This is a genomic window from Brevibacillus brevis (assembly GCF_022026395.1).
Classification (GTDB): Bacteria; Bacillota; Bacilli; order Brevibacillales; family Brevibacillaceae; genus Brevibacillus.
In genome coordinates, this window is the sequence record NZ_CP041767.1 from 1,528,644 (window position 1) to 1,643,986 (window position 115,343).

General features: G+C 48.4%; 112 protein-coding genes and 1 other annotated feature (2 of these 113 cut by a window edge). Of the genes, 74 read left to right on the plus strand and 38 right to left on the minus strand.

The features are described from left to right. Positions 1–68, plus strand: partial view of a MerR family DNA-binding transcriptional regulator gene (locus tag FO446_RS07710; RefSeq protein WP_173608794.1) — the final stretch only. It extends 640 nt beyond the left edge of the window; only the last 68 of its 708 coding nucleotides appear in the window; its start codon lies off the left edge, out of view; it ends in the stop codon at positions 66–68. Positions 69–124: 56 nt separating this feature from the next. Here FO446_RS07710 and FO446_RS07715 read toward each other — a convergent pair whose 3' ends face one another. Further along, positions 125–1,954: an adenine deaminase gene (locus FO446_RS07715; RefSeq protein WP_237900316.1), complete on the minus strand. Its 1,830-nt coding sequence runs from the start codon at positions 1,952–1,954 to the stop codon at positions 125–127. Positions 1,955–2,062: 108 nt separating this feature from the next. Here FO446_RS07715 and FO446_RS07720 point away from each other — a divergent pair, with 108 nt between their 5' ends. Beyond that, the gene (locus tag FO446_RS07720; RefSeq protein WP_173608792.1) at positions 2,063–2,404 is read left to right on the plus strand and encodes a hypothetical protein; all 342 of its coding nucleotides are present in this window, start codon (positions 2,063–2,065) and stop codon (positions 2,402–2,404) included. 49 nt (positions 2,405–2,453) lie between these two features. Here the strand turns inward: FO446_RS07720 and FO446_RS07725 are convergent, their stop codons facing one another. Further along, positions 2,454–3,824: an amino acid permease gene (locus FO446_RS07725; protein WP_173608791.1), complete on the minus strand. Its 1,371-nt coding sequence runs from the start codon at positions 3,822–3,824 to the stop codon at positions 2,454–2,456. Between the two features lie 417 nt (positions 3,825–4,241). On the opposite strand from FO446_RS07725, the gene FO446_RS07730 reads away from it, so the two are divergent. The 4 genes from FO446_RS07730 to FO446_RS07745 all read left to right on the plus strand — a co-directional run bounded on the left by FO446_RS07730 (position 4,242) and on the right by FO446_RS07745 (position 7,686). Next, complete coding sequence (locus FO446_RS07730) at positions 4,242–4,985, plus strand: metal ABC transporter ATP-binding protein (protein WP_173608790.1); 744 nt, start codon at positions 4,242–4,244, stop codon at positions 4,983–4,985. Continuing rightward, positions 4,985–5,845: a metal ABC transporter permease gene (locus FO446_RS07735; protein ID WP_237900319.1), complete on the plus strand. Its 861-nt coding sequence runs from the start codon at positions 4,985–4,987 to the stop codon at positions 5,843–5,845. Before FO446_RS07730 ends, FO446_RS07735 begins: the two co-directional genes overlap by 1 nt. Before the next feature lie 15 nt (positions 5,846–5,860). Beyond that, positions 5,861–6,805, plus strand: coding sequence for a metal ABC transporter substrate-binding protein (locus FO446_RS07740; protein ID WP_232773428.1), 945 nt, complete (start codon positions 5,861–5,863; stop codon positions 6,803–6,805). A 161-nt stretch (positions 6,806–6,966) separates the two neighbouring features. Continuing rightward, positions 6,967–7,686, plus strand: a complete 720-nt coding sequence (locus tag FO446_RS07745; RefSeq protein WP_221867606.1) for a YebC/PmpR family DNA-binding transcriptional regulator — start codon at positions 6,967–6,969, stop codon at positions 7,684–7,686. A gap of 803 nt (positions 7,687–8,489) precedes the next feature. Here the strand turns inward: FO446_RS07745 and FO446_RS29010 are convergent. Continuing rightward, complete coding sequence (locus FO446_RS29010; protein ID WP_173608786.1) at positions 8,490–9,257, minus strand: carboxymuconolactone decarboxylase family protein; 768 nt, start codon at positions 9,255–9,257, stop codon at positions 8,490–8,492. A 190-nt stretch (positions 9,258–9,447) separates the two neighbouring features. Between FO446_RS29010 and FO446_RS07760 the strand changes: the two genes are divergently transcribed. Continuing rightward, positions 9,448–9,825 carry a MerR family transcriptional regulator gene (locus FO446_RS07760; RefSeq protein ID WP_088906424.1) on the plus strand — a complete coding sequence of 126 codons (378 nt, stop codon included), beginning with the start codon at positions 9,448–9,450 and terminating at the stop codon, positions 9,823–9,825. Between the two features lie 111 nt (positions 9,826–9,936). Here the strand turns inward: FO446_RS07760 and FO446_RS07765 are convergent, their stop codons facing one another. Continuing rightward, positions 9,937–10,230, minus strand: coding sequence for an ATP-binding protein (locus tag FO446_RS07765; RefSeq protein ID WP_304502614.1), 294 nt, complete (start codon positions 10,228–10,230; stop codon positions 9,937–9,939). Between the two features lie 1,363 nt (positions 10,231–11,593). Further along, on the minus strand, positions 11,594–12,532 hold the full coding sequence (locus FO446_RS07770; protein ID WP_221867607.1) for an ABC transporter substrate-binding protein: 939 nt from the start codon (positions 12,530–12,532) through the stop codon (positions 11,594–11,596). Positions 12,533–12,749: 217 nt separating this feature from the next. Between FO446_RS07770 and FO446_RS07775 the strand changes: the two genes are divergently transcribed. Next, the gene (locus tag FO446_RS07775) at positions 12,750–13,292 is read left to right on the plus strand and encodes an RNA polymerase sigma factor (RefSeq protein WP_237900321.1); all 543 of its coding nucleotides are present in this window, start codon (positions 12,750–12,752) and stop codon (positions 13,290–13,292) included. Further along, positions 13,276–14,658: a hypothetical protein gene (locus FO446_RS07780; protein ID WP_237900323.1), complete on the plus strand. Its 1,383-nt coding sequence runs from the start codon at positions 13,276–13,278 to the stop codon at positions 14,656–14,658. The genes FO446_RS07775 and FO446_RS07780 overlap by 17 nt, the downstream gene beginning before the upstream one ends. Positions 14,659–14,716: 58 nt before the next feature. On the opposite strand, the gene FO446_RS07785 is transcribed toward FO446_RS07780, so the two are convergent. Next, the gene (locus FO446_RS07785) at positions 14,717–15,037 is read right to left on the minus strand and encodes a GyrI-like domain-containing protein (RefSeq protein WP_237900325.1); all 321 of its coding nucleotides are present in this window, start codon (positions 15,035–15,037) and stop codon (positions 14,717–14,719) included. Then, positions 15,034–15,198: a hypothetical protein gene (locus FO446_RS07790; RefSeq protein ID WP_237900327.1), complete on the minus strand. Its 165-nt coding sequence runs from the start codon at positions 15,196–15,198 to the stop codon at positions 15,034–15,036. The genes FO446_RS07785 and FO446_RS07790 overlap by 4 nt, the downstream gene beginning before the upstream one ends. 233 nt (positions 15,199–15,431) lie before the next feature. Here FO446_RS07790 and FO446_RS07795 point away from each other — a divergent pair, with 233 nt between their 5' ends. The 5 genes from FO446_RS07795 to FO446_RS07815 all read left to right on the plus strand — a co-directional run bounded on the left by FO446_RS07795 (position 15,432) and on the right by FO446_RS07815 (position 21,392). After that, on the plus strand, positions 15,432–15,764 hold the full coding sequence (locus tag FO446_RS07795) for a PadR family transcriptional regulator (RefSeq protein ID WP_221867611.1): 333 nt from the start codon (positions 15,432–15,434) through the stop codon (positions 15,762–15,764). Beyond that, positions 15,761–17,068 carry an FtsW/RodA/SpoVE family cell cycle protein gene (locus tag FO446_RS07800; protein ID WP_173608780.1) on the plus strand — a complete coding sequence of 436 codons (1,308 nt, stop codon included), beginning with the start codon at positions 15,761–15,763 and terminating at the stop codon, positions 17,066–17,068. Before FO446_RS07795 ends, FO446_RS07800 begins: the two co-directional genes overlap by 4 nt. Before the next feature lie 80 nt (positions 17,069–17,148). Further along, a complete protein-coding gene (locus FO446_RS07805) occupies positions 17,149–17,565 on the plus strand; it encodes a VOC family protein (protein WP_173608779.1) in 417 nt (138 codons plus the stop codon). Between the two features lie 253 nt (positions 17,566–17,818). Then, positions 17,819–19,549, plus strand: coding sequence for an ABC transporter ATP-binding protein (locus FO446_RS07810; RefSeq protein WP_237900329.1), 1,731 nt, complete (start codon positions 17,819–17,821; stop codon positions 19,547–19,549). Between the two features lies 1 nt (position 19,550). Then, complete coding sequence (locus FO446_RS07815) at positions 19,551–21,392, plus strand: ABC transporter ATP-binding protein (RefSeq protein ID WP_237900331.1); 1,842 nt, start codon at positions 19,551–19,553, stop codon at positions 21,390–21,392. Between the two features lie 55 nt (positions 21,393–21,447). On the opposite strand, the gene FO446_RS07820 is transcribed toward FO446_RS07815, so the two are convergent. From FO446_RS07820 to FO446_RS07830, 3 genes are all read right to left on the minus strand, one after another. Continuing rightward, positions 21,448–22,185, minus strand: a complete 738-nt coding sequence (locus tag FO446_RS07820) for a class I SAM-dependent methyltransferase (RefSeq protein ID WP_221867614.1) — start codon at positions 22,183–22,185, stop codon at positions 21,448–21,450. Next, entirely contained in the window at positions 22,182–22,940 is a 759-nt protein-coding gene (locus tag FO446_RS07825; RefSeq protein ID WP_232773422.1) for an MBL fold metallo-hydrolase, read from the minus strand. The genes FO446_RS07820 and FO446_RS07825 overlap by 4 nt, the downstream gene beginning before the upstream one ends. A gap of 83 nt (positions 22,941–23,023) precedes the next feature. After that, the gene (locus tag FO446_RS07830; RefSeq protein ID WP_232773421.1) at positions 23,024–23,290 is read right to left on the minus strand and encodes a CD3324 family protein; all 267 of its coding nucleotides are present in this window, start codon (positions 23,288–23,290) and stop codon (positions 23,024–23,026) included. A 285-nt stretch (positions 23,291–23,575) separates the two neighbouring features. Here FO446_RS07830 and FO446_RS07835 point away from each other — a divergent pair, with 285 nt between their 5' ends. Together FO446_RS07835 and FO446_RS07840 are read left to right on the plus strand one after the other, a co-directional pair. Next, positions 23,576–23,791 carry a hypothetical protein gene (locus FO446_RS07835; RefSeq protein ID WP_221867616.1) on the plus strand — a complete coding sequence of 72 codons (216 nt, stop codon included), beginning with the start codon at positions 23,576–23,578 and terminating at the stop codon, positions 23,789–23,791. Between the two features lie 91 nt (positions 23,792–23,882). Further along, on the plus strand, positions 23,883–24,713 hold the full coding sequence (locus FO446_RS07840) for a prohibitin family protein (protein ID WP_056496517.1): 831 nt from the start codon (positions 23,883–23,885) through the stop codon (positions 24,711–24,713). A 48-nt stretch (positions 24,714–24,761) separates the two neighbouring features. Here FO446_RS07840 and ahpF read toward each other — a convergent pair whose 3' ends face one another. Then, the gene (ahpF, locus tag FO446_RS07845; protein WP_221867617.1) at positions 24,762–26,291 is read right to left on the minus strand and encodes an alkyl hydroperoxide reductase subunit F; all 1,530 of its coding nucleotides are present in this window, start codon (positions 26,289–26,291) and stop codon (positions 24,762–24,764) included. Between the two features lie 13 nt (positions 26,292–26,304). Continuing rightward, positions 26,305–26,868 carry an alkyl hydroperoxide reductase subunit C gene (ahpC, locus tag FO446_RS07850; protein WP_016741021.1) on the minus strand — a complete coding sequence of 188 codons (564 nt, stop codon included), beginning with the start codon at positions 26,866–26,868 and terminating at the stop codon, positions 26,305–26,307. 307 nt (positions 26,869–27,175) lie between these two features. Between ahpC and FO446_RS07855 the strand changes: the two genes are divergently transcribed. Together FO446_RS07855 and FO446_RS07860 are read left to right on the plus strand one after the other, a co-directional pair. Next, positions 27,176–27,667, plus strand: coding sequence for a PH domain-containing protein (locus FO446_RS07855; protein WP_232773420.1), 492 nt, complete (start codon positions 27,176–27,178; stop codon positions 27,665–27,667). A 2-nt stretch (positions 27,668–27,669) separates the two neighbouring features. Beyond that, the gene (locus FO446_RS07860; RefSeq protein WP_232773419.1) at positions 27,670–29,178 is read left to right on the plus strand and encodes a PH domain-containing protein; all 1,509 of its coding nucleotides are present in this window, start codon (positions 27,670–27,672) and stop codon (positions 29,176–29,178) included. Positions 29,179–29,219: 41 nt separating this feature from the next. On the opposite strand, the gene FO446_RS07865 is transcribed toward FO446_RS07860, so the two are convergent. Continuing rightward, complete coding sequence (locus FO446_RS07865) at positions 29,220–29,612, minus strand: VOC family protein (protein WP_173608770.1); 393 nt, start codon at positions 29,610–29,612, stop codon at positions 29,220–29,222. 155 nt (positions 29,613–29,767) lie between these two features. Between FO446_RS07865 and FO446_RS07870 the strand changes: the two genes are divergently transcribed. Next, positions 29,768–30,478: a YetF domain-containing protein gene (locus tag FO446_RS07870; RefSeq protein ID WP_232773418.1), complete on the plus strand. Its 711-nt coding sequence runs from the start codon at positions 29,768–29,770 to the stop codon at positions 30,476–30,478. Positions 30,479–30,512: 34 nt separating this feature from the next. Here the strand turns inward: FO446_RS07870 and FO446_RS07875 are convergent, their stop codons facing one another. Together FO446_RS07875 and FO446_RS07880 are read right to left on the minus strand one after the other, a co-directional pair. After that, positions 30,513–31,373 carry an S-layer homology domain-containing protein gene (locus tag FO446_RS07875; RefSeq protein ID WP_237900333.1) on the minus strand — a complete coding sequence of 287 codons (861 nt, stop codon included), beginning with the start codon at positions 31,371–31,373 and terminating at the stop codon, positions 30,513–30,515. 36 nt (positions 31,374–31,409) lie between these two features. Then, positions 31,410–31,592, minus strand: coding sequence for a hypothetical protein (locus FO446_RS07880; RefSeq protein ID WP_173608767.1), 183 nt, complete (start codon positions 31,590–31,592; stop codon positions 31,410–31,412). Between the two features lie 138 nt (positions 31,593–31,730). Here FO446_RS07880 and hrpB point away from each other — a divergent pair, with 138 nt between their 5' ends. After that, entirely contained in the window at positions 31,731–34,235 is a 2,505-nt protein-coding gene (gene hrpB / locus FO446_RS07885; protein WP_237900335.1) for an ATP-dependent helicase HrpB, read from the plus strand. Positions 34,236–34,489: 254 nt separating this feature from the next. On the opposite strand, the gene bluB is transcribed toward hrpB, so the two are convergent. After that, positions 34,490–35,143, minus strand: a complete 654-nt coding sequence (gene bluB / locus FO446_RS07890) for a 5,6-dimethylbenzimidazole synthase (protein ID WP_088906445.1) — start codon at positions 35,141–35,143, stop codon at positions 34,490–34,492. Positions 35,144–35,281: 138 nt separating this feature from the next. Between bluB and FO446_RS07895 the strand changes: the two genes are divergently transcribed. From FO446_RS07895 to FO446_RS07920, 6 genes are all read left to right on the plus strand, one after another. Then, positions 35,282–35,965, plus strand: coding sequence for a response regulator transcription factor (locus FO446_RS07895; RefSeq protein ID WP_173608765.1), 684 nt, complete (start codon positions 35,282–35,284; stop codon positions 35,963–35,965). Beyond that, positions 35,931–37,364 carry a HAMP domain-containing sensor histidine kinase gene (locus FO446_RS07900; protein WP_173608764.1) on the plus strand — a complete coding sequence of 478 codons (1,434 nt, stop codon included), beginning with the start codon at positions 35,931–35,933 and terminating at the stop codon, positions 37,362–37,364. The genes FO446_RS07895 and FO446_RS07900 overlap by 35 nt, the downstream gene beginning before the upstream one ends. 148 nt (positions 37,365–37,512) lie before the next feature. After that, a complete protein-coding gene (locus FO446_RS07905; protein ID WP_237900337.1) occupies positions 37,513–39,105 on the plus strand; it encodes an efflux RND transporter periplasmic adaptor subunit in 1,593 nt (530 codons plus the stop codon). Between the two features lie 4 nt (positions 39,106–39,109). Continuing rightward, a complete protein-coding gene (locus tag FO446_RS07910) occupies positions 39,110–39,841 on the plus strand; it encodes an ABC transporter ATP-binding protein (protein WP_173608762.1) in 732 nt (243 codons plus the stop codon). Continuing rightward, positions 39,828–41,039 carry an ABC transporter permease gene (locus tag FO446_RS07915; protein ID WP_221867624.1) on the plus strand — a complete coding sequence of 404 codons (1,212 nt, stop codon included), beginning with the start codon at positions 39,828–39,830 and terminating at the stop codon, positions 41,037–41,039. The genes FO446_RS07910 and FO446_RS07915 overlap by 14 nt, the downstream gene beginning before the upstream one ends. 53 nt (positions 41,040–41,092) lie before the next feature. Continuing rightward, the gene (locus FO446_RS07920; RefSeq protein WP_173608760.1) at positions 41,093–41,308 is read left to right on the plus strand and encodes a hypothetical protein; all 216 of its coding nucleotides are present in this window, start codon (positions 41,093–41,095) and stop codon (positions 41,306–41,308) included. A gap of 341 nt (positions 41,309–41,649) precedes the next feature. Here FO446_RS07920 and FO446_RS07925 read toward each other — a convergent pair whose 3' ends face one another. After that, positions 41,650–41,991 carry a hypothetical protein gene (locus tag FO446_RS07925; protein WP_173608759.1) on the minus strand — a complete coding sequence of 114 codons (342 nt, stop codon included), beginning with the start codon at positions 41,989–41,991 and terminating at the stop codon, positions 41,650–41,652. A gap of 216 nt (positions 41,992–42,207) precedes the next feature. Here FO446_RS07925 and FO446_RS07930 point away from each other — a divergent pair, with 216 nt between their 5' ends. The 3 genes from FO446_RS07930 to mscL are packed head-to-tail and all read left to right on the plus strand — an operon-like array spanning position 42,208 to position 44,471. Further along, complete coding sequence (locus tag FO446_RS07930; protein ID WP_237900339.1) at positions 42,208–43,056, plus strand: nucleoside hydrolase; 849 nt, start codon at positions 42,208–42,210, stop codon at positions 43,054–43,056. A gap of 4 nt (positions 43,057–43,060) precedes the next feature. Then, positions 43,061–43,993: a nucleoside hydrolase gene (locus FO446_RS07935; protein ID WP_237900341.1), complete on the plus strand. Its 933-nt coding sequence runs from the start codon at positions 43,061–43,063 to the stop codon at positions 43,991–43,993. A 13-nt stretch (positions 43,994–44,006) separates the two neighbouring features. Continuing rightward, positions 44,007–44,471, plus strand: a complete 465-nt coding sequence (gene mscL / locus FO446_RS07940) for a large conductance mechanosensitive channel protein MscL (RefSeq protein WP_221867627.1) — start codon at positions 44,007–44,009, stop codon at positions 44,469–44,471. Positions 44,472–44,507: 36 nt separating this feature from the next. Here the strand turns inward: mscL and FO446_RS07945 are convergent, their stop codons facing one another. Further along, entirely contained in the window at positions 44,508–45,290 is a 783-nt protein-coding gene (locus FO446_RS07945; protein WP_312027529.1) for a YheC/YheD family protein, read from the minus strand. Between the two features lie 170 nt (positions 45,291–45,460). On the opposite strand from FO446_RS07945, the gene FO446_RS07950 reads away from it, so the two are divergent. The 13 genes from FO446_RS07950 to FO446_RS08010 all read left to right on the plus strand — a co-directional run bounded on the left by FO446_RS07950 (position 45,461) and on the right by FO446_RS08010 (position 58,987). Continuing rightward, entirely contained in the window at positions 45,461–46,285 is an 825-nt protein-coding gene (locus tag FO446_RS07950; protein ID WP_229087983.1) for an AraC family transcriptional regulator, read from the plus strand. 76 nt (positions 46,286–46,361) lie between these two features. After that, positions 46,362–46,727, plus strand: coding sequence for an MmcQ/YjbR family DNA-binding protein (locus FO446_RS07955; protein WP_173608753.1), 366 nt, complete (start codon positions 46,362–46,364; stop codon positions 46,725–46,727). 5 nt (positions 46,728–46,732) lie between these two features. After that, positions 46,733–47,110: a VOC family protein gene (locus tag FO446_RS07960; RefSeq protein WP_173608752.1), complete on the plus strand. Its 378-nt coding sequence runs from the start codon at positions 46,733–46,735 to the stop codon at positions 47,108–47,110. A 318-nt stretch (positions 47,111–47,428) separates the two neighbouring features. Continuing rightward, positions 47,429–48,649, plus strand: coding sequence for an anhydro-N-acetylmuramic acid kinase (locus FO446_RS07965; protein ID WP_173608751.1), 1,221 nt, complete (start codon positions 47,429–47,431; stop codon positions 48,647–48,649). Positions 48,650–48,676: 27 nt separating this feature from the next. Then, positions 48,677–50,212: an ABC transporter substrate-binding protein gene (locus tag FO446_RS07970; RefSeq protein ID WP_173608750.1), complete on the plus strand. Its 1,536-nt coding sequence runs from the start codon at positions 48,677–48,679 to the stop codon at positions 50,210–50,212. A 72-nt stretch (positions 50,213–50,284) separates the two neighbouring features. Further along, a complete protein-coding gene (locus tag FO446_RS07975) occupies positions 50,285–51,226 on the plus strand; it encodes an ABC transporter permease (protein WP_173608749.1) in 942 nt (313 codons plus the stop codon). A gap of 15 nt (positions 51,227–51,241) precedes the next feature. Then, the gene (locus FO446_RS07980; RefSeq protein ID WP_173608748.1) at positions 51,242–52,075 is read left to right on the plus strand and encodes an ABC transporter permease; all 834 of its coding nucleotides are present in this window, start codon (positions 51,242–51,244) and stop codon (positions 52,073–52,075) included. A gap of 25 nt (positions 52,076–52,100) precedes the next feature. Beyond that, positions 52,101–53,321 carry a serine hydrolase domain-containing protein gene (locus FO446_RS07985; RefSeq protein WP_173608747.1) on the plus strand — a complete coding sequence of 407 codons (1,221 nt, stop codon included), beginning with the start codon at positions 52,101–52,103 and terminating at the stop codon, positions 53,319–53,321. Between the two features lie 18 nt (positions 53,322–53,339). Then, on the plus strand, positions 53,340–54,314 hold the full coding sequence (locus FO446_RS07990) for an ABC transporter ATP-binding protein (protein ID WP_173608746.1): 975 nt from the start codon (positions 53,340–53,342) through the stop codon (positions 54,312–54,314). Next, positions 54,311–55,279, plus strand: a complete 969-nt coding sequence (locus FO446_RS07995) for an ABC transporter ATP-binding protein (RefSeq protein WP_173608745.1) — start codon at positions 54,311–54,313, stop codon at positions 55,277–55,279. Before FO446_RS07990 ends, FO446_RS07995 begins: the two co-directional genes overlap by 4 nt. Before the next feature lie 44 nt (positions 55,280–55,323). After that, positions 55,324–56,232, plus strand: coding sequence for an N-acetylmuramic acid 6-phosphate etherase (gene murQ, locus FO446_RS08000; RefSeq protein ID WP_232773408.1), 909 nt, complete (start codon positions 55,324–55,326; stop codon positions 56,230–56,232). Positions 56,233–56,259: 27 nt separating this feature from the next. Further along, positions 56,260–57,675, plus strand: coding sequence for an FAD-binding oxidoreductase (locus tag FO446_RS08005; RefSeq protein ID WP_237900343.1), 1,416 nt, complete (start codon positions 56,260–56,262; stop codon positions 57,673–57,675). After that, positions 57,668–58,987: a (Fe-S)-binding protein gene (locus FO446_RS08010; RefSeq protein ID WP_232773406.1), complete on the plus strand. Its 1,320-nt coding sequence runs from the start codon at positions 57,668–57,670 to the stop codon at positions 58,985–58,987. Before FO446_RS08005 ends, FO446_RS08010 begins: the two co-directional genes overlap by 8 nt. A 37-nt stretch (positions 58,988–59,024) precedes the next feature. Here the strand turns inward: FO446_RS08010 and FO446_RS08015 are convergent, their stop codons facing one another. Together FO446_RS08015 and ytvI are read right to left on the minus strand one after the other, a co-directional pair. Then, positions 59,025–60,269 (minus strand): pyridoxal-phosphate-dependent aminotransferase family protein, encoded by a 1,245-nt coding sequence (locus FO446_RS08015; protein WP_221867630.1) that lies wholly within the window; start codon positions 60,267–60,269, stop codon positions 59,025–59,027. A 93-nt stretch (positions 60,270–60,362) separates the two neighbouring features. Next, positions 60,363–61,394, minus strand: coding sequence for a sporulation integral membrane protein YtvI (ytvI, locus tag FO446_RS08020; RefSeq protein WP_221867631.1), 1,032 nt, complete (start codon positions 61,392–61,394; stop codon positions 60,363–60,365). Between the two features lie 263 nt (positions 61,395–61,657). Between ytvI and FO446_RS08025 the strand changes: the two genes are divergently transcribed. The 18 genes from FO446_RS08025 to FO446_RS08110 all read left to right on the plus strand — a co-directional run bounded on the left by FO446_RS08025 (position 61,658) and on the right by FO446_RS08110 (position 83,374). Then, positions 61,658–62,932: a cation:dicarboxylate symporter family transporter gene (locus FO446_RS08025; protein ID WP_173608739.1), complete on the plus strand. Its 1,275-nt coding sequence runs from the start codon at positions 61,658–61,660 to the stop codon at positions 62,930–62,932. A 452-nt stretch (positions 62,933–63,384) separates the two neighbouring features. Further along, the gene (locus FO446_RS08030) at positions 63,385–64,293 is read left to right on the plus strand and encodes an NUDIX hydrolase (RefSeq protein ID WP_221867632.1); all 909 of its coding nucleotides are present in this window, start codon (positions 63,385–63,387) and stop codon (positions 64,291–64,293) included. 24 nt (positions 64,294–64,317) lie between these two features. Continuing rightward, positions 64,318–65,178 (plus strand): TIGR02452 family protein, encoded by an 861-nt coding sequence (locus FO446_RS08035; protein ID WP_221867633.1) that lies wholly within the window; start codon positions 64,318–64,320, stop codon positions 65,176–65,178. Beyond that, on the plus strand, positions 65,175–65,888 hold the full coding sequence (gene pnuC / locus FO446_RS08040; protein ID WP_221867634.1) for a nicotinamide riboside transporter PnuC: 714 nt from the start codon (positions 65,175–65,177) through the stop codon (positions 65,886–65,888). Before FO446_RS08035 ends, pnuC begins: the two co-directional genes overlap by 4 nt. Beyond that, a complete protein-coding gene (gene nadR / locus FO446_RS08045; protein ID WP_221867635.1) occupies positions 65,876–66,934 on the plus strand; it encodes a multifunctional transcriptional regulator/nicotinamide-nucleotide adenylyltransferase/ribosylnicotinamide kinase NadR in 1,059 nt (352 codons plus the stop codon). The genes pnuC and nadR overlap by 13 nt, the downstream gene beginning before the upstream one ends. Before the next feature lie 41 nt (positions 66,935–66,975). Next, positions 66,976–67,563, plus strand: coding sequence for a DUF1802 family protein (locus FO446_RS08050; protein WP_237900345.1), 588 nt, complete (start codon positions 66,976–66,978; stop codon positions 67,561–67,563). Between the two features lie 32 nt (positions 67,564–67,595). Next, positions 67,596–68,576: a quinone oxidoreductase family protein gene (locus FO446_RS08055; RefSeq protein WP_173608733.1), complete on the plus strand. Its 981-nt coding sequence runs from the start codon at positions 67,596–67,598 to the stop codon at positions 68,574–68,576. Positions 68,577–68,644: 68 nt separating this feature from the next. Next, positions 68,645–69,124 (plus strand): GNAT family N-acetyltransferase, encoded by a 480-nt coding sequence (locus FO446_RS08060; protein WP_221867636.1) that lies wholly within the window; start codon positions 68,645–68,647, stop codon positions 69,122–69,124. Between the two features lie 235 nt (positions 69,125–69,359). Next, positions 69,360–69,797, plus strand: coding sequence for an RrF2 family transcriptional regulator (locus tag FO446_RS08065; protein WP_173608731.1), 438 nt, complete (start codon positions 69,360–69,362; stop codon positions 69,795–69,797). Positions 69,798–69,859: 62 nt separating this feature from the next. Then, the gene (locus tag FO446_RS08070; protein ID WP_173608730.1) at positions 69,860–70,249 is read left to right on the plus strand and encodes an IDEAL domain-containing protein; all 390 of its coding nucleotides are present in this window, start codon (positions 69,860–69,862) and stop codon (positions 70,247–70,249) included. A gap of 28 nt (positions 70,250–70,277) precedes the next feature. Beyond that, on the plus strand, positions 70,278–70,841 hold the full coding sequence (locus FO446_RS08075) for a thioredoxin family protein (RefSeq protein WP_142063781.1): 564 nt from the start codon (positions 70,278–70,280) through the stop codon (positions 70,839–70,841). Positions 70,842–70,872: 31 nt separating this feature from the next. Further along, positions 70,873–72,078, plus strand: a complete 1,206-nt coding sequence (locus tag FO446_RS08080) for an MFS transporter (protein ID WP_173608729.1) — start codon at positions 70,873–70,875, stop codon at positions 72,076–72,078. Between the two features lie 157 nt (positions 72,079–72,235). Further along, the gene (locus FO446_RS08085) at positions 72,236–73,621 is read left to right on the plus strand and encodes a VWA domain-containing protein (protein WP_237900347.1); all 1,386 of its coding nucleotides are present in this window, start codon (positions 72,236–72,238) and stop codon (positions 73,619–73,621) included. A 65-nt stretch (positions 73,622–73,686) separates the two neighbouring features. Continuing rightward, positions 73,687–73,946: a binding site (T-box leader), on the plus strand. 69 nt (positions 73,947–74,015) lie between these two features. Further along, entirely contained in the window at positions 74,016–77,096 is a 3,081-nt protein-coding gene (gene ileS, locus FO446_RS08090) for an isoleucine--tRNA ligase (protein ID WP_237901049.1), read from the plus strand. Positions 77,097–77,321: 225 nt separating this feature from the next. Continuing rightward, positions 77,322–77,891, plus strand: coding sequence for a TetR/AcrR family transcriptional regulator (locus FO446_RS08095; protein WP_217366944.1), 570 nt, complete (start codon positions 77,322–77,324; stop codon positions 77,889–77,891). Between the two features lie 81 nt (positions 77,892–77,972). Next, on the plus strand, positions 77,973–79,220 hold the full coding sequence (locus FO446_RS08100; RefSeq protein WP_237900349.1) for an efflux RND transporter periplasmic adaptor subunit: 1,248 nt from the start codon (positions 77,973–77,975) through the stop codon (positions 79,218–79,220). Then, positions 79,217–82,315 carry an efflux RND transporter permease subunit gene (locus FO446_RS08105; RefSeq protein WP_237900351.1) on the plus strand — a complete coding sequence of 1,033 codons (3,099 nt, stop codon included), beginning with the start codon at positions 79,217–79,219 and terminating at the stop codon, positions 82,313–82,315. The genes FO446_RS08100 and FO446_RS08105 overlap by 4 nt, the downstream gene beginning before the upstream one ends. A gap of 84 nt (positions 82,316–82,399) precedes the next feature. Continuing rightward, positions 82,400–83,374: a Gfo/Idh/MocA family protein gene (locus tag FO446_RS08110; protein ID WP_237900352.1), complete on the plus strand. Its 975-nt coding sequence runs from the start codon at positions 82,400–82,402 to the stop codon at positions 83,372–83,374. Positions 83,375–83,445: 71 nt separating this feature from the next. Here FO446_RS08110 and FO446_RS08115 read toward each other — a convergent pair whose 3' ends face one another. Beyond that, a complete protein-coding gene (locus FO446_RS08115; protein ID WP_173608723.1) occupies positions 83,446–84,036 on the minus strand; it encodes a TetR/AcrR family transcriptional regulator in 591 nt (196 codons plus the stop codon). 150 nt (positions 84,037–84,186) lie between these two features. On the opposite strand from FO446_RS08115, the gene FO446_RS08120 reads away from it, so the two are divergent. Continuing rightward, positions 84,187–84,825, plus strand: a complete 639-nt coding sequence (locus FO446_RS08120) for a DUF2306 domain-containing protein (protein WP_173608722.1) — start codon at positions 84,187–84,189, stop codon at positions 84,823–84,825. Positions 84,826–84,901: 76 nt separating this feature from the next. Here the strand turns inward: FO446_RS08120 and FO446_RS08125 are convergent, their stop codons facing one another. Continuing rightward, positions 84,902–86,443: a hypothetical protein gene (locus FO446_RS08125; RefSeq protein ID WP_237900354.1), complete on the minus strand. Its 1,542-nt coding sequence runs from the start codon at positions 86,441–86,443 to the stop codon at positions 84,902–84,904. 86 nt (positions 86,444–86,529) lie between these two features. Then, positions 86,530–87,423 (minus strand): LysR family transcriptional regulator, encoded by an 894-nt coding sequence (locus FO446_RS08130; RefSeq protein WP_173608720.1) that lies wholly within the window; start codon positions 87,421–87,423, stop codon positions 86,530–86,532. Between the two features lie 247 nt (positions 87,424–87,670). Between FO446_RS08130 and FO446_RS08135 the strand changes: the two genes are divergently transcribed. From FO446_RS08135 to FO446_RS08155, 5 genes are all read left to right on the plus strand, one after another. Beyond that, positions 87,671–88,606 (plus strand): dipeptidase, encoded by a 936-nt coding sequence (locus tag FO446_RS08135; protein WP_221867643.1) that lies wholly within the window; start codon positions 87,671–87,673, stop codon positions 88,604–88,606. 40 nt (positions 88,607–88,646) lie between these two features. Further along, the gene (locus FO446_RS08140; protein ID WP_173608718.1) at positions 88,647–89,705 is read left to right on the plus strand and encodes a P1 family peptidase; all 1,059 of its coding nucleotides are present in this window, start codon (positions 88,647–88,649) and stop codon (positions 89,703–89,705) included. 71 nt (positions 89,706–89,776) lie between these two features. Then, positions 89,777–90,586: an alpha/beta fold hydrolase gene (locus FO446_RS08145; RefSeq protein ID WP_237900356.1), complete on the plus strand. Its 810-nt coding sequence runs from the start codon at positions 89,777–89,779 to the stop codon at positions 90,584–90,586. 114 nt (positions 90,587–90,700) lie between these two features. Further along, a complete protein-coding gene (locus FO446_RS08150; protein ID WP_221867646.1) occupies positions 90,701–91,174 on the plus strand; it encodes a hypothetical protein in 474 nt (157 codons plus the stop codon). 64 nt (positions 91,175–91,238) lie between these two features. Then, a complete protein-coding gene (locus FO446_RS08155) occupies positions 91,239–92,564 on the plus strand; it encodes a serine hydrolase domain-containing protein (RefSeq protein ID WP_221867777.1) in 1,326 nt (441 codons plus the stop codon). A gap of 91 nt (positions 92,565–92,655) precedes the next feature. Here the strand turns inward: FO446_RS08155 and FO446_RS08160 are convergent, their stop codons facing one another. Both FO446_RS08160 and FO446_RS08165 read right to left on the minus strand, forming a co-directional pair. Then, positions 92,656–92,997: a DoxX family protein gene (locus tag FO446_RS08160; RefSeq protein ID WP_221867647.1), complete on the minus strand. Its 342-nt coding sequence runs from the start codon at positions 92,995–92,997 to the stop codon at positions 92,656–92,658. A gap of 85 nt (positions 92,998–93,082) precedes the next feature. Then, positions 93,083–93,508 carry a MarR family winged helix-turn-helix transcriptional regulator gene (locus FO446_RS08165; protein WP_221867648.1) on the minus strand — a complete coding sequence of 142 codons (426 nt, stop codon included), beginning with the start codon at positions 93,506–93,508 and terminating at the stop codon, positions 93,083–93,085. Between the two features lie 208 nt (positions 93,509–93,716). On the opposite strand from FO446_RS08165, the gene FO446_RS08170 reads away from it, so the two are divergent. From FO446_RS08170 to FO446_RS08180, 3 genes are read left to right on the plus strand one after another with little or no spacing between them, the layout of a single operon-like run. Then, on the plus strand, positions 93,717–95,036 hold the full coding sequence (locus tag FO446_RS08170) for an ABC transporter substrate-binding protein (protein WP_237900358.1): 1,320 nt from the start codon (positions 93,717–93,719) through the stop codon (positions 95,034–95,036). 18 nt (positions 95,037–95,054) lie between these two features. Further along, positions 95,055–96,005 (plus strand): carbohydrate ABC transporter permease, encoded by a 951-nt coding sequence (locus FO446_RS08175; protein WP_221867650.1) that lies wholly within the window; start codon positions 95,055–95,057, stop codon positions 96,003–96,005. Next, positions 96,005–96,838, plus strand: a complete 834-nt coding sequence (locus FO446_RS08180; RefSeq protein ID WP_221867651.1) for a carbohydrate ABC transporter permease — start codon at positions 96,005–96,007, stop codon at positions 96,836–96,838. The genes FO446_RS08175 and FO446_RS08180 overlap by 1 nt, the downstream gene beginning before the upstream one ends. Here the strand turns inward: FO446_RS08180 and FO446_RS08185 are convergent. The 10 genes from FO446_RS08185 to nikC form a co-directional block, all read right to left on the minus strand. Further along, entirely contained in the window at positions 96,835–97,719 is an 885-nt protein-coding gene (locus FO446_RS08185; protein WP_221867778.1) for a phosphotransferase family protein, read from the minus strand. The genes FO446_RS08180 and FO446_RS08185 overlap by 4 nt on opposite strands. Positions 97,720–97,791: 72 nt before the next feature. Further along, entirely contained in the window at positions 97,792–98,238 is a 447-nt protein-coding gene (locus FO446_RS08190; protein ID WP_221867652.1) for a hypothetical protein, read from the minus strand. 133 nt (positions 98,239–98,371) lie between these two features. After that, positions 98,372–99,265, minus strand: a complete 894-nt coding sequence (locus tag FO446_RS08195) for a DMT family transporter (protein WP_221867653.1) — start codon at positions 99,263–99,265, stop codon at positions 98,372–98,374. 22 nt (positions 99,266–99,287) lie between these two features. Next, complete coding sequence (locus FO446_RS08200) at positions 99,288–100,616, minus strand: sodium:solute symporter family transporter (RefSeq protein WP_173608709.1); 1,329 nt, start codon at positions 100,614–100,616, stop codon at positions 99,288–99,290. Then, the gene (locus FO446_RS08205) at positions 100,613–101,317 is read right to left on the minus strand and encodes a response regulator transcription factor (RefSeq protein ID WP_173608708.1); all 705 of its coding nucleotides are present in this window, start codon (positions 101,315–101,317) and stop codon (positions 100,613–100,615) included. Before FO446_RS08205 ends, FO446_RS08200 begins: the two co-directional genes overlap by 4 nt. A 4-nt stretch (positions 101,318–101,321) precedes the next feature. Continuing rightward, positions 101,322–102,110 carry a sensor histidine kinase gene (locus tag FO446_RS08210; RefSeq protein ID WP_221867654.1) on the minus strand — a complete coding sequence of 263 codons (789 nt, stop codon included), beginning with the start codon at positions 102,108–102,110 and terminating at the stop codon, positions 101,322–101,324. Between the two features lie 95 nt (positions 102,111–102,205). Next, positions 102,206–103,201, minus strand: a complete 996-nt coding sequence (locus FO446_RS08215; RefSeq protein WP_229087987.1) for an ABC transporter ATP-binding protein — start codon at positions 103,199–103,201, stop codon at positions 102,206–102,208. Between the two features lie 2 nt (positions 103,202–103,203). Then, positions 103,204–104,226, minus strand: a complete 1,023-nt coding sequence (locus FO446_RS08220) for an ABC transporter ATP-binding protein (protein WP_237900360.1) — start codon at positions 104,224–104,226, stop codon at positions 103,204–103,206. 12 nt (positions 104,227–104,238) lie between these two features. After that, on the minus strand, positions 104,239–105,159 hold the full coding sequence (gene nikB / locus FO446_RS08225; RefSeq protein WP_142495485.1) for a nickel ABC transporter permease: 921 nt from the start codon (positions 105,157–105,159) through the stop codon (positions 104,239–104,241). A 13-nt stretch (positions 105,160–105,172) separates the two neighbouring features. Continuing rightward, positions 105,173–106,072, minus strand: a complete 900-nt coding sequence (gene nikC / locus FO446_RS08230) for a nickel transporter permease (RefSeq protein ID WP_173608704.1) — start codon at positions 106,070–106,072, stop codon at positions 105,173–105,175. A gap of 180 nt (positions 106,073–106,252) precedes the next feature. On the opposite strand from nikC, the gene FO446_RS08235 reads away from it, so the two are divergent. The 3 genes from FO446_RS08235 to FO446_RS08245 are packed head-to-tail and all read left to right on the plus strand — an operon-like array spanning position 106,253 to position 109,980. Further along, positions 106,253–107,488: an amidohydrolase gene (locus tag FO446_RS08235; RefSeq protein WP_237900362.1), complete on the plus strand. Its 1,236-nt coding sequence runs from the start codon at positions 106,253–106,255 to the stop codon at positions 107,486–107,488. 16 nt (positions 107,489–107,504) lie between these two features. Continuing rightward, positions 107,505–108,728 (plus strand): amidohydrolase, encoded by a 1,224-nt coding sequence (locus tag FO446_RS08240; RefSeq protein ID WP_221867657.1) that lies wholly within the window; start codon positions 107,505–107,507, stop codon positions 108,726–108,728. A gap of 34 nt (positions 108,729–108,762) precedes the next feature. Further along, a complete protein-coding gene (locus FO446_RS08245; protein ID WP_173608701.1) occupies positions 108,763–109,980 on the plus strand; it encodes an amidohydrolase family protein in 1,218 nt (405 codons plus the stop codon). A gap of 372 nt (positions 109,981–110,352) precedes the next feature. On the opposite strand, the gene FO446_RS08250 is transcribed toward FO446_RS08245, so the two are convergent. Then, complete coding sequence (locus tag FO446_RS08250) at positions 110,353–111,240, minus strand: LysR family transcriptional regulator (RefSeq protein ID WP_221867658.1); 888 nt, start codon at positions 111,238–111,240, stop codon at positions 110,353–110,355. Positions 111,241–111,352: 112 nt separating this feature from the next. Between FO446_RS08250 and FO446_RS08255 the strand changes: the two genes are divergently transcribed. Next, positions 111,353–112,735 (plus strand): MFS transporter, encoded by a 1,383-nt coding sequence (locus FO446_RS08255; protein ID WP_232773388.1) that lies wholly within the window; start codon positions 111,353–111,355, stop codon positions 112,733–112,735. Between the two features lie 12 nt (positions 112,736–112,747). On the opposite strand, the gene FO446_RS08260 is transcribed toward FO446_RS08255, so the two are convergent. Further along, on the minus strand, positions 112,748–113,632 hold the full coding sequence (locus FO446_RS08260; RefSeq protein ID WP_232773387.1) for a LysR family transcriptional regulator: 885 nt from the start codon (positions 113,630–113,632) through the stop codon (positions 112,748–112,750). A gap of 133 nt (positions 113,633–113,765) precedes the next feature. Between FO446_RS08260 and FO446_RS08265 the strand changes: the two genes are divergently transcribed. Then, complete coding sequence (locus tag FO446_RS08265; RefSeq protein WP_173608697.1) at positions 113,766–114,986, plus strand: MFS transporter; 1,221 nt, start codon at positions 113,766–113,768, stop codon at positions 114,984–114,986. A gap of 52 nt (positions 114,987–115,038) precedes the next feature. On the opposite strand, the gene FO446_RS08270 is transcribed toward FO446_RS08265, so the two are convergent. Continuing rightward, positions 115,039–115,343, minus strand: partial view of a DUF92 domain-containing protein gene (locus tag FO446_RS08270; RefSeq protein ID WP_173608696.1) — the final stretch only. The gene runs 538 nt beyond the window's last position; 305 of the gene's 843 nt are visible here — the last part of the coding sequence; its start codon lies off the right edge, out of view; the stop codon is at positions 115,039–115,041.

Consider the following 115,343-nt stretch of genomic DNA (forward strand, 5'->3'; position numbering starts at 1 on the left):
TCGTACAAACGCGTGGGGTTTTCTATTTCTATCAATTATGCAAAGTGGTTCAGTTGGTCGAAGAATAGGGTAGCGAAAAGAGAAAACCCTCTTCTGCACATTCGCAAAAGAGGGGATGTCATCGTTATTCCACAAACAGTGATACTCGCTCAAATCCTGCATCTGAAATGCGAATCAAGCCTGTATCGGATATGTGCAAAGTCGGTATGACGACCAGAGCAAGCAAAGACAATGTCATAAAGGCGTAGTTCATCGTGCAGCCAGCTTTCACCAAGGCTTGGCTAATCTCCATGGATTGCTGCACAACTGTTTCATAAGGCTCGGTCGACATCAGTCCAGCTAAACGCAGCGGAAGCTCCACCATTTCGCCGTCTCCAGTCACGACAGCGATGCCGCCTTGCATGCTGATCACAGCATTGGCTACTTGTGCCATCCGCTCATCATCGTTTCCGATGACAAGCACGTTATGGCAGTCATGGGCGACAGTCATGGCAATCGCTGCTGGCTGGTTAAATCCGACATTGCCGACAATCCCGATGCCAGAGCCGCCTGTTTTCCCATGGCGTTCGAAAACAGCCATTTTGCACAAGGTACTCTCGGGCGTGATCTGGAGCTCGCCATTTGCGACAGCCACATCGACAAACACTTCGTCCGTCTCTACGTGATTTTCGCGGACAACTGCGACGCGTGTCTTGATCGTCCCGGACGGAACGGGGGTCTTGATGATGAAGTCAGATGGAGTGAGCTCAGCCTTGATTTTCACAGAGTTGATGGCAAACTCAGGGTAAGGGAACGGAGAAAGTTCGAGCGTCATTTCACCGTTTTCCGCCACTACGTCACCGCGTGCGATCGTCGTCACGACATTTACATCAGCCAGATTCCCGTCGAGCAAAATGATATCTGCGATGATACCCGGTGCGATCGAGCCTACATCTCGTGCGACACCGAATCGTTCTGCTGTATTGATGGTCGCCATCTGGAAGGCAGTCACAGGCTTGACTCCTTGCGAGATCGCATGTCTGACGATGAAGTTCATATGACCTTCTTCTTTCAACGAATCACAGATGCGGTCATCGGACACGAGCATCATTCGGCGGGAGTCAATGCCCTGTTCGGTGTGTGCCTTGATCGTTGCTGCAACATCGTGCCAGGCTGAGCCGCGGCGCATTTTGGCATACATGCCAAGGCGTACCCGCTGTGCGACATCTTCGCTGGTCACACACTCATGGTCGCCGGTTACACCCGCAGCTGCATAAGCAGCCAGACGTGGATCACTTGACGGCCATGTATAGTGACCATCCACTACTTTTCCTGCCCGCAGTGTCGCTTGAATCTCTCCAATCATTTTCGGGTCTCCGTACACGACCCCAGGGAAATTCATGACTTCTCCGAGCGCGATCATATCGGGTCCCCAGCTCAATGCTTCCGCGACCTCCGCTGGTCCGAATTCTGCCCCAGCCGTTTCAAAAGAAGCATCCGTTGAAGGGACGCAGGAAGCGACCTGCATGTAAGCAGCCATCGGGGTTTGTCTCGCCTCATCCAGCATGATCCGCAAACCAGGTAGACCGAGAACATTCGAGATCTCATGTGCGTCGAAAAAACCGCCTGTCGTTCCGAGGGGCAGTACCGCATTGGCGAATTGCGTCACGGATAGCATACTGCTTTCGATATGACAGTGCCCGTCCAACAGTCCTGGTGCCATATACTTTCCTTTTGCATCAATGATCCTGGTGGATTCATCCGTCATCCCTTCTACAAAAGGACCGACATAGGCGATACGGGTGCCAACAACAGCGATGGACATATTCGGCAAGATTTCACCGGAGAGAACATTGACGAGAGTGCCGTTATGGATGAAGAGGGTCGCTTTTTTCTCCCCTCTGGAAAAGGCAACGAGATCAGGAATGCAATCTGCGAGTGGAGGTCTTGCAAAGAACGGATGCTGCTGTGTCATGTTTACTATCACCTCATGCTGGATTTGGTTTTTTACATATAGTACACATCGAAGAGGAAGGAAGCTAGTTTTCTTTTAGAAAAAATTAAAAAAAAGAGGGTGTAGTGGATGACGAGAGTAAAAGTCATAAACATAAAAATATCGTCCTACATCAAGCTGTGTGCGGGAGCCGGGGTTTCGATCGGGGTTTTGGATGGGGCCTTTCGTTTCCTATTTTTACTTGTAATGGGGCAGTTTGGCGCTTCGGAAGCTTTGATTTTCAGTATGCAGGTCAAGGGATGGACAGCGGGAATCTTGCATGTGCTTTCTGTACCGCTGCTGTATGGATTAGGCGCAGTCCTATTTGGCTTTGTCTCCTATTTTCCGTTTATGTACTACCTAAAGTGCAAGAAGGGTATTGTGATCGAAGGGGTATTTGAAGGGGAGCAGCGCGAGGAGATACCAAAATAAAGCACCTCCCGTTTTCACCGTTGTTGAAAGTGAAAACAGGAGGCGCTGCTTAGTGTTCGGCTACCTCTATTTCATTTGTTCTCGTTTTCCGCAGTTTGTAGATCACGACGAGCAGAATAAACCATACAGGTGTGATAAACAAGGCGACTCGTGTATCTTCTGCGAGTGCAAGGACGACCAGGATGAAGGCAAGGAATGCCAGGATCAGGTAATTGGCAAAAGGATAGAGCGGCATTTTAAATGGGTTCGCTTTTGCTAATTCCGGTCTCGTTTTGCGATATTTCAAATGACAGATGACCGTGATTCCCCAAATAAAGATAAAGCAAACGGTCGACACACTAGTAATCAGAGTAAATACGCCCTCTGGCATGACGTAGTTCAATACGACTGCGATTAGAATGACAACTGTCGAAAAGAGTAGTGCATTTGCCGGGACCTTGTTGGCAGTCAGTTTGGTAAGGGGCACAGGTGCATTCTTTTCTTTGGCAAGGGAGTAAACCATCCGGCTTGTACTGAAAATGGCGCTATTACATGCGGAAGCGGCGGATGTCAGTACGACAAAGTTGACGATACCGGCAGCGGCTGCAATGCCAATCGCTGCGAAGACCTGTACGAATGGACTCTCCAATGGGTTGATCGCGTTCCAAGGATAAATGCTCATGATGACGATGAGTGCGCCAACGTAGAAAATCAAAATTCGAATCGGAATTTGGTTAATCGCCTTTGGAATGACGCGTTTTGGGTCTTCTGTTTCACCGGCCGTCAGACCGACGAGCTCGATCCCAACAAATGCGAATACGACCATCTGGAAGGAGAGAAGGAACCCATTGAAGCCGTTCGGGAACATACCGCCATGACTCCAGAGATTCGTAAAGGTGGACGCACCTGCATTCGTAGAAAAGCCCTTGATGATCATGAAAATGCCGACAAAAATCAGGGCGAGAATCGCGATGACCTTAACGAGCGCGAACCAAAATTCCATTTCTCCAAAAAGCTTCACCGTAGCCAGGTTCATGATTAACAAAATCACGAGGGCGATTAAGCCTGGCATCCACTGCGGTATTTCCGGAAACCAAAATTGCGTGTACAGACCAACCGCTGTCAGGTCGGCCATGGCGATGGAAATCCAGCAAAACCAGTAAGTCCAGCCCGTGACAAATGCGGCCATATTCCCCAAATAGTCTTTGACGAAATCCACGAAAGAATGGTAGTTCAAATTGCTCAAGAGGAGCTCCCCGAGGGAGCGCATGATTAAAAAGCAGATGACGCCCGTAATCAAGTAAGCAAATAAGATGGATGGGCCGGCCAAATGAATCGATTTTCCTGCGCCCAAAAATAATCCTGTTCCGATTGCTCCACCGATCGCGATGAGTTGTACGTGTCTGTTTTTTAGACCTCTCTCCAATTTTTGATCCTGCATACGATCCACCTCTCTCTATTTTTAGTTAGTTTTCAATTTTTAGATTTTTATCAAACAGATAATCTTCATATTAACATAACTATAGCGATTTAACATATGTTTATTTATTTTTATAGAAAAAAAGCTTTTGGATATGAACGGAATAGGAACATACTGGAAGTGCTGACTCTTTTAAACATAGGCTGCACTTTTTTTGTATTTCAGAAAAAAGAATATATTGACATGAGAATGGAAATCATTTAATTTTGCGTTAGGGCAACTTTTTTATACGAATGCATATTAGTTTGTTTTGGTTAATATTATTGGTACAAGACTACATTGTTGTGTGTAGGCATATGTACATGTGGGATTTACCCGTTTCACCATCGGTTTTTGGGCGGGATCATATAACGGGCTATTATTTGGAGGGAAAAAATCATGGAATCTGCTATCGCGGTAAGGGGCTTGCATGTCTCCTACTTTGGGAACGAAGTTGTTCGGGATGTTTCTTTTGATGTTGAAGTAGGGAGCATGGTTGGAATCATCGGTCCAAACGGGGCAGGGAAGTCAACCCTGATCAAAGCGCTCTTGGAACTCATTCCGAGAGATAAGGGGAATGTGCGGATTTTTGGGAAAGAGACAAATGAATTCCGGAAGAAAATCGCCTATGTACCACAGCGGAGCATAATTGATTGGACGTTTCCGATCACCGTCATGGATACAGTGCTGATCGGGACATACCCAAGTGTTGGACTGTTTAAATTTCCGAAGAAAAAGGAAAAAGCGTGGGCGTTGGAATGCCTGAGAAAAGTAGGGCTGGAGGATTTCCGCGACAGGCAGATTGGGGAGCTCTCCGGCGGGCAGCAACAGCGTGTCTTCCTGGCAAGGGCACTTGCGCAAAAACCAGAGCTGCTGCTTCTGGACGAGCCGTTTGTGGGAATTGATGTGGCGAGCGAGGATACCATCATTCGCATTTTGAAAGAGCTGCAATTTCAGGACAAAACAATCGTCGTCGTCCATCATGACTTGTCCAAAGCATATGCGTATTTTGATCAACTCCTTTTAATGAACAAAGAATTGATCAAGTTCGGTACGGTCGATGAAGTGCTGAATCGAGAAGTCATGTCGAGAGCATATTCCTATCAACTCCCATTTCTCGAAAAGACCGAGGTGCTTGCATAATGGATTTCTTGATGGCAATTGGACAGTATGAGTTTTTGCAAAAAGCAATGTTTACATCTGTAGTGGTTGGGTTAATCTGCGGCGTCATCGGTAGCTTTATCATCTTGCGTGGAATGTCCTTGATGGGGGATGCCATCTCGCACGCTGTATTACCTGGGGTGGCACTCTCCTATGCTTTTGGGATCAATTTCTTCGTGGGCGCTGTTTTAACAGGTGTGCTCACCGCTGTTGGAATTGGCTACGTGAGCCAAAATAGCCGCATCAAGAACGACACGGCGATTGGGATTATGTTCACGTCCGCCTTTGCAATCGGAATCATCATGGTTACGATGCTGAAGAGCAGTACGGATCTCTATCACATTTTGTTCGGGAATGTATTGGCTGTGCGTTCGTCAGACATGTGGGTGACAGTCGGTATCGGGGTTATCGTCATCGTGACAGTCTACGCTTTTTTCAAAGAACTGTTACTGACTTCGTTCGATCCGACCATTGCTGCCGCCTACGGCTTGCGTAACAACCTCATTCATTACTTGCTGATGACCTTGTTGACGATGGTAACTGTCGCTTCCTTGCAAACTGTAGGAATCGTGCTCGTCGTCGCCATGCTGATTACACCGGCTGCTACTGCTTATCTTTTGACGGACCGTTTGTCGATCATGATCTTTTTGGCTGGCGGTTTTGGGATGCTGTCTTCGGTTATCGGCCTTTATTTTAGCTTTACCTATAATTTGGCCTCTGGTGCCACAATTGTCGTGGTTGCAACTGTGCTCTTCTTCCTGGCCTTTCTTTTCTCCCGAAAACACGGGGTAGTATGGAAATCAATCCGAGCCCAGCAAAAACGGGTCGAGCTCTTAAAGTAAAGGAGAATTATTGTTATGAAGAAGTGGAATCTGTTTTTCGTTTTTCTACTATCAACCGTATTGATGGCAGCGTGTGGTGCTCCGCAAAGTGCGAACGAGCCCACGAAATCAGATAGTGATAAGCTGCGGGTCGTAACCACGTATTCCATCCTGTATGACATCGTGAAAAACGTTGGGGGGGATCGGGTAGAGATCCATAGTCTCGCTCCAATTGGCTCCAATCCGCATGAATATGATCCACTGCCTGCTGACGTGCAAAAAACGACGGATGCAGACGCTGTTTTTTACAATGGACTGAACTTGGAAGCCGGTAACTCCTGGTTCGATAAACTGATGACCACAGCAGGCAAATCAGGTCCGGATGCACCTGTGTTCCGTCTCAGTGAGGGCGTAGCTGCCAAGCACTTGACGACGAAAGGCAAAGAGAGCGAAGAAGACCCGCACGCTTGGCTGGATGTACGCAATGGCATCAAGTATGCGGAGAATGCAAAAAATGCCTTGATCAAGGTGGACCCAGCGCACAAGGAAACGTATGAGCAAAACGCCAAGAAGTACATCGAACAGTTGACTGCACTGCACGAGGAAGCGGTGAAGCAATACAACCAGATTCCGAAAGAACAGCGTTTGCTTGTGACGAGCGAGGGAGCGTTCAAATATTTCAGCGAAGCGTACGATTTTGAAGCGGCGTACATTTGGGAAATCAACTCGGAGAATCAAGGAACACCAGAGCAGGTTACGCAGGTGGTCGATACGATTCGTGCGAAAAAAATCCCGGCTCTGTTCGTAGAGACGAGTATCGATCCGCGCAGCATGGAGATGGTATCGAATGAAACGGGTGTACCGATTGTCGGGAAAGTATTTACGGACTCTCTCGGAAAGCCGGGAGAAGATGGTGATACGTACATCAAAATGATGGAGTGGAATATCAAGACGATTTACGAAGGATTGACCAAAAAATAAGCCTGGCAAAAGCAAAGCACAGCTCTCCTAATCAGGGGCTGTGCTTTTAAATTCTTCCACTGCTTAACATCTTTCGTCAGATTGAGGTATAATAGGCTAGTGTGTAAAAGGAATCCGGAGTATTCATATTTTAATCTGTCATATTGAAAGAGAGTGGGATTATGGGTCGTAAGTGGAACAATATTAAAGAAAAGAAAGCTTCTAAAGACGCGAGCACCAGTCGTATTTACGCGAAGTTCGGGAAGGAAATTTACGTAGCGGCAAAGCAAGGCGAGCCGGACCCAGAGTCCAACCGTGCTCTGAAGGTCGTCCTGGAGCGTGCCAAAACGTACAGCGTACCGAAAGCGATTATCGACCGCGCGATTGATAAAGCAAAAGGCGGCTCTGATGAAACGTTTAGCGAGCTGCGCTATGAAGGCTTTGGGCCAAACGGTTCCATGATCATCGTGGATGCACTGACCAACAACGTAAACCGCACAGCTCCTGAAGTGCGTGCCGCTTTCAACAAAAACGGCGGTAACATGGGCGTATCCGGTTCGGTTGCTTATATGTTTGACCCAACAGCGGTATTTGGTATGGAAGGCAAATCCTCTGATGAGGTGCTGGAAATCTTGATGGAAGCAGATGTAGACGTCCGCGACATTTTGGAAGAAGACGGTGCTGTCATCGTTTACGCAGATGCCGAACAGTTCCACGCTGTACAAGAAGCACTTAAAAACGGCGGCGTCACAGAGTTTACCGTAGCTGAACTGACCATGCTGCCACAAAACGAAGTAACGCTGACAGAAGATGTACAAGCTCAGTTCGAAAAGCTGATCGATGCTTTGGAAGACTTGGACGATGTGCAGCAGGTGTACCATAACGTTGATTTAGGTGAATAATTTTTTCGATGGGGGAAGACCTTTGTTTTAGGACAGAGGTCTTTTTTATGTTGCTTTGGTGAAGAGAAGAATATTTCCAGTCTAGGCTCCAGGCTCCGTCCAGCTGGGGGCTGGGGCTGTCCGCTCCGAAGGGATTTGCGGGGAAACGCAAAAGTGGTAGCCGCTTCGTAGCGTGGGCACGTTGCGTTTCTGTTGCCCGCAAATCCCTTCTCCGCTTGGTAGGACTCCACAAGTCGCTACGTCTGGAAATATTCTTCTCTGTCGGAACTGATTACATTCTCCCATCTTTTAAGGCTTTTAAAACCCGTCTAACACGGAATGCTCGTAGAGGAAACAGGAGAAAAAAGCGAAACACGCCCTTAAGCGTCCACCTCTGAAAAAACATCCTGAAAGGACCACTTTGGACGCGGTTTCGCTTTTTGCATAGTTATTGAGATTAATAAATAGAGTGTTTAAAGAAATAGTGAAATAATACGGGATTCTGAAGGTTCTGATAGGATTGTGAAATATGAGGGGAGTTCATATTGGAATTTAATATGACTTGGAAGGTTCTCTGGGTGTTTTAGTGATGTAGATATAGTGGAGGTGGTTTACACCATTTTTGTGTTAGTTGGATTAAGCAAGATAAAGGGTATGCACATCCATCACCTAAGAGTAATTTTCGACAATCACTGATTCCAACATATAGGAAAAATGATGAATGTACACTGAAAAAAGTAGTAAAATTTATTTAATTAAAAAGACCGGAAAAACTCTGTGAGTGAAGTCCGGTCTTTTTATCAACTTGCCCTATCGGTGAATAACTATGTTAAAAATATCTTTTTGGCAACATTTATAGCATTCAAGACTTTAGGAAATCCCGTGTATGGGTAGCATTGCAGTAATGCCTCAATCACTTCTTGTCTCGTTAGACCTACACGAATGGAGGCATTGAGATGAACGTGCAACTGTGGCTCGCATCCACCTTGAGCAGTTAAGGCTCCTAATGTGACGAGTTGGCGCTGTTTAGGGTTTAGTCCTGAGCGGCTGTAGATTTCACCAAACGCAAATTCAATGATTTGTTCAGCTAATACAGGGGCAATCTCGGCAAGTGAATCGGCAACCGCCTCACCATGTTTGCCGTCGATTTCTTGAAGTTTTGCTATGCCTCTTTCCCGTCGTTCCCCTACAGAATGTAGTAGTTCGTCCTCGATGTTTACTTCGATATTTTGTTCTGCAAAAAGTTGTTTCGCAACGGTAATGGCATTTAAAGCACGAGGAGCGCCGCAAAACGGAATACAATGGGTAGCAATTTCAATAATTTCGTTCGGCGTAATTCCAACTTTCAAACCGAAGTTCATGTGCCATTTGAGTTGATTTGGAGTATCACCTAACGATATTAACGCAGAGATCACGATTATTTCTCTTTGTTCATAGGTGAGTACGGGATTATTGAAAACTTGCCCAAAAAATTCAATAATGTACCGACTTATGTGGGGAGATACATCGCTTAAAGCATGAATAACCGCTTGGATTCCTGATTCATCAGTTTCTTGAAAAAGTTTTTTTCCATTTTCATAGTTTGAGTTCATCGCTTAATTGCCTCCAGTTTTGAGGTTTTCTATTTCCCGGTACTTCTAATGTAGTTTATTATTGCTGCTCGAAGTCAAATATAGGTTTTTACAATAGAATTTGCTATTAGTGTAGAGGTTACTAAAGCATTTTTCTATTTTTTTGATCTACATTTCGTTATAGTAACTATAACGAAAGGGGACGGATCGGATGTCATTTTCAATGAAATATGTAGTTGATAACTTACATGTGTCTGCAAATACACTCAGATTTTATGAAACGGAAGGGTTGTTAAGAAATATTTCTCGAGATTCAAATGGTCGTAGAATATATAATGATGAAGATTTGAGATGGATCAACTTTATCCGATCTCTGCGGTTGACAGGAATGCCTATTTCTAAAATAAAAGAATATATCGATCTTTATGAATTAGGCGATGAAACATTCCTGCAAAGAAAAGAAATGATGATGCAGCATAAATTAGAAGTGCAGAATAAAATCAATGAAAACCTAAAACATTTAGAAGTAATAAGTTATAAGGTTGCGATGTACGAACTTCAAGAAAGGAAAGACACGCAGAAAATTTAGTATACTGGACTGTAAGATAAAAGCTCGGCTGTATGCCGAGCTTTTCCAATGATTACACAGTTGTTTCAACATGGTTGTTTGTTACACGTTCCCACGCCATATGCTTTTTAGTCAGTCCAGCTGAACATAAAACGTCGTCTTATCGTTCGGCACACTCTTCGCATAGATCTTGCCCGCATGTTCGGCGGGGATGCCCGGACCAGTATTGGTCACCGATAGCTGGATATGGCCCTGATGCTTTTTAAGCGTTAGGTGGATTGAGCCCTTTGGATTGGCATACTTGATCGCGTTGTCCAGCAGGATCATAAAGACCTGCTCCATTTGCTCGCTGCAGCCGGTGACGGTGAGGCCGGGTTCGATGTCGTAGTCTAGCGCGAGATCCTTCTCGAAGATGACGGCTTCCATTGTGAGAATAACGCTCTCGACAGCTTCGCTCAAGTTGAACGGAACGTGAAGCGTCCGCGACCTTGTGCCGTCCAACTCGGTGAGATACAGCAGATCGTTCGTGAGCGTTTCTGTTGAAAGTTCCTGAAACGGTGAGTATCGGAACAAAATCGAATCTCAGGTGCTATTTTCCAGAGGATCGTTTGAATTTTTGACCTGTTGAAGTGCCAGGTTTGCGTTTCTGTTGCCCGCAAATCCCTTCTCCGCTTGGTAGGACTCCACAAGTCGCTACGTCTGGAAATATTCTTCTCTGTCGTAACAGATTACATTCTCCCATCTTTTAAGGCTTTTAAAACCCGACTAACACGGAAAGCTCGTAGAGGAAACAGGAGAAATAAGCGAAGATCTTTGGGACACCGACCGAGGCACAATGAAAAAAAGGGAAACAAGCTCTTAGCGTCCACCTCTGAGAAGATTCCTGAATGGACGACTTTGGACGCGGGTTTCGCTTTTTTTCATGGAGCCGGGCAGTCAATCCCCCAGCGGGTGGGACAAGAAGCTGAGTGTTTTCTCCTGTTTCCTCGCCAGCACTACAGCAACAACTTAAGGTTCTTATGTATGTGGCTGTGGTGAAGAGAAGAATATTTCCAGTCTAGGCTCCAGGCTCCGTCCTGCTGGGGGCTAGACTGTCCGCTCCGAAGGGATTTGCGGGGAAACGCAAAAGTGGTAGCCGCTTCGTCGCGTGGGCACGTTGCGTTTCTGTTGCCCGCAAATCCCTTCTCCGCTTGGTAGGACTCCACAAGTCGCTACGTCTGGAAATATTCTTCTCTGTCGTGACTGATGACATTCTTCAATCTTTTAAGTCTTTTAAAACCCGTCTAACACGGAATGCTCGTAGAGGAAACAGGAGAAATAAGCGAAGATCTTAGGGACGCCGACCGAGGCGCAATGAAAAAAAGGGAAACAAGCTCTTAGCGTCCACCTCTGAGAAGATTCCTGAATGTACGACTTTGGACGCGGGTTTCGCTTTTTTTCATGGAGCCGGGCAGTGAATCCAACAGGAGGTGGCCCTAGAATCTGAGCGTTTTCTCCTGTTTCCTCCCCACCCCTACCGCCCGATAAACGCACTTTAAAAGAAATAAAACCGCCTCCATAAAGGAGACGGCATATATCGAGCTCGTTAGTTTTGAGGTGTTACCGATCATCACGTGCGACGCATCTACCTCCAATATGAAGTTAGAAGCTTAAAGCAGTGTACGGTTTCCCTTACTCACTAGGTGATCGTGTAAATCATCCATGGCACATCGCCTCCGTAAAGGACTACAGCCTGATTGAAAACACACCACCGAGCTCGATGAGTATAGTATGAGCAAAGCCCATCTTTTTATTCACTCATCTTTAGCATCTGTTTTCGAATTGCATTTAAAAACGATTGGTTGCTGTAGGCTGTGCCACCAGCCAATCCTGGTTCAACGGCATTCACGTACATTTGACCCGTTTTGACTGCGCTTAGATTTTTCCATGCAGGCTGCTCTTGCAACTGCTTGAAAGCGGGCTGGTCCTCTTTGTTGACCATCACAAACAAGTAGTTAGGATTTTCTTTTGCCAAAGCATCCATAGGGAGCGCTGTACGCTCCTGCATATTCGCGACGACATCAGGGACAGGCAGGGCCAAGTCCGTATATAACAGGTAATTGTACCGTTCATCCTTTGGATACGCGTATAAGGAGCCTTCTTGGAACCATAGCGTCAGCACTTTCTTTTCTGGGAGTTCGGCGAGCTTGTCGCGGAGTTCCTGTGTGTTTTGCTTCACTTTTCCTATAAAGGTATCCAAATTGTCGTCTCTTCCACGAACATCAGCAAGCAGACGCAAGTTATCTTGCCAATCAGCTCCGTTGGTAGAGACGGGAATGACAGATGCAGCGGTTTGTAATTTTGCCAAGTCTTCCTTGGAGGTCTTGTCGGTTGTCATGATGACATCAGGATCGAGGGCAACCAGCTCATTTAAGTTATCTACTATATGATAAGGGAGATGCTTGGCATTTCTGATCATGGCTTGATATTCCGCCGGAAACTTTCCGTTTTTATCCACCGTAGCTGCGACGGGCGGGACTCCCAGCAAGAAAGAATCTTCATAGGAAGCAGGGAAGCCAACGAAAACAATTTCTTTGGTTCTGGCTGGAATTGTATAAGTGTTGCCTAGGTAATTGATCGATCTGGTCGGTTTCGATGCCGCAGAATCGCCCGTTTGTCCACCATTGCCGCAAGCTGCCAGGACGAGGAGCAAAGCGGCAAGCGGGATAGCTAGTAGCCGTTTATACATACAGGTCACTCCGTTCTTACTTCTGTGTTATCAGGAGAGTAGCAGGACTCATGTAAATTATAGGCTACCCGATCCATCCGTCGCTGTTGCATTCCTGAACATTTTCAAACATTCTGCTGTAACCTTTTTCCTGCTCAAGACACTAATGGGTATCCAAGAAAATTTTCGCATAGGAAAGTAGTCGATCAGCCGACAGCAAGAGAATGGAGGAGCTTCTTTGTATGAAGAAATGAAACATCAGGTCATGACCATCTATGAGCGGCATTATCACGATGTGTATCAATTTTTGCTGTACTTTGCCGGCAGTCAGAATGATGCAGAAGATTTGACACAGGAGGTATTTTTGCGAGTTATTCGCTCGCTTGAACGATTTGAAGAGCGATCTGACGTGAAGACATGGCTGTTTGCGATCGCGAAGCATACAGCGATGAATTACTATCGAAAACGTAAGTGGCAAAAGCTGTTGTCAGGGGACTGGCTGTCTGTTGTGATGCCAGCCTCGGAAGGGAATCCGGCACAGGAAGCGGAAAGCCGGGAGGACGAACAGGAATTGATCGCTGCGATCAAGGGACTACCACCGCATCACCGCATGGTTGTCATTCTGCGAGGCATTAAAGAGTACAGCGTCAAAGAGACAGCTGAAATACTGGGTTGTTCTGAATCAAACGTGAAAACGACGATGCACCGGGCACTGAAGCTGCTGCATGGCAAACTTTCGCATACGAAGAAGGGGGAATTGTACAGTGGATTGGCAAAATGAACGAGATATGCTGGAACGGTTAGTGACTCTGCAAAAAAGTACACCCCCACGTAAGGAGTTTGTAGAGAGTTTACGTACAGTGCTGGAACAAGAAGTAATTCGGGTCGGCAAGGGGAGACGGCTGTTCATGAATCCGCTGACAGTAGGGTTGACAGCAGTGGTGATCGCTTCTGGATTCGGCCTGTATATCATGGCTGGGATGGGGCAAAACGAAATCGTGAACCCTCAAGTGACGGCAACCAGTAGTCCGCAGCTTCCCGCCCATCCTGTATACGAGCAGGCGAAGAAGCTGCTACAAGAATTGGCAGGGCGAGATGCAAGTCAATATGCGGTAAACGGCATGCTGTCCAATACAGAAACAGGTCATGTCGTGATGAACAAGACGGTTAACAACATTCCGGTTCTTGACGACCAATACACGTTTACAATAGACAAGGCGGGCAGGCATCATAAAAAAGTGGTACAGACAAACGATACGACAGGCATGGTCTTTCCAGATCCCAACAAGGCAATGCCAGTAAAAAAGGCAGAACAAATTTTTGGGCAAAGCGCCCGGCTGCTCTATTCAGAGTGGGAATGGCGATTGCAATATGAGTTTCCTTTTTCAGGTGACATTGATGCCATTACAGGAGAAATTTACCCCACAGAACGCTATCATCCCGATTACAGTCTAGTAGATATGCCGCCAATTCCTGTGAAACCGGGAGGCATGAAGCTGGTAGCTCCCAACATCGAAGAAGCAGATAGACTTTTTCGGGAGTGGGGATTTGAGCCTCCGTTTTCCTTCGTTATTCAAGAAGGCTCAGGCGTACATACGTACAAAATGGAAACCCGAACCAAACAGAAAATAGAACTGGACGTAGTAACAGATACAGGAAAAATTCTGAACTATCGGTATGAAAAGGTCCATGAGAAAAAGGAAAAGCTCCCTCATCCAAAGCTGGAAAACGTACAAGAAGCAGCAAAGCAATTTCAGAAATACCTTCCGTTAGACACCAAAGAACTGCTACTTGGTTCTGCCACTAGAAAAGGCAACATCGAAACCTATCAATTCTTCAAGTCCCATCAGGGAGTACCGATTATGGGGGGGTATACGGTTCATTTTGATGTGGACAGAAAACAGGTGATCGGGGTCGATCCTACGTATACCATGGAGTCTAAGCAGCTTCCTGACAAAAGCAAGGCAATGTCACGGGAAGACGCGACTAGCGTATACGTCACCCATCGCCCGCTCCGATTGGTCTACAAGTTGATGGAGAATCCAACTACAGGAAAATTAGAACCCCGTCTCGTCTATCATATTTATTATCACGACACACCGCTCTATATGGTTGATGCGCTGACAGGGGAGTGGGTGCGTAGTTAATAACATCGAAACAACAGAAAAACCAGGGAGGAGATTCCCTGGTTTTTCGCTATGTCGCTTATTTGAAAAGAGGAACATAAATATCAATCTCATTGTCTTCTTGCTCTGGCTTGTAGCGCTCGTCCCAGAACTCAAAATCAAATCCGGCATACTCATATCCTGATTCAGTGAGCCAGGACCCGTAAAGAAAACCATACGTCTCGCCCAAGTTTGTCTCAGGTCCCTTGTGTGTTACTTTTGCAAATGTCCCCGCGGGAATCGTGTGACTGACCATCCCTTCAGGAATATCGGCCAGGCTGGAAACTTCGAGTCCAATAATTGTGGTAAAGGGATCTACCGCCGCATCGAAGTCAGCTTTGTCAGGATAGATTTGAATCAATATTCGGCCTCACCAACCTGATGGTGAATCTCGCTTTTTCTAGCTCGCAAAGCTTCCGTTGTAGTAGCGGAGAGCTTTTTGCCCAAGTCTTCTGTCACATTCGCCGTAAAAGTGATACCAATTACGTGTGTTTCCTCGCGGGAGAGAATAGTTAGCTCCACGAAATAACGTCCCTTCATTTAGTAGAATAGGGAAAAGGCTAATCCAGCAGCTATTTCAGCTCTCGGGCAAAAGGGTCTTTTTTCTTTCCGTTTTTTATCTGTAGACGGTAGACGTACCGTGAAAGCTGATGTTACACATGTGTTGATCTTACAAGATTTGGATGATAGAATCATATACATAGATTTATGATGTATTGTTTATCTAGGCATATTCGGTTAAATCGGGAGGCACTATGAAAATCAATAAGGAGCTTTTAAAAGGCAGTACCGTGATCCTGATCTTGACGATGCTGGATCGAAAGGAAATGTACGGGTACGAAATCGCGAAAGCCATCGAGAAGGAGTCAAATGGTCTGTTTACGCTAAAAGAAGGGACGTTGTATCCGATCTTGCATGCACTCGAAGCGGAGCGTTATGTGGAGGCGTATTGGGATGAGAAGGATGGGAGGAAGCGTAAATACTATCGGATTACGGCAGAAGGTTGCGGGCAATTGAAGGAGAAAAAGCACGAGTGGCATACGTTCCGCGATGGGATTGATCGGGTGCTGGGAGAGGGAAGAGCATGAAGCAGACGAATACACATCCATTGATTGCAGACTATCTCGATCAAGTATGTCGCCATGTGCGGGCAACGGAAATGCATCGCAGAATTCGGGATGAGCTGGAAAGTCACTTGCTAGATTTGATGGATGAGCAGATGGACGAGGGGTTGGGAGAGGAAGAAGCGGTAAGGCAAGCCATTTTGCAAATGGGGGATTCTGCTGCGGTTGGGAAGCAGCTGCATCGGATTTATAAGCCCAAAGTGGAGTGGAGGCTTCTAGTGTATGTGGTGGCTTTCCTGGCTGTAGGGTTGTTTACGATGTATGGCATGCAGGTCAGTTTTATCGAGTTTAAACTGGACAGTTACTGGTTCTATGCCTTATTTGGTATCGGGGTGATGCTCGCTGTTACTTTTACGGATTATCGCAAGCTTTTGCGGTACTCGTTGCATTTGTACATGCTGACTGTGGGCGTGTTTTTTCTCATTCTTGCGTACGGCTATACAATGAATGGAAAAACATATATGTACCTTGGTGGCTCGATTAGGATCGATTTTGTGGCAATGTCCATGTATTTGTTTCTCATAAGCGTTGCGGGTATGCTTCTTACCAGGACGTGGCGATTTCGGAGCACGGCTTCCAAGCTGACCGTATTTGTTTTGCTGCCAGCTTGCCTCTTTGTTATGGCTGGATCGATTATGGAACTCATGCTGTACCTATTTGGATTCATGATACTCATGATGTATACGAAAACCGTCCGGAAAGAAAAACTCTATCTAATGATTGTGTCTGCTATTGTTTGGACAGCTGCCTGTTTATTGGATAGATACACGCTAGGAAGGGTGCAGGGCTGGGTACAACCGACCCAAGATCCGCTCGGAAAGGGATATGAATATCTAGAGGCGATGGAAGCAATTCGCTCGGCAGGTTTTTGGGGAAGGGGCTCCAATGCTCCATTACCGAGAATGCCTTATTTAGACTCCGATTTCAAATTTACTTACTTAATCCATAGTTATGGCTGGATTGCGGGCATTTTGATCTTGTTAGCCATTGTTCTGTTTATAATAAGACTGGCTCGGGTAGTCAAGGAAGTGGACGAGCCGTATGGGAAGCATCTCATTGTCAGTATCGTTCCTTTATTCTCTCTGTTCTTCGTTTGGCCACTGCTGATGTCAACCGGCATGCTGCCAATCGTGAATATTGAGATTCCTTTTCTCAGCTATGGCAACATAGGGACTGCTTTGGCTCATTTCGCTGTCCTAGGTCTCGTTCTGAGCGTCCATCGGCATAGAAGCTCAATTGGAAAGCCACATACTTACATGGCAAAATAGCAATCGATGAGAAGCCTCGGGTAATCGGAAATGCTAGGATATAGACATCAAGGAAAAACAAACCCGAGGAGGAATCACACATGGCATTGCAATCCAAACAAATTTTCGTTAATTTACCCGTGAAGGACCTCAACAAATCAATCGACTTTTTTACGGCGATCGGGTATGAATTTAACCCGCAATTTACGGATCAAAATGCAGCATGCATGGTGATCGGCGAAAACATTTTTGCCATGCTGCTCGTTGAAGAGTTTTTCCAAACGTTTACGAAAAAAGAGCTGACGGATGCAACCAGAAGCACCGAGGTCATTGTTGCGTTGTCTGCGGACAGCAGAGCGCAAGTCGATGAGATCGTAAACAAAGCATTTGCTGCGGGCGCAACTCCATCGAAAGACCCGGTTGACCATGGCTTCATGTACGGCTGGAGCTTTCAAGATTTGGATGGCCATCTGTGGGAGTTCTTGCATATGGATCAAAGCGCTGTTCCACAGGAATAAAAGACGGAGTAAACGAACTGAGGGCAAAAAGCATGGGATCGAAAAAAGATTCCAGCTTTTTGCCCTTTTTGTCCATTCAATACTGGCACATCCCAAGTGGATTCCCGTCCGGGGTCAAAAAACGTCAGCACTATAAACCCCTTCCATGCCTTTTAACAGTGATTGAGCTACACACTTTCATTTTGACAATCACTCGTGACATTTCGCTAGCTAAGCGTTATCTTGTACGTAAGAACACAGATGGGGTGAACGGATGCGCTTCTACACAACCTACATAAAAAAATACGGCGTAGTCGCCGGGATTTCCATGTTTTTCTTAGCTTTGGAGGCGGTATGTGATCTTTTGCAGCCGACGATCCTGTCGCACATTATCGATACGGGTGTAGCAAACCGGGATATGGATTACGTGCTCAAGACCGGTGGGCTGATGCTGCTCGTTACGGCGCTGGGGGCAATTGCGGCATCGATCCGTAATGTGCTGGCTTCATACGTCTCGCAAAACTTTGGTGCGCAGCTGCGCGCAGATTTGTTTTCCAAAGTGCAGTCCTTATCCTTTGAAAACTTGAACAAATTCGACAGAGCCTCGCTCGTGACACGTCTGACCAATGACGTCAATCAAGTACAAATGTTTGTAAACGGCATGATGCGAATCTTCGTCAAAGCGCCGTTGATGTGCATTGGCGGGTTGTTTATGGCAACCCAATTGAACGCGGATTTGGCGGTGATTCTCGCCATTGTCGTGCCCATTGTGGGATTGTTTATTTTCTTGAATATGAAAATCGGTTTCCCGTTCTTCCTGAAGGTACAGCAAGCGCTCGACCGAGTGAATGGTGCGATGCGTGAGTATTTATCTGGGGTACGAGTCGTTAAGGCATTCAATCGTTTTGATTTTGAGCGTGGCAAATTTACACGGGCAAACGAAGAGCTGCAATCCAAATCGGTCTCGGCTACGCGGGTAATGTCCATTTTCAGTCCAGCGATCATGCTGACGATGAACCTCGGAATTGTCGCGGTCCTATGGCTTGGGGGTCTTGGCGTAGAACAAGGTAGCATCGAAGTCGGACATATCATCGCGTTTACGAACTACATGACGCAAATCCTGTTTTCACTCATGATGATTTCCTTGGTATTTAACATGTTTGTACGGGCTAAAGCATCAGCGGGACGCATCGGAGAAGTATTTGCAGAGGAAAACCAAATGAGCTGGAAAGAAGAACAACCTCAGGAGCTTCCAGGCAAAAAGGGACGCATCGACTTCGAGGAGGTCAGCTTCTCGTATGATGGAGAGGGTGGCCAGCCGGTACTCAAGCAGATTTCATTTACTTGTCTGCCGGGGGAGACCGTCGGGATTATCGGGTCGACAGGCGCTGGAAAAAGCAGTCTGGTTGGCTTGATTCCACGGTTTTATGACGTAACGGAAGGCACGATTATGGTAGATGGCATCGATGTACGCGACATCGAACCGAAGCGATTGCGAGAAAAAATGGCGATTGTCCCGCAAAAAACCATGCTGTTTACAGGCACGGTGATGGAAAATATTCGTTGGGGCAAGGCAGAGGCTACCCACGAGGAAGTCGAGCAAGCGGCACGCATGGCACAGGCTCACGAGTTCATCTCCGCCACTCCTGAAGGCTATGAAACACGCGTAGGGCAGGGAGGAGTCAACTTTTCTGGAGGGCAAAAGCAGCGCATTTCCATCGCCAGAGCCTTGGTGAAAAAGCCGGAAATCCTCATTCTCGACGATAGTACGAGTGCGGTAGATGTGGCGACAGAAGGGAAGATTAAGGATGCGCTTCGAGCCTATGCGGCTGGCCTCACCTGCATCCTGATTGCCCAGCGGATTACGTCTGTCATGGATGCGGATAAAATCATTGTACTCGACAATGGAGAAGTTGCTGGCATCGGTACGCATGACGAATTGATGACCTCTTGCCACGTATATCAGGAAATCTTTCAGTCACAAATCGGCCGGGAGGTGAAGTAAGGTGAGTCAACAGAAGCAACAGCCTGTCTTTTCACCGAGACCTGGTCGAGGCTTTGGACATGGTGCTGCCAGAGGTCCAGTGAGTAAGCCCAAAAATTTTTCAGGTACACTAAAAAGGCTCTGGCAAGCTTTTGGCAAAGAAAAAAAGCTGCTGCCGATTGTATTCGGCATTGTTTTTGTCGATGCATTACTCATGCTGTCTGCGCCTTATTTGATCGGAAAGTCGATAGATGCGATGACAGGTGGCGAGGAAGCTCTTAGCTTTTTGTCTATCATCATTCTTGCGTTGCTCGGCTCGTACATCTTGGATGGGGCACTGACGTTTTTGCAAAGCTGGTTGATGGCAGGCATCTCGCAACGGATCGTCACGAATCTAAGGCAAACCCTTTTTGACAAGCTGCAAAAGTTGCCGATTGCTTATTTCGACGCTCGCACGCACGGCGAGTTGATGAGCAGACTCACGAATGATATCGACAACGTCAGCAACTCCATTTCTCAATCTACAACGCAGTTGATGTCAGGAGGGATTGTTCTCCTCGGTTCGCTGGTGATGATGCTCGTTTTGTCCCCGATCCTGACACTCGTATGCCTGATCACAGTGCCGCTCGTGTTCTTGCTTACACGTACGATTGCCAAACGAACGAGCGTACTGTTCAAAAATCAGCAGATGGAGCTGGGCAAGCTAAACGGGCATATTGAAGAAACGATTTCAGGCATTCAGGTCGTGCAGGCCTTTAATTATGAGCAAAAGGCCATTGAGGACTTTACGACGATCAATGACCGGCTCTGCAAGGTCGGGATGAAGGCACAAGTATGGACCGGCTTTCTCATGCCGATCATGAACGTGATTAACAACCTCGGCTTTGCCATGGTGGCGATTGTCGGAGGCGTTCTCGCTGTCAAAGGATTAATCACAGTCGGTGTGATTGCGAGCTTTCTCAGTTATTCCCGCCAGTTTGTCCGTCCGCTGAACGACCTCGCGAACATTTTCAATGTGCTTCAATCCGGTGTCGCTGGAGCGGAGCGGGTGTTTGAGGTATTGGATGAACAAGAGGAGCCATTGGATTCTCCGGATGCCACTGTACTTGCACAGCCAAAGGGTCACGTCGTCTTTGATCAGGTCAGCTTTGGCTATCGTCGAGATCAACTGATTTTGAAAAATATCAGCTTCGAGGCACAGGCAGGGAGCACCATCGCGCTAGTCGGACCGACGGGTGCAGGCAAAACCACTATCGTGAATTTGCTCACGCGGTTTTATGATGTGACCTCGGGTACGATTTATTTGGACGGAAAAGACATTCGAGAGTATTCGCGGGACAGCTTGCGGCGCAGCTTTGGCTTTGTTTTGCAGGATACGTACTTGTTTTCTGGTACCATCAAGGAAAATATTATGTACGGCAAGCCGGATGCGACAGATACGGAGGTAGTAGCCGCTGCGAAAATGGCAAATGCAGATGTGTTCATCAATCGGCTTCCGATGCGTTATGATACGATGCTGACGGAAAATGGGGGCAACCTGAGTCAGGGACAACGCCAGCTTTTGGCGATTGCCCGCGTCATACTCGCCAAGCCCTCGCTGCTCATACTCGACGAGGCGACAAGCAGTATCGACACACGGACAGAGCTGAATATCCAGGATGCGCTCCTCACCATTATGGAGGGACGTACGAGCTTTGTGATTGCACACAGGCTTAATACCATTCGGGATGCCGACACGATTATGGTCGTGGATCGGGGAGAGATCGTGGAAAAAGGCAGTCACGACGAACTTATCGAACAAAAAGGTACCTACTATCAATTGTTTTACAACCAGTTTAAAAATCTGGAGGCTGCTGGGGAATAACAGAGCACCCCGTCCAAACACGGAAATGACGTGGAGGACGGGGGCTTTTTAATAGTTAGGATGCTGGTTTGCTGGCAGCGATCAACAAGAAGATCGGCCGACGGATTTCGTCTCGCATCCCGGGTATATCCAGCATTTCTTCAGGAGGGCCAGGTTCGGCGACTTTTGTTAGGTGAAATCCGGCAGCAAGGAGGTCGTTCATATAGCTCGAAAACGTTCGGTGATACTTGACAACTTCATGATCCAGAAAGCTGGTATGCCGGATGCCTTCCTGCTGATAGTTGTCCACTGGCCAGTGCAAGCGTTCGCCTTGGGGGCCGTAATGCCAGTCCTGTTCAGCCAGAGCAGTGAAGACGGGATGCTCCACGGAGAAAACGAAGGAACCTCCAGGAGCAAGACAGTGATAAACACGTTGGCAAAGCAAGTCAAAGCGCTCCACATAATGAATGGCCAAGGAGCTGATGACGACGTTGAATTGCTCTGGAGCAAAATCAATGTCTTCAATCGGAAGACGCAGATACTCAATGGCGGGATCTGTTGTCGTCTCTTTGGCACGAGCCAGCATTTTTTCGGAAAGGTCCACACCTATAACGGAGCGGGCCTGCTGCTCGCGCGCATAACGGCAGTGCCAGCCGAAGCCACAGCCTAAATCGAGTACTTTTTTCCCGCGAAGGGAAGGCAGTAGCTCCCGAAAAGCGTGCCATTCTCCTGCGGCGTTCAGTCCCTCAACCGAACGGGCCATTTGACTGTAAGTGGTGAAAAAAGTTGACTCATCGTATTTGTTCTGTTTCATCCGTTCAAAACCTCCGGCGTCGGGTCGTAGGCTTGGATTAAATCTCGAAGTGCTTGCTTGACGTCCCCCTGGAACAATCCACCATGATAGCAAATCAACTGCTCGATGTCATAATCGAGCAAGCGGCGGACAGAGCGAATCGCTTCCTGCATATCCAGCGTATAGGACGGATTGGCGATTTCGAGTCTACTGTTTTCGATTACAACAGCATCACCGGCAATCAGCGTTTTGCTTGCGATCACATACAACGAAATATGTCCCGGCATATGTCCAGGTGTGTGAATGATCTCGATGCCGCCGCACCAAGGCAGGCGTTCGCCATTCGTTACGGTTCGATCAACCGCTGTGGGCTCGATGGACTGTAAAAAGCGAATAAATTCATGAGCGTTCTGCTTTTCATCCAACGACAGATGCTCCAGTGTTGCTTGCGCCTGTTCCAATCGCAAAGATGTCTTTTGTCCGGCGATGTATGGTGCTTCTCCTTCGTAGGCGATGATTTCGAGGTGCGGATAGGTTCTTTTTAACGCTGCCAAAGAACCGATGTGATCCATATCGTGATGCGTCACAATGACCTTCGTAAGGTCATCGAGCGTAAGCTGTTGCTTGTGTGCGGCCTCCAGAAGCAGAGGCAAAAAGTCCGGATACCCACAGTCTACAAGAATCAGTTCATGCTCATCCTGCAACAGCACCGGGGTAATGACCTGTGCAGATCCATTGTACATAAACGAAATGTCGAGAAAGTGAATCTGGTTCATACGTTGTCCCTCCTGACTGACTGATCTTAAAAAGGAGTGTAACGCAAGAGTAGAGCAGACACACGGTCGACTTTTTCTCTGTCTCATTTATGTCCACGAATAATCCGCCGAATACTGTGTTCGGTCAAGTAATGCTTCTGGGCAAGCATTTTGACAGAAGCCCCTTCGTGATAGGCCTGCCAAATAGCCTGATTGCGCTCGCTTAGCCATTGCTTTGTGTCTGTGGAGGCGCCCCATTGTCGTTTGTTTTCGTGGTGGATGGGGATATACAAGTAACTTCCTTGTATATAATGCTGAATTTGCCGCAGCAGATCGTCTGGCAAAAGGTCTTGTGCATTTTTGTATTTCATGTGCTTTGCTCCTGTCTATATAGCGTGATGTGCGTATATAGATGAGCAAAGAGATCTTCAACTCAATATGGGGAAGGCTCTGAACCAAGAGAAAGAAGAACTCTTTGCTCAGAGCCGCATTCGGCTCTTCGTACATAAGGGTCTCGCATTTGAATCATCTCCCTTCTTGTCTCTATAGTAGTGAGAAAGGGAAGTTCCTTCAATAAACATCTTTTCCTTGCTTGCGAAAGAAAGGGTAAGATGAGAGGGATACGTAGATTGTTTTTTGGATGGAGATGAGAAAAGATGAGTCTTGGCGGCTTTCAAAGCGGCTTTTCCGCCCGCAAGGTACCACGTTCTGAAGTGCGGTGGGGACAGTTTTTAATATGCAATCACGGGTGTGAGGAAGTTATCCAATTGATTTCGCATGTATCTGGTGAAGTTGAATTTGAGCTATGTAAAATCGAGGCAGAGCGCATGGCGCATGTCCTTTTGGAGGCTTCGAAAGCAGAGCGCACATGACATGACATGTACTTTTCATAAATTTCTTGAAACTTACAGCCCACTCTCTCGTATAAATGAATGAGCATGTATAGATAGAGGGAGGACGAGTATGAGCGACAAAAATGTTGTAAAAATGAGTCCCTTTCAAGCAGGAGGAAAGCTGATCGCAACGATTGTGATACTGGTTGCGTTGGTCTTGCTTGGCACGCAATCTTTTACGATTATTTCTGCAGGGCATAGTGGGGTTGTGCTGCAGCTTGGAGCGGTACAGCCAAAAGTGCTGCAAGAGGGCATGCATTTTAAAATTCCGTTCATCCAAACCGTAGTGCCGATGGAAGTGCGGGTGCAAAAATCAGAAATGAGTCAGACTTCCGCTTCACGTGACCTGCAAACCGTATCTACGACGATTGCTGTTAACCATCATTTGGATGCAGAAAATGTCAATAAACTGTACCAGCAAGTGGGATTGGAGTACAATAGCCGAATTGTTGATCCTGCCATTGCCGAATCATTTAAAGCCGTGACCGCTCAATACACAGCAGAAGAACTGGTATCCAAGCGTTCCGAGGTCAGCCAAAAGGTAAAAGAAGTCCTGCATAAAAAGCTGTCAAATTATAACATTATCCTCGACGAAATCAATATTCGCGAGTTTACTTTCAGTGATGAATTTAACCGCGCTATTGAATCCAAGCAGGTAGCTGAGCAGCAAGCGCTCAAATCGAAGCTGGACCTGGAGCGGATCAAGATCGAGAAAGAGCAAGAAATCACGAGAGCAGAAGCACAGGCACAAGCACTGCGCCTGCAAAAACAAGAGGTAACGCCAGAGCTGATTCAGCTCAGACAGATTGAGGCGCAACTCGAAGCGATCCGCAAATGGGATGGAAAGCTGCCGAACGTTACAGGCGGAGCTACTCCGTTTATCAACGTGGGTACCCCATAACCGAATAAATAAACAAAGCCACTCCCTTGAAGAGGAGTGGCTTTGCTATTAGTTGCGGATGAGATAATCAAAAGCTCCCAAGGCAGCAGTAGCACCAGATCCCATCGAAATGATGATCTGTTTATAAGCACTGTTCGTGCAGTCACCGGCAGCAAAAACACCAGGGATGTTTGTAGAACCATGGCTGTCTACTACGATCTCACCAAAGCGAGTACGCTCAATCGTGTCGCCCAACCAATCTGTATTCGGTACCAGACCGATCTGTACAAACACACCTTGCAATTCAATGTGCTTGGTTTCGCCTGTCTCACGTTCGATGTAAGAAATGCCGTTTACTTTATCCGTACCCGTAATTTCTTTGGTTTGAACGTTTTTGAGTACTGTGACATTTGGCAGACTGTAAAGACGATCTTGCAAGACTGCGTCAGCTTTCAGTTCTGGCGAGAATTCCAGAACGGTTACATGTTTCACAATACCTGCGAGATCAATCGCTGCTTCCACACCTGAATTACCGCCGCCAACAACGGCAACATCTTTGCCGATGAACAAAGGACCATCGCAGTGAGGGCAATAAGCTACACCCTTGTTCTTGAACTCTGCTTCACCTGGTACACCCAGATTCCGCCAACGAGCACCTGTCGACAGGATGACTGTCTTACTCTTCAGAACAGCGCCGTTTTCGAGTTCAATTTCGATCAAATCCTTCTTCTCCAAACGCTTGGCACGTTGCAGCTTCATGACATCAATGCCATACTCTTTTACTTGCTTTTCCAAGTTGGCTGCGAGCTGAGGACCTTCAATGTATTTCACACTGATGAAGTTCTCAATGCCCAATGTGTCATTGACTTGACCCCCAAGGCGTTCAGCAACGAGACCAGTACGAATCCCTTTGCGTGCTGCATAGATCGCCGCACTAGCACCTGCTGGGCCACCGCCCACAACAAGCACATCGTACGGGTCTTTATTGTCAAACTCGGATGCGTCCGGAGCAGACCCCAGCTTGGCAAGGATTTCTTCCACGGTCATACGGCCGCTTTCGAAAAATTCGCCATTAAGGAAAACGCTTGGCACAGCCATCACGTTTTTGCTCTCTACCTCGTCCTTGAATACGGCACCGTCAATCATTGTATGAGTAATACCAGGATTGAAGATACTCATCAAGTTCAGAGCTTGGACAACATCTGGACAATTGTGGCAACTCAAACTGATGTAAGATTCGAACTTATATTCACCACGAAGGTCTTTGATTTGATCAATGACACTTTGCTCGACCTTTGGAGCTCTTCCGCTAACTTGCAGAAGAGCCAATACCAAGGAAGTAAATTCGTGACCCAGCGGAGTACCGGCAAAAACAACGCCAGTATCTTCGCCGACACGGTTTACGCTAAAGCTAGGTGTGCGAGTAAGTTCAGCTTTCTCCACACTGATCTTCAAAGACATGCTGGCTAGCTCATCAACCAGTGCAAGCATCTCAGAAGATGCTTCATCCGTGCCTGCACTGACTTTGAGTACAATATCGCCTTCCAAGAGCTCGAGATATTGTTCTAGTTGCGCTTTGATTTCTTGGTCAAGGGCCATTTTATATCACACCTTAAATTTTGCCTACGAGATCAAGGCTTGGTTTCAGTGTTTTGCCACCTTCTTGCCATTTAGCTGGGCAAACTTCACCTGGATTGTTGCGAACATATTGTGCTGCTTTGATTTTATTGATCAGAGCACTTGCATCACGGCCAATGCCACCTGCAGTAATCTCAACAGCTTGGATGACACCGTCTGGGTCGATGATGAATGTACCGCGATCTGCCAAACCTTCAGCTTCGATCAATACGTCGAAGTTGCGGGAGATCACATGGGAAGGATCGCCGATCATGATGTATTCTACTTTGCTGATTGCTTCAGAGCTGGAGTGCCATGCTTTATGAGTGAAGTGAGTATCTGTAGAAACGGAGTATACTTCAACGCCGAGTTCTTTCAAAGTTGCATATTGGTTTTGCAGATCTTCGAGTTCAGTAGGGCAAACGAAAGTAAAGTCTGCTGGGTAGAAGCAAACTACGCTCCATTGACCTTTGAAGTTTGCTTCAGTTACTTCGAGGAATTTACCTTTTTGGAATGCTTGTGCTTTAAAAGGCAATACTTCAGTTCCGATGAGTGACATAGTGTTAGCTCCTTTATATGTTTTTTGTATTTACATATTCAGGACATGCGTAACGAGGCATGCTTGAATATAATTTACAATGATTATTATTTAATAAATGATTCAGTAAGTCAAGTTTTTTATAATGATTATAATGTGATAATTTCTACAAGGGGCTTTATCCATTATTTAGTATGATTCGAACGGCATAAGAGTATTCGCTTGCTGTGCGAAAAATTGACGATTGGTCTGGAGAAACCGGGCGGATTGTTTTACGTATGAAATAAAGAGCGAATGGACAGTGGAATAAACACACAGGAGTGATGATATGCCATCTCCAATTCACGCACCGCAAAAATGCTTGTCCAAGGATGCGTTCAAAGTACAGCTTATTACCGAGGGGATTACAGTTGTGTTCGGTCTTGTTATTTTGGCCGTTCTTTATTATCTGGATAATCGTTTTGTCTGGAAGGAATGGATCGGATGGGGTTTGCACGGATTGCTCGTTATCGGTGTGATCGCGACGATTTGGTCTTTTGTCGAGCCGTATTTCTTATATAAAAGCTGGCGGTATGATATCGATGAAGATTTCCTGCAAATGAAATTCGGGGTGATTACAGAGAAACATTTTCTTGTCCCCATGACGAAAATCCAAGCAGTCTCAACGAAACAAGGACCGATTTTACGAAAATACGGACTGTACACCATCTTGATAAAAACGATGGGCTCCTCGCACGAAATTCCAGGATTGCCGGGGGATGTCGCTGCTCAATTAAGAGAACAGATTGCTCACTACGCCAAATTAAAGGAAGTGGAGTAGTGATGGAAGCAAAACGATACCATCCACTAACTATCTTTTTTGATCTCATCATCCAAGTAAAACATCTGTTTTTTCCTGCGTTGATTTTGTTTGTGTTCAATTATGACTCGACGAACGCATTCATTACGTACGGAAGAATTGTTTTTTACATCTATGTAGGAGGAATGCTGGTCTATCTGCTTTTGAAATGGGTTTCGTACAAGTACAGGCTGGATGATACGGCTTTCCATCTTTACGAAGGGATTTTTACGAAGACAAAGCAAACCATTCCCTTTACCAAAATCCAAAATGTCAATCGACATACGACGTTGCTGCACCGAATTTTTCACGTGACTTCTATCCGGTTTGAGACAGGGATGGTTGGGGATGATTCTTCCGTGGAATTCGCGGTGATTTCTCTGAACGAAGCGGATCGACTGGAGGCTTACACGAAACAGGCAGTGCGATTAGAGAAAGAGCCTGAAGCTAAAGGGAGAGAAGGAATCCCTTCGGTGGAAATCGGTACGCCGTATGCCACTCCTGAGAGAATCATTCACTTTACGCCAACGAAAAAAGAGATTATCAAGGCTTCCTTCACTTCTCTCAGCTTCCTCGGGATGATTACGTTATTGGTATGGGCGTATTTCAAACTCACCGAATATATCGACGTGGAGGAGCAGGTAGTAGGAATTTATTCGCTGATTACGAGTTCCTGGACATGGGTCACGCTGACTGCCGTTGGACTTCTCGTCCTATCCATCGTATTCGGCATGATCACGACCTATATTCGTTACGGAAAATACGAGATTTCGTCGGATCATGAGCGGATTTACATTGCCAAAGGAGTAATTGAAGAAACAGCTTTTTCGATTGCAAAAGAGAGAGTGCAGGCGATTAAAATCAAGCAATCTTTGTTAAAGCGCATGCTGGGTCTCGCCGAAGTTAAGCTGACGGTTGTCGGCGGGGATAGTGATTCGGATAAAGATAAACAGGATGTCAGCTCACTCTATCCATTTTTACCGGTAAAACGTGCGTATGAGATGATCTCCGAAATATTGCCTGCGTATGAAGTGACGGAAAAAATGACGAGTCTCCCCAAAAAATCGTTATGGGTTCGCTTGGTCAGATCGAGCTGGATTTGGATCATAGGCACAGGTGCGCTTTCCTATTTCAAGCCGAATATTTGGGGATGGGAGCAAGCGTGGTGGGTCATATCCATTGCGTTGACACTGCTCATCCTGGCGTTCGAAGTCATTGAATTCTACAACACCCGGTACACCTTGAATGATCATTTTATTCAGTTCCAAACAGGGAGCCTAACTACGACTTTATTTGTCTCCAAACGAGAAAAGATTATTGAGGTCAGCGTCAAAAGGGGCCTCTTGCAAAAGCAGCTAGGGCTTGCTTCCATCAAAACGGTCAATCGGGCCAAACCAGTGAGTCATAAAGGGGTAACAGATGTGCCGTTAGAGTTGGCGGAAGGGTTTTATCAGTGGTATATGGGACGTAGAAAAGAGATCAAAGTAGAATAGAAGGAGAGGGGGCGTAGAAGGAAAAGGAGGACCTTTTCCCTCTACGTTCTTGTGCTTTCAAATAGCTCCAGCCATTCTCCATTTGGACCTTTGAAGAACATATAACGAGAGCCGTTCGGCAATGTGGTTATTTCCTGATCGATAAAAGTTACATGTAGTTGCTTCAATCGGTCGATTTCAGCTTCGAGGTTGTCCACAGCAAACGCCATGTGGTGGACTTTGCCCTCTACCGGAAGGGAATCGCTGTATCCGTGAATGAGCTCCAGCTCTGTCTCTGTGCTTTCCGGAAATCCAAGAAAAGCAAGCGTAATGACTCCGTTGGAATGAGCGAGCTTTCCTTTGAGCTCCATCCCAACCACTTCGGTGTAAAAGGCAATCGAGGCCTCCATATCTTTTACCATCAAGCCCACATGCTCCAGCTTTTTGATCGCCATATCAATTTCATTCCTTTCCATGGGTATGATTTTTTTCTATTGTAGAAGAATTTGTAGGAAATGTCTGTATGCTAAACGGTCATGATAGGTTTTCCAATGCTAAACATGGCTATAATTGGGGTATGGTGCAAATTTCGTCATCCCCGGGGTGGAGCATGGAATCTATTGTGGAAATGATTGCGAGAGCAGTGCTGGCTTTTGCGATCATGATGATCATTACTAGGGTGTTGGGCAAGCAGACGATTGCGCAAATGACGTATCACGATTTTGTCGCGGCGATCACCTTGGGGGCGCTGACAGCAAATCTTGCCTTTAACACCATGGCCAAAATATCGCACATGCTCGTGACATTACTCACTTTTAGTGGTATCGCCTATTTGTTGATGATTCTCTCCCTGAAAAACCGGAAGATGCGAAAATGGTTTTCGGGCCAACCGACGATGATTATCCAGGATGGAAGAATTCTCGAAGATAACATGCGCAAGCAAAAGCTGTCTTTGGATACGCTGAATCAAGAGCTGAGGGAAAGAAACATTTTTAATATCGAAGAAGTTCAATATGCTGTGCTGGAGTTGAATGGAGAGATATCCGTCCTGCGAAAACCGCAGTTTTTACCTGTCACTCGCGGGGATTTGCAATTGAAAACGGGAAAGAGACAGACATTCCCGATTGAACTGATCATGGATGGCCAAATCATCCAGAGCAATTTACGCCAACATAGCTTAACCATCGAGTGGCTACTCTCACAGGTGGGCAAAAAAGGATTGAGCGTCGCGGAAGTGAATTACGCCGTGATTAGCTCTAATGGACATATTTATTTCGACCCGTATGAGGACGGTATTACTAATCCGATCGACAAAGAATAAGGTGTCGCAAAAAAACCTCCGAGATGGAGGTTTTTTACTTGCTCGAGTATTGGCTGAGTGTACCTGTTTTCTTCAAATGGTTATAAAATCGGTGCAAAATAGTGACAGCTTCCGCGCGGGTCAGCATTTCTCCACCCTCGAACTTGCCGTTCCACGCAGTCATGATCCCTGTTTTTTGCAAGAGGGCGAGGTTGGTTCCTATGATTCCACTGTAGTCATCCGAAAACAAAATTTCATCGCCATCTTGGCCAAAGAGAAGCGGATACAGGATGTTCGTTTGGTCTCTCCCGTCTTCGTTGTACCGACCATCCTCCTGGAAGAAGTTTTCAGGCGAGTTTGGGTCAAGCGAATACTGAGTCAAGATGATGGGAATATCCCGCATGCCGGAAAGGATTTGTAAGACCTCTGCCGCCGGAATGTCTTGGTTTTCTAACATAAAGACGGGCAAGACGTTTGCCGCACCAATTCGATTGAGTTTTGTGTCTGGGGAAAAAAGGTAGCCATTGGACGAATAGCGGACAGCATTCCACCAGTCTCTTGTGACAATCGAGCTAATCTCCGTGTACGCCCAATGATTTTGGGGCACGTCGGCAAATCGCTCGATGTGATAGTTGCTGTAATCTGTCTTTTGGTTAGCTTTGTACGGTCTGTACCGATCAAACAGGCGATAGATCATGACGGTCAATTCTGCTTTGTCTACCAATCTTTCAGGCTGAAAGCGACCGTCAGGATAACCACTCACCACACCCTTATCTACCATAAAGGAGATCGAATTCATGGCCCAGCCGTATTTCTTCGGATCGACATCATGAAATTTCGGAGCAGCATGTGTGACTGCAGGATAAATACTGGATAACCCCAAAATGAGTGCAAGTAATACCGTGATGACTTTCATATGTTCTCCTCTCTTTTTTCTATCAAATGGTAAGGATTATCCTTCTAGTATACTATCAGGCTCTGGAAAAGGAAGGTGAACTGCAAGAACAGATGTGACGATATAGAGCGAGTCAAACTCGCCAGACGAAGCCGCGATGATCGGTGCCGATTCCCAATCCCCGACGCGAACAATCCCTTCGAAACAGGCTACATCTTCCTGATGATGAATGTGAATCATACCGCACACCTCCCCTAGTGATGGAATCATTATACTATTGAATGATTATTCAGTTATTTTCAATTACGATCCACACTCATCCTACATCTCTGTATCGTGTATGATGAATAGGGATGATTGCTCGTATGAGGTGAAAACATGAATGCATTGCCGATAAATGAAGTATTGCCCGAGCTGGTAAACACGCTTCGCAAAGAGACAAACGCAGTGTTGGTAGCCGCTCCAGGTGCGGGGAAGACGACGCGGGTACCATTGGCCTTGCGTGACGAAGCTTGGTTGGACAATCGCCGAATTGTAATGCTGGTACCACGACGACTGGCCGCACGTCAAGCCGCTGCCTACATGGCTGCCTTGCTGGGTGAAGAAGTTGGGCAAACGGTCGGATACCGGGTCAAGCGTGAATCAAGAGTGGGTCCAGACACACGGATTGAAGTGATGACAGAAGGAATTTTAACGAGAATGCTACAGGATGATCCAGAGCTATCCGATGTTGGTCTTGTTATTTTCGACGAGTTCCACGAACGGAATTTGCACGCGGATTTAGGGCTGGCCCTTAGTCTTCAGGCACAAGGCTTGTTTCGAGAGGACCTGCGAATTCTCGTGATGTCCGCTACCCTCGATGCAGAGCCCGTGTCAGCCTTGCTGGGGAATGCTCCTGTTGTCAGTAGTAAAGGCAGGATGTTTCCGGTGGAGACGCACTTTTTGACTTCTCCGATGCAGGGCCGTCTGGAGGAAGCGGTTGTCCATATGATCTTCCATGCGTTGAGACAAGAAGAGGGAGATATGCTCGTCTTTTTACCGGGAGCCAAAGAAATTCATCGGGTGCAAGCGTTGCTCGAAGAAAGCGGTGTGGGATCGAATATACGGATTGCGCCTCTTTACGGAAATTTGTCGCAGGAGGAACAAGATAAGGCGATCCAGCCCGGGAAAACAGGAGAGCGCAAAATTGTCCTCGCTACGACTATTGCCGAGACGAGCTTGACTGTCGAGGGTGTGCGCATCGTGATTGATAGTGGTTTAAAACGGGTCCCGCGCTTTTCTCCACGAACGGGGATGACGAGACTGGAGACTGCAAAGGTATCGAGAGCATCTGCTGACCAACGGCGAGGAAGGGCTGGACGTCTTGCACCCGGGGTTTGCTTTCGATTGTGGACAGAGCAAGAAGATCGCATGCTCATTCCACAGCAGGCACCTGAAATCATGGAAGCGGATCTGGCTGTGCTCGCTTTGGAGCTGGCTCTGTGGGGAGTCGGGGCACCGGACGAGCTGGAATGGCTGAATCCCCCGCCGAAGCCAGCGATGGCACAGGCTCAAGAGCTGCTGATTCAGCTGGGCGCATTCGATGAGCGGAAGCAGATCACACCACATGGACGAGTGCTGGCTGGGATGGGTGTACATCCGAGGTTAGGCCACATGATTCAAAAAGCGAATGAGCTGGGGGAAGGTGAACTGGCCTGCGAGCTGGCTGTTCTCTTGGAAGAACGAGATATTATGAGGGGGCGCCAAGCTTCGGCAGATGCGGATATGCGTACGCGTGTTGAGCTGCTCCGACAGGTAGCAAACAAACAGAGTGTTGCAGCGGAGCTTCCGATTGATATAGGAGCATGCAAAAGACTTTGGAATGAGGCGGCTCACTTTAAACGGATATGGATAAACAACATGCCCAGTGATGCGACCACTCGTACAGAAGCAACGGGAAGACTACTGGCGTTTGCGTACCCGGATCGGATTGCCCAGCGAAGAGCAGATGGACGCTATTTGCTTCGAAATGGGCGTGGGGCGGCTTTTTCCGTGCAGCAACCACTGACTGCTTCACCGTATATTGTGGCAGCAGAACTCGATGACCAAGGTGCAGACAGTCGGATATTACTGGCGGCTAGTGTGGAAGAAAGCGAGCTGTTGAATGATTGTGCGATGCAGATTACCGAACGAATGAACGTATGGTGGGAGCATACGGCTGGGGCAGTTCGCAGCCGCAAGCAAAAGCGGTTGGGCGCGATCCTGTTGGCAGAAATACCTGCGGAGGCTTCGCCAGATGAGGTGTTAACAGCGTTTTTGGACGGAATAAAAGAAGAGGGCTTGGAGATTTTGCCGTGGAACCGGCAGGCGAGACAGTATCGGGAGCGTTTGTTCTTTATGCAGCGTCTGGAGGAAGGCTGGCCGAATATGGAAGATGAGGCACTGCTTGCTTCCTTGGAGGAATGGCTCGCTCCCCATGTGTATGGTTTCAGAAAAAAGGAAGACCTGCAGGCGCTGTCAGTGACGACGTTGCTGGAGAGTATGCTGTCATGGGAGCAGCGCAGACAATTGGACGAATACGCTCCGACCCATGTGATCGTCCCGAGCGGTTCCAAAATTCCTGTCGATTACAGCGATCCAGCGGCACCGGTGCTTTCGGTCCGGTTACAGGAGTTGTTTGGTTGGCAAGACTCTCCGCGAATAGGCAGAGGCAAAGTACCGCTGACATTGCACCTGCTTTCGCCAGCTCAGCGTCCGGTACAAGTGACACGGGATTTGGCGAGCTTTTGGGCACATGCGTATTTTGAGGTGAAAAAGGATTTAAAGGGACGTTATCCCAAGCATTACTGGCCAGAAGATCCGTTAGCGGCCATTCCGACAAACCGGACGCGACCACGCATATAAATCGATTGGCTAGGTATATTCGGGCATAGAGGGAGGGCTTCGTGTCAGGTGAAATTTCCCATTTTGCTAGTTCCATGTTCGTGAGTCACATCAATTGTGAAACCTTCTTCGTGCTTGCGTACGTCAGGAAGATACCGTGAATCACGTACTACCCCCTCTATTTCTCTGGGCTGCCTGTTCCATCAGGCGGTCTTTTTTTTGTAAAAAAAAGGTGCCGCAGTTGCAGCGCCCTTTCTTTCGTATGGGGTCAAGGCTTACGCCTTATTTCCCCACTGCTCCCGATAAATCAACTGTTGCAAGTCCTCACGTTGTCTCCATTGGTGCAGCTCCAAGAGTGGACGTTCCGGATAATGATCCGTGTAACCGATCGACAGCAATGCGACAGGATCGATATGCGGCGGTATGTTCAGGATACGACGCACGTCGGCCTTCTTGTAAAAGCTGACCCAACCCATTGCCAAATCTTCGGCGTAGGCTGCCAGCCACATGTTTTGGATCGCACAGCTGACAGACATGATATCTGTTTCCGGGATGGAATTGCGTCCGAGTACATGGTCTCCGCCACGTGTAGGATCACAAGTGACACAGATGGTGACAGGCGCTTCCTTGATCCCTTGAATTTTTAACTCCAAAAAGGTCGACTCTCGTCCCGTCCCTTCGTAGTGGATGGCAAGCGCCCGGCGTTCTTTATCTGCACATTCTGCGAGAGCTTGTTTGGTTGCGTCGTCTTCTACCAGGACAAAATTCCATGGTTGCATGAATCCGACAGAAGGAGCATGGTGGGCAGCAGCCAAGATCATGGCGAGCTTTTCCGGGGCGACAGGATCTGGGCGAAAGGTACGAATATCGCGACGATTGCTAATGGCTTTATACAAACCGTTTTTTTCTTCCGCGGTTAAGCGTTTCATGAGAAAACCTCCCTATTTGCATTCTGGTCTCTTTATTTTACTTACAAAGTATGCTTCCTTCCAGACATCTGCTTGACATATTCATGTCCTACGCTAAAGGGAAGATTAGTCCGAGCAGAGGGGAGAAAGAGTACGAGTATGCAAAACATCTTGATCGTGGAAGACGAGTTACCCATCTCTCGGGTATTAAAGGCGTATTTGGAAAAAAACAACTTTCGGGTTGAACAGGCATTTAACGGCGAGGAAGCTGAGCGGAAGTTTGATTCACTCAATCCTGCGCTCGTTTTGCTAGATGTGATGCTGCCTGGACGAAGCGGATGGAGTATTCTCGAATATATTCGGGCGAAAAGCTCGTGTCCTGTCATCATGCTGACAGCGTTGGGACAAATCGATAACAAGCTGGCGGGTCTGAACCAAGGTGCTGACGACTATATCACCAAGCCCTTTATTGCCGACGAAGTGGTCGCTCGCGTACATGCAGTATTACGTCGCTCGAAACAATTAATAGAAGGCAATCATGTGAAGCAGTTTGGCAGTCTGAGAATCGACTTCAAGGCGTATTCCGTCATGCTGCACGGCATCGAACTGGCGTTCACACCAAAGGACTTGTGCCTGTTTCTTTTTTTGGCGCAGTACAAAAACCAGACGTTCACCAGAGAACAGCTCATCGAGCAGGTGTGGGGGATGGATTACGAAGGAAGTGATCGCGCAGTAGACCTCGCGATCAAACGCATCCGGCGATCTTTGGAAAATTGGCCGACATCCGAAGGGGAAATCCGTACCTATCGTGGCTTGGGCTACAAGCTGTGCGTATATGAGTGAGAAAAAACGCACCTCTTTGTTTCGCTATTGGACGACGCGATACTTGATCATCTTGTGTATCGGCCTTTTCGTGATCGGGATTGCATCCAGCTACTGGATTTCTTATAGCGAGACGCAAAAACGCCTTGATTTTATGAGACTGATGGCAGCGGAAGTAGCGGATCGGGTCATTGATGTGGAAGGCAAGGTAAAAATGGCTCCGTTCTTGTTTCGTATTGTGGACAGTCGTCAGGAGTCACTCGGAGTCAATTACAAGCCAATTATGATGATCTTGGATGAACACAAGCAACCGGTATTTGGCGTACCTGGTCCTTTTTCCGGGGAATTAAAGCGCATTGCGCCTGATCTGGTGGAAGCGGATGACAGCCTGTCACAGTTTGAGCTTGCGCGGGGCGAAGAAGTGCTTTTCGTGAAGGAAAGCATTAAGGTGGATGAGCGAGTGGTTGGATGGGTCATGCTGTTCACCCCACAAAAACAGGTGATACGAAGCATGACTGAATTTCAATTGCTCGCGATCATGCTTCTGGGTCTCGGTTTGCTTGGCTGGCTCGTCATTTATTTGCTGACGAAAAAGCTGTCTCAGCCGATTAAGGATGTGGCAGACGCTGCCAAGCAAATCGTGCTGGGAAACTACGAGATTCAATTGGATAAAAACAAGCGCGAACAAGAAGTGTATGAGCTCATTCATTCCTTTGGAGAAATGGCAGAGCGATTGAAGCAGCTGGAAATGATGCGTACCGAGTTGTTGGCAGGGGTGACCCACGAACTCAAAACACCTGTTACGTCCATCAGTGGGCTGGTGCAAGCCGTGAGGGAAGAGGTTGTGAGCGGTGAGGAAGCCAAGGAGTTTTTGGATATTTGTACGAAGGAAACGACACGTCTGCAAAAGATGGTAGAGGATTTGCTCGATTTTAACTCTTTTGCAGTCGGTGACATTCGCATTCGCAGGCAGCCTCAAAACATGCAGGAGCTGGTCCGGGAAATTACGCACCAATGGAAAATTATGCAGGAAGAAGAGAAGCTCTGCCTGGACATCGAAAGTACCTCTGATCCGATCATGATAGATACCGACCCGCTGCGAGTGCAGCAAATCATGTACAATCTCCTAAATAATGCAGCACAAGCGATGGAATCGGAGGGGAGGATCGTCGTGTCACTATCTGCATCAAGAGAAGAGATCCGCATTGACGTGAAGGACAATGGACGTGGGATACCGATAGAAGAACAGTCTTTGATCTTCGAGAGATTCTACCGTGGCGAGGACAAGAAGCACATCGTCCGTGGGCTGGGGCTTGGCTTGTCTTTTAGCAGAATGATTGCCCAAGCGTTAGGAGGTGTGTTGATTCTGACTGAGAGTACCGCGTCAGGCAGCACCTTCACGTTGATTTTGCGCAAATAATCCATGCATGATCGAAAAGCGACCTGGTTTCTCTCCGGTCGTTTTTTTTTGTGCCTTCATCTGACTTTTCCCTGACGTATTCGTTCCGTATAGTGGTCGCAACCAAAAAGACAAGTCTTCAATCAAGCAGACGGTAGGAGGACTGAGCGTGACTCACAAGGAGAACAAGAGAGAGTTGTTTTCGAAGACAGGAAGCAACAGGAAAAGGTGGATCGTTGGAGTTTTGGCTGTCGGGGCCGTGATCGTTTCAGGAGGTATATTTGGCTACCAGTCATTTTTTACCCCACAAACGGCGCAGGCCGCTTTTCAAGTGGAGACGGTAAAAAGGGGAGACATCTCAGAAGTCGTGCAGGCATCAGGTACTGTCCAGGCTTCCAAGCGCTCGTCTCTCTCGTTTTCTGATGCAGAAGAAGCCAAGGATGCGATCTCTACTATTAAGGTCGGCGTTGGTGATGCCGTGAAGGCAGGGCAAATTCTGGCGACGATGGACGATTCTGTAGCGAGAATCCAGGTGACGAATGCGGAAGCCAATCTATTGTCGGCTCAAGCCAAGCTAGAGGAGGCGCAAAAGCGCAAAAGCCCTGCTGAAATCACTTCTTTACAAGCCGCCGTCAATCAGACCAAGAACGAATGGGAGCTCGCCAAGCAAAACATTGACGGAAAGAAAGCGGCGAATGACGTAGAAAAGGCAAAGGCAAACCTGGAGAATGCCCAGAAGACGTACACTTCCCAGCAGACCTTGTTCGCAGCAGGTGCGATTGCCAAGAGCGAATTCGACAGTGCCCAAGCCTCGTTGGACCAAGCTAAACGCGATTACAACTCGGCTGTATTGACTGCCGGACAGACGACAGGGCAGGCCAGTGTGAAGGTAGAGCAAGCATTGGCTGCGTATCAAACAGCACAAGAAGAGTTACAGGAAGCCAATGAAGGTCCGGATGCCGCCACAGTACTATCAGCCAAAGCAGCGGTGGAACAGGCAAAAGCGGGGTTGCAACAAGCACAGAAGGCATTGAGGGCTGTCACCTTGAAAGCACCGATGGACGGAGTGATCGTCCAGGTGAATGGCAATGTAGGCGAAATACCCGGGAATGATTTCATTATCATGGATAATTCGAATAGCGGAAATTTAGAGGTATTGGCTCAGATCAGCCAGAGCGACATCGGTAAAGTGCAGGAAGGCTTGCCTGTGACGTTTACAACGAGTTCTTATGCGGACGAGACGTTCCATGGAAAAGTAAAGCTGATCTATCCGGAAGCGAAAACTGACGCTGGAGTCACCACTTACGATGTGCTGTTGTCTGTGGCAAACCAGGATAACAAATTGAAGATCGGAATGACGATGAACGTCGCGATCGAACGAGGAACCCATAAAAATGTGCTCGTGGTACCTGCGCAAGCGCTGCAAACGCAAAATGGCAAGGATGGCGTGTATGTACTAAAGGATGCTGCTGCACAACAAGCTGGTGAAGGAGCAGAAGGGAATCAGGCTGAGGCGAAGCAAGTGAATAACCGCAGTGGAGGCAAAGAGGGCAGAGCGAATATGCCGTATCGATTTGTTCCAATCAAAATGGGATACTTCACTGCCGATCAGGTGGAGGTGACCGAGGGGCTTACCGAAGGAGATCGTGTCGTCATCCTCGCGAACACACAGACCTCATCTGGAACGAGTCAAAATGGAAATCGAATGGGCGGCGGTATGCCGGGATTCGGCGGAATGGGCGTCCAGATAAGGGGACGGTAGGCAGATGAAACCGGTCATTCAAATAGAAGAGCTGAGAAAGCAGTACATCATCGGAGACCAGGAGATTTATGCGCTCAGGGGTGTCAGCTTGTCGATTGAGGAAGGGGATTTCGTGGCAATCATGGGGCCATCGGGTTCAGGCAAGTCTTCGATGATGAATGTGATTGGCTGTCTGGATAAGCCTACCTCGGGAGAATTTTTTTTGGACGGCTATCCTGTATCACAAGCCCATGATGATGAATTGGCAGTCATCCGCAATCAGAAAATCGGTTTTGTTTTTCAAAATTTCAATCTGTTGCCACGTACAACCGCAGTCGAAAATGTCGAGTTGCCTCTGTTATATGGAGGCACGCCTGCACGGGAACGAAGAGAAAAAGCCATCCGGGCATTAACGAGTGTCGGACTGGCAGAGCGATTGAACAACAAGCCCAATGAGCTGTCAGGTGGACAACAGCAACGCGTATCGATTGCGCGAGCTCTCGTCAACGATCCCGTCATTCTGCTCGCAGATGAGCCGACAGGAGCGCTGGACACGAAGACGAGTGAAGAGATCATGGGTATTTTTCAAAAGCTGAACGATGCGGGCAAAACGGTTATTTTGGTGACACATGAGCCTGATATTGCGGAGTATGCCAAGAGGATCGTCCGGTTTCGCGATGGGCAAATCATCGCGGATGAAGTGGTGGAGGATCGCAGAAGGGTGTCGATGGAGGGTAGAGCAGATGAGCTTTCTTGAATGTGTACGCATTTCTTTTCGCAGCATCAGGGCAAATGGCTTGCGCTCCGTCCTCACGATGCTGGGAATCATCATCGGTGTGGCTGCTGTTATCGCGATGGTGGCGATTGGAGAAGGGACTTCCACGTCTGTTGCTTCGCAGATCAATGGTTTAGGGAGCAACCTGTTGATTGTCACACCTGGTCAGGCGACACAAGGCAGGGTAAGCCTTGGGGCTGGCTCTCTGAATACGCTGACGATGGCAGATGCAGAAACCCTGATGCAAAAAGAGTCCATTTCGGATGTGGCTCCCAGCGTCAATGCGCGGGGGCAGATTGTTTGGGGAAGCAATAACTATTCCAGTATGCTCGAGGGGACGTCAGCCGATTTCCCGCAGGTGAGGAATGTAGAAGTAGGACAAGGACGCTTCTTTAGCAATTTTGAAGTGAAGATGCAATACAACGTGGCTGTCGTGGGGACAGAGGTGGTCAGCAACCTGTTTAAAGGAGCGAATCCAGTGGGGCAAACCGTTCAGATCAACCGGATTCCGTTTACGATCATCGGCGTATTGCAGAGCCAGGGTAGTTCAGGTATGACAAACAACGATGATCGGATCATCATTCCGATTACCACTGCGATGAACAGGCTGACTGGAGGCAAAAATGTGGGCTCGATCTATGTCTCGGCAGCATCGTCGGATTTGATGGAGAAGGCGCAACAAGATATTCAGCAAGCCCTTCGTTCCAATCACAAACTACGGCCACAAGCTGCCGATGACTTCCGCATTACGTCTCAATCTGACATTTTAAGCACGGCACAGTCAGTATCCAGCTCGATGACGGCGCTTTTATCTGGTATTGCTGCCATCTCGCTGATTGTTGGTGGAATCGGCGTAATGAACATTATGCTTGTTTCTGTCACAGAGCGGACACGGGAGATCGGAATTCGCAAAGCGATTGGAGCGAAGCGGGGAGATATTCTCCGTCAGTTTTTGATCGAAGCGGTTACGCTTAGCCTGATTGGCGGGGTGATTGGTATTGCCTTAGGGGTAGGGGCTGCGTTTTTGGTTAGCAAGCTCGGTCAGATGGCAACCTCAATTAGTCTGTCGCCGATCATGTATGCGTTTCTGACCTCTACATTGGTCGGTGTCATTTTCGGTGTGTATCCGGCGAGAAAAGCAGCACAGCTCAAACCAATTGACGCACTGCGGTATGAGTGAGTGTGTAATTTTACCAATCCGGGGCATACTAGCCGTGAGAGGTGTTGGTGCTGATGGAAAAAAGCGTTCAATTTTCCGTACCATGGCGAGAAGCGACACGCATTGTGAAAAGGATCAAAACAAGCAAATTGCGATATTTTGTCAGACAGCAAGAGGGCAAGGCCAGTGTTGCGTTCGTCTTTCCTCGCGTTAGCGTCAGCCAATATGTCTATTTGTATATCATTTTTGGACCGAGAGCTGCTGATGTGCTCAACAACGATAGCAAATAGAATGCTCCCTGATGGCCTTAAGCAGGCGTCAGGGATTTGCAATAATTCACAGGAAAACAAAACCTGACACTTTTCGATAGGACTGTTTCATAGTACAATTCGAATATGAACGAACTTGGGGAAGTTCGGGATGGCGGCACCCAATCTGTGCAGAAGGGCCGCCTCTTTTTTTTGATCATAGGATATAATAGGTACATTTACCTGAATATACAGCTAGAATGAGTGAGTAGTGGGATATAAAATAAGCTTATTCACGTGAATATAACGTACTACTCTCTCCCAAGATTTGATCTTGGGGCTTTTTTTTGTCCAAAATGCATGAAAAAAAGCCGTTTCGTTTCTCATGACGGCTTTGTTATCGATAGGGTAGGTTGAAAGCTTCCTTTTAGCAAGGCATCAATAAATTGCTCCTGTGTGAGAGAAATCGTGATGCCCATCCCAGGCAGATCGACAGAAAAAACATTCTCTCGGTACAAATACCAGAGGTCGCCTGTCGGCTCGATGGAATAGACGTGTATATTTTTCTGGGAATGCTGGCCTGCCTTTTGGATTTCCCGTAACGCTGTAAACAGTTCTCCCCAAACAGGCAGATAAGGCTTCGCTTGGTGCAGCATAATCGCTTGGATCAGTTGGTTTTTCACGAGAGAAATAGCATCCATGTTTGAGTGGTTCAACGAAGGCATGACCGTTATACTCCTTTAGCATGGCTTGGCGCATTAGTCTTGCGTGATGGCGATTTTTGTCGAAGTCATGAATAAGTGTAAAATAGTTATCCGTTCGATGCAAGAGAAGAGAAGGTAGAGATGAGTATTTGGATATTTGACGGTTGCTCTTGATTTGGATAGCATAGGAAAAGCGGTTTTGACAAATGGCAATAGCGAGAAGCGGGAGATGAGATTGTGGCAAAAAAACACCGGTTGATCATCGAGTTTTGCGGTGGATTTGGACAAGGGCTGGCCTTGCTGTATGCTTTGCGATCGTCTGATGTTCAAGTAGCAGGAATCATTTGCAGAGACACGCAGTCAAGCTTGGCTAGCAAACTGATTGATTTTGCACAGCCAGGTTATGAAATTCCAATCGTTACAGGTGCCAGGCAGCCGCTTTTCTCAGGAACGGTAGAAACGACCACCTCGGAAGGTGTACGACTCCTTGCAGAAACCACGCAAGATGAGGAAAGTGAATTGACGCTCGTGACGTTTGATCGTTTGACGACGCTAGCTCTGGCTGTCGCGCGTGATCCATTGTTGGCCAGTAAATTTACGAGAATCGTGGTGCAGGGTGGAGCGATACGCGTACCAGGAGATGTAACGGCTATTGCCGAAACAAACATGCATGGTGATCCGGAAGCAGCTGCGCTCGTTTTGGCAGCACGCTTGCCGCTTGTGCTCGTTCCATTCGATACAACCAGCTCGTTTCGTCTGACGGAAGAGCAAGTACATATGCTAGGAAGTCTCGCAGAAGCAGTTGGTCTAATCGATAGAACGACGATGTCGGACATGCAGTTCGCGACTTCTGCTCGTGGGTTACATGCATGGATAGCGATGCTCGTGGCTCTCTCGCCTGATAAAATGCGAACCGAGCAGATGAAGCTCTCAGTCGAATGCAAAAGTGAATTATCACGGGGTGCCATTCTAGCTGATCTACGGGCAAAACCGAGTGTAGGAACCGATACGGCTGTATGTGTTGAGGTTGAGATGGCAGAGGCAGAGCGCTGGCTGCAAACCGTTTTGGATCAGGGAGGGTTATAAGCGCATGGAAAAAATCATTTTGGATGTAGATACCGGGATTGATGATGCGCTGGCGATTGCTTATGCCGTTCACTCGCCTGCTCTTGAAGTGTGTGGGATTACCACGACTTTTGGCAATATTACGGTGGAGGAAGCAACACGCAATACCTTACAGGTGCTCGAGCTGCTGGGTGCGTCTGCGATTCCTGTCTATCAGGGGGCATCGAAGCCGATTGTTCGCGACCTTACAGGAAAAGCAAGGCTATTCCACGGTGAAAACGGGCTAGGCAATGTGATCCTTCCAGATCCATCGACAACGGCTCAGCCACAGTGTGCCACACAATTTCTCATCTCTGCGATTAAGGAAAATCCTCACGAATTGACGCTCGTGACCGTCGGGAGCATGACTAATTTGGCGAGGGCGATTATGGCTGCTCCAGAAATCGTATCCCTTGTCAAACGAGTGGTCGTGATGGGGGGAGCTGTAACGGAGCCGGGGAATCGCACGCCTGTAGCGGAGGCGAATATTTGCGCTGATCCGGAAGCTGCAGCGTACGTCTTCCAGTCTGGTATTCCCGTGACGCTGGTAGGCCTGGATGTGACGATGCAAACGCTGCTTACCCGCGAACATTTGCAGGAATGGAGAGCGAAGGATACACGCTTAAGCCATGTTTTCGCGGATATGTGCGAGGTTTACATGAATGCCTACGCGACAGTGGGCAACTTGCGCGGCTGCGGTCTGCATGATCCGTTGGCGGTAGGTGTCGTCATTGATCCAACGTTTGTGAAGTCAGTCCCAATGCATGTTGCGGTAGATACGTCCGGGGGAGCCAGTGATGCCCGTACGATTGGAGACAGACGGGAACATCCAGCCCAGCCGCCGAATGTGGATGTGTGTCTGGAAGTTGATCATGAACGCTTTGTCAGCCATTTTTTACAATATGTTTTAGGTAGGTAAGGAGGAAGTCATTATGTTAAAAGAGTTTAAAGAGTTTGCGTTAAAAGGAAATGTCATGGATCTCGCTGTCGGTGTTGTTATTGGTGGGGCTTTTGGTAAAATTGTTACCTCACTCGTTAATGACATTATTACCCCATTGATCGGATTACTTCTTGGCAAGGTAGATTTCTCCGGTTTGTTCATCAATTTGAGCGGGGTTCCTTATAAGACGATCGCTGAAGCAAAAGCAGCTCATGCTGCCACGCTGAACTACGGGTTGTTCCTCAACTCTGTGATTGATTTTGTCATTATTGCCTTTTCTATTTTTATCGTCATCAAACAGCTCAACCGTTTCAAACGCAAGCAAGAAGTGGAGAAAGCACCAGAGACAACGAAAGAGTGCCCGCATTGCATCTCCGCGATTCCAATCAAGGCTACGCGCTGCCCGAACTGCACCTCCATGCTGGAGACAAAAGGAACGGCATTGGCACCCGAATAAGACACATACACGAATCAGACGAACAGAGGAGGGCGATTATGCCTTCCTCTGTTTTCGTTTCACGCGGTTTTTATACTGATAGTGAAGTCTTTTAATCGTATGGTAATAAGTCTTGTCTTTGAGCTTGGCAAACAGCCCGTGGGAAGGAAAGTCGTAATTGACCTCAATAATGGAGAGGTTTCCAGCTTTATCAATGGCAAAATCGACGCCGATTTGCGCGCTGTGCCGATATTTATTAAAGTGGGCACATACGCGGTGACTGATTTGGATCAACTGAGAGACGATACTTTTTATTTTGTCGGGCGTGACAGCTCCAGACTTTTTCAAGGCATGCGGGACTGTGACGGCATATCCGCCGCCGCGAGCTACATTGGTAATAATGCTGTCGGCACCAGCGACCTTGGCTAGCATGCCGGCATATTGCCATTTGCCCAAGCCATTGCGCATCATCATGACACGAATGTCAAAGGGACGACCGTCGATTTCAGCTAAATCCAGCCCTTTTTGTATGACATAATTTTTTTCTGTGCATTGAGCGGCAAGCTTCTGCTTCAAGTCAGCTAAAGAATCTGCCTGCATAGGCTCTCCGCGCTCCTTCACAAATTGATAGCCCCCGCTATCCGTTTTCCAGACGCGAATAATCCCTTTTCCCATATGGGTTCTCGTCGGTTTGATATAGACAGTAGAATACTTCGCTACATACGAATCCAAGCTTTCGGGCTGATATAAAGAAGTAGGCGGCAGGTAAGGGCGAATGTAAGGACTTTTTGAAAAGAACTGATGAAGACTCCACTTGGAGGAGGAGATCACATCATGCACCTCGCTTTACGAAAAATCCATTCGTTCCAGCATATGCAACTACATTCTCGACCGTTTTTGCTGGCTCCCGATGAGACTGGCGTTTTTCAAAAAATGCCGAGGAGTGAGAAGGATTTCAAAAATTGTGGGGGAATATATGTTCTAATCATTGGACAAGGATGGCGAAAATCATGCGGCTATATCGCCCAGTGCAACCTCCGACTCTGCAACGAGCGAACGTCCAAAATGAGTACCGTTACCGAGAGTACATGCCCAATAAAAGCTTGGCGAACTATATCGCCTGCTACTGGGTCTCAGAGTACAACGGCGAGGGTATCGCACATGCGAGCCGAGTCATTCCGGATGGCTGCGTCGATATCATTTTCAATCTCAGAGCTACTTCTGTAAAGAAGGGGGCATTTCTAACGGGACTGATGCGGACGTACGAAGACATGCTAGTAACCGAACCACAATCTTTGATCGGCATTCGATTTTACGCTGAGGGAGCGGCCCGCTTTTTGCACTACCCCGTCGCCATGATCAACGGACATCATCCCAATCTGGAAGACATCTGGGGCAAAGAGGCGGATGAGGTGATAGAAGGCTTGCTTGAAGCCTCCGACACGGCGGAGCGAATCGTTTTGTTGGAGCGGGAGCTTATCAAACGAATGTGGATGGATGATCCAGCAGACCCGTTGCTATTGACAAGCATGAACTATTTGTATGAATACAGAGGAAATCTTTCCATGGGAGCGCTCGCTGAGAAAGTGAATTACAGCGAGAGAACCTTGCGCAGGACGTTTCAACAGCAATTGGGTATGAGCCCGAAGGAACTCGGACGAATCATTCAATTTCAAGGGCTGCTGCAAATGCTGGCAAAGGGAACGCGCACTTCGTTTACAGATGCCGCTCTCCAGTGTGGCTATTACGATCAGTCGCACTTGATCAAGAGCTTTCACACTTTTTACGGTGTAGCTCCAAGCAAAATTGTCTCGCCAGATCGTGTGAATCGATAGTCTTTAAAAGTTGTCCGTTTTTTACAATCTTCTTTTGGCGAGATGCGTTACCCTAAGGAAAGGATGGTGAATTCATGTGAATGAACAAACATTGGATACATACTGCCGGAAGCAGCCCGGTGCCACCCATGACTATCAGATGGATTGGGAATGCGATCGTTACCAAGTCGGAGGCAAAATATTTGCGATGATCGGGGGCGATTCCAAAGGTGTTCGCATCCTCACCTTGAAATGCGACCCGATGCGTGCGGAGGAATTGCGCGAGACATATGAAGGGATCGTACCTGGCTATCACATGAATAAATCCCATTGGAATTCTGTCTACTTGGACGCTGACATTCCCGAAGGCTTATGGGAAAGGATGATCGAGCATGCGTACGAAACGGTGCTCCAAAAACTGCCCAAGCGCGTCCAGCAAGAAATCAAGAGTGAACAGGAGTGAGTGATGTGGGAATCAAGCTTGATATGGTAGGGATTGTCGTACAGGACATGAAAAAAGCGTTGGACTTCTATCGGGTACTCGGTTTCGATATACCCGAAGGTGCAAATGAAGAGCCGCATGTGGAGGTAGCGCAGGACGGTGTTCGTCTCGCCTTTGATACAATGGAAGTTGCCAAGGGTGTATATGGAGGATGGGAAGCACCTGTCGGGCATCGGATTGAGCTGGCTTTTTTGTGTGGGGATGCTGCGGAGCTTGATGGGCTGTACACGAAAATCGTTTCCCAAGGATACGAGAGTCACCGTGAGCCATGGGATGCGTTCTGGGGGCAGCGGTATGCCATCGTGAAAGACCCGGATGGGAACTTGATCAGTTTGTTTGCCTAATACGATCCTTACCATAAGAAGACAAGCCGAGCCTTTGTGAAAGAGGCTAGGCTTGTTTGCGTTTGTAGACGAAATCATTGGCTGATATATAAAACTTTTTAATAGGAAAACATACCCATAACATCGCTGGTTTTTCTCAATAGAACGGGCTGGTGCTGAGACAGCTTGAAAGGGGTGAGACCTGTGCTTGGTTGTTGCTTAAAGAAATAAAATTTACTAATAACTGATTGACTTGTGTAATTTTACTACATATAATGAAAGCGATAACAGGTTCGAATTTTTCAACGATTCTCGATTCTCAATATGGGGGCTTTTGACATGGATCAACCTGCAAATTTGCTCGATTATCGTGCGAAAAATGAGCATGTACTCATCGGCCTCATGTCGGGTACTTCGCTGGATGGCATTGATGCCGCACTCGTAGAAATCCGCACGGATGAACAGGGCGAGATCGAAAATGTGACTCTCCGCGATTTTTTTTATATGCCATACTCCGATGACTTGCGTGAGTGGGTCATGAATCTGTGTAGTGTAGAGACAGCGAGAGTGGATCAGCTGACTGCGGTTCATTACGGCTTATCTGAATGGTATGCCTATGCGGTACAGCAGTTGTTGCAAAAAGCTGGTGTCACGACAGCGGAAGTAGACGCAGTCTGTATGCACGGACAAACCATTTGGCATGTTGCCGGGCGGACGCCATTTCCCGGACCACAAGGAATGACACAGGTCAGGGCGTCCTTGCAAATCGGCGAGCTGTCCACACTGGCTGAGCGTACGGATATACCGGTAGTGGGAAACTTCCGCGCTCGAGACTTGGCTGCTGATGGAGAAGGTGCACCGCTTGTTCCGTATGCGGACTATATTTTGTTCCGCCATCCGCAAAAAGGCAGACTGCTGCAAAACATTGGTGGAATCGCCAATGTCACATTGCTTCCTGCAAGTGCAGCTATCGATCAGGTCGTCGCTTTTGATACGGGCCCTGGCAATATGATCATGGATCAAATCGTCCAGCTCATGACCAACGGACAGATGAGGTATGACGAGGGTGGCAAGCTGGCCGCAAACGGCACCGTCTCTTCAGTGTTACTGGAAAAATGGCTGAAAGACCCTTATTACCAGATCAAGCCACCGAAAAGCACAGGCCGCGAAGTATACGGCAGAGCTTTTGCCCAAGAGCTGTTCCATGATGCGAATCAAATCGGGATCAGTCAGACGGATCTGTTGGCAACCGTGACAGCATTGACTGCTACGACAATTGCGAACGCCTACATGCAATTCGTATTACCAACAACCAAAGTGGAGGAAGTAATTGTCTCAGGGGGAGGCGCTCATAACCAGACGCTTCTCTCCATGCTGCAGCGTCAATTGCCGACAGGAATGACCGTGATGACGGCGCAGCAGTTTGGGATGCCTGACGATGCGAAGGAAGCCGTCGCTTTTGCCATTTTGGGTCATGAGACACTAATGGGACGACCATCCAATGTGCCATCCGTAACAGGGGCGAAGAGGGCCGTGCCGTTAGGAAATATATGCTTCTAACATGAGAACAACAGAGGGGGTACCATCGTGAAAAAACGAGTATTGGCAGGCTTTTTCTTATCATTGTCTCTCGTGCTTTCCGCTTGTTCTGGTGGAGGAACAGCACCCGCAGAGCAAGGCAAGTCAGCGGAAGGACAAGCAAAAACAGAACTGATCGTGGCAGCCGAGCAAGAGCCAGTGGGCTATGACCCCCACAAGGTTCCAGCGGCATCCAGTGTGCGCGTCTATGCGCTCATTTACGATAGCTTGACCAAGCTGGATGAGAACATGAACATCATACCGAATCTGGCAGAGAAGTGGGAGATTGCGCCGGACGGAAAAACGGTCACGATGTTCCTGCAAAAAGGCGTCAAATTCCACAATGGCAAAGACATGACGGCAAATGACGTAAAATTCAGCTTTGAGCGAATCATGAACCCAGACACGGGTTCGATCGCGAAATCGTATTTTTCCAGCGTAGAAGCAATTGAAGTGAAAGATCCAACGACGGTTGTCTTCAAGCTGAAAAATGCGGATGCCTCATTCGTTGCAAATACGGCAAGCGCCTATGCTTCTATCGTGCCAGCAGGCTCCACTGACCTGACCAAGGAAGCTATCGGTACTGGTCCATTCAAAATGGAAAAAAGTGAGTCGGGACAATATGTCCTACTGAAGAAAAATGCGGATTACTTCAATAAAGAACTGCCAAAGGTAGAGTCCATCAAGTTCCAAATTATGAAGGACGAGGCTGAGCGTCTCGCTGCAATTCGCTCCGGTAAAGTCGATATCAGCATGGTGTCTGCTGATTCTGCGAAGCTCTTGGAAGGCAAGCCAGGCGTACAGATCAAGAACTACCAATCCTTGGAGTACAGTTACCTGGGCATGAACGTAAACAAAAAGCCTTTTGACAATCCAAAAGTGCGCGAAGCAATCAGCTATGCCGTTGACCGTAACCAAATTATCCAGACTGTTTGGAAAGGGGAAGCGACTCTGACTGGTCCGATCGCTCCTGCTTTGACCAACTCGGCTTTGGACCCTGCTACTTATCCGACCTACAAAACAGACGTAGAAAAAGCGAAGCAATTGCTGGCGGAAGCGGGCTATCCAAACGGTTTCGAAACCCAAATCGAAACAGCAGCAACTTACCCAGACATGGTAGAAACGGCACAAGTGATTCAACAACAGCTCAAAGCAATCGGCATCAATGCAAAGATCAACCAGCTTGAGTGGGGGAACTACATCGATACGTGGAAATCCAAGGATATGAACTTGATGGTAGGCCGCAACACTTCTGGTGTAGATGCTGACCGTTCCATGCGTTTCTTCTTCTCGACAACTGGCTCTGCCAACGTGTGGAACTACTCCAACCCTGCCTACGATGAGCTGGTGCAAAAAGCACTGACGACAGTAGATCAAGCAGAGCGCAAAAAGCTGTATGATCAAGCACAATCCATGCTGGTAGCAGATGCACCCAACCTGTTCCTGACATCTCCGAAAAACTACTACGCGGTTCGAGACAACATCGATTTCACGCCGTCCGCAGCGGGTGAAATATACTCGCTGATCAAAACTTCGATTAAGTAAAGTAGCATACATGTGATGAAGGCTCCGCCAGAGGTTAGGCGGAGCCAAGTTTCTAAATATGGAGGGAAACTCGTGGGATCTTATCTAATCAAACGTGTCGCCAGCCTGATTCCCATCCTGTTTGGCATATCCGTCTTGATCTTCACGATCCTGCATCTGGTGCCGGGCGATCCAGCTTCCATCATGCTAGGAACGAGTGCCACACCGGAAGCGATTGCGGCGTTGAATAAAAGCATGGGGTTAGATCAGCCTTTGATTAACCAGTACCTGCATTGGGTCACAGGAATCCTGCAAGGGAATTTTGGCGTATCGGTCCACACAGGAGAAGAGATTTTGCCCCAGATTCTCAAGCGCTTTGCCATTACCATGCAACTGACTGTATTTGGCGTTCTGATTGGGTGGGTGCTCGCGATTCCGTTCGGGATTCTCTCGGCTATTCGCGCTCATTCCAAAACAGACATCGTGGTTCGTGTGTTTACGCTACTAGGCATTTCTGTTCCGAACTTTGCCATCGGGACACTGCTCTTGCTCGGCTTTTCACTTTATTTCAACTGGTTCCCGCCTATTGATGTGGTGAACTTCTGGGATAATCCAATCGAGGCGTTCAAGGTATTCATTCTGCCTGCGACAACGATGGGGATTGTGGTGGCTGCTGGTGTGATGCGGATGACTCGTTCTGCATTTTTGGAAACCATGGACAAAGATTTTATACGGACAGCACGGGCCAAGGGTAACAGTAAATGGAGAATCGTCATGGGCCATGCGTTCCGCAACTCTTCGATTCCGATTGTGACGATCGCAGGTATGCAGATCGGTTACCTGCTGGGCGGGTCTGTGATCGTTGAGCAGTTGTTCTCGATTCCTGGTTTGGGCCAGTACATTCTGGAAGGAATTTATCAGCGGGATTATCCGGTTGTACAGGGAGGCGTTTTGTTCGTCGCTCTGGTGTTTGTCCTGGTCAATCTGCTCATCGACCTGATCTATACCTGGATTGATCCGCGTATCAAGTATTGACAAGGGGAATGCGACATGAGCACATTTCGAAAGCGTTTTTTGGCGAATAAGACAGCCGTCTTCTGCTCCATTTTGCTGGCGTTGCTCTGTTTGACGGCAGTGCTGGCTCCGGTGTTGGCTCCGCATGACCCGACACAAATGTTTCAGGATCATCGGATGGAAGGCAGCTCGGGTGAGTTTTTGCTGGGTACGGACCAATTTGGTCGTGATCTTTTGAGCCGCATTATCTACGGTGCGCGCGTATCGCTGGTGGTTGGGCTTTCTGCCGTTCTTGTCAGCGTCGTTTTCGGTACGCTGTTTGGCTTGATCGCTGGCTACTTCGGGCGCTGGATTGACGGTTTTATCATGCGCTGTATGGACGTTCTGTTTGCTTTTCCGGAAATTTTGCTGGCGCTGGCGATTGTCGCCGCATTAGGGCCGGGAACCTTCAACACGATCATGGCCATCGGAATTGTGAACATCCCGATCTTCACCCGGACGGTGAGGGGAGCTGTTCTCTCTATCAAAAATCTGGAGTACGTAGAAAGCGCTCGTGCCATCGGTGCGAGTACACCGCGTATCTTGTTTCAAGAAATTTTTCCGAATGTAACGGCACCGCTGCTGGTTCAATCCTCTCTGGCGATTTCAGGTGCGATCCTGACAGAATCGGCCCTCAGCTTTTTGGGCTTGGGGATTCAGCCGCCAGACCCGTCATGGGGTGGGATGATTTCAGAGGCGCGCCGCTACATGGAGCTGGCTCCAGGCATGATCATCTGGCCATGTCTTGCCATGACGGTGACGATTCTTGCTTGCAACATGTTTGGGGATGCCGTCCGTGATATTCTCGACCCGCGTCATCGTGGGAAATAGGAACGATAGGCTGAGGTGAGAACGAATGAATGTGCAACAGATCAGAGAACGAATGGAGTCTAGTCTGACGCAAGGGATCCATCAGGGCATTTTTCCGGGAGGCGCTGTCAGCATGCTGCGAAAAGGCGCGCCTGCTGTGATGGTCTGCATGGGAAAAACAAGCTATGGACAAGAGGGAAGGCCGGTTCATTGTCAAACGCTGTATGATATGGCCTCCTTGACCAAGGTGATGGTGACCTTGCCGCTCATCCTCATCAGTGTGCAGGAAGGCAAGTTGTCGTTGAATGACTCGGCGACGACCTACTTGCCTGAATTAGCGAGCGCTCACGATCAGGAACGCAAAGGGCAGATTAAAATCATTCATCTGCTCACACATACATCGGGTCTTCCTGCATGGCGTCCGTACTTTTTGCTAGGGAAAAATCGGGAGGACTATTTGCGGCTCATCGCAAACGAGTCGATGCTGGATGCCCCGGGGCGTAATGTTGTGTACAGCGATCTGGGATTCATGCTGTTGGGCTTTTTACTGGAGCGCATCTGGGAGGAGGAACTGGACGCGCTTTCGAAGCGACTGATTTTTCAACCGAGCCGAATGTTTCATACAAGCTACTTGCCGCTGGAACAACCACGTCTGCAAGGAATGGACATTGCTGCTACGGAGAAGGGCAATGCCTTTGAACAAAATATGGCGGTGAATTTTTTATCGGAGCTAGCAGAAGCTAGACATCCTTTGGCGCTGGAGTGGCAGCAAGCTTTGACCGGATACGGTTGGCGAGAAGGAGTTATTAGTGGCACTGTTCACGATTGCAACGCCCACTATGGCTTGGAAGGTGTCAGCGGGCACGCCGGACTTTTTTCCACCTTGGCTGATACAGAGCGCTACATCCACATATGGACGAGTGGGAAGGCTTCCGTACAACTTGATCCGACGCTGTGTTCCTTGGCTACTCGCTCACTCACAGACCATTCGATTCATCGCAGAGGTTTGGGGTGGATCATTTCCCCGACAGGCGGTTCCTTGGAACAACTTGCCGCAGGCTGTAGTGGGGGAGACCTTGTTTCGGAACGCGCCTTTGGGCATACCGGCTTTACAGGAACGTCGATCTGGTCGGACCCGGAGAGAAACGTGGCGCTGATTACATTGACAAACCGCGTGCATCTTGTCGCGAGCCCGTTGATCGGGGCGTGGCGGACCGCTCACCATAACCGATTATTTTCTGTAATCAAACCTGACCACACATCCTGATGAAAAGGGGGAGTACTCATGGCAGCAATGCTTACGATTGATGATTTGCGAACTTCTTTTATCCAAGCAGGCAAAAAGCTGACCGTGATCGAGGGTGTCAGCCTCTCTGTAGAGCCTGGTGAAACCGTCGGTGTGGTCGGTGAATCCGGATGTGGAAAAAGCGTGACCAGCATGTCCATCATGCAGCTCTTGGGACGGAATGTAGAGATGACCGGGAGCATCCGTTTTCAAGACAAGGAGCTGCTCTTACTCACGGAAAAACAAATGCAAGCGATTCGTGGCAATCAGATCGCGATGATTTTTCAGGAGCCGATGACTTCGCTAAACCCATTGCATTCGATCGGCAAACAGATCAGCGAGCCCTTGCGTCGGCATCTCGGACTGTCCAAACAGGAAGCCAAGCGACGGACGATCGAGCTTTTGAAAGAAGTCGGGATTCCGCGTGCCGATGAAATCATTTCCGACTATCCGCACCAATTGTCAGGTGGGATGCGTCAACGTGTGATGATTGCGATGGCGATGTCTTGTGCGCCCAAGCTCTTGATTGCCGACGAGCCGACGACGGCTTTGGACGTGACGATTCAGGCGCAAATATTGGAACTCATGAAAAAAGTCCGTCAAGAGCAAGGCACTTCCATCCTGCTTATCACACATGACCTGGGAGTCGTGGCGGAGATGTGTCATCGCGTCATCGTCATGTATGCAGGTCAAATCGTAGAGGAAGCCGACGTCAAGCAACTGTTTGACGAGCCGAAGCATCCGTATACGAGAGGGCTTTTGAAATCAATGCCTTCTGTCAGTGTCAACCAAGTGCGTTTGGATGCGATTCCGGGCTCGGTGCCCCTTTTGAGCGAAATGCCTGCGGGTTGTCGTTTTGCACCGCGCTGTTCACAAGTCATGGATATTTGCCGCGAGAAAAATCCAGAGCTTACGCCTGTCGCAGACAACCAAAAGTGCCGCTGCTGGCTGTATCGCGAGGAGGACGTGCAATGAGGCAACCACTATTGGAAGTCAAATCATTGACCAAGCATTTCACGAGCAAGCAAGGATTCTTCAGCAAGGAAAAAGTCGTTCGTGCCGTCGATGGAGTCAACCTTGCTGTTTATCCTGGCGAGACTGTCAGCATCGTTGGCGAATCGGGGTGTGGGAAGTCCACGACAGGACGATGCATCCTGCGCTTGATTGAACCGACTGATGGAGAAGTCTTTTTTGAAGGACAGGATATCCGCAAGCTCAATGAATCAGAGCTGCGTAGAGCCAGACGCAACATGCAGCTCGTTTTTCAAGACCCGTTTGCTTCGCTGAACCCGCGTAAAACAATCGGACAGCTTTTGGAGGACCCACTCATCATCCACGGCATCGGCAATTCAGCAGAACGCCGCAAGCAAGTGGAGGAGATGATCCAGATCGTCGGCCTCTCCAAGCAGCAGCTGGATCGCTTTCCGCATGAATTTTCTGGTGGTCAGCGCCAGCGGATTGGCATAGCAAGGGCACTGATTTTGCGCCCGAAGCTGATTGTGGCCGATGAGCCTGTGTCTGCACTGGACGTGTCGATTCAGGCGCAAATTTTGAACCTGATGCAAGATTTGCAAAAGGAGTTCAATCTGACGTATTTGTTTATCTCGCATGATTTGAGTGTCGTCCGCCATATTTCTGATCGGGTAGCGGTTATGTATCTAGGAAAAGTGGTGGAGGTAGCGGATAAACAATCGTTGTACGAGAAACCCACGCATCCCTATACACAAGCACTGTTATCAGCGGTGCCTGTACCAAATCCCCATTTGACGACCCAGCGGATCATTTTGGAGGGCGACCTGCCGAGTCCAGCGAATCCGCCGTCTGGCTGCACATTCCATCCGCGTTGCCGCCACTGTATGGACATTTGCAAAACGGTTGCTCCTGTGGCTAGCGAGGTTTCAACAGGGCACTTTGTCACTTGCCATTTGGATCAGTCATGAAGTGAACATGGGGCAGTAAGATTGAAAAGGAGGTTCGATAGAGCATGAATCTGGAGAACTTGCAAGCATTGACGACTGAAGGAAAAAACGAGGGCAGCAGTGATTTGGATCAATTGAGTGCCCGAGGCATCGTACAAATGATGAACGATGAAGACAAGAAAGTTCCATATGCGGTAGAGCGCGTCCTCGATCAAGTATCTGATGCGGTAGAGGTTATCACACACGTACTGGAAAAGGGCGGAAGACTGTTTTACTTTGGTGCTGGAACGAGTGGACGTTTAGGAATTTTGGATGCGTCCGAGTGCCCGCCCACCTTTGGTACCCACCCTGAGCTCGTTCAAGGCGTGATAGCAGGCGGGCCATCCGCAATGGTACGCGCGGTAGAGGGCGCAGAGGATTCCTTTGAACTGGGTCAAGAAGATGTGCATAAATACGGTGTGACCAAAAATGATGTGGTCGTAGGGATCGCAGCCAGCGGACGGACTCCGTATGTTCTCGGTGTTTTGGCGGAGGCACAGAGGATCAAAGCCAAGACGATTGCTGTCGCTTGCAACAAACCTTCGTACATCAATGAAGGCGTAGATGTAGCAATTAATGTCGTCGTAGGACCGGAAGTATTGACCGGATCGACGAGGCTCAAGGCAGGAACGGCCCAAAAGCTGGTGCTGAACATGCTGACGACAGCGACGATGATTCGCTTGGGCAAAGTGTACGGAAATTTGATGGTCAGCGTGCAAGCGACCAACCTCAAGCTAAAAGAACGAGTAAAGCGGATCATCATGGAAATAACCGGAGCGAGTTACGAGGAAGCGGAGCAACTGGCTGATCAGGCAGACGGTGATGCGAAGACAGCCATTATCATGAAGCTAACCGGATCGAGCAGGGAAGAAGCCACTCGTTTGTTGAATGTTACCAATGGAAGAATCAGGGAAGCAATTTCGCAGTTGGACTAAATTCATGGGAAAGGGTGGAGAGATTCCATGTTGCCAGAATCTATTCGCGAAGAGCTGTGTGCTATCGTCGGAGCGAAAAACTGTCTCGACAAAAAGGAAGCATTAGTCGCTTATTCGTATGACGCGACGCCAATGCAGCAGGCATTGCCGGATGTGGTCGTCATGCCGCAGAGCACTGCCGAAATCCAACAGGTCATGCGAGTTGCAGCACGACACCACATCCCGATTGTGACGCGTGGGGCTGGCTCTAATCTATGCGGTGGAACGATACCAGTCGGGGGCGGAATTGTCTTGGTGTTGAGCCGGATGAATCAGATTGTAGAGATTGACGAGCAAAATTTGACGATAACGGTGCAGCCGGGGGTCCGAACGGTCGACATCCATCAGGCGGTAGAGGAGCTCGGTTTGTTTTACCCACCCGATCCAGGCAGTATGGTCATCTCCACGATTGGCGGGAATATTGCGCTTAATTCGGGTGGACTGCGCGGGTTGAAGTACGGGACAACCAAGGATTACGTGCTGGGTCTCGAAGCTGTTTTGCCGAACGGAGAGGTCATTCGCACCGGAGGCAAGCTGATGAAGGATGTGGCGGGCTATGATTTAACCAAACTTTTGGTCGGCAGCGAGGGCACATTGGCGATCATTACCGAGGCTATTCTCAAGCTGATACCGAAGCCGCAGACACAGCGAGTTATGCTCGCGATGTTTTCAGATATGGCACAGGCAGCGAGGTCTGTTTCCGATATCATTGCCAATCGGATTATCCCTGGCACGCTGGAATTTCTCGATCAGGGCACGATCCGTGTTGTCGAGGATTTCAAACAGATCGGGCTACCGACAGATGTCGCGGCGATTCTCCTGATCGGACAGGACGGAGAGCCGCAGACGGTTGATCGAGATATGGGGCAGATCGCTGCGATTTGCGAGAAGAATAATGCGGTCCAAATCAAGGTAGCGACGACAGCGGAGGAAGCTGATGAGGTGATGACGGCCAGACGCAGTGCACTCGCCGCGTTGTCACGGATGCGTCCGACGACCATTTTGGAAGACGCAACCGTTCCTCGGGCCTCGATTGCGCCGATGGTCGCCGCGATCCAAGAGATTACAGAGCGATACGATCTGCGCATTTGTACCTTTGGCCATGCGGGAGACGGCAATTTGCATCCGACCTGCATGACAGACGCCCGCAATACGGAAGAGATCGAGCGTGTCGAGCATGCCTTCGAGGAAATTTTCGCAGCGGCAATCGATTTGGGCGGAACGATTACGGGAGAGCATGGCGTAGGAATCGTCAAGGCACCGTATCTGGAGTGGAAAGTAGGGGCCGCAGGTATGGAGATCATGAAAGGCATCAAGCACGCTTTCGATCCTCACAATCTACTGAATCCTGACAAGATGTTTGCCAAACAGTCCCGGAACAGAGTGGTGATCCAGCGTGCTTAAAGAAGCCCTGGTAAAGAAACTCGATTACGATGAACTGTCCAACTGTATGCGCTGTGGCTTCTGTCAGCCAGCTTGTCCGACTTTTCGGGAAACAGGCTACGAGGCAGCTTCTCCACGAGGTCGCATCGCCTTGATGAAAGCTGTAGCAGACGGTGTCATGGAGCCAGACAAGAATTTCGTCGATCAAATGAATCTATGTCTAGGCTGCCGGGCATGTGAGCCAGTATGTCCAGCAGGTGTGCCGTACGGTCAACTGATCGAGCAGACGAGAGAAGCGATCGAAGAGGTGCAGGAGCATCCATGGTGGGTCAAACTCGTCCGCAAGCTCGCGTTTTTCCACCTGTTTCCTCATCAGAAGCGCATGTACCAGCTCGGTGGGCTGTTGCGCTTTTATCAGCGTTCAGGCGTGCAAAAAGTCGTTCGCAAGCTGGGAGTGCTGTCCATTCTGCCAAAGCAAATGAGGGAAATGGAAGCGATCATGCCAGAAGCTTCTGGAAAAGGTATCGTGGACTTTTTCGGTGGCACGGTTATTCCAGCGGCAGGCGAGCGCAAGTATCGTGTAGGAATGTTCCACGGCTGCATCATGGATGTCCTGTTCAATGAGACGAATCGCAACACCGTGCGGATTCTGAGTGAGGCAGGCTGTGAGGTCATCATCGCTCCAGACCAGGTTTGCTGCGGTGCTCTCCATGCACATAGCGGTGAACGTGAACAGGCTCGCCATCTGGCGCGAAAAAATGTGGCTGCTTTTCACAAGGCTGACGTGGATATCATTGTATCCAATGCAGGTGGTTGCGGGGCGATGCTGCAAGATTACGACCATTTGCTTGCGGAAGATGCCGAGTGGCAGGAGAGAGCACAATGGTTCGCTTCACGCGTGAAGGATATTAGCGAGGTACTTACACTCCTCGTTGAGCCAAAAGAGTGGCAGTCATTGCCGCAACGAATCACCTATCAATCCTCGTGCCACCTGCGTAACGGGATGAAGGTGACAAAAGAGCCAGTGAACCTCTTGCAAGCCATTCCGGGAGCTACATACGTACAACTTCGCGAAGGAGATCGCTGCTGCGGTTCAGCTGGCATTTACAATCTGGTGCAGCCTGAAATGGCCGGGAGCCTTTTGGATGAAAAAATGGGTCATGTAGCAGCTACTCAAGCAGACATTTTAGTGACCTCGAATCCGGGCTGTCTGTTGCAAATGAAAGCAGGCATTCATCGAGCGGGACTGGAAGGAAAGATGGAGGCCGTACACATCGTCGATTTATTGGCACGTGTGCAGCAGAAAGAAAAGCCCTTGTCTCCCCCTGAGTAAGTGGGGAAGGACAAAGGCTTTTTCCGCTTAAGAGGGGCTAGCTGCTTTGTGCTTTTTCCTGATCGTAGATATCCAACGCAGCTTGAACGGAGCGTCCTGCGTGTACACGGGCGCCATGCCGGAGAAGAACCGCTTCCAACGCCCCTAGCACATGCAATACATTTTTCTTCCTGCAGCTGTAGCCCATTGTGCCAATCCGCCAGATTGTCCCTTTTAACGGCCCAAAGGAACTGGCAATTTCAATATGAAAATCTTCGAGCAGCATGGCACGCACTGACTCTCCGTCGAGCCCGTCAGGAATTTTGATACAGGTCACGACAGGAAGCTTGCAAGCCGGATCGCCGTAGAGCTGCAAACCCATCGCCAACACACCAGCGACCAAGGCTTGTTCATGCAAGCGATGTCTGGCGAATCTCGCCTCCAGGCCTTCTGTGAGGGCAATGCGCACACCTTCTCGCAAGGCGTACAACATGGTTGTCGCCTCCGTATGGTGGTTCAGCCGTGCGGGTCCCCAGTAATCCATGAGCTGGCTCAAGTCAAAATAATTGCTGCGAATCGTTCGGGTTTGAGCAGATTTCGGAGCAGAGGGATCAGCGAGTCCACGCTCAATTTTTTTCCGTTGGAGCAAGAGTGCTTCTACACGAGAATTAAACGTGATAGGAGCCATCCCAGAGGGGACAGACAAGCATTTTTGTGTGCCGCCAATACATGCGTCGATATACCAATCGTCCACCTTCACTTCTGTCCCGCCGATAGAGGCGACAGCATCGACGACAAACAGGACATCCATCCGGCGGCAAGCCTCCCCGATTTCTTTCAAAGGCTGAACACAGCCAGTGGATGTTTCGCCGTGAACCATTGCTACGATTTTGGGCTGAACTCGCTCGATTTCAGCAATCACGTCCTGCGGCTCAAAGACACTTCCCCAGCGTGTTTCCATCGTAATCACATCTGCGCCGTACCTTTCCGCAATCTCTGTAAGCAAGTGCCCGAATCGTCCATAAATGGGTACAAGCACCCGATCTCCTGGTTCGATTATGCTACACAAAACGGCCTCAATGCCCGCCCGTGAGGTTCCGTCTATCGGGAATGCCCAATGATTGGATGTCTGGAACAATTTCCGAAGCATTTCCATTGTTTCGTTCATAATGTTCGTGAATTCTGGATCGAATTGCCCCAAAATGGGTGAACCCATCACGCGAAGAACACTAGGCTCGGCCTCGACGGGCCCTGGCGTCATGATTGTTCGTTGTGAGGTGGTCAGTTCTTTGTACGCACACATAAGCTCTCCCCCAGATCTTTCTATATCAACGGCCGATTTTCCGATTCCATCACCGGAAAAAACGGCCGTAGCACTACCAAACTTCTATGCCCATCAAAAATCTATTTTGAAATTCAAGAAGCCAGCTTTTCTCAGCGCCTCGTAGATAATGACGAGCGCTGGACCGAGTATCAGCCCGAAAAATCCAATCACCTGAAATCCGAGGAACATGCTGACAAGAGCGGCTAGGGCGCTAATTCCCAGATTAGATGCGAGTACCTTGGGTTCAATAATGCGGCGGACGACCGTAATCACGAGGAAGATGACGATCAGGCCGATTGCCAAATAAGAGTTGCCCATCAAGAAGTTGTAAATAGCCCATGGAACGAGGAACGAGCCTGCCCCCAAGATGGGGAGAATATCGACGAAAACGATCATGAGCGAAATGACGGCTGCATACTTGACCTGTAAAATGAGTAATCCCAAAAAGGACAGCGTGAACGTCATCAGGCTCAAGATGATTTGGGCACGTAAAAAACCAACGGTGGCACGGTTCAATTGAGAGATAACCACCTCGACCTTTTCACGAGCAGACACCGTGAACATTCGCATGAAGCCCGCACGCAATTTCGGCAAATCGAGACTGATCAAAAACAAGGCAACCAAGTAAATAATCGTAGAGATCAAAAAGCCCGGAACGATGGCTGCCACACCGAGAATACCTTTGGCAATCGTGGAGGCTGAAGTAAGCGCCCAGTTTTTAAGCCCAGCGAAGACGCTCTGGATTTCCGATACGGTTTCGGCAGGTAACGACGCATAGTACGTTTCCCAGCTCATCAAATAGGACTCGACCAACTCAAAAATATGCTGCGAAAAAGCTGGTAATCGCTGAGCCAAAACAATTCCCTGAACCACAATCTGCGTACCGATCCAGTACAGTATGATCCCAAAAGAAATGAGGAAGAGGAAAAAGGATGCGATTACCGCACTCATTCGATTCATTCGTAGCCTTTTGGTAAGAAACAAGACGAGTGGCTCAACCAGAATTGCTGTTAACAGTGCTAGCAAAAAGGGGACGGAGTAAGGCAAAAGAAACAACCCGACTGCTAGAACTAATAGCAGGATGATCATTTTCCGAATCGTCATGACTGCGCTCCATTCTGAATGAAAAATCGCTGAAAATTGATTCTCTTATTTTATCATTTTTCCAGAAGCGAACACAATGAACCCAATCATAGCACGAAATTGATAGATATTATCAGAAAAAACAAAGAAATGAAAAGAATACAAAAAAGGGGAAAACACAAAAATTCATGATATGATGCTCACCTATATACCACTCAAGTTTGATGCGTATAAGCATATCGACTTGAGAGCTACATCTTAATCTTTCATAGCGAGGTGTCAGAATGAAGCGGTTTGGATTAGCGATGCAAATTGTCGTCGGTCTCATTCTGGGTATCCTGGTGGGTGCTATTTTTTACGGCAACCCGGCAGTGGCGACCTATTTACAGCCTATCGGTGATATTTTTCTCCGATTGATTAAAATGATTGTCGTTCCGATCGTTGTTGCCACGCTTATTGTGGGCGTAGCAGGCGTAGGTGACATGAAGAAGTTGGGCAAAATCGGTGGTAAGACAATTTTGTATTTTGAAATCGTTACCACGATTGCCATTATCGTTGGTCTTTTGGCGGCGAACATCTTTCAACCGGGTGTCGGTGTGGATCGAACAGTCCTTACCAAGACTGATATCCACAAGTATGTAGACACGGCAGAATCAACGCAGAGCCACGGTATGGTGGAAACATTCGTTAAGATTGTACCAACGAATATTTTTGATTCTCTTGCTCGTGGTGATATGTTAGCGATTATTTTCTTCTCCGTTCTGTTTGGACTTGGTGTCGCAGCAGCAGGCGAGAAGGGAAGGCCGGTTCTCAACTTTTTCAATGGAGTCGCGGACGCCATGTTCTGGGTTGTGAACACCATCATGCGTTTTGCTCCGTTTGGTGTTTTTGCATTGATTGGTGTTACCGTTTCCAAATTTGGTTTGTCTTCCTTGATTCCATTGGGGAAACTGGTTATTTTGGTTCACGTTGCCATGTTGTTCTTCATTTTGGTGGTATTGGGCATCATCGCGCGTATCAGCGGAGTCAAAATCACTTCCATCCTGCGTGTGCTGAAGGACGAGCTGTTGTTGGCTTACTCCACTTCCAGCTCCGAGACTGTACTGCCTAAAATCATGGAAAAAATGGAGAAGATGGGCTGTCCGAAGGCGATCGCGTCCTTTGTTATTCCGACAGGCTACTCCTTCAACCTGGATGGTTCCACACTGTACCAGGCACTGGCTGCTCTGTTCATTGCGCAAATGTATGGTATTCACATGCCAATCAGCACACAGATCACGCTGATGCTCGTACTGATGGTTACGTCCAAAGGGATCGCTGGTGTACCGGGAGTATCGTTCGTAGTACTGTTGGCTACGCTCGGCTCTGTAGGTCTCCCAGTAGAAGGCCTTGCTTTCATCGCCGGTGTAGACCGTTTGATGGATATGGCTCGTACAGTTGTTAACGTTGTAGGTAATGCGTTGGCAGCAATCGTAATCTCCCGTTGGGAAGGTCAGTTCGACCAAAAGAAAGCAGACGATTATGTTCAGGCAGTAAAAGCCGATCCAAGTGCGGCTTAATCTAAGCTATTAATAATTTTAAGAAGCCTCCTGTCAGTGAATTTAGCTGGCAGGGGGCTTTTTGTTTTGTTTTAAAAAGTGGCTAGGGTGGTGGGAAGAAGCGCATTTCCAGTCTACGCTTCGGCCTCCGCCCTGCAAGGGGTGAAGACTGTCCGCTTCGCAATAAATGGCGGGAGCGCTTCAAACGTAGAAGTTTCGAGGAAGTATTCCATAAGTGAAGCTGAAAACCCCCGCCATTTATTACTACGCTAGGGCGGGCTCCAGAGGCGCTTGGACTGGAAATGCGCTTCTTCTACGCGGCTTTTTAAGACAATAAAAACTCTCGCTTGAAGTGGGTAATTTTTATTGACACCAAAAACAGGAAAGAGTAATATGATACCAACAACTTGATAATAACATTTTGTTAATAACAAAAAGGCAACAACAAATCAGTAGCAAAAAGAGGCGATTGGATGAAGGGTAAACCTTATGTCAATAAACAAGGTCAAACCGAACAGGAGTACTTGGAAGCTTATGATGTCAGCCAATTCGAGCGGCCGTCTGTGACAGTCGATATGCTGGTATTCACCGTGATGGATGAGCTGGAGGAGAATTACCGCAAGCTTTCGCCCAAGTCGTTGAAAATTTTGCTCGTGAAGCGTGGTGAACATCCGTATATCGGCCAATGGGCGTTGCCAGGTGGGTTTGTTACACCTGGGGAGAGTCTGGAGGAGGCAGCCAGACGCGAATTGCGTACGGAAACAAACGTAGACGACATTTACTTGGAGCAGCTCTACACCTGGGGAGATGCGGGCAGAGATCCACGGACATGGGTTATCAGCACGTCGTACATGGCCTTGGTAGACAGTTCGTCTTTACAGCTGCAGGCAGGGGATGATGCAGAGGAAGCGGAGTGGTACCGCATCGAGGACAGGTGGCTGAAAGAAACAAAGACGGCGACGATTGACGGCTCCATTACTGAAAAATGGCTGGAACTGCGACTGGTGCACGAGAAAGAGGAACTGTCTGCCACGATTAAAATTACCAAAACAGTAATGGGCCGCACCGTACATGAGACCCGCGAAATTGTAGAGTCGAACAACATTGCATTTGATCACGCCAAAATCATTCAATACGCACTGGAGCGATTGCGCAACAAGATTGAATACACCGATATCGCCTTTGCCTTAATGCCAGAGCTGTTCACATTAAGCGATCTGCAACAGGTGTACGAAGTGATTTTGGGACGTGAGCTGCTGGCTGCGGCGTTTCGCAGGAAGGTAGCCGACAAAGTGCTGGAAACGAATCAATATCGAAAACATGCCGGGCACCGACCATCCAAGTATTTCCGCTTTAACCCGGAATGGATGGATCAGACGTAGCCCCGTACCAGGGAGGAAATCACAATGAATCAGGGACATAATCGAAGCGTGCGCGTACGAATCGCGCAAGAGACGCTGCAAATCATAGAGCAGGGCTACTACGTGAACAAAGCGGGAGAAAAGAAGAGCATTACGGAGGATCTCGCTGCTGCAATCAGCCAGTCGGTCTTGTATCGTCCAAATGATTTGGCTGCAGACACAGTACAACTGCCAACGCATCAAACAACGGCTGCACAACTGCGTGCCAAGGTCGAGATTACCTCGGAATCCAGCCTGGATGCAGCCAAGCGCCTCGTCGTTTCTGAGAAACGAGCAGATGTCATATGCTTGAATTTTGCTTCCGCCAAAAATCCGGGCGGAGGATTCCTCGGGGGAAGCCAGGCGCAGGAAGAGAGCTTGGCGCGTTCCTCCGGGCTGTATCCTTGCATCGTGCAAATGCAGGAAATGTACACCTATCATCGCCAGTTGAAAACCTGCTTTTATTCCGACTACATGATTTATTCACCGCGGGTCCCCGTGCTCCGCGACCAAAGCGATCAGCTTTTGCATGACCCATATCTCTTGTCTTTTATTACGGCGCCTGCTGTGAATGCTGGGGTTGTTCGTGAACGAGAGCCTGAAAATATAGCAAAGATTGGTCCTGTCATGAAGGAGCGCATCCGGAAAATTTTGCGGGCAGCAGCCCTTCACAATCACAGGACGATCATTTTGGGAGCGTACGGCTGCGGAGTATTCCGCAACAAAGCTGAGGACGTAGCAAATTACTTTGCGACTGTTTTGATCGAGGAACAGTATGCACAGCTTTTTGACCACATTGTTTTTGCCGTCTACGACAATTCTGCGCGCCAGGAAAACCTGCGAGCGTTCAAGGAGAGATTCGCATGAATGCGAAAAGCACCGGCTTTTTAGCAGACTGGAATTGGTTTGAAAAAATATGGCTCATCTCGTTTACACTCGTTACCGTCTATTTGTATTTCGCACTGGATGATACGTTCATCGGATTGATCGCGTCCTTAACAGGGATGTTGAGTGTTGTGCTGGTTGCTAAAGGAAAGACGTGGAGTTACTACCCGGGTATCATCAATGTGGTTTTGTACGCGTTCGTCGCCTATGGGCAAAAGTATTATGGGGAAGTCATGCTGAATCTTCTCTATTTTTTGCCGATGCAATTCATAGGACTCTACCTGTGGCGTAAAAATCGCGTGTCCGAAGTCAAACAAAATGACGTCAAGATTGCGGTTTTGTCCAACCAAGCACGTATTTGGTGGACCATCTTGAGCATCATTGCAACGATTGCCTATGGATTTGTATTGAAGCAGATGGGCGGGGCTTTGCCTTTTGTCGATTCCTTGACAGCTGTTCTCTCCGTCATCGCGATGCTTTTCATGGTGAAGCGCTTGGTCGAGCAGTGGGTGGTCTGGATCGTTATTGATTTGTTCACCATCTACATGTGGCTGGCAGCGTTTTTGAAGGACGGAAGCGACATCTCGATGCTGGTCATGTGGTCCGCTTATTTGGTGAATGCCATATACGGCTTGATGAACTGGGTAAGACAGTACCGCAAGCAAAGGGAGGAGCAGACATGGGGGGCGTAGGCTTCATTGGTGGCAAATTTTTGCCACTGCATCAGGGTCATGTATACGCGATTACACAGGCGGCCTGCCGCTGCGACGAACTGTACGTCGTTCTTTCGCACAGCCCGACTCGGGACCAAAAGCTGTGCGAGGAGGCAGGAATCAAGCCAATTCCCTATGAAGTGCGCTTGAGATGGCTGTCCACGCTGGTTAAAGACATGGAAAATGTTCGTGTGCTTGCAGTTGAGGATCATGCGGATAGTGACGAGAGCTACGATTGGGAGGCGGGAGCAGGGGACATCAAGCGCAACATCGGGAAAAAAATCGATCTGGTTTTTAGCTCCGAGTCCGCCTATGATCCAATATTTCGCCGTTTATATCCGGAGGCAGCGCACATCATTCTCGATGAACCGCGCAGCCAAGTACCGATCTCCGCTACCCAGATTCGCAACGAAGGGGTATTCGCTCATTGGCAGCACATCCCGACTGTTGTTCAACCCTATTTCGTCAAAAAGGTAGTGGTCGTAGGAACAGAGAGTTGTGGGAAATCGACCTTGACCCGTTATCTTGCAAAAATCTACAACACCGTGTTTGTCGAGGAGTATGGACGCACAATCTGCGAAGAGGTCGGGGGCTGCGATACGATTTTGACACCGGAGTATTTCCCACATATCGCGTATGGTCACAAAATGAAAGAGTACGAAGCGCTCCAGAAAGCTAACAAGCTCTTGTTCATCGATACCGAAGCGATTGTCACCCAGTTTTACTCTGAACTGTATACCGGGCAAACCTTCCCGGTTCTTGACCAGATTGCCAAAGAGCAAACGTATGATTTGTGGCTGTTCATGGAGCCAGATGTCGCATGGGTAGATGATGGGCTGCGTGTGCATGGAGAAGACCAAGTGCGCCTGCACAATCATGAAAAGCTGCGCCAGATGCTGGATAAGCGGGGAATTACGTACGTGACATTGCGAGGAAATTATGCCGAGAGACTACAAGGAGCTATGCAGCATGTCGATCAACTGTTGAAGACGACTTCTCAACGAGCCAGAATTGGGCTAGACTAAAGTCATCAAACGATTCTGACAGTAGAAGGGAGCCGTGCTGCATGCAGTCGATCGCACAGCCGCTATCCCCCCTTAGCTTGAAGGAATGGGCAGTCGCCGTCAAAGCACTTGGAGAAGGTGAGCAGATCATCACGATCCGCAAGGGTGGGTTATACGAAGAAACACGAGAATTCCGCTTGGAAAACAATCAATTTTATTTGTATCCGACCTATGAGCACCAGAAGCGCGACATGGTAAAGGTGGACTACCAACACCTGTTAGACGCCACCCTCGAAGGCTGGACAATGGACAAGAAGACGGTGATGATCGAATATTTTGCCGAAGTAACCAACGATGTTGAGCTGATGGACGAAGCCAAGCTACGCGCGTTATCACCTTTCCACATCTGGACGGATAATTTCGCAGATGTGCGCCTGCATTGGAAGAAAAAACAGCCGCTGCACATTTTGTTCGTGCGGATGTATCGATTAGAGCAACCGGTGGAAATTCCGATTGACGCTGCTTATCAAGGCTGCAAATCTTGGCATGACCTATTGGTGGACATTCCGCGAGCTGCTTTTACCCCTGTGCTTTCCGACGAGGAGTTTGAAGCGAAAAAAGCTGCGATCATGACCATTCTGCAAAACTGACGTTCCATTCCACTCTTGTCTGGAGGGTTCTCATGAAAGCGATCTTGGTAACGGAATTAGGCGGGCCTGAGACGATGAAATATGCGGAAGTCGAGATGCCGATCATGTCACCTACACAGGTGCTGATCCGCGTGGAGATGACCAGTGTCAATTTTGCCGATATCAAATCCAGGTATGGAAAAAAGGGAGCAGCCAAGCTACCATTTATCCCGGGGCTCGATGCGACTGGCGTGATCGAACAAGTCGGGGCAGAGGTGCAAAGACTGAAGGTGGGACAACGAGTCATTGCGTTTCCGGCAAACGGTTCATACGCCGAGTATATCGTGGCGGATGAGAGCTTGACCTTTGCGCTACCGGATCAAATCAGCACGGAAACAGCAGCCGCTTGCCCGGTCGTGTCATTTACTTCGTACCAGCTATTGGCGAAGGTAGCCCGTATTGCCGAAGGGGAAACCATACTGATTCACGCTGCGGCAGGCGGAATCGGGACGACGGCGATTCAATTAGCCAAGCTGCTCGGAGCAGGTCGTGTCATCGGCACAGTCGGTAATGAAGCAAAAGCGGAAATTGCCCTGTCAGCCGGTGCCGACCATGTGATTTGCAATGATCGCGAAGATTTTGTGGAAAAGGTACACACGCTGACGGATGGTGCGGGAGCCGATGTCATTTTGGACTCAATTTCCGGAACGGTGAGCGAGCGTAGTCTTGAGTGCCTCGCCTGGTACGGCCGACTTGTCCATTTTGGCAATGCCAGCGGCGAAATCGGTCAGATCAAGACAATCGATTTGCACGCAAGCTGCCGCTCTGTTTTAGGCTTCAGCTTTGGTACGACACGCAAGCTACGCCCACACTTGTTGCAGGATACAGCCAAGCAAGTTTTGGACTATTTGGCGAATGGACAGCTGAACATCAAGATCGGCAAGCATTTTGCATTGGAAGAAGCAGCGAGCGCTCATGCGTGGGTAGAGAGCAGGGCGAGTACGGGAAAAGTATTGCTGGATGTCCGCTCGTAAAGATGTGGAGCCCCCTGCTGATTCACAAGCAGGGGTTTTCGCTTTATCAATTTCAAGAGGTGAATGCTATGCAGATGATTTCAACAAGTGAACTGGACAAAAACGTCATCACTGAATTTTTCATCAAACACTGGGGAAGTCCGCAAATGGTCATCTTCAGTGGTGTCTTCCAATGCGATGTGCTGGATGGCTACGCAGTGAAGGGAGAAGATGGAGCAATCGAGGGGTTTATTTCCTATGTTCTCGAAGATCAGGAATGCGAAATCATTTCCTTGGACAGTGTGATCGAAAACAAAGGAATCGGTACCGCACTTCTCAATCAAGTAGAGCAGACCGCCAAAGAAAAAGGCTGCCACCGCATGAAGCTCGTCACCACCAACGATAACCTGCACGCCATGGGGTTTTACCAAAAGAGAGGCTATCAGCTTCACGAGCTGTACATCAATGCCGTGGACAAGGCCCGCCAAATCAAACCAGAAATCCCCCTGATCGCAGACAATGGCATCCCAATCCGCGATGAAATCCTTTTTATAAAAAAACTTATTTAAAAAAGCCTCGCAGAAGCAATAGCTGTCCGAAAAGCGAAGGTACGTGTTTGGAAGGAGACCGCCCGAACGTAGTGAGGAAAAAGGCGACTGGAAAACATGTGCCTTCACCTCCCCCGACCACCGAAGATAAAAAACCTCCCGTTTTTTTAAAAAAGTTTGCCCCTACACAATTGTTGACATTCGTAACTGTACGAATTATTATTACAGTACTCTTCGCAAGGAGGCCGTCTGTGACGTGAATAGTGAATTTACCATAGCTGTTCACAGCTTGGCTTTGTTGGCTCATATCCCAGAGCATATGGCAAGCAGTGAGCTCATCGCAAAAAATGTATGTACAAATCCTGCCAGAATTCGCAAAATCTTGAGCATTCTGCGTAAGAACGGGTTTGTGAAGACGAAAGAGGGAATTGGCGGCGGTTATATCCTCGCATGCGATCCGAATGAGGTCACCTTGGCCGAGATATATCGTTCGATCTCGAATGGTACACTGAAGCCACACTGGTGTTCGGGAGATCCGCAGGAAGCGTGTCAGGTTTCTGCGAATATGCACGGGGTCATGGATCAGATTTTTACCGAAGCGGAGATGTACTTTACGAAGTATTTGGAACAAATAACGATCCAAACCGTATTAGATAAAGTCCGTCATGGCTGTCAGGAGAATTCGCAACAGTAACCATACAAATTTTTAACATGGAAACTGTAATGATTTCCGTTACAATTAGGAGGTGCACGAAAATGAATCGAGATGAGTTATTGGAAGTCGGAGATTGGGTATTGGGCAAAACCAAATTCGGAGAGTTAGTTCAAGGCTTCGTCGAAACAGATGATTCATTGCGAGGTACCGCAAAAGTATATGTGGTTCAATGCGACAACGAAGAGACGATCGGCAAACAGGTGGTGATTCCGAGACAGTGGATGGAACGCATTCCGGTAGGCTCTTTTGATGATGAGGAGCATATGCATGATTTGATCGACCTCGCCCTCGCAACCAAAGATAGAGAGTGGTTTATGGATCTGACTGCCAAGGCAAGCACCATGAAACAGGCGTCAGGGAAAGAAACCCGCAAAACAAGAAGCTCTTCCATTCGCAATCGCTTGGGAACTTCCGCTATTTGGGAGCAATAATTTTCAACATACAGGAGGAGTACGGAGTATGTCTAACGTGAATCAGAACAGTTGGTTTGAAAAAGGAATGAGCTTTGCAGCGTACAAAGAAAGCATGAACGTCAACAAAGAAGAGCTGTCCCGTGTGTATGATCAGCTCACATTTACGGATGAGGATCTGGCAGTCTGGAAGGATCTCTCCCAGCGCAATTGGAAAGGGGTCGTGCTGACCGCAGACTGGTGTGGGGATGCTTCCTTGTGCGTTCCTGTCATTCAGCGAATTGCCGAGGAAAGCAATATCGAATTGCGCTTTCTCATCCGCGACGAAAATTTGGAGTTGATGGACCAATACCTGACCAATGGCACAGCACGTGCGATTCCTATCTTTATTTTCCTCGACCAGGATGGATACGAGGCAAGAGTTTGGGGTCCGCGTTCGCCAGAGGTGCAGGAAATGATTACGACTGCCCGTGCAGGATTGCCGGCTGCAGACGCTCCAGATTTTGAGGAAAAGCAAAAGGAGTTGTACCGCAACTTCAAGCAAAAGATATCTACAGACCCTGCCATTTGGCGCACGGTGATTGAAAGCGTAAAAGCGAAGCTGCAAGGCTAAAAAGAAAATCTAAATGGATAGGAATGGATAAATGAATATGAGTAAACAAGAGAATAGTCAGCGACCGATTCTCTTCCTGATGATCAACATGTTTATCGCCATGCTGGGAATTGGCTTGATTATTCCGATTTTGCCCGAATTTCTCAAAGAGTTCGGCGCGGGTGGGGAGACGGCTGGATACTTGGTGGCGGCTTTTGGTGTAACTCAATTTCTTTTTTCTCCGATTGCCGGGGAATGGTCAGATAAGTACGGTAGAAAAATCATGATTGTATCGGGACTCGTCCTGTTTACGATCTCCAATCTGGTTTTTGCCTTGGCTGAACAGACATGGGTGCTCTACCTTTCTCGTCTGATCGGCGGGATCGGGGCAGCAGCGATGATTCCGTCCATGCTGGCGTATGTAGCAGACATTACGACAGAGGATAAACGTGGAAAAGGACTGGGGATGCTCGGGGCCGCCATGTCGCTCGGATTTGTTATCGGACCTGGTATTGGTGGATTTTTGGCGGAGCTTGGTCTGCGTATGCCGTTCTACATTTCCGCGGCAGTTGGTGCGGTAGCCACACTCGGTTCCATCTTTTTCTTGTCAGAATCACTTCCGAAAGAAAAGCAGCTCGCGGCGCGAAACGCCAAAGACAAACAGGAAAACATCTTCGTACAACTCGGCAAGTCGTTTCAATCGTCGTACTTCATTATGCTGGTGTTGGTCTTTACGATGACGTTTGGCTTGGCGAACTTCGAAGTCATCTTCCCGCTGTTCGTCGATGCAAAGTTCGCTTATACTCCGCGTGATATTTCCATCATTATCACAGTGGGTGCTCTTGCCGGTACGATTGTGCAGGCAGCGCTGATCGGCAAGCTCATTACTCGTTTTGGCGAGAAAAAACTCATTAACGTGACGTTCTTCTTGTCTGCTGTATCGATGGTGATGATGCTATTGTCCGGTAACTTCTGGTATATGCTGATTATGACGGTTATCTTCTTTACCCTGACGTCGATTATGCGTCCTGCAATCAACACGCTGATCTCCAAGCGAGCGGGGGATGAACAGGGCTTCGTTGCAGGGATGAACAATGCCTACATGAGTCTGGGGAATATTTTTGGCCCAGCAGTGGCGGGTACGTTGTACGGGGTTCATTTGAACGCACCGTATTTGTTCGGCGCGATTATCCTGGTTCTCAGCTTGTTCTTGTCGCAGGTGGAAAGCCGTCGCAGTGTGAAAAGGGCAGTGGCCTAATAATTTTTGAAAGAGGAAAAGAGTAGCGCAAAGTGTGGAAACGCTTTGTGTTGCTCTTTTTTGCATTATAGGAAAAACGACCTGCATCTTTTATAATTTGTTCGAATTGGAATGATTTAGCATAATGTAGGGTGGAGTAAGAGGAGGGGGAAGCTTTTTGAAGAAATGGGCATCGTTTATTGTGTTTCTTACGCTAGTGATGACGGGCTGTACAGACTCTGATCCTGGGCAAAAAGACACTGCTGCGACACAACAAACCGCGAACTTGCAGGAGCAGACCAAAACGCCTGATCAGACAACTTCAGATACATCCACACAAACGCAGGCCAGAGAGCCACTGCCGCCTGTCAAGCGCGAGTTGACGGCATTTGAGCTCGCATTGGCAAACCAGGTGGTTGGAACCTATGCTGGCGAGAATTACGATGAAGAGAAGGTCAAAAAAGAATTGGATAAGCTCCCAGCTACACTCACATCGGAGCAATATCTCGAGGAGCTGCTGAAATTACTCGGAGAGGATTATCGCCCGTTCGTTCTCACGTTTGCCAATTTTGATTCCAGCGTAGACGTTCACTTGCAGCGGCCGACAGAGGAGATTACCTTGCCGGATACGCAAAAAACGCATTTTGCCTTGTTGATTGATGCGAGTGGCAGCATGAAAGGAAAAGTCGGCAAAAAAACGAAGATGGAGGCAGCCCGAGAGGCGATTGACCAATTCGCGTCTGTCCTTCCGAAAAACGCGACGATTTCTTTACGGGTATATGGTCATAAAGGAAGCGGCAGTGAGCAAGACAAAGCATTATCATGCGCCAGCACAGAGACATTTTATTCGGAGACAGGCTATCAGAAGGAATCGTTTCAACAAGCATTGGGCAAAGTACAACCAGCAGGCTGGACACCAATTGCAAAAGCGCTGCAAGCCGTGCAAGAAGATATTCCACCGGGGACAAACGAAACATTCGTGTACGTGGTGAGCGACGGGATCGAAACGTGCGGAGGAAATCCCGTAGAAGCAGCCAAAGCACTGAATCAGTCGAGCATAAAGACCGTGGTGAACATTATCGGTTTTGACGTTGATAACGAAGGGCAGCGTATGCTCAAGCAAGTGGCGGATGCGGGAGCGGGGACATACATAACCGTGCAGGATGAAGAAGCTTTGAAAAAGCACCTTCGGGGCGAATACGACAAGCTCAAGCAGGCTTGGTATGCGTGGAAGGAAAATGCAAAAGAAGACGCACTCAGTCAAAAAGAAGCGAAGAAAAAACTCGCGGAAGATACCAAGGAAAAAGTAAAAGCGTTGGTGGAGGAAGAAAAACAAAGATTGCTGGACGCCAGGGAATATTTGAAAAAGAGATTTAACGGAAAAGGCGGAATTATGGATACGGATAGCGCCATTATCGACCGGAAGCAGGAAATATGGCGATACGCTGTGGATACAGGAAATGGGTTATGGAGAGATTCTGTTGACAAGGGCAATCAGGAGTGGCGTGAAGTCATTGAGGAAGGACAACAAGGGGTTCAGGACGCAAACGATAAAAAACCTTGAAGGAAACTCGCTTCCTTGACATTTTCTTGAAAGCAGTGTAAAAAGAGTATACGAATAGAACACTAACAAATTCATTGACGAGAAAGAGTAAGCTAATCCCCTTGTTCCCCAGAGAGTTGGCCCTAGTGCTGAAAGCCGACGTTCAAGACTTAGCCGAAAATCCTCTCCGAGAAGGAAAGCTGAAGCATTTTGGAGTAAGCTGACCCGGAATCCCACCGTTACAAGGGACGCGTATGATGGTACGTAGTAGAGGTGCCGAAATGACATGCTTGCATAAAGATTTCGGAACAAGGGTGGTATCGCGAGATCAAATCTCGTCCCTTAGGGGGCGGGATTTTTTTGCGTTCTATGAACCTACACTTCTACGAAAACGACAGAAGAAGGAGTGTACATGATGAGGAAAGTAGACGTAAAAGAAAAAGCAAGGACACGAGAGTTACGCGTTTTGGATCAGTGGAGGAAAGACGATACATTCCGCAAGTCGATGGACAATCGGCTGGGAAAGCCAAACTTCGTCTTTTATGAAGGTCCTCCGACTGCCAACGGACAGCCGCATATCGGTCACGTACTCGGACGGGTCATCAAGGATTTTATCGGACGCTACAAAACGATGTCTGGCTACCGTGTCGTCCGCAAAGCAGGCTGGGATACACATGGTCTCCCGGTGGAGCTTGGGGTGGAAAAGCGACTTGGTATTTCCGGCAAGCAGGAAATCGAAAACTACGGGGTGGCCAAATTCGTCGAGGAGTGCAAAAACAGTGTCTTTGAATACGAAAAACAATGGCGCGAGCTGACGGAAGGAATCGCATACTGGACAGATATGGAGCATCCATATGTCACCTTGACCAACGATTACATCGAAAGCGTCTGGCATATCCTTTCTGACATTCATAAAAAAGAACTGCTGTACAAAGGGCATCGTGTCAGTCCATATTGCCCGGATTGCCAGACGACACTCAGCTCCCATGAAGTGGCGCAAGGCTATGAAGACGTGAAGGATTTGAGTGCGACGGTCAAATTCAAAAGCAAGACAAGCGACGACATCTTCCTCGCGTGGACGACGACACCATGGACACTTCCAGCCAACGTGGCATTGACTGTTAACAAAGAGCTCGATTACGTGCGGGTGAAGCACCAGGATGAAGTGTACGTCGTAGCAAAAAATCTCGCGGAGAAAGTGTTCAAGGAAGACTACGAGGTTTTGTCCACGCACAAAGGCGCAGAATGGGTCGGAACCCCGTATGAGCCGCCTTTTGGCTATATCCAGGTAAACCATGGGCATATCGTCGTCGATGCGGACTATGTCAGTGATACGAGCGGAACGGGTATCGTGCATACTGCTCCAGCGCACGGGGAGGATGACTATCGCACGACCCGTCAGCATGGGCTTGATTTCGTGAACGTCGTGAATTTGGCTGGCCGCTATACTGATCAAATCGCGGATTTCGCAGGTCGCTTCGTTAAGGACTGCGACGTCGATATCGTCAAAGACTTGTCGCATCGCGGTCTGCTGTTTTCCAAGGAGCGCTACGAGCATAGCTATCCGTTTTGCTGGCGGTGTAAATCACCACTGCTCTACTACGCAATGGAGAGCTGGTTCATCAAAACGACAGCGATCAAGGATCAGCTAATCGAAAACAACAGCAAGATCGACTGGTATCCGGGCCACCTGCGCGAAGGGCGCTTCGGGAAATTCCTCGAAGAGCTCGTAGACTGGAATATTAGCCGCAATCGGTATTGGGGGACGCCGCTCAATCTATGGCTTTGTCAGGATTGTGGCAGCGAATATGCGCCAGGCAGTGTAAAAGAGTTGCGTGAGAAATCTGTGGCACCAATCGACGAGAAGCTGGAGCTGCACAAGCCGTTTGTGGATGAGGTGAAGCTGCGCTGCTCTTGCGGCGGTACGATGGAGCGGACACCTGAGGTCATCGATGTGTGGTTCGACAGCGGTTCGATGCCGTTTGCCCAGTACCATCATCCATTCGGAGACGAAAAGGTATTCGAGGAGCAGTACCCTGCCGACATCATTTCGGAAGGAATCGATCAGACGCGGGGCTGGTTCTTCAGCTTGTTGGCAGTCTCTACCCTGTATAACGGAAAAGCCCCTTACAAGGCGGTCATCTCTACCGGTCACGTTTTGGATGAACACGGTCAGAAGATGTCTAAAAGCAAAGGAAACGGGATCGATCCGTGGGAGGTAATCGAAGAGTTCGGTGCAGATGCATTCCGCTGGGCGCTTTTGTCTGACAGTGCGCCGTGGAGCAGCAAGCGGTTCTCCAAGCGGATCGTCGCCGAGGCGAAGTACAAAGTGATCGATAAGATCCATAACACGCATGATTTTTATTCGTTATACGCCTTGATCGATGCATTCAAGCCAGAAGAGCATCCAACGCAACCATCTGTGAACAAGCTGGATCGTTGGATATTTTCCCGCTTGAATACCACCTTGCAGCACGTGGTAAAAGGTCTGGAAACCTACGATTTCATGAATCCGGCAGGGCATATCGAAACGTTCATCGACGAGTTGAGCAACTGGTACATCCGCCGTTCGCGGGATCGCTTCTGGAGCAGCGGGATGACGCCTGACAAAGTATCTGCTTACCAGACCCTGCGGGAAGTGTTGCTAACGCTGGCGAAGATGATCGCACCATACGCGCCGCTGATCGCAGAAGATATGTATGGCAATCTGGGAGGAGAGGGCAGTGTTCATTTGACTGACTATCCGAAAGTGAACACAGAAGCAATCGACGAAGCCCTTGAGCGGGACATGGAAATGGCTCGACACATCGTGGAGCTGGCGCGAAATGTTCGCAACGAAACTGGACTCAAGACCAGACAGCCTCTGTCCGAGCTGATCGTATCGATGGAGCAGCCATTTAACCTCGAGCGATTTGCCGGCATTATCGAAGACGAGATCAATGTCAAAAACATTCGGGTAGAGCAAAGCGACAGCAGCTTCGTAACGTATCATTTCAAGCTCAACCTGAGTGTAGCCGGAAAAAAATACGGCAAGCTCGTCGGGCCAATCCAAGGGTATCTAAAAGAATTGAACGCAGCCGATGCACAGAAGGCAGTGGACAATGGCTACTTGGATGTGGAGGTCGCAGGTGAGAGTGTGCGGCTTACGCTAGATGAGCTGCTTGTGGAAAAGCAAGGGAAGCAAGGCTTTGCTTCCGCATCCGGCTATCAGCTCCATGTGGCACTGAATACGACGCTGACAGAAGAGCTTGAGCAAGAAGGCTTGGTTCGTGAAGTCATTCGTGTCGTTCAGGATGCACGCAAAAAGCTGGATCTGCCCATCGATAAACGTGTCCAGCTCACCTTGGATGTGGACGATGAGCTACGAGCAGCCTTGGAGCGTTTTGATCATGTTTTGCGTGAAAGTGTACTCGTTTCGGGTGTGACTTTTGCGAAAATAGCAGATAGGGAGAAAGTTTCGTTCGGTGACAAAACATTTGGCTTGCACATTGGATAACGAAGCAGTTGGATAAAGAAACAGCTAGGGAACATGGTTACTACACCGGTTCTCTAGCTGTTTTGTAATAATTCTGGGTCAAACCAAACATCCTCATAATCGCCCGCAACCAAAAAATTCCAGCCAACAGGTAATCCAAGCAAGTGCTATTTGACACCCCAGCAATATGTATACTATAATTTCCTCCAGAATGAAAATTCATTCCGCAAGAGAGGAGTCATGAACTTGTCTGAAACCAAGCGCGAATTAATCTTGGATGCAGCGCTCGATTTGTTTGTAGATCGCGGTTTTGATGGGACGACCGTTCCGATGATCTCCGAAAAGGCAGGGGTCGGTGCAGGTACCATCTATCGTTATTTCGAAAACAAAGAAGCGCTCGTCAATACGCTGTTTCAAGAATGTGTGGGGGAGCTGCTTGAGACAATCAATGATGGTTATCCTCGCACATCTGATGACTTACGCGAGCAATTTCGGCATATTGCGAATCAGGTGATTCGCTACGCCAAAAAGAATTTGAACGCCTTGCTGTTTCTGGATTCCCATACAAACGGTCACTACCTAGACGAAGCCAGCCGCGAAGCATACATGAAGCTGCGAACATTTTTATGCGAATTCATTGAACGGGGACAAAAAAATAAGGTTATCCGTCCATTGCCAGCGGATGCATTGATTGCGATTATGGACGGGGCATTCATCGCATTGAACAAGTGCATCAAGGCTGGCGAAATCGAAGAAACCCCGGAATTGCTTGCCGGTGTAGAGGAAGCTTGCTGGGATGCGATCAGAATTCATTAATTCTGATCCTTCTTTTGAACAAAACGGAATGAATGTTCATTCCGGAATACTTTTCTATAAAGCAATAGGAGTGAGGCCTACATGAATAAGACGGGAAGAAAAGTGGTGGGGATGTTCCTGATCATCTCCCTTGCAGTGATTGGGACGGCTTGCAATCAGATGAAGCCGTCAACGGAAAGCGAAGTCCAAGCCGAGGCCAAAATTGTGGAAGCGGAGCCGGTCGAGCTGAAAAGCTTCCAATCGAGCAGTGAACTGTCAGGGACACTTGCCCCTATCGAAGAGACGACTGTTTCTTTTGAAGTAGCCGGGGAAATCAAGTCGTTGCCGTACAAAGAAGGAGATGTTGTCAAAAAGGGAGAAGTGCTTGCCCGCCTCAATGCTACAGACTACTCTCTCCAGTTGGCATTGGCAAACGCTGAGATGCATGGTGCGAGCGCCGAGCTTTCCAAAGTAAAAAACGGAGCGCGGGAACAAGAAGTTCAGCAAGCAAAGGTAGCAGTCGAGGCGAAAAAAATCTCACGGGATCAAGCACAGAAAGACTATCAGCGCATGGAACAGCTCTATAAAAATGGGGCGATCTCCGAAACCGAATTTGAAAGTGCCAAGAATGCCTTTGAACTAGCAGATAAAGATTATGCAGAAGCACAAGAGTCGTATTCGCTAGTGATAGAAGGCGCTCGGACTGAGGATATCAGCGCGACAAATGCCAGCTACCAAGGGGCGATGGTCACTCGCGATCAGGCTGCAGCTACTTTGGCAAAAACGGAAGTGAAAGCACCTATTCAAGGAACAGTGCTAGCGAAAATGGCTGATGTTGGGCAACTCGCAAGTTCAGGGGCTCCTGTCTATCGAATCGGCAACATCCAACAGTTGAAAACAGTCTTGCCTGTACCGGACAAGGACATCTCAGCGTGGAAGGTGGGAGATGAGGTCGAGATTCGTTTGTATGAAGACAAACGAATCGGAAAGGTTACGACGATTTATCCTGCGACGAACGAGCAGACGGGCACGATTAGCGTGGAAGTCGTCATTGATAACACCAAAAAAGATTGGTTTGCAGGGCAAGTCATCAGCGCAAAGCGAACCTTGTCTCAAAAGAAAGGCATTTTTGTCCCTGCCAAAACCGTTTTTAGCCGTGGTTCTGAGCCTTACGTTTTTTTGCTAGCGGATGAAAAAGCGATCAAGACCACTGTCACGATTGGTCAGTATGTTGACAATCATTTGGAAATTACTGCTGGCTTGCAAGCAGGCGACATGTTGATTACGAAAGGTGCTGATCGTTTGCTTGGCGGGGACTCTGTCACCGTGAAAGGAGGCAATCAGCCATGATCGAGTTTTTCATCAACAAGCGAAAAATCACCCTCGTTTTCTTTTCGATGCTCGTGCTGATTGGTATGTTCATCTCGGTTACGCTTCCGAAGCAAGAGCAGCCAGACATTATCGTCAGCATGGCTACCATCACCACCGTTTATCCGGGAGCGACTCCTGAAAAGGTGGAGCAGACAGTCACGAAGAAGCTGGAAGAAAAAATCAACGAGGTGCAAGGAATCAAATCCATTAGTTCGGAGTCCCGATCAGGTGTATCCATTATCAACGTGCAAACAGAGAATGACGTTGAACCGAAAACGGTGTTTGAAGATGTACGGAAAAAGGTAAAGGATGCCGAGGCCGATTTACCCGATGAAGCAGAGCAGCCCATCATCAATGATGACATGAGCCGGACTTTCATCCAGACCTTTCAAATCACAGCCAACTCTTTTGAAGAAATCCTCCAATTACGCGATATGCTTGATCTATGGAAGGATCAGCTTCGAACCGTGCCAGGCGTATCCGATGTTTCGATCCAAGGATTGCCGGAGCAGGAAGTAAAGGTCGCGGTCGATGCACAGAAGCTGCAACAATACGGCATTTCCTGGGCGCAAGTCATCCATGCTGTCCAAACGAAAAACGAAACAACACCCCTAGGTGATGTCAATATTGATACGCGAAAATATCAGCTCACATTACCAGTCAGCTATGAAGTAGCGACTTTTGAAAAGGTAGTCGTGACACGTACGCAGGAAGGAATGCCCGTCTATTTGAAGGATATTGCCACCATTTCCGACAGTACCAAACGGGTGGAGTATCGAACCTATTACAACGGGAAGCCCGCTGCGACCATTAGCATCAACGCTGAGCTGGGAAGCGATGTTCCAGCTGTGCAAAAAGCGGTGGATACGAAGCTTGCCACGTTGGAAAAGAGTCTCCCGGCGTGGGCGAAAAAAGAGCCTGTGTTTTTGCAAGTGGATCGAATCGACAGTATTTTTTCCGAATTGTATCTGGAAATGATCATTGCGATCATAGCTGTACTTTTTATTTGCATCCTTGGTTTGAATGTAACGACATCCTTGATGGTTGCATTGGCGATCCCCATCTCTTTGGCAGCTGGGATGGTGGTTCTGCCCTTCTTTGGCATTACGCTCAATCAAATGACCGTATTCGGGCTCATCATTGTTCTCGGTATTTTGGTAGACGACGCAGTGGTGGTAAATGACAACATCGAGCGCAGATTATCTGCTTTGGGCGAGGATCCGTACACGGCTGCTGTAGCCGGGACGAAGGAAGTGGCCATCTCCATTGTCACTGCTACCCTTGCTACCATCTCTGCGTTTGGGCCGATCATGTTTCTGCCTGGTGATGCTGGTCAGTTTATTTTTCCGGTACCGCTCATTATCATTTTTACGATGGCGGCCTCGATGTTCATGTCACTTACGATCATTCCGATTTACCGGGAATGGAACGAGCGAAGGAACAAGAAACGGAGCAAAGCAGAGACGGACTACCGTAAGCCAGCGGGCTTATTAGGCAAACAAATCGATGCATTGACGAATTGGTATGGCGATCGTGTTCTGAAAGCCATGTTGAAACATCCGCTGAAAACAGGAGTGAGCGGAGTACTGATTGCTACTGCTATCTACGGACTCGCTGCGGTTGTTCCTGTTCAGCTTTTCCCTGATGATGACAGGCCACAGATGGTTGTGAATATAACGACGCCGATTGGCGGCAATTTACAGGAAACGGATCGAATTGCCCTGGGTGTTTCCCAATGGATCGCGAAACAGGCACACATTCAAAAGGTTTCATCTTTCGTAGGTGGCAATGCGCCACAGATGATGCCCTCAGCACCGCCGGTTGGTACAGGTGAACATGTAGCGCAATTGATCGTTACCTTTGACAATCACAAAATGGATGCGCGAAAGGTGCTAGCGCCGTGGTCGGAGCAGTTTAAGAGGATGTATCCAGAAGCGAACATCATTCCGTACAGCGTAAAGGCGGGGATGTATTCTGGTAACCCGGTTGGAATTCGGGTGTATGGGGATGATCTGCAACAGCTGTACGCGCTCTCTGAGCAAATCAAGCAGCTCATCATGGAGTCAAAAGGAACGTACAACATCAACGACACGCTCGGAAATGAACAGTACTCCCTTCAATTCCATGTGAATCAAGAAAAGATGGACAAGGAGCTGATCAACGAAGCGGATTTGACCAGAACGTTGCGTTTGATCAGCCAAGGCATTCCAATGGGACAATTTGATAATGGGAGAAACTTGATCGATATTACGCTGGTAGCCGATCAGCCGGGAATGACGACAGAGCAAGTCTTCGCGCAACTCACGGTTCCGAATGCACGTGGGCAGCTTATTCCGGTTTCGCAAATTGCAGAAATGAAGCCGGATTTATCGATGCAGAGTATTCCTCGTTACAATATGTCCCGTAGTGTCACGATCACGAGTGATGTCCGAGATCGGACGGCTGCAGACGTGATGAGCGAAATAACAGCGAAAATGGAGCAATTGGAATTGCCAGACGGGTATGGCTGGAATGTAACAGGTGAAACAGAGGAGGAATCGGAAGTTTTGCTCGATTTGGGTGTGCTTGCGATTGTGGCTGTCTTTCTCATCTTTTTGCTGATCGTGCTGCAGTTTAACTCGTTGTCTATTCCTGTCTTGGTCATGAGTACAGTCTACCTCGCCATCGCGGGCAGCTTGATCGGGCTATTTATCACTTCCACACCGATTGGATTCATGACAGTAGCAGGCTTTATCGCATTGGCGGGTATCGTCGTTCGCAACGGGATCGTACTAATCGAGTTTATTGAGGAAGCGAGGCATCAAGGCGTCTCTCTGAACGATGCAGTCATCAGGGCGGGGAAAGCAAGGTTGCGCCCGATTTTACTGACGACCTTTGCCGCAGTAGCAGGTCTGTCACCGATGGCGATTACGGGAAGCGTGCTGTTTCAGCCGCTCGCCATTACGATCATTTCTGGCTTACTGTTCTCGATGCTACTTACGCTGATTGTCGTTCCCTCTCTCTATACAGTCATAGCTATCCAGAAGGAGAAAAAGCGGGTAAAAAAGGAAGCGCAGAAGCAGCTGACAATCTGAGCTTTTCAGAAGGAATGTTCAGATCAATGGAGAAAGGGGTAGAGGCACGAAGACGAACATTCACCAGGAAGTGAGGAAAGGCAGATGGACCAAGTGAAATGGAACGTTGGAGTTATTGGCGCAGGCGTTATGGGCGAGCGCATGATGAACGCGATCCGTACCCACGAAAAATTTCGAGTAGCCGCAGTCAGTGATGTATCTCCGGAAAGAGCACAGGAAGCCGCGCAAAAGTCCGGCGATGTGCCTTGGTACACAGATTATAAGGAATTATTGAAAAAGGTAGAGCTGGACGTCATCTATTTGGCGGTTCCTCCCAAGTTCCATCATGCGATTGCCTTGGATGTACTGGCGCACAAAAAGCATTTGCTCTGCGAAAAGCCATTGGCTAATTCATTGACAGAAGCGGTAGAAATGTTGGAAGCAGCAAATGACGCAGGGGTTGTCCATGCGATGAACTTCCCGCTCTACTATCAAGGTGTTTTTCCTGAGCTCTCCCGCAGACTCAGAGAAATCGGAGATGTCCGCCGTATCGATATCCTGACGCATTTCCACCAGTGGCCGCGTCCATGGCAGCAAACACCCTGGCTGGCTGGTCGTGAGCAAGGCGGTTTCATACGTGAAGTGCTCCCTCATTTCACTCAACTGACTTACGCGCTCTTCGGAGACCTGCATGTAGTTCGCTCAGAGGTAGACTATCCAGCAGATCCTGCGCTATGCGAGACTGGTGTATCGGCCTTCCTGCGTCTGACAGATGGTACCCCGGTTACGATCAATGGCTTGGCGGGTATCGCGCATGAGGAGCATTTGGATTATCGCGTGTACGGGTCAAAAGGGACGTTGAGCGTCGTGAACTGGAGTAATCTGTTTGTGGGTGGACACGGCGAAGCGCTCGTTCCGGCTGAAATTCCACAGCAAGACCGTCTCTCCCTGTTGTTGGATGAGCTGTCTGTTGCGATGAACGGTGGGGATGCCAGACTGGTTACGTTTGAGACAGGTGTGAAAGTACAGCAGGTGTTGGAAGCATTGCTCGGACATGAAAAAGTACACTACATCAAATAGAAATTAGTCCACGAAAAAAAGAGCAGGTAGGCAGGGGGAGCACATCCCCTCCGACTGCTCTTTTCTTTTTGCTAGGGCTTGTATGTCTGTAAAAGTTGCTCTATATGCTTGATGGCAAAATGGACATGCTTGTTATCCCGGGTGAGTCTGCTTGCCATGATGGCTCCTTCAATGGAAGAAAAGATAAACGAAGCGACGGCTTCTGCGTCCATGTCAGAACGAAATTCTCCCTGGGCAATTCCTTCTTCCAGCAATCCCTGCATGAACGAAACGACCTCTTGGTAAGCGGTGACAGCATAATCGCGAAGAACAGGGAACGAATGGTCACTTTCGACGGCTGTGTTGAGAAGCGGGCAGCCACCTTGGAGCGGGGGATTGTTTACCGCATCAGAATACACCGTTGCCATGGCTACGATTTTTGCAGTGGCCGTGTCCTGTTTTTCCAGCGCAGCCGCAAAATGTTCCTGTAACACTTCCCCCGCATATTTGAAGGCCTCTATTGCTATTTCATCTTTACTGGCAAAACCTCTGTAGAGGGCACCTTTGGTAAGTCCCGTGGCATCCATGATGTCTTGCATGGAGGTTCCTGTATATCCGTTTTGATTAAACAGCTCTGCTGACTTCTGGATAATATGCAGTTTTGTTTTTTCGCCTTTTCGCATCGCGATAGTCCTTTCATTCCGGCCAACACGGTCTATATTCGTCCAAGTTATTGTAACATTTCTCTTGTGTACGAAAGAAGGCAATCATGTAAAATCAAAAAGAGACCGAACCGTTCGGTCTCTAAAATCGAACAAAGGGTTGTGTGACAGGTGAACCGTATCAAACCATATTCGATTGTCATTTTCGTCGCTTGTATAGCCATCACGTATGCACTCGTGCAAAACTTTATCATCGACCCAGAAGCGAAAGGCTTTCTCAGTCACAAATCTGATTACAACAAAGAGCGAATGAACACATCGATCTGGCTTACGGTCATGTATGTCCATTTGTTTTTTGCCCTGATTGCCCTGGTCTGTGGGGTGGCTAACTTTTCGGACAAGCTGCTCGCCCAGAACCGCAAGCTACATAAAGTAACAGGCTATGTTTATCTGTTTAGTGTGTTGGTTGTAGTAGTTACATCCGGTTATATGGCTCCTTATGTAACGGGCGGTAAAGTGGCGAGTTGGCCCTTCCACCTGTTGAACATCATTTGGCCAGCCATCACCATTACGGCGCTCGTCAAAATTAAAAAGCGTCAAGTCATAAAGCATAAGGAATGGATGGTCCGGAGTTTCGTCTTCTTGTTCACGAACATGCTGATTCATCTCGTGAAGCTGATCCTAGAGAAGGGAGTAGGATTGCCGTATGAGCTCAGCTACACAATCAGTGTTTATGTCGCCATGATTGGACTTGTCGTGACGGCGGAGATGATCATTCGTACGAAATGGCGAGTACCGAAAAAAGCATGAGAGAGACGAAGGGCTTCTTAAAAAAGCTTCGCATCAGAACCGACGAGGTTAGACTGACGCGAAGCTTTTTCAATTGCTACTTTTCTTCGACACTCTCGCTTCCTTGTTTCGGGGGAAATAGTCTCTGTAACCCTCGTTTGTGGTGATATTCATTCTGCAGAAGAGTGGGTTCAACTGCGTAGGCTAGCTCGGGGCTTTCCGGAGCAACGGATTCCAATGTGATGTGGATACTTTTAATGGGGGGCTTGGGGACCTTTTTCTGTTGATTCCTCTTTTTGTTTCTACTTTTGTTTACTGGTTGAGAGTTCGCTACAGGTTCGGCGATGTTTTGCACTTCCTCCACCACTTCCATTTTTCCTTGGAAAAACAAATGGTGTGCTGTTTCGTTTATTGGATCTTTATCCCCTTCTTGCAAAACACGTAATTGAAGTTTCGATCTTTCGATGAGAAGGTTGATCTCGGGCTCTAGGAGCTCTTGGGTAATTTTTTCGTGTGGATCGTCCTTCCAAAATGTATTGATCGCCTGCACATCGCCCGCAAAGTATTCCAGCTTATGTCGAGCGTAAATGTGCTTCCAGCATTTTTCCGAAATGACCACATTCACTTTGATTTTTTTATCAAATTCGGTTAGCTGGTAATCCCAGGTAAAGGTCACTTCCTTGAAAGAATCTTGTGCGTCTTGCGTGTTTGATTTCGCTGTTTTGTCTTTTTCATACCCTAATAAATGTTGCTTTGAGCCCAAATTCTCTAACTTGCCTGCTCCCGTTTTTAGCCATTCTGCAGGTACACGCTTCACATTTTTCGTTTCAGATTTGTACCAGATGGTTTCATCATAGCTTGGCTCCTCTGAAAAATCCTCGCGTACTTTCTTCAAGCATGTCGTAATGTCATTCATTACTTTGGAAAGCACTTCATCCATTTGTTTGGCCAGATCTTCATCTTTTTTCGTATTGGGAAACAGCGGGGTCAAATGGTAGAGCTTACGTATATATGAATCGATTTCTCTTAGTTTCGCTGAGACTGCCTTTTCACGGGCGATGATTGTCGACTCGTCATCCATGTCTGCCATCTCAATTTGTGGATCGAATTTTGAACCGGGATTCCCAGTCGTTACATTAAAACCAGGCACCAAGTTTTTATAGAAATTCACCAATTGAATCCTCGTGCATTTTTCCTCGTTATCGGACACCATTTTTATTTCGTTGATAAGAGTAGCGTAGGATTGCTTGGCTGCCTTAAATGTCTTATTCGGCAATTGCTGGATTTCTCCTAATAACTCGCTAAAGGTGATAAGGGAATGCTGTGAGATGGTATGATCCATTTGCATCTCATCATTTTGAAAAGCTTCGCTTCTAGCTGTTTCTGCGTTTACTCGACGCTTCGTATTATACTCATCCTCGTCCTTAAAGCGTTGGATAGGCTGTTTGTTATGCGCGATTCCTTGTCTCTGTGATTTCATTAACTGAATCAGTGCACGATTTCCAATCGACTTCTGCAGCTGGATAAGGTGTGACGGGCTATCGTGCTTGAGGGATGCAGAAGGTGGGGGCATGTTTTTTTGGACGGGCTGCTGCATAGTAGATGCTTGGGCTGAGTGCTGGAATAGATGAGACGACATGGGAAATCACCTCCAGGGGATTTGAATGAATAGAATGCAGTGATCAAGGGGCGTCCAGCATTTCGGGTTTCTGCGCAGATCTCCCGCTACTGCTGCAAGGCTTTGCTCTGCATCAAAAAGTCGATAAACGTACGCATAATCCCGTGAACAGGAGTATCCTTGAGGTAAATCAGCTCGAAGTTCCTGTTGATTTGCGGCAAATTCAAGACGTCTACTTCCTGTAGCTCTCCTTCGTCCAAGTCTTTGGAGATGGCAAACCGAGGCAAAAAGGCGATGCCCAGCCGTTGTTTGACCATCCGTTTCACGACCTCGATGTTGTCAGCCTCCATGACGACATTGTTTTGTAGCTGAAAATGGCTAAACGCGTTATTGATCAGCTTCCAGTCGAGCGAGCCCCGATTGAACAAGATCAGTCGTTCACGTGCGACTTCTTCAATGGAAACCTGATGGCGAAATCCAAACGGATGGTCGGGATAAATCGCTAAGACCATGTCATCTGGCATCAGCTGAATCCGATTAATCTGTGGATGGGTAACGGCACGAGCAATTCCGAATGACACCTCGTGGTTCAGAACCATATCGAGCACCTGATGGGAATGCCCGGTGAGGATCGTCAGCTTGATCTTGGGGTACAGCTGCTGGAATTGCTGAACGAGGTCAGGCAAAATGTAAAAGGCGGAGACAAAAACGGTGGAGATGGTCAATTCTCCCTCTACATCGCCTTGCGATCGCTGAATCGCTTGCTGTCCCTCCTGCAGCATGTGCATGATGTTTTTCGCATAGGGAAGAAACAGATCGCCTTCTTTTGTAAGAGAAATCGTATGACCCGTACGTTGAAACAGCTTACAGCCCATAGTTGTTTCGAGTGCCTTGATCCGCATGCTGACTGTGGGCTGTGACAGATAGAGCAAATCAGCCGTTTTGCTGAAGCTCCCGGTCAGGGCGACAAAGATGAATGCTTCCATTTGCTCCATATTCATGAGTAGTGGCTCCATTATGTGAATTTTTAAATCGTACGAGAAAGTTTACGTGCTTCACAGTGTGAAAGCGACCATGTTTAAACTTTCCGCAAAAACGCGGCTGTTCCTCCTCGAACATGCCTCGATAATGTTTTCTTAAGGGACTTATTGCAATAATTTATTGGATTCGCTCTTCAAAATACATTACCTTAAAATTAACAGAATAGGTAGTGTTCTCAAAGGAAATTAGGACAAGGGATGGATACAGATGGCCAAGATGCCGATTATCGATTTGCACTGTGATGCGCTTCTGAAAATTTGGGAGAAAAATGGGAATTTGTCCTTTGCGGATGCGGACGAGCTGGACGTCAACAGGAATCGGCTACACGATGGCGGGGTAAAACTGCAGTGTTATGCGATCTGGACATCACCTGAATTGTCCACGGAGCAACGTTTTCAAAAAGCTTTGGATCAAATTCATTACTTTTATACAGAGGTTCTCGGAAAACATCCGGAAATGAAACAAATCCGTGATTGGAGCGATATCGACCGTTTGCAAGAGGGAGATATCGGAGCGTTGCTAACGTTGGAAGGGGTAGAGCCAATCGGCAACGATTTGAAGAAGCTGCATATTTTTTATCAGCTGGGGGTTCGCTCTGTGGGTCTCACCTGGAACTTCGCGAATCTCGCTGCGGATGGTGCGCTGGAACCGAGGAATGCCGGACTGACGACCTTTGGCAAGGAAATCATTCAGTTCCACAATGAGCATAAAATGCTCACGGACGTCTCGCATCTGGGGGAGAGCAGCTTCTGGGATACGATTGAGCTCGCTACATACCCGATCGCGAGTCATTCAAATGCACGAGCGATCTGCGACCATCCACGCAATCTGACGGATGAACAGGCAAAAGCGTTATTTGCCAAAGGCGCGAATGTACATGTCGTCTACTGCACCCAGTTTATCAAGGAAACGACACCAACCGCGATTGATGATCTGATCAAACACATCGATCATTTTTGTTCACTCGGTGGCGTGCGTCATATCGGACTCGGCTCTGACTTCGACGGCATTACCGCAAAGGTTGTGGACTTGGAGCATGCGGGACAGAGTCAAAACCTGATCAACGAGCTGCTCAAGCATTATAAGGAAGAAGAAGTGCGCGGGTTTGCCTATGAGAACTTTCTGCGCAATCGTCCCGTGTAAGCGATCGGCACAGCCTTACGAAAGGAAAGGAATGGAATGCATGACGAAAAAAATTCGGCGACTCGGTGCGACAATCGGGAGGCTGTCGGTCGGTGAGAAAAATGACATTACGGATGTAGCCGGAGTCCGAGTCGGACATGTGACGATCCAGCGTGAGCTAGACAACGGGGACTATGCATGCACCGGTGTGACAGCCATTTTGCCACATGGCGGCAGCTTGTTTCGCGAAAAGGTAACCGCAGCCAGCTATGTGATCAATGGCTTCGGCAAAACGACGGGACTCGTGCAGGTAAATGAGCTGGGGGTGTTGGAATCGCCGATCATGCTCACCAATACGTTTTCCGTTCCCGCGGTTGCGCAAGGGACTCTGCAATACATGCTGGATACAAACGAAGAAATCGGGGAAACGACGGGGACGATCAACATTGTCGTGGGCGAATGCAACGATGGTCATCTCAATTCCATTCGCCGCTGTGTCGTGCGTCCAGAGGATGCTAGGGAAGCGATTCAGAACGCAACGGACCGGGCTGTAGAAGAGGGAGCTGTCGGGGCAGGGACGGGGATGGTTGCCTTTGGCTATAAAGGTGGTATCGGCTCGTCTTCTCGTATCGTGGCGGCTGAAGAGCAGACGTTTACATTGGGGGCTTTGGTACTCAGTAACTTTGGCAACAAGAATGATTTCTTGGGAGCAAATCTGTTCACAAGCTGCAAAAGCAATGAAAACGCAGTAGAGAAGTCCGAGGATGGCTCCATCATCATCGTACTGGCGACAGATGCGCCGCTCAGTGATCGACAACTGCTTCGGGTAGCCAAGCGCGCAGGAATCGGCTTGGGACGCACAGGGAGCCATTTTGGGCACGGGAGCGGCGACATCGTCATCGCTTTTTCCACAGCGCAAAAGATTCCACATCAGACAACAGCCATTGCGGAAACACGCGTACAACTACGCGAGGATCACCCGATCATGAACGAGCTGTTTGCTGCTGCGGCGGAAGCGACAGAGGAAGCCATCTACCATTCTCTTGCGCAAGCAGTCACAACTACGGGAAGAAAAGGACGCATCGTTCATGCGTATTCAAGTCAAGGCTTAGGAGAGTAATAACATAACCCTACAACTGGTGACATACCTTGAGTGTAAAGAGGCGCATGGTGTGAAACAGGAGGTAGGGTATGTACATTGAAGTCGAAAAGGGTGTCACAATTTTCGTCGAAGACCTCAATCCTGGTCCGAATAGCAAAACGATTTTTTTCGTTCACGGGTGGCCGCTCAACCATAATATGTTTTCCTACCAATTCAATGTACTTCCCCAGCGTGGGTTCCGTTGTGTTGCCATGGACATACGCGGCAACGGCCAATCGGACAAACCATGGAGCGGCTATACGTATGATCGCTTGGCAGATGACATCTATGTTGTTTTGGAAGCATTACAGATAAGGGATGCTGTCTTGCTAGGCTTTTCGGTGGGCGGAGCCATTTCGATTCGGTATATGTCTCGGTATGAAGGGCGTCATATTTCCAAATTAGCGTTGGTGGATGCGGTTTCTCCGTCCTTTGTGAAAATGCCGGGTTCTCCATACGGCGTCTCGAAGGAGCAAGCGGAGGGGTTGATCAGTCAGATGTACGCCAATATGCCTGAGTTATTAAACACGGTTTCATTACAGTTTTTCAATCGAAATTTAGGGACTGCTACGCTCCAGTGGTTTGTCAAAATGGGGCTGGACTCCGCTTCCTATGCGCTCATCAAAATCATGCAAGCAGCAGCGAGAGAGAATGTATTCAATGACTTGAGCCAAATCCGGGTGCCAACCGGAATTTTTCATGGGATTCACGATCAACTGATTCCATTCAAAAGCGCCGAGCTCACCCAGCAGCAAATCAAAGGGTCAAAGCTGTTTCCGTTTGATAACAGTGGACACGGCTTGCCGATTTGTCAGGCGGATGATTTTAATAAAAAGCTGATCGAGTTTGTTCAATCCTAATTCCTAAGGGAACGGACAGCCGATATTTCTGCCAAAGTGCAGGATATCGGCTATTTCTTTTCGAATTTACCAAAATATATTTTTCAATAGCACATGGAAAAACAACGAGTAAGGATGGGGAAATTGAAGAAGAAACTGTGGATTTCTATACTACTTACAGCAATAGTTGTAGGAGGTTTTTATTCCCTTGTGAAAGGGAATCCTCCATTGGATATTGGTACCCTTGCTTCAAGCAATGATCATAAATCTGTTGTTGTGGGAATGGGTAATAAGGGCTTTGGTGAAGTGAAAATCATAGATGTTTCCGTGAATAACGATGAAAAACCATCAGAGACAAAAGTACAGGTTAGTAATGCTTTACAAGGCTTCATCATAACGGATGATTATGATAATCCGGACTCCAAACCGTATGGATTTCAGAATATAGAGGATATAGCGATAAAAGCTGGCACAGCTACAAAAAGCGATGAAATGTATGGACTTAGTCTCATTCATCATGAAGCAATAAACAGAGTGAATATAAAGTACAGCTATCTTGGGATGACATTTGATGAAAGGGTGTTCTTTAAAGTGGGGGTAAATCAATGAGTCAAATGAAAGTAGAGCGGGAAGTAAGCGTGAAAAGGAGTGTTCCAAGGGCATGTTGAATGGAATGAACCACACAAGCGTTTCAGCTCTGGAAGAATTTGTGCAACAGTTCATGGAGAAGGAAAAGGTGCCGGGGCTCTCCCTTGGCATCTCCCGGAATGGTGAGACCATCTATCAAAAAGGCTTTGGTGTCATCGATCTGGGAACGAACCAGCCAGTAACACCCGGGACCATTTTCGGCATCGCTTCGGTTACCAAGTCGTTTACCGCTGCCGCCATCATGCAGCTCGTGGCAGAAGGCAAGCTGTCTGTTGACGACCCGATTCGCAGCTACTTGCCTGATCTACAAGTAAAGGGGTACATACATACTGACAAAATCACGATCCACCATTTGCTCTCTCATACTTCAGGGGTTCCGCCACTGCAGCGCCATGAAGAACTGACGAAACTCCCCGAGCATATTGCCTATTTGAACGAAGTCCAATTTGACCCCCTTGGTATGCCGGGTGAGTATATCAGTTACAGTAACGACATGTTTCTTCTGCTGGGAGCCATTATCGAGCGTGTCACTGGGCAGCGCTACCGTACCTATGTAACAGAACGCCTGCTAGCGCCGCTGGAAATGAATCGCTCGACCTATAACCTAGAAGAAGTCGCTCGCTTTGCCGATGTCTCCGTCCCTTATGTCAAAGGGGAGGAGCAGCAACTGAAAAAGGTACTATGGCCCACACTCGGCAATTATGAAGTGGGGGGAGGCATTCGCTCGAATGTCGTCGATTTGCTGAAATACGGTCAGCTCTATATCAATGCCGGGCGTTATAAAGAGCAGCAGGTAGTAGATGGAGCCTTGCTTAGAGCCATGTGGCAGCCGGTTCATCGACTGACAAAAGATGCCTGGTATGGCTATGCGCTCAAAACAACCCCCGGTTATGCAGGAATAACGCTAGTGGAGCATGGGGGAGGTCAGCCCGGAGTGTCGTCGAACTTTGGCTTCGTTCCGGAAAAAGGGCTAGTCGTCACTGTTCTTTCCAACCTGGAAAACGTGCCAATCCGAAACGTCTGGCTGGCTGCCGTGAATGCTGCCCTTGGTTTATCGCTTGCACACAAAGAAGACGAAGCCCTGCTCTATACGCCAACGAGAGAAGAGCTACAGAAACTCGTCGGGACGTACACGTCAGGGGAAGGCGGAAGATTGCGACTCTTCCTTCGAGATAATGCTCCTGTAGCAGAGGTAGCTGGTATGGAGTATGCGTTACGAGCCAGTAGCCACGATACGCTGATCGATGTACAAAATGGACAACCCCTGCGCTTCTTTTTCAAAAAACAGCAACAAGCATGGGCGGTTCTCATGGGGCTGAGAATGCTCTGTAGGAGCGAAGACAAGTTCTAGGCTGACTCCATAAATGAAGCAGCGGCGACCGAAGACATGATCATAAAGTCTTCGACTCGCCGCTGTTATGACTGAATTGGGATTCCCCTGTCTAGGCTAAATAATGATACGTCGAGATTAAAAAGGAGAGAATGCAAAGAACGAGTGCCGGTATTGCTTTCGGAAAAGGATCTCTAGCAATCACAAGTAGGATGAAGGCAGCTACCAACATGGTCACGCCTAAAAGCAAACCAGATAATAATGCCGCGATCGAAAACCATATTCCAATAATCAAGCCAATGGAACTGATGATCTCGATAAAGCCAGTTAAGAAGTTAAAGATGGGCGGGAGTCCAAAGCGGTTGAATTCATTCGCCATTTTACCGGAAATAATTTTTGTACCTGTAAACATAAAGAAGATCGCTACAATGACTTGCAAAACGATTAGGATCATGATGGATTCCTCACTTTCGTTATTCATTATCAAACTAAGTGTATGCTATAGCATGTATTTGATGGAGAAAGTATCTGACCTCTATTTATTCATCTTTTACGACTTGATAGAGTTTGTCGAGCAAAGCATGCAATTCCGCAATCTCTACATCGGTAAGGTTTTGTGTTACATGGTTATGCGCGTCGGTAACAACGGGTAGAAGCTTTGATTTTAGCTCCATCCCTTTGTCACTCAGTAACAAGTTATGTGAGCGTCGATCCGCGTCATTTAAAGTGCGAATGACGATTCCCTTTTTTTCAAGCGAGTAAATCATTCTGACGACGGTGGTTTGATCGCGGTCAATCGCGTCCGAAAGTTCCTTTTGTGTGATCGCTCTTTCTCCATCCATGACACTGAGAATGCCCCATTGCTCTGGCGTGATCTCCAATTGCTTTAACCTCTTCTTAAAATAGTTCGTCATTTTCATATCTGTACGGTGAAGAAGAAATCCGGTCAGCTTGAATAATTCCATAGAGAATCCAAACCCCTTTGTTTATATGCTATAGCATATAAGATACTAACGTATTTGTTCCCGTTAGTCAAATAAAGAGTGTCAGGGAAGCCTCATTGAAAAAAGAGTAAAGAAAACGAAAAAATGGGTAAAGATATTAAAACTTATAATTCAGAATATTTAATATAATACGAACTGTCTAATAAAAAGATTATGAGGGGGTTCGTGTATGGGATTTCGTTCCTGGATTTCTGTGGCGCTCCAATTAACGATGGCGACAGCATTGCTAGTAGGCTGTAGTCAGCCGGCGGCCACTTCTGACTCAGCTTCGCCGTCAGATGCGAATGGCGTCACGCTAAAAATGGTCGAGAGCATTACTAGCCCACAACGAACTGCGCTGTTAAAAGAAATGCTAGCCCAGTTTGAAGCGAAGAATCCGGGGATCAAAGTCGATCTGATTTCACCTCCATTTGAAGGTGCAGATCAGAAGATCACACAGATGCTGATGGCAAAAGAAGAGCTGGACGTACTAGAGGTACGCGAATTCAATGCCAAGCAGTTTTCGATGAACGGCTTTATTGAAAATTTGAAGCCCTACACAGACAAATGGCAAAATTACGATCAGCTGACTGACGTCGCCAAACGTCGAGCCACTTGGGTGGACAAAACTCCTTATTACATTCCGAATGGACTGTACCAGCGCGTTTTGTATTATCGGACAGATTGGTTTAAGGAAGCAGGGGTCGAAGTGCCGAAGACGTGGGATGAGCTGTTGGTCGCAGCCAAAAAGCTGACGGACCCTGCCAAAAACCGCTACGGGTACAGCTTCCGGGGAGGAGGGACCGGGTGGGATTACGCGCTGATCACAATGTGGGCCTACAACGGGACAGAGGTCGACCCTGACTCTGCCTTTTTCATGAAGGATGGACGCACGCTCTTCTCCACGCCACAATCATTGCAAGCCATGCAGTATTACAAACAGCTTTACAAGGAAGCCTCTCCAAAAGATTCTGTGAGCTGGGGCTTTCAGGAGATGGTACAGGGCTTTGTAGCGGGTTCGACTGCCATGTTGATTCAAGACCCTGACGTCATTGATGGAGCCAAGGAGAAGATGCAGGAAGGGACGTGGGCGACTGCTCCGATTCCGCTTGGTCCTTCGGGTGTTGCCCAACAAGTAGTCGGTGGACCGGGCTGGGGAATGACTTCGTACTCGAAGCACAAGGAAGAGGCGTGGAAGCTGATTGAATTCCTCTCTGATCCCGAACAGAGCACTCATTTTGCGAAAAAGACTTCCACCATTCCTGTTGTGAAAAGTGCGGCAGAAGATGAATTTTACAAGACAGGTTACTTCCAGCCGTTTATTGAGATGAGCCAACAGCCGACGAAGTTCCTCGATGTTTCACGTCCTGTGGACTACAAAGGCTGGGGAGCTTGGCAAAGCACGGCGGATAAAGATATTCAGAGTTTTTTGCTCGATCAGCTCACCGCAGAGGACTTATTGAAAAAATGGGATCAATACTGGACAAAAGAAAAAGCCGAGCGAAAGTAGACGTGGGGGGATGGTAGCTTGGACACACAAAAACCCATCGTCATGATGACGAAGCAGGTTGTGCCGGAAGGGAAGAAATCGTTCCGAATCTCCAAAGAAGGTCGCTTTATATTTTTGTGCCTCTTGCCCGCCATTTTGTTTGTTTCCGTCTTTACGTATTATCCACTCGTGCGTGGAATCATCATGTCTTTTCAGAACTACACGCTTTTTGATTTGATGAATATTCAGTTCATCGGGCTGGACAACTTTGTGAACGTACTGACAAGCCCGGACTTTCCGCGTGTTGCCATGAACAGCTTTTACTGGGTGTTTTTCTCCCTTGTCTTTCAATTGCTGTTTGGCTTCATGCTGGCCCTCTTGATGCGTAAAAAATTTCGCGGGAGAGGGATATACCAGGCGTTTGTCTTTTTCCCGTGGGCGATGTCCGGCTTTCTGATTGGGCTGATTTGGCGATGGATGTTCAATGCCCAGTTTGGCGTTATTAACGATTTGCTCTTGAAAACGGGTCTGATCGATGCGCCGATCTCCTTTTTGGCGGATGGCACTTGGGCGATGGCTGCGGTCATTATCGCGAACATTTGGTATGGCGTCGCCTTTTTTGCCATCATGATTCTGGCTGCCCTGCAATCGATCCCGGAGGAGCTATACGAAGCGGCGGCGATGGATGGAGCGGGGCGGATTCAGCAATTTTGGCGGGTGACACTGCCGTATATCATGCCTACGATGCTGGTGACGATCCTGTTGCGGGTCATTTGGATTCTCAATTTCCCGGACATTATTTACGCGATGACGAATGGAGCTCCTGCAGGCTCCACGCATATATTCGCTACCTACATGATCGATAAAGTCATCTTTGGACAAGACTACGGGCAAGCGTCGGCTGTGGGTGTCATCATCGTAGTGATTTTGATGTTGTTCACCATCTTCTACGTGAAAGCGACCAAAGTAGAGAAGGGAGGGGACTTCTAATGCACCGTGAACATCTAGGGTGGAGGACTGGCAGAGCAATTGTCTTGACCTTGTTTCTTGCGTTTGCGATTTTCCCGCTGTATTGGATTATCATTACGTCGCTCAAAGGTCAAAAGGAAATCTTTTCGCTCCCGATTCAATATTGGCCGGAGCAGGTGACGTTGATCAACTACTTGGAGATCTTTCAGATTTCCCACTTTCAGGTGTACATCTGGAACAGCTTTCTCGTTTCCTTGGTCGCTTCGGCTATGGTCGTGTTCATCTCGATGCTCGGCGGTTACGTGTTGGCCCGCTTTTCGTTTACAGGCAAGCGTCAGGTGATGTTCGGATTTCTCGTCACCCAAATGATTCCGATGTTCATAGGCATGGCGCCGTTGTACATGATGATGTCCAAGATGCACATCTTAAACAGCCTGTTTTCGTTGATGCTCATTTACACGGTCATGCTCATTCCGTTTTGTACGATCATCATGTCCGGCTTTTTCCAACGGATACCCAATGCCCTGGAGGAAGCGGCGATGATGGACGGCTGTTCCCGATTGAGCGCCCTGTTTCGCGTCATCGTCCCGATCATGCTCCCCGGAATTGCCGCCACATTTATTTTCGCCTTCGTTCAATGCTGGAACGAGCTGATTATGGCGGTTCTGTTCATTGATGAAGAGCCAGTCAAAACGATTCCCGTCGCGATGAATGCCTTCATCAAAAAATACGATATCGAATGGGGAGCGATGTCGGCGGCTACGGTGCTGTCAGTCATCCCGACGATGCTGTTGTTTGCGTTTTGCCAAAAGTACTTGGTGGAAGGGCTCACACAGGGTGCTGTAAAAGGCTAGAGGTAGTCCCGCATGCCAGCTTGGTACGCTGTCTCATCGTCGTTTTCCAAACCGAACAACGCTTCCTCCAAGGCAAATGTACTGCGGTAAAATCTCATCCTAGTCATCACCTGCTCAAGCTGGGGGTACACCGGAGTGAAATGCTGCAAGAACGATTCCCCGTAGCTCGCGCAGAGTCCTGCGAGATCGTAAGCAGGATCGCCTACACAAGAGCCGCCAAAGTCGATAATGCCTGTGATGCGTTGTTTTGCTGGGGAGTACAAGATATTCCCTGTGCCAAAATCTCCGTGAGTCAGGCAAGGCTGAAAATCAAAGTGAGCAGGGTCTGCCAGGTATGCTTCAAAGCGCTCTGCCACATCTTTTTTGGCTTGCTCACGCATGGCTGGGAACAACTTCGAAGCAATCTGTTCATACAGGTCAGTCAATTGCTTGGCCATGTCAAAATCACCAGGGATAAGCTCCGGGAGCAGGGCGGTGACGGGAAGCTGGTGCAGTTCATGAAGAAATTGTGCCAGCTGGGCAGCGACAGTCGGTACGGAATTTTGACGCGAGGCTGCTTGAAAAGCTTCTCGGGTAAAAGGCTCACCTTCGAGTTGCGGATATCCGGCAAACACCCGCCCAGGTATTTCCTCAGCAAAGGACAAAAAGATCGGAGCCGGAATCGGCAGGGAGAGATATGGTTTTACTGTGCGTAAAATGCTCGTTTCGATCTTCAGTTGCTCGATTCCGGCGGTGTATTTCGGAAAGCGAAACACGTACGCGTCATTGACGATAAGCACATCATTGTTTTGGCCCATCTTATTAAAGTAAGCGGAAGTGATGGTCAATTCTGGATACATTGCTTGAATGTGTTGAATATACGCTTGCGTTGTCGTTGTCATCATGATTCTCCTTCCAATACCCCGCATTTCGAAAAAAGAGCACTCTCCCCGTAGGAAAGTGCTCTTTTGTATTTACGATGCTGCCAGTTCAAATCTGACAAGCGTTTCTTTGGTGTTTGCGAGCTTTTCTAGTTCAACAATTCGCCAGTTAGGGGAGATTGTCCTGCGCATCCACGCCAATGCATCGTCTCGTAAGCGAACGCGGTGCAGTGCTGTTTCCTCAACGTGATAGTCACGCTCCGCTTGGATGTTGTAGCGTTTGTTCAGCAAAAATTTGATCCCGTTAAAAGTGGTGAACTTGATCTGGTAGCCTTCGCGAATCGCAGCTTCCAGCGTAGAGGGATCATTTTTGGACAGTTCAAAGAGATGGGTGTAATCGTACTTGCCGCCCTCCACGTCCGAAAAAGGCGCAGGGTCACCTTTTCTCAGCTTGTGGATGATTTCTTCATCGACGAATCCATGGGCACGGGCTGCCTCTAACAGCATCGTTTCCCACTGGGATAGTTTTACGGTAGACATGGACTGTCCCTCCTCTTAGCACGATGTAACGGTACAGACTCGCCCGCTTTCTCCCAGTATAAAGCAATGAAATTGTACTTCTCAACTACAATTCCGACTGTTTTACTATGAAAAGTGCGGCGAACTGCTTTGCTCAGGATGAGAGTGAGGAGAGGTTCTTCTTTTCACGCGGCTCCTTGGAGGTTGTAGTCAAGGTCACGCCTGCAATGATGAGAATCGCACCGAAAAACTGTACGGCTGTTACAGGCTTTGCCAGCAATAATAAGCCGAAAAGCATGGCGATAAATGGTTCGAGATTGGCAAACATCGCGGCTTTGGCAGCCCCTACCTTCTGTAGTTGGCTGTTCCAGATTAAGGTCACTATGCCGTGCATAACGACAGCGGTGACAAACAAGAGAAGCCAGGATGAAAGGCTGGTGCTTACCGTAGCCGTAGGGATGCTGATCAGGACAAAAGGCAGCATCGATCCGAAGCCGATCAAATTGGATACGAGCGTCGTCACGAGTGGAGGGAGTCGATGTCCCAACAACCTGACGAGGATGATCGAGGTAGCGAATGTCAGCATCGTCAACACAATCCAGAGGATACCGACATCAAAATGCAGCTCTGCCCCTGTATAAATGACGAATAAAACGCCTGATGTACCGATCACCGAACCGATTGCCATACGACCAGTCAGTGATTCTTTCAAGAATAAGGCAGCCAAGAGAGCGGTAGTAATCGGCGTCAATGCCAGGATCAGGGCAGAGGTGGTCGGATCAGCTGTAACGAGCCCTTTGTAGAAGGACCACTGGTTAATGAATACGCCGACAACTCCCAATACCGCGAGCAAAAGCCAGTCCGTACGAGAAAGCTTTGGCATTTTCAGACGTCCTCTGGACCAGATGAGCAGAAACAACACAATAAACAAGAGACGCATAGCTGACAAAAAGAGCGGAGAAAACTCGGCGACGAGCATTTTCCCGAAGACGAAATTGCTGCCCCAAGCAGTTACGCAAAAAATGAGCAGCAAGTAGGAGCGTAGCATAGGATTCGTTCCTTCCTGTGGGTCAGCGAGTGTGATCCGGCGTTCGGATGTACCGTTTCCATAGCCAGGTCATGGACAAGTAGGCCGTTAAAACCAGAGCTGTACATAAGGAGGCAATCCAGATTGCCATCATCGGATCGACGTACATCCGGCTGCTATAGCCTGCGACGAATCCCATTACTGCGCTGATCAAAATGAAAGTAGGTGCTTTTCCCTTTGTCAAAACAATGACGACGACAGGCAAAAACAGCGAGGCATACATAATGCCAAAGAAGAACAGTAAATCCAGCAAGGTCGGCTTGAAGTAGATCGTTAAACCATACGAAAGCGCACCGATGGCAATGGCAAGGATGTAGCCCAAACGGATTTTTTGCCGTTCCGAAGCGTCTGGGCGGAACAGCTGATACACATTGTTGACCATCAGACTGATCATGGAATGAAGACCTGCACCGAAAGCGGACATGATTGCTCCAAAGGCACAGAGGACAAATAATACAAGCAAGATCATCGTGTCAATCTTGCGTACGAGATCAAACAACAGCGAGTAGATATCATCAAATCCGCCCGTAAAAAGGACGATGATGATCAGCGAGGAAAACGCCAGGGGTACGGTGGCAAAAATGAGCCCGGACACCAGAAAGGTAGGGACGATCTTTTTCTCTTCCATCATATAGAGCCGCTGCCACGATGCCTGATCGACAAACACTTGACCAAACCCGATCAACAGTCCGGTAATGATAAAAAAAAGACCCTCGTTGTTGTTGAGCACCAGAAGGTAAGGATGGTACAGGCGCAGCCCGTTATAGACGTGCTCGACACCTTTTCCGACGAAAAAGTAGACGGGAATCAGGATAATGGCTGCAAACGTAATGACAATTTGCACGATGGCAAACCGATGGATCGAGCGGATTCCCCCGATGCCTGCAAACAGCACACAAAATCCGAAAAAGCAGAGCAAGCCGAGCGGGATCGGTAAGCCAAACAAGATGTTGAGCAATACGCCCCCAGCCATCCCCTGAACGAACATCGCTTCGATCGTCGTAATCAAAAGGATGATGATCATCAACCAGTAACCAAACGGATGCAGCTTGTCCCGCATGTAATCCCCGATGGTCATCCCTTCTGACAACTCACGCCGGACCTTTCGCCCAAGCAGTCCAAACATACTGAGGGCAAATGCTCCCATCAAAGCGAAGCCGATCCCGCCAAATATTCCGTATTTGACGAGTGCTTCCGGTGAACCGAAGATCGTGTTTCCGGTCACCCAGCGGGCGAGGATCGAGACGACCCCAAGCCCGATGCCGATCTTTGCTGCACCTACCACGTATTCGCGAAACGATAAGTAGGTCAAGATACATTCCCCTTGTCCCGGTATTCTTTCGGGGTTTTCCCCACTACCTTGCGAAAAATGGTGCTGAAATAGTGTTGGCTGTTGAAGCCAGTCCGCTCGGCAACCGTCGATATGCTCCAATCAGGATGAGCAATCAGGAACTTCTTCGACATTTGAATGCGGTACTGCATTAAATACTCAGAGAATGAGACGCCTACTTCTTCATGAAAACGGCGGCTCAAATACGTCGGATTGATATGGACCTCTGCGGCCAGATCAGCCAAATTCAGCTTCTCCGCGAATTTTTGATGAATGATGTTCATCGCATCAGAAATAATTCGGGTGTAAGCAGAGAGGGCAGGGCTCTTCTGATATTTTTTTAGAATGTCGACCAGCTCGCTCTCAATGACGGGCTTCGTGATGTAATCCACGACACCGAGGCGGATCGATTGCTTTGCATAATGAAAATCTTGATAAGCCGTTACAATGATGAGCTCGATGTCTTTGTGCTGGGCTCTCAGCTCTTCGCCAAGCACCAGACCGGATTTCCCCGGAAGATTAATATCCAGAAAGGCGAGATGAAGAGGAACCTTCTGGCTGATCGCCATGGCCTTGCTGCCATCTGCGGCCTTGTAGAATTTCCACAAGGGGAACATGGGCTGAATCAAATACTCGAGTTGGTCCAGCTCCAACGGTTCGTCATCCACGAGTAATACGTTCATCTTCTCACCTCAGATCGATTTGTTCATACGTACAGGGCCACCTGACAGACACAAGAGTTCCTCCCTCAGATATCGGAGCAAGCTCCAGATGTGCATGATCACCAAAACAAAGGTGGAGCCGTCTACGGATGTTATCCAACCCGTGACCGCTCTTCTCATGTGGCTGTTCGGTTTCGATCTCACTTTCATTCTGGAATGCTGTAAGTCCGGAAGAACCGTTGTCGATGACCGTAAGCAGGACATCGTCATCTTGTCGGCTTATGCGGATGTCTATGATAGCTTCGCCCATTTTTCGTTCTAATCCATGCTTAAATGCGTTTTCCACGAGCGTTTGCAAGACGAATGGCGGTATGGATGCCTGCAAGAGATCATCTGCACAATCTAGCTGAATCCGGAGACGATCGCCGAAACGCAGCTTTTGAATCTCCAAATATTGCTCCGTGTACGTAATCTCCCGCGCCAATGAAATCAACGGCTCTGTGGATTTGTATTTGAATTTGAGAAACTGGGAGAGGACTTCGAGCGCTCTCACCAGTTCCTTCGTTCGGTTTAATCGCGCCAGACTCAGAATGACATTTAGCGTATTAAACAAGAAGTGAGGCTGGATTTGTTGATTCAACTGATTGTAGAGCGCTTGCTGAAGCTCTTTTTCCAGCTCGATCTTTAGATTTTTGTTTTCTAATAGATCAATCCGCTTCTCGAAAATAAACAGAAACAATAAAGCAATAGCTCCTACGATAGGAGCCAAAATAAACAGCAGAATGAGTAATGTGAAACCTTCGAAGCTTATCATGAGATCCCTTCTGTATAGATAGATTTTGCAGTTACCATCATATCATGCTGCTTCGTGATCTCTTGCGTTTTTAGAAAATTTTAATCTCTCTATGATTAGACTTGGGCAAGGTGGCAGGCGACTTGGTGCGTGTCGTGCAAACTCGTCAGCCCAGGTACTTCTGTTTTGCAACGATCAATCGCATACGGGCAACGCGTATGGAAGCGGCAGCCCTGAGGAGGATTGATGGGAGAAGGGACATCTCCGCGCAAAATGATCCGCTCCTGCTTTTTGTTAATATCCGGAACCGGAATCGCAGACAAAAGTGCCTGCGTGTAAGGATGCTGCGGGTTGTCGAACAGCGACTTTTTATCCGCGATCTCTACCACTTTACCGAGGTACATCACCATGACGCGATCCGAGATGTGACGAACGACGCCGAGGTCATGGGAGATGAACAAATACGTCAGCTTGAATTGCTTTTGCAACGATTTCAGGAGATTCAACACTTGAGCCTGAATAGATACGTCGAGTGCCGATACGGCTTCGTCACAAATGATCAGCTTCGGCTGCATCGCGAGCGCACGCGCAATCCCGATTCGTTGGCGTTGTCCACCGCTGAACTCATGCGGGAAGCGGTCAATTTGGTCCGGACGCAAGCCTACATAGCCGAGCAGCTCGATAATGCGATCACGGCGTTGATGGGCAGGTACGATATTTTGAATCGCCAACGCTTCTCCGAGAATAGCGGATACAGATTGGCGCGGGTTGAGCGAAGCAAATGGGTCCTGGAAAATGACCTGCAAATGCTTGCGCATGTCGCGCATTTGCTTCTTGGACATCGCCAGTAAATCTTGTCCCTCGAATAGTACCGTTCCGCTCGTCGGTTCATCCAGGCGGAGGATGGCACGACCGGTAGTAGATTTGCCACAACCGGATTCGCCTACAATACTCAGTGTTTCTCCTTCATGGATCGTGAAGCTGATGTCATCCACGGCTTTTACATGGTTGACGGTACGGCCTAAAATGCCGCCTTTGATCGGGAAGTGCTGCTTGAGATTTTTTACTTCCAGCAGTGGTTTTTTCGTTGGATTCGCTTGTGTCGTCATCATGATCATACCTCCACTTCCGTAGCAGTCTTGGTGTCGCCGTCCCACTCAGACGTATACATCCAGCAGCGTACTTTGCTTCCGTCTGCATACTCCAAGAGCTCTGGAAGCTTCGTATGGCACAGCTCTGTTGCATGCGGGCAGCGTGGAGCGAAGCGGCATCCAACTGGCATGTTGAACGGACTTGGTACATTTCCTTTAATCGCTTGCAGCTCTTCTACATCCTCATCCAGACGGGGGAGGGAGTTCATCAGCCCTACTGTATAGGGATGACGTGGATTCGCAAACAGGTTTTGTGCAGTCGTGTACTCCACCACTTTTCCTGCGTACATGACCGCAACGCGATCGCATGTTTCAGCAACAACGCCTAGATCGTGGGTAATCATGATAATACTCATGCCCATTTCGACTTGCAGCTTTTTCATCAGCTCGAGAATCTGAGCCTGAATGGTAACGTCCAAAGCGGTCGTCGGTTCATCCGCGATCAAAATTTCCGGGCGGCAGGCGAGAGCCATCGCGATCATGACCCGTTGACGCATACCCCCAGACAATTCATGCGGCTCTTGAGTCGCGCGTTTTTCCGGGGAAGGAATACCGACCAGACGCAGCATGTCTACTGCCTTGTCCCATGCTTCCTTCCGTCCCATGTTTTGGTGCAGGCGCAATACCTCTGCAATTTGCTCCCCAACCGAATAAACCGGATTCAGCGAGGTCATTGGCTCTTGGAAAATCATCGAAATCTCGTTGCCGCGGATTGCGCGCATGTCTGCTTCCGATTTTTTCGTCAGATCTTGCCCTTTGAAAAGGATTTCTCCTCCTACAATTTTTCCCGGAGGACTGGCAATCAAACGCAGGATCGAGAGGGAAGTGATACTTTTTCCACAGCCCGATTCTCCTACCAGACCTAGTGTCTCTCCTCTATTTAGAGAGAAATCAACGCCGTCCACCGCTTTACTGACGCCATCTTCTGTGAAAAAATGCGTTTGCAGATTGCGAACGTCCAGGATGATATCTTGTTGTTCCGGCATGGTGATCCCTCCTTAGTTCAGATCAATTCGTTTATTAAAGTAGCGATACAATACATCGACGAGCAGGTTCACGAACACGAAGATAATGGAAGCGATCAGTACGCCGCCTTGTACGACAGGCAAATCACGCATGCGGATCGCATCGACGATCAGACGGCCCAAGCCGTTGATGGCAAATACAGATTCTACTAGAACTGTACCACCCAAAAGGAAACCGAACTGCAAGCCCACGACAGTAATAATCGGGATCAGCGCGTTTTTCAAAGCATGCTTGTAAATGATGACTGTTTCACGCAAGCCCTTTGCTTTCGCTGTGCGGATGTAGTCTTGACGTACGACGTCGAGCATACTGGAGCGAGTCATACGAGCAACGATGGCAGCCCCGGCAGTACCGAGTGTGATCGCTGGCAAAACCATGTGCTTCCAGGTGCCCCAGCCTGCGACCGGGAAGAGTTGCAACTTGACGGAGAACGTGTAGATCAAGCTCAAGCCGAGCCAAAAGCTTGGCAAGGATACACCGAGCAAGGCAATGACCATGATCGTAATATCTGCAGCAGAGTATTGCTTGGTAGCAGAAATAATCCCTGCGATCATCCCGAGGACAACCGTTACAAAAATACTGGCAACGGCGAGCTCGATGGTAGCAGGCAAGCGTGCCATAATCTCATCCCACACGGGGAGATTGGAGCGAAGTGATGTCCCTAGATCGCCTTGGAACACATTGACAACATACTGCGCGTACTGAACCATAATCGGCTGATCCAAGCCGAGCTGAGTGCGCATTTTCGCAATCGTTTCTGCAGAAGCGCCTTCACCAGCAAGCAATACAGCCGGGTCGCCAGGAACCATTTGCATGATCAAAAAGACGACAAGAATAACACCGAGCAGGACGGGAATCATCTGCAGCAGGCGACGGGTAATGTAAACAAACATGTAGCATTCCCTCCTATTGTTTCATTCGTGGATCGAGAGCGTCCCTGAGGCCGTCCCCAAAGATGTTGAAGCCGAGAACAAGAGTTGCAATAGCGAAACCAGGGAACATGGCCAGATGCGGAGCGGTAAACAAGAAGTCGCGTCCGTTACTGAGCATGGCGCCCCACTCCGGCAGAGGAGGCTGTGCTCCCAGTCCGAGGAACGAAAGGCCAGCCGCGGAAAGAATCGCAGTAGCGAGGCGCATCGTTGCTTGTACGATAATAGGAGACAAAATGTTTGGAAAAATGTGTCTAAAGATAATCGTGAAGTCATTGGCACCGAGTGAGCGGATCGCATCGATGTACTCCAGTTTTTTCACGGTCAAGGTTGAGCCGCGGACGATCCGTGCAAATACAGGAATCGAGAAGATACCAACGGCGATCATCACGTTAAAGAGACTTGGCCCTAAGGCACTGACAATGGCTAGAGATAGCAGGATTCCCGGGAAGGCGAGCAGGACATCGATGATACGGGAGATGACTGTATCTACCCAGCCTCCGTAGTAACCGGATAATAAGCCGAGAATAATTCCGAAAAATGCACCAATAAAGACAGCAACAAATCCGACGGACATCGAGAGCTGTGTTCCGTATAAAAGACGGCTCAGTACATCCCGACCTTTGTCATCGGTACCCATCCAGTGTTCAGAAGATGGTGGCTTCAACTTATTAACCAAGTCAATCTCATATGGATCATGGGGAGCGATAAATGGTGCCAACAGGGCAATCGCGATGTAAAAAATCACGATACAGCCGCCTACCATGGCGAGTTTGTTTTTTCGTAGTTTCCTGTAAAAAGTCCGCCATCTGCTAGGGCGTGCAGCCGCTGCTTTCGGCGGAAGAGCTTGATTGGTTGGTGCGATCTCAACCTTCATGGTGTAACCCCTCCTTTGCTTACGTCAAAGTTATCAGAAAAATGTACGAAGTAAAGGCAATTTGAACAAGTCGTAAAAATAGTGAAAATAGACGTAAAGATTGTGCAAATCAAGTCTTTCCGCTTCCTAGATAATGGGGGAGAAAGGAATGGAGAGAGACAAAGAGAGGGTGGATAATGGATGGGCGTTACCTATTGGTTGACCAATGTTCGTTTGGAGACGGGCTACCGTCGGGAAAACGGTGTCGTCACGGGGACAGAGGCATCCTTGTTTCACATTTTGGTTAAAGACGGAAAATTCGCGCGCATTGCACCAGCGACAGAGAAGCTTACAGACGATATTTTGCAAAAGGATGCAAAAGGCTTATTGGCACTCCCATCTTTCGTAGAGAAGCATGTTCATTTGGACAAGACGCTTCAGGGAGAACCATGGCGGGCTGTTATTCCTGTGTCCAATATCATTGAACGCTGTGAAATAGAAAAGCGCACACTGCCGGGATCGCCGACAACTACACAAGAGCGTGCGGAGAATCTGCTGGAGATCCTCTTGTCCTATGGCTCGACACATGTGCGTACACATGTGGACATTTACCCGGAAGTGGGAATCTCCAATTTGGAATCAGTAAAAGCAGCATTAGCAACCTACACGGATCGAATCACCCACGAGATCGTGGCATTCCCGCAGCATGGCTTGTTGCGTACAGACGCAAAAGCACTCTTGCGTGAGGCATTGCGCCAAGGTGCGACTCATGTCGGGGGCGTGGACCCAGCTAATGTGGATGGCGATATAGAAGAATCCTTGCACCAAATGATGGAGCTGGCGGTAGAAGCAAACGCAGGTGTGGACTTGCATTTGCATGACCCGGGACATTTGGGAACCTACACAATGAAGCGACTGGCAGCAATGACCGTGGATGCTGGCTGGCAAGGCCGCGTAGCAGTCAGCCATGCGTTTGCGCTCGGAGACATCCCAGTGCAAGAAGCAGAAGAGATGGCGACGATCCTGCGGGAAGCAGGCATTACGATTATCACCAGCGTGCCATTTAGCCGCGTGATCCCACCTGTACAGCTACTGCACCAAAATGGCGTAGACGTTGCGGTCGGCTGCGACAACATTTTTGACACGTGGCAGCCATACGGAAATGGTGATGTGCTGGAACGCCTCTGGCGACTGGCAGAACGCAATCGTTGGCTGGACGAGCTGTCTCTGTCTCAATCTCTGCGTTTTATCACAGGTGGCAAAACGACACTGGCTGCCAACGGAACACAGTTATGGCCTGCACAAGGGGAAGACGCTAGCCTGATCCTCGTGGATGCGACCTGCTCGGCAGAAGCGATTGCGCGCCGTGCAGATCGACACGCTGTATTCTTCAAGGGCAAGCTTGCTTCTGGGCAAGTGGAAGAAGTGAACGTTTAAGAGGGGGGAAAAGCCGGTGAAATCTTCTCCTTATTGGATCGTCAACGCTCGACTGGAAATCGGGTATGAGTGGGAAGAAGGCGTGATCAGTGGAACGCGGACAGAGCTGTGCGATTTGCTTATTGAGCATGGAAAAATCACACGCATTGTCCCTTCCAGTGAAATTTTGGAGGATGGGCTGCCTAAAAAGGACGCGAAAGGCTTACTGATCTTGCCGTCTATGGCCGAGAAGCACATTCATCTGGAAAAAACGTATTACGGCGGCCCATGGAAGGCAACAACTCCCGTAAAAAACTTGTTCGAACGCCACGCTGAGGACAGAGGGCTGTTGCCGATGTATCTCAAGCAGGCACAGACAGGAGCAGAAAATATTCTCTCGCTGCTGGTGGAAACAGGAGTGACACATGTAAGAACGCATTGTCATGTGGACCCACAGGTTGGTCTTGGGTTTTTGGAAGGAATGAAAAGTGCGTTTGAGACGTATGCAGACCGTGTCTCCCACGAAATTGTTGCTTTCCCGCATTATGGGATGCTGCGTACACAAGCACGCGACATGGTACGTGAGGCACTGCGTCAAGGCGCCACTCATGTAGGCGGCGTCGATCCGGGTGGAGTCGACGGCGACATCGAGCGTTCCCTGCAAACGATGCTAGAGCTGGCAGTCGAAGCGGATGCCGATATTGACATGCATTTGCATGATCCGGGGCATCTCGGCGTGTTTACGATGAAGCGCCTCGCTGCTCTGACGGAAGAGGCAGGCTGGCAGGGACGTGTCACGATTAGTCACGCGATGGGATTGGGCGATGTTTCACAGGAGGAAGCTAAAGAGATGGCACAACGACTCGCCTCGCTTGGCATTTCTATTGCATCGACCGTGCCAATCAATCGCCCGACCATTCCGATTCCGTTGCTGCATCAAGAAGGGGTTGCCGTCATGCTCGGCAACGATAGCCTGACAGACAATTGGACACCCTTTGGCAGCGGAGACTTGTTGGAAAAAGCAGGACGACTGGCTGAACGCTTCCGCTTGACGGATGAAAGATCGTTAGGCGTAGCACTCGGCTTTGTGACAGAAGGGCGGATCACTCTCGATGACACCGGGAATCGCCTGTGGCCATTGGCTGGAGATGAGGCGAGCCTGATGGCGGTCGAAGCGACATGTTCAGCAGAAGCAGTTGCGAGACGTGCGAAGCGCAAGGTCGTGCTTTTCCAAGGCAACCGGGTAGCGGGTGAGTGGTAGTACTACTTTTAAATAGAAAGGATGTCATGGATAGATGTCTACAGCCTATTGGATAACCAACGTCCGCTTGGAGAGCGGATACCGCAAAGAAAATGACAAGGTGGTTGCTACAGATACTGAAGTGGCGCATCTATTAATCGAAGACGGACGAATTGCGCAGATCGTGAGTGGAGCCGCTCCACAAACCGAGCTGCCAACGAAGAATGCCAGCGGTCTGTTGGCACTGCCGTCATTTAGGGATATGCACATCCACATCGATAAAACGTATTATGGCGGCCCTTGGAAAGCCGTGACGCCAGTAAAAAACATCTTGGGTCGACTGGAAGAAGAGAGCCAGCTCATGCCGAAGCTGCTGCCAACAGCACAAGAGCGCGCAGAAAAAATGCTGGAATTGCTGCTGTCCGCAGGCTCCACCCATATTCGCTCCCATTGTAATATCGATCCGTACATCGGACTCAAAAACCTGGAAGCGACGATGGCAGCACTGGAAACCTTCAGCGGCAGATTGCAGTGCGAGGTCGTTGCCTTCCCGCAGCAAGGTCTTCTGCGAAGTAACCAGGTGGAGAACATCCGCCAAGCCTTGAAGATGGGGGCGACCTACGTTGGCGGTGTAGACCCGGCGACCGTGGATCAAAACATCGAGAAATCGCTCGCTACCATTTTTGAGCTGGCAGTGGAAGCGAATGCACCCATCGACGTTCATTTGCATGATCCGGATCATCTCGGGGTGTTTACATTCAAGCGTCTTGCTAAAATGACCGAAGAAGCAGGGTGGCAAGGTCGCGTTACCATCAGCCATGCCAATTCCCTTGCTGACATCAGTCTGGAAGAAGCAGGGGAAGTAGCAGAAATGCTCGCTGGCTTGGGCATTTCGATCACTTCCACTGTACCCGTGAACAGAGGGACGATTCCGATTCCATTGCTGCATGAAAAAGGCGTGTCTGTTTCTCTCGGAGACGACAGTATTACCGATCACTGGTCGCCATTTGGACAAGGAGACAGCTTGGAAAAAGCGGGCCGATTGGCTGAGCGCTTCCGCATGCAGGACGAACGTTCCCTGTCCCAAGCACTGGGCTTCATTACAGGTGGGAAAACGCCGCTGGATAAAGAGGGCAACCGCCAATGGCCGAATGTTGGCGACGAAGCGGATATTGTATTCGTTCATGCATCCTCGGCAGCAGAAGCAGTTGCACGCCGCGCGAAGCGCCAAGCTGTAATGTTCCGCGGGAATGTCGTTTCTGGGGCTTTGTAAGATCGAAAAGAAAATCTATAACAAAAACAGACACGCAATTGTGACGTGTCTGTTTTTGTGTTCATTTGCCTGCACCTAAAATGCATGGCACCAGCACAAAGGATCATCTCCCCCACAATGTGGGCAACAACCCCCTGTATAGCGAAGTCGAATTTGATCTGAATGCAGCACACCATAGTCGGTAATCGGTTCGACGCCCGGGATTGGTTCGTCCGGGGTCTCGCGCACTTTCATGTCCGACCACTTTCCGCTCCAGGAACATATACGGCACGTTAATCTCTCAGCTGTAGGGTGCAACGCATTCTCGATGACGATCATACATTCTTGACTGTTGGTATTACAGGTAGGACAATCGTGAAGTTTCATGATTCATCACCTCTCAAGTTTGCATACATCCTCAAAATAATCGACAACAACCTCACGGAATTCTTGGGCAGCGCGCGAAATGTACCGACTCTTGTGCCATAATAATGCGATTTCCCGTACCAATTCGTGATTCTCGACTCTTAGATACGAGATTTGTTCACGAGAATCTCTTGCCGTGCTTGGTATGAAGGCTATGCCGATTTCTGCTTCCACCAGTTGGATCAGCCTTGCAGGTTCATCTCCCTCATACACATAGGTGGGTGCGAATCCAACCGACTTGCATATAGTGTCCACGAGATCGCGTGTACCGTACCCTTTCTTTACACCGACAAACGATTCATCTTTCAGCTCTGTCAAAGATACGATGCTTCGGTCTGCCAGTCGATGTCCCCTTGGAACAGCTACGAGGATAGGGTCAATGAACACGATTTGACATTCGATGTCATCGTCTTGTACAGGAGGGGAGGACAAGCAAAAATCGACCTCTCCTCTATGAAGAAGCGTAACCATTTCCTGGGTGGTCAGCATTTGTACATGAAATTGGATATCGGGCCGCTTTTTCCGAAACTCGCGAAGGATATTCGGCAGCGTGCTCGCAGTAGTTACGGCTAATTCAAGAGTACCATGCTCCGGGTTGGATAGGTCGCGAAGCTCCAGTTTCCCTTGTTCCAATTCAAACAGAGCTCTTTCCACCCGACAGAGGAATTTGCTTCCGAACTCATTCAGACGCAGCTTTCTCCCTGTACGATCAAATAGCGGGACTCCCAGATCCTCCTCTAATCGTTGAATCGTTTTACTAAGGGACGATTGGGTCACATGCAGGCTTCGTGCAGCTTCGGTCACATGCTCCATACGAGCAACGGTAAGAAAGTATTGCAGTTGAAGAAGTTCCATTTAGCTCCTCCATTCATTCCTTTGAATCAATGGAATCATAACATGAAATACGTTGGAGTAAATGTTTGATTTCCAGTACGATATCATCAAAACGCTTTAAGGAGGGCTGAAAATGGGGGCTCACAACAGGTGGTTGATGATTTCCGTTGGACTAGGGATATTGTTGAACCCGTTAAATTCTTCGATGATTTCTGTTGCGATTGCAAGGCTGCAAAATGTGTACAGTCTTGATTTCACGGTTGTTTCGTGGATGATTTTCTCGTTCTACATTGCGAGTGCAATCGCTCAACCTGTCATGGGAAAGGCAAGTGATTTGTTCGGACGCAAGAAGATATTCCTTACCGGGCTTGTCGTATCTTTCGTTGCTTCCTTATTGGCTCCATTATCTCCAAACTTTGGGTGGCTCATTGTGTTCCGAATTGTGCAATCGATTGGAACAAGCATGATGGTTGCCGTTGGAATCGCCATTGTACGAATCCATATTACGGAGAAACAAGCGACTGCGCTTTCCGTACTGTCCATATTCCTGTCTGGAGCAGCTGCGATTGGACCTTTTATTGGCGGGGTATTGCTTCATTATTGGGATTGGTCAGCGATCTTTCTCGTTAATATTCCGTTCGTGGTGGCGAGCTTCCTGTTAGCCTGGAGGATGATTCCAAAGGATGGATCGGCAGCATCTGTTGCACATAAGATGTCCTTTCGAAAATGGTTGGAATTGATTGATGCAACAGGGATCATGCTCTTCGCGGTCGGTCTGGTTGCACTGCTCGTTGGATTGCTTTTCGCAAAATCATCGGGGCATGTCTCATGGTGGCATATCCTGGTTGGAGGGATCGGCCTCGTTACACTGGTAGCTTTCGTACGACATGAGTTAAAAACGACTTCTCCGTTTATTCCGCTGCGGACATTCGCGAAGTATCCTGCGATGACGTGGGTCAATATCGAATTCATGCTCGTTAACGTCCTTTTTTATTCGCTTTTTTTCGGCCTTCCATCCTACCTGCAAATGGTTCGTCATGTCAGCGAGTTCCATACAGGAATGCTCATGCTCAGCTTAGGTTTATGCTCCCTCATGGTATCTCCACTAGCAGGACGATGGATTGATCACTCAGGACCTCGGCCGGCATTGCTCACATCCGCCATGCTGATGACATTTGGGTCATTGTGGATCGTGACGTTAAAGCAAGATTCACATGTGATCAGTGTGTGTGTGGCGTTAGCGGCATTCGGCATTAGCAACGGGTTAAACAATGTCGGCATGCAAGCAGCCTTGTTCAAAAGCTCTCCAAAAGAAATCATAGGCGTAGCATCCGGATTATTTCAAACATCCAGATACCTGGGAACCATTCTCTCCTCATTATTGATCGGCATTGTAATGGGAGATAAGTTCAGCGCCGAGGGTTTGCAAGTGCTGGGCATTATCCTCACGACAATCGCGCTGTCTTTGGTACTCATGAGTTGGCGACGGGAATCAGGGCAGCGGGGAGAGTCGTAGGTTCGCTCATCCCTATTCAAAATCGCAGGCATGATCCATCACAAATTGTTTGAATTTTTCAGTGGCAGGTGATAAATATCTCCCTTCTACCCAGGCAATTCCAATTGTCCGTTGGCACTTCGGGCTTTTGACAGGGATTTGTGTGATCTTACTCTGGTCCGTTCCTTTTAAATTGGGCAACAGGGAGATTCCCAGTCCAGCAGCGACCAGTCCTGCAACGGTATCTGCTTCCTCTCCTTCAAAGGTAATGGGAGGTGTAATTCCCGCTTCCTGAAACAATTGCTCGACAGTGATCCGAAGGGAGTATCCTTCTTTTAAATGGATAAAGGATTCATCCGCAATCTCTTCCAACGTAATCGAGGTACGATTTGCATATTTGTGGTCTTTCGGGACAATCACAAAAAGTTCTTCATTCCAAAGCGGCTTCCATACAAAGGGAGATTTCATATCCATAGGAGCAAGTAGACAAAGATCAAACTCTCCTCCTTGCAACTGATTCATAAGCGTATGGGAGGGACCTTGTCCGAGTCGAAAATGAATGTTGGGGTAGAGGGAGCGAAAAGAAGCCAGTAAATCAGGGATACGACTGGTACTTAATGTGTGCAGAAACCCAAGAGATACCTCTCCCTTATCTGGATCAAGTAAATCCATGATTTCTTGTTTTCCCTCATGATATTCCTTCATCATATTTTCGACTCGCTTTAAAAAGAGATGACCATATTTATTGAGCCGAATCGAACGTCCTTGACGGTCAAACAGAGGAACGCCTATTTCATCCTCAAATCGGGCAATCGAACGACTGAGGGCAGACTGGGAAATCGAGAGAGCTTCGGCCGCTTGTGTCACGTGTTGGATTCTTGCCAGGGTTTGAAAATATTCGAACTGTTGCCATTCCATTCGAAAGCACCACTTTCCGTTTGGAGTTTTCATTACATAAATGCATGAAAAACATGATTATAATGAATTATACATCATAGATAAATGGTGGTACCATGAAACCATAATCATCCTGAAATGATATGGTGATCGCATGATACAACAAGGTACAGCACTCTTCCGCAAAACCAGCTTTGCTTTTTTTGCCGCTGGTTTCAATACGTTTGCGATTCTTTATTGCGTACAGCCCTTAATGCCGGAATTTTCAAAAGAATTTTCAGTTAGCCCAACGACAGCAAGCCTTTCCCTCTCCATTACAACAATGGTTCTTGCCGTCAGTATGCTCGTTCTTGGTTCGCTGTCTGAAGTATGGGGACGCAAGCCAATTATGATCGTTTCCATGCTCGCTTCGTCTGTGTTTTGTATTCTCACAGCATTCAGTTCGAATTTTCATGTTCTCCTGGTATTGCGAACGATTGAAGGGATTTCATTGGCGGGTTTGCCCTCCATCGCAATGGCCTATCTTGGAGAAGAAATCGAATCCAAAAGTCTGGGAGCGGCTATGGGTCTCTATATATGCGGGAATTCCATTGGGGCTGTGTTTGGCAGGGTTTTCTCAGGTATGGTGAGTGACTACTTCGGCTGGCAGATCGCAATAGGGGGGATTGGTCTCATCAGTTTGGCTGCCACACTGATTTTTTGGAACACCTTACCACCGTCACAAAATTTTAAGGCACGCCCATTCGTAATGAGAAAGTTAGGTCTGTCTTTAGTAGACCATCTAAAGGCTCCAAGTCTCATTTGTTTATTTGTCATCGGCTTTATACTATTAGGGAGTAATGTAGCGTTGTTCAATTACATCGCTTATGTATTGCTCGAAAAGCCCTATTCACTCAGCCAAACATTTATCAGTTGGACGTTTTTAATTATGATCATCGGAATGTTCAGCTCCGTCTGGACAGGAAAATTAATAGATCGTCACGGTAAGCAAAATCTGTTATTCACAAGCTTGTTTCTCGCATTGATCGGCGTCTGTTTGACGTGGGAAGCGAATCTCATGATGAAGATAGCAGGACTTGGATTTTTTACTTTTGGATTTTTTGGAGCGCATGCGGTTGCAAGCAGTTGGGTAGGACAGCTTGCTTTACAGAACAAAGCACAGGCCTCTTCTTTGTATTTATTTTTCTACTACACGGGTTCAAGTGTAGGAGGAACACTTGGGGGATTGTTTTGGTCCGCATACGGATGGGGAGGCGTCATCAGTATGAATGTCGGCTTTCTCCTAGTCGGCTTCATCCTTTGGGCGTGCGTCTCAAAAATGGTGCAGAACGCGAAGAAAGTGACCAAAATCGCCGAGACTTGTGCCTCAAAATAAAGAAAACGGAAAAACTCAGTATCGTTTGGTGATACGAAGTCTTTCCGTTTTTTTATAGGTCAAACGATAAGCCGAATGCCAACGCCATTAAGACGGCGAAAGCACCACCTGCAAGCGAACCAGCGAGATTGACCGCATCGTTGTTCCAACCAGTGCGACCGCGGATTCGTACGGCTGGCGTGCCACAGTGACGAGCTTGCTCGATTTCACGACCGCAAGCTGTGCAACGGTACATTTGCTGCCAAGTCGCACCGATCCACGAATCAACCAGTGACCCTATTACGCCAGCCAGTCCTGCTATGCCGATCCAAGCTGCCAGTCTAAGGGCAGGTGTGATCACATCCGGCGCGGGTTGAT

What these genes read in the sequence shown, in the direction of transcription:
- ileS (WP_237901049.1), top strand. Translation starts at nt 74,016, where the DNA reads ATGAGGAAAGTAGACGTAAAAGAAAAAGCAAGGACACGAGAGTTACGC.
- FO446_RS08170 (WP_237900358.1), top strand. Translation starts at nt 93,717, where the DNA reads ATGGGATTTCGTTCCTGGATTTCTGTGGCGCTCCAATTAACGATGGCG.
- FO446_RS07870 (WP_232773418.1), top strand. Translation starts at nt 29,768, where the DNA reads ATGGAATCTATTGTGGAAATGATTGCGAGAGCAGTGCTGGCTTTTGCG.
- FO446_RS08235 (WP_237900362.1), top strand. Translation starts at nt 106,253, where the DNA reads ATGGGCGTTACCTATTGGTTGACCAATGTTCGTTTGGAGACGGGCTAC.
- ahpC (WP_016741021.1), bottom strand. Translation starts at nt 26,868, where the DNA reads ATGTCACTCATCGGAACTGAAGTATTGCCTTTTAAAGCACAAGCATTC.
- FO446_RS08220 (WP_237900360.1), bottom strand. Translation starts at nt 104,226, where the DNA reads ATGCCGGAACAACAAGATATCATCCTGGACGTTCGCAATCTGCAAACG.
- FO446_RS07990 (WP_173608746.1), top strand. Translation starts at nt 53,340, where the DNA reads ATGGCAGCAATGCTTACGATTGATGATTTGCGAACTTCTTTTATCCAA.
- FO446_RS07825 (WP_232773422.1), bottom strand. Translation starts at nt 22,940, where the DNA reads ATGAACCAGATTCACTTTCTCGACATTTCGTTTATGTACAATGGATCT.
- FO446_RS07995 (WP_173608745.1), top strand. Translation starts at nt 54,311, where the DNA reads ATGAGGCAACCACTATTGGAAGTCAAATCATTGACCAAGCATTTCACG.
- FO446_RS08195 (WP_221867653.1), bottom strand. Translation starts at nt 99,265, where the DNA reads ATGCTACGCTCCTACTTGCTGCTCATTTTTTGCGTAACTGCTTGGGGC.
- FO446_RS07915 (WP_221867624.1), top strand. Translation starts at nt 39,828, where the DNA reads ATGAGCTTTCTTGAATGTGTACGCATTTCTTTTCGCAGCATCAGGGCA.
- FO446_RS08180 (WP_221867651.1), top strand. Translation starts at nt 96,005, where the DNA reads ATGCACCGTGAACATCTAGGGTGGAGGACTGGCAGAGCAATTGTCTTG.
- FO446_RS08055 (WP_173608733.1), top strand. Translation starts at nt 67,596, where the DNA reads ATGAAAGCGATCTTGGTAACGGAATTAGGCGGGCCTGAGACGATGAAA.
- FO446_RS07770 (WP_221867607.1), bottom strand. Translation starts at nt 12,532, where the DNA reads ATGTATAAACGGCTACTAGCTATCCCGCTTGCCGCTTTGCTCCTCGTC.
- FO446_RS07805 (WP_173608779.1), top strand. Translation starts at nt 17,149, where the DNA reads ATGGCATTGCAATCCAAACAAATTTTCGTTAATTTACCCGTGAAGGAC.
- ahpF (WP_221867617.1), bottom strand. Translation starts at nt 26,291, where the DNA reads ATGGCCCTTGACCAAGAAATCAAAGCGCAACTAGAACAATATCTCGAG.
- FO446_RS29010 (WP_173608786.1), bottom strand. Translation starts at nt 9,257, where the DNA reads ATGAACTCAAACTATGAAAATGGAAAAAAACTTTTTCAAGAAACTGAT.
- FO446_RS08210 (WP_221867654.1), bottom strand. Translation starts at nt 102,110, where the DNA reads ATGATAAGCTTCGAAGGTTTCACATTACTCATTCTGCTGTTTATTTTG.
- FO446_RS07985 (WP_173608747.1), top strand. Translation starts at nt 52,101, where the DNA reads ATGAATGTGCAACAGATCAGAGAACGAATGGAGTCTAGTCTGACGCAA.
- nikB (WP_142495485.1), bottom strand. Translation starts at nt 105,159, where the DNA reads ATGTTTGTTTACATTACCCGTCGCCTGCTGCAGATGATTCCCGTCCTG.
- FO446_RS08060 (WP_221867636.1), top strand. Translation starts at nt 68,645, where the DNA reads ATGCAGATGATTTCAACAAGTGAACTGGACAAAAACGTCATCACTGAA.
- FO446_RS07895 (WP_173608765.1), top strand. Translation starts at nt 35,282, where the DNA reads ATGCAAAACATCTTGATCGTGGAAGACGAGTTACCCATCTCTCGGGTA.
- FO446_RS07730 (WP_173608790.1), top strand. Translation starts at nt 4,242, where the DNA reads ATGGAATCTGCTATCGCGGTAAGGGGCTTGCATGTCTCCTACTTTGGG.
- FO446_RS07760 (WP_088906424.1), top strand. Translation starts at nt 9,448, where the DNA reads ATGTCATTTTCAATGAAATATGTAGTTGATAACTTACATGTGTCTGCA.
- nadR (WP_221867635.1), top strand. Translation starts at nt 65,876, where the DNA reads ATGGGGGGCGTAGGCTTCATTGGTGGCAAATTTTTGCCACTGCATCAG.
- FO446_RS07855 (WP_232773420.1), top strand. Translation starts at nt 27,176, where the DNA reads ATGCCATCTCCAATTCACGCACCGCAAAAATGCTTGTCCAAGGATGCG.
- FO446_RS07875 (WP_237900333.1), bottom strand. Translation starts at nt 31,373, where the DNA reads ATGAAAGTCATCACGGTATTACTTGCACTCATTTTGGGGTTATCCAGT.
- FO446_RS07935 (WP_237900341.1), top strand. Translation starts at nt 43,061, where the DNA reads ATGGAAAAAATCATTTTGGATGTAGATACCGGGATTGATGATGCGCTG.
- FO446_RS08030 (WP_221867632.1), top strand. Translation starts at nt 63,385, where the DNA reads ATGAAGGGTAAACCTTATGTCAATAAACAAGGTCAAACCGAACAGGAG.
- FO446_RS07835 (WP_221867616.1), top strand. Translation starts at nt 23,576, where the DNA reads ATGAGTCTTGGCGGCTTTCAAAGCGGCTTTTCCGCCCGCAAGGTACCA.
- FO446_RS08075 (WP_142063781.1), top strand. Translation starts at nt 70,278, where the DNA reads ATGTCTAACGTGAATCAGAACAGTTGGTTTGAAAAAGGAATGAGCTTT.
- mscL (WP_221867627.1), top strand. Translation starts at nt 44,007, where the DNA reads ATGTTAAAAGAGTTTAAAGAGTTTGCGTTAAAAGGAAATGTCATGGAT.
- FO446_RS07765 (WP_304502614.1), bottom strand. Translation starts at nt 10,230, where the DNA reads ATGGAAGCCGTCATCTTCGAGAAGGATCTCGCGCTAGACTACGACATC.
- FO446_RS07830 (WP_232773421.1), bottom strand. Translation starts at nt 23,290, where the DNA reads ATGAAATACAAAAATGCACAAGACCTTTTGCCAGACGATCTGCTGCGG.
- FO446_RS08255 (WP_232773388.1), top strand. Translation starts at nt 111,353, where the DNA reads ATGGGGGCTCACAACAGGTGGTTGATGATTTCCGTTGGACTAGGGATA.
- FO446_RS07745 (WP_221867606.1), top strand. Translation starts at nt 6,967, where the DNA reads ATGGGTCGTAAGTGGAACAATATTAAAGAAAAGAAAGCTTCTAAAGAC.
- FO446_RS07965 (WP_173608751.1), top strand. Translation starts at nt 47,429, where the DNA reads ATGGATCAACCTGCAAATTTGCTCGATTATCGTGCGAAAAATGAGCAT.
- FO446_RS07920 (WP_173608760.1), top strand. Translation starts at nt 41,093, where the DNA reads ATGGAAAAAAGCGTTCAATTTTCCGTACCATGGCGAGAAGCGACACGC.
- nikC (WP_173608704.1), bottom strand. Translation starts at nt 106,072, where the DNA reads ATGAAGGTTGAGATCGCACCAACCAATCAAGCTCTTCCGCCGAAAGCA.
- FO446_RS07980 (WP_173608748.1), top strand. Translation starts at nt 51,242, where the DNA reads ATGAGCACATTTCGAAAGCGTTTTTTGGCGAATAAGACAGCCGTCTTC.
- FO446_RS08150 (WP_221867646.1), top strand. Translation starts at nt 90,701, where the DNA reads ATGGGGAAATTGAAGAAGAAACTGTGGATTTCTATACTACTTACAGCA.
- FO446_RS07800 (WP_173608780.1), top strand. Translation starts at nt 15,761, where the DNA reads ATGAAGCAGACGAATACACATCCATTGATTGCAGACTATCTCGATCAA.
- FO446_RS08265 (WP_173608697.1), top strand. Translation starts at nt 113,766, where the DNA reads ATGATACAACAAGGTACAGCACTCTTCCGCAAAACCAGCTTTGCTTTT.
- FO446_RS08250 (WP_221867658.1), bottom strand. Translation starts at nt 111,240, where the DNA reads ATGGAACTTCTTCAACTGCAATACTTTCTTACCGTTGCTCGTATGGAG.
- FO446_RS08050 (WP_237900345.1), top strand. Translation starts at nt 66,976, where the DNA reads ATGCAGTCGATCGCACAGCCGCTATCCCCCCTTAGCTTGAAGGAATGG.
- FO446_RS07880 (WP_173608767.1), bottom strand. Translation starts at nt 31,592, where the DNA reads ATGATTCACATTCATCATCAGGAAGATGTAGCCTGTTTCGAAGGGATT.
- FO446_RS07715 (WP_237900316.1), bottom strand. Translation starts at nt 1,954, where the DNA reads ATGACACAGCAGCATCCGTTCTTTGCAAGACCTCCACTCGCAGATTGC.
- bluB (WP_088906445.1), bottom strand. Translation starts at nt 35,143, where the DNA reads ATGAAACGCTTAACCGCGGAAGAAAAAAACGGTTTGTATAAAGCCATT.
- FO446_RS08035 (WP_221867633.1), top strand. Translation starts at nt 64,318, where the DNA reads ATGAATCAGGGACATAATCGAAGCGTGCGCGTACGAATCGCGCAAGAG.
- murQ (WP_232773408.1), top strand. Translation starts at nt 55,324, where the DNA reads ATGAATCTGGAGAACTTGCAAGCATTGACGACTGAAGGAAAAAACGAG.
- FO446_RS08145 (WP_237900356.1), top strand. Translation starts at nt 89,777, where the DNA reads ATGTACATTGAAGTCGAAAAGGGTGTCACAATTTTCGTCGAAGACCTC.
- FO446_RS08070 (WP_173608730.1), top strand. Translation starts at nt 69,860, where the DNA reads ATGAATCGAGATGAGTTATTGGAAGTCGGAGATTGGGTATTGGGCAAA.
- FO446_RS08205 (WP_173608708.1), bottom strand. Translation starts at nt 101,317, where the DNA reads ATGAACGTATTACTCGTGGATGACGAACCGTTGGAGCTGGACCAACTC.
- FO446_RS08260 (WP_232773387.1), bottom strand. Translation starts at nt 113,632, where the DNA reads ATGGAATGGCAACAGTTCGAATATTTTCAAACCCTGGCAAGAATCCAA.
- hrpB (WP_237900335.1), top strand. Translation starts at nt 31,731, where the DNA reads ATGAATGCATTGCCGATAAATGAAGTATTGCCCGAGCTGGTAAACACG.
- FO446_RS07865 (WP_173608770.1), bottom strand. Translation starts at nt 29,612, where the DNA reads ATGGCGATCAAAAAGCTGGAGCATGTGGGCTTGATGGTAAAAGATATG.
- FO446_RS08135 (WP_221867643.1), top strand. Translation starts at nt 87,671, where the DNA reads ATGGCCAAGATGCCGATTATCGATTTGCACTGTGATGCGCTTCTGAAA.
- FO446_RS07860 (WP_232773419.1), top strand. Translation starts at nt 27,670, where the DNA reads ATGGAAGCAAAACGATACCATCCACTAACTATCTTTTTTGATCTCATC.
- FO446_RS07735 (WP_237900319.1), top strand. Translation starts at nt 4,985, where the DNA reads ATGGATTTCTTGATGGCAATTGGACAGTATGAGTTTTTGCAAAAAGCA.
- FO446_RS07810 (WP_237900329.1), top strand. Translation starts at nt 17,819, where the DNA reads ATGCGCTTCTACACAACCTACATAAAAAAATACGGCGTAGTCGCCGGG.
- FO446_RS07840 (WP_056496517.1), top strand. Translation starts at nt 23,883, where the DNA reads ATGAGCGACAAAAATGTTGTAAAAATGAGTCCCTTTCAAGCAGGAGGA.
- FO446_RS07720 (WP_173608792.1), top strand. Translation starts at nt 2,063, where the DNA reads ATGACGAGAGTAAAAGTCATAAACATAAAAATATCGTCCTACATCAAG.
- FO446_RS08015 (WP_221867630.1), bottom strand. Translation starts at nt 60,269, where the DNA reads ATGTGTGCGTACAAAGAACTGACCACCTCACAACGAACAATCATGACG.
- FO446_RS08080 (WP_173608729.1), top strand. Translation starts at nt 70,873, where the DNA reads ATGAATATGAGTAAACAAGAGAATAGTCAGCGACCGATTCTCTTCCTG.
- FO446_RS07910 (WP_173608762.1), top strand. Translation starts at nt 39,110, where the DNA reads ATGAAACCGGTCATTCAAATAGAAGAGCTGAGAAAGCAGTACATCATC.
- FO446_RS07795 (WP_221867611.1), top strand. Translation starts at nt 15,432, where the DNA reads ATGAAAATCAATAAGGAGCTTTTAAAAGGCAGTACCGTGATCCTGATC.
- pnuC (WP_221867634.1), top strand. Translation starts at nt 65,175, where the DNA reads ATGAATGCGAAAAGCACCGGCTTTTTAGCAGACTGGAATTGGTTTGAA.
- FO446_RS08130 (WP_173608720.1), bottom strand. Translation starts at nt 87,423, where the DNA reads ATGAATATGGAGCAAATGGAAGCATTCATCTTTGTCGCCCTGACCGGG.
- FO446_RS08025 (WP_173608739.1), top strand. Translation starts at nt 61,658, where the DNA reads ATGAAGCGGTTTGGATTAGCGATGCAAATTGTCGTCGGTCTCATTCTG.
- FO446_RS08115 (WP_173608723.1), bottom strand. Translation starts at nt 84,036, where the DNA reads ATGCGAAAAGGCGAAAAAACAAAACTGCATATTATCCAGAAGTCAGCA.
- FO446_RS08245 (WP_173608701.1), top strand. Translation starts at nt 108,763, where the DNA reads ATGTCTACAGCCTATTGGATAACCAACGTCCGCTTGGAGAGCGGATAC.
- FO446_RS08005 (WP_237900343.1), top strand. Translation starts at nt 56,260, where the DNA reads ATGTTGCCAGAATCTATTCGCGAAGAGCTGTGTGCTATCGTCGGAGCG.
- FO446_RS08155 (WP_221867777.1), top strand. Translation starts at nt 91,239, where the DNA reads ATGAACCACACAAGCGTTTCAGCTCTGGAAGAATTTGTGCAACAGTTC.
- FO446_RS07950 (WP_229087983.1), top strand. Translation starts at nt 45,461, where the DNA reads ATGCGGCTATATCGCCCAGTGCAACCTCCGACTCTGCAACGAGCGAAC.
- FO446_RS08140 (WP_173608718.1), top strand. Translation starts at nt 88,647, where the DNA reads ATGACGAAAAAAATTCGGCGACTCGGTGCGACAATCGGGAGGCTGTCG.
- FO446_RS08215 (WP_229087987.1), bottom strand. Translation starts at nt 103,201, where the DNA reads ATGATGACGACACAAGCGAATCCAACGAAAAAACCACTGCTGGAAGTA.
- FO446_RS07820 (WP_221867614.1), bottom strand. Translation starts at nt 22,185, where the DNA reads ATGAAACAGAACAAATACGATGAGTCAACTTTTTTCACCACTTACAGT.
- FO446_RS07725 (WP_173608791.1), bottom strand. Translation starts at nt 3,824, where the DNA reads ATGCAGGATCAAAAATTGGAGAGAGGTCTAAAAAACAGACACGTACAA.
- ytvI (WP_221867631.1), bottom strand. Translation starts at nt 61,394, where the DNA reads ATGACGATTCGGAAAATGATCATCCTGCTATTAGTTCTAGCAGTCGGG.
- FO446_RS07740 (WP_232773428.1), top strand. Translation starts at nt 5,861, where the DNA reads ATGAAGAAGTGGAATCTGTTTTTCGTTTTTCTACTATCAACCGTATTG.
- FO446_RS08185 (WP_221867778.1), bottom strand. Translation starts at nt 97,719, where the DNA reads ATGACAACGACAACGCAAGCGTATATTCAACACATTCAAGCAATGTAT.
- FO446_RS08110 (WP_237900352.1), top strand. Translation starts at nt 82,400, where the DNA reads ATGGACCAAGTGAAATGGAACGTTGGAGTTATTGGCGCAGGCGTTATG.
- FO446_RS08165 (WP_221867648.1), bottom strand. Translation starts at nt 93,508, where the DNA reads ATGGAATTATTCAAGCTGACCGGATTTCTTCTTCACCGTACAGATATG.
- FO446_RS07925 (WP_173608759.1), bottom strand. Translation starts at nt 41,991, where the DNA reads ATGCCTTCGTTGAACCACTCAAACATGGATGCTATTTCTCTCGTGAAA.
- FO446_RS08125 (WP_237900354.1), bottom strand. Translation starts at nt 86,443, where the DNA reads ATGTCGTCTCATCTATTCCAGCACTCAGCCCAAGCATCTACTATGCAG.
- FO446_RS08105 (WP_237900351.1), top strand. Translation starts at nt 79,217, where the DNA reads ATGATCGAGTTTTTCATCAACAAGCGAAAAATCACCCTCGTTTTCTTT.
- FO446_RS08190 (WP_221867652.1), bottom strand. Translation starts at nt 98,238, where the DNA reads ATGTCTACCGTAAAACTATCCCAGTGGGAAACGATGCTGTTAGAGGCA.
- FO446_RS08160 (WP_221867647.1), bottom strand. Translation starts at nt 92,997, where the DNA reads ATGATCCTAATCGTTTTGCAAGTCATTGTAGCGATCTTCTTTATGTTT.
- FO446_RS08100 (WP_237900349.1), top strand. Translation starts at nt 77,973, where the DNA reads ATGAATAAGACGGGAAGAAAAGTGGTGGGGATGTTCCTGATCATCTCC.